This is a genomic window from Oxynema mangrovii CENA135, assembly GCF_016632315.1.
GTDB lineage: Bacteria > Cyanobacteriota > Cyanobacteriia > Cyanobacteriales > Laspinemataceae > Oxynema > Oxynema aestuarii.
In genome coordinates this window covers 365,793-463,100 of the sequence record NZ_JAEOXH010000003.1, presented here as the reverse complement: position 1 = coordinate 463,100, position 97,308 = coordinate 365,793, and the positions used below count along the sequence as shown (strand labels likewise).

The following is a 97,308-nucleotide window of genomic DNA, read 5'->3' as shown; positions in this document are numbered from 1 at the left end:
GGTGTCGCCCCCGGTAGGGTGTGTTGCGGCATCGATAAATCATGGGTTTTCACGACAAATATTGACCTAGCCGCAACGCACCACACCCACCAACAAATCCCATCAATCAATATGTGAATTTAACCCAAAATTGAATTCGGCGTTCTGTGGATGGTGTCGCCCCCGGTAGGGTGTGTTGCGGCATCGATAAATTATGGGTTTTCACGATAAATGTTGACCGGGCCGCAACGCACCACCCCCACCGACAAATCCCATTAATCAATATTGGTTTTACACAGAAAAAATCGACCCAGAAAAACGTATCATTTCTGGGTGTTTGTGGTATTTGGATGATGTGATGATGATGTTATGAATGACCGTGATGGTGGAAATGTGGGGGTGGTGCGTTACGGCGATTTTCATTTTCTGGTGGGGCACGAAGGTTTATTGTTGCCGCAACACACCCTACCTAACTGGTGCAGCCGCTCTCCCCGTTGCGTTATGGTGCATCGGTCAAACGACCGCCTCTTACGCGTTTGGTTCCGCTGGAACTATGTAATGCTGCCCGTTGGCTGCCTGCTGGGGTTCCCACCGTGTGTCGTTTAGGTCATACTCTTCCTGCATTCCTCCTCCGTCGTGATAAAGGTAATGCACCGTGATTTGGGACTGGTCCACGCCCTGAGGAAACGCGTGGCCCGGCCATCCTGCTTGATCGATAGTTACGAATTCATGGTGAACTAGACGATCTATAATGTCTGCCTCGCCGTTGATCCCCCGAGGCACGCAGACTAGGACTATCGTCCTCTGGTGAGTGTCGCGGCTCAATATTTCCGTCCGTTGTACGTCGTTTATGATGCCCTGGTGGAACGCATGCATTCTATCTCTGTATCCGGCATCTCCTTCCGCCAGAGCGGGGGGCATGGTATAGCACTTTAGTTCCACCACCAGCGTCTGCTCTTGTGCCACTCCGTCTCCATTGGGTTCTACTGTGCTGATCACAAAGTCAGCTAACAAATTGCCTTGACCATACACCGGCTGTTCGCGCCTTGCTTGCGGGTCGTTGGGCGTTGCGCCATACGCATAGTTCAACTCGCATTGTAACCATTTTTCCCAGCCGCCGTTCGACATACCAATCAAGTTGAACCATCGTCGTCTGTTGCAGATGTGAAATACTTCTAGGATCAGGGTCGTTTGCTTCTGGTCTTCGATATCGATTTGGGTATATCCCATTTTTTTTGCCTCTCATGAGGATTTTAGTGTGGATGAAATGCACCTCTGATTTCGATTTCTCCTGAACATATCATTTCTATGATGAACAGAGCGTATAAATAATAAAGGTGAGCCTCTACTAACATTAACCACATCAGTAATATTCAACCCAACGATCGCCTTTAATCTCATGTACGATTGAATACTTATAAATAAAGGAGCGGGGAAAGGAGAAAGTAGAGAGATTTGCCCATATCTAGCAAATGCCACTTTCCCCTACGAGATATTGCGGGCGTTCAAACAGTTAGGCTTTGGCCTTTTTTCTGCTTCCCAGCATAAAACCGCCCAGTGCGATAAAACCTACTATTAGACTAGGCTCTGGGACAGAGACCATCTCCGTCGCCACGCTTTCGGTCCCTATCACTTGAGGAAGAGCTGCTGGCTCGGGACTTGACAGCTCCGCTGCCGCCACAACTGAATCGAAGACGACCGCGTTGTCGTATTCATTCAAATTGTCACCCAATACCGAGAATCCAAAGGCTCCATCGTGGAACAACGAAAACCGATCGTTTGAAACATTCACCCAAAAATCCATCCTAGATAAATCAAACAATAAGAAATCCAAATCAGTAGATCCTCCTCCTAGATCCTCTAATCCCACAAGCTCAAAGGATTGGACTTCACCAGCTTGGAAGTTAATCCATCCGTTCTCGTCAAAGTCCTCACCCACAAAGGAAAATACTACATCATTATCAGGATACAAATCATCCCAGGTAATTTCGTAGGACACAGGAGCAGCAACAGATTTGAGAGGAGAGGCGATCGCCATTGTCATTCCCAAAGCCAAAGCAGCACACAATTTTTGAGCATTCCTAACCAACATTATTTCTGACCTCATCAACAATTTTGAACAATTCAACAAAAAGTAGGATTGACTCGATCGCTCCTTCTATTAATAAGACAGTTTTGGGTGGCAGTTTGTGAACTTTTCTGCCTCAAAATAGAGAAAATTTCTTTCTTAAGGAGAACGACAGGGCCATTTTCCCGATAACAGGGCGATTTTTTCCATAGGTAAGCTGCTGGGAACCGGAACCCAAGGCCCCCAGGAAGGCAGAGAAAGAAGCTGGGTTTTACTAAATACCGATCGCCCCTTACCGATTAACCTTTTTTTCCCGCGTCCAATCTGGCCTGACGCAAAATAGCAGCAGACCCATCTCCCGGGCAATTCAAATTGATATCTATTCTTAATCCGAAGCGATAACCTTGCATTGGCAAAGATAGCCCCGACTGCCTGGGGTCGAGGAACCAAGGCCAACCTACTCCACTGCAATTTAGATTTGAGCCAGGGTTCGGGACTTACGCATAAGGAACCAAGTTTGGGCCTTTGAGATTGCTCTCTCCTCGGCAACGACAGAAATGGCCGTTGGAGTTCTTCTTTTGGCCTCAGTTCTGCTGGATTAACCCTTGTTGGGTTCCGTTTCGCTTCATCCAACCTACTAGAGACCGGTTCCGCCACCGACAACTCATCCGCACTCGTCCCTTCCACATCCGCTGCCAACGAAGAACTAGAGTCCTCTGCCACTCCGTCATACTCGTTCCATCGCTCTTGCAAAATGGCCCTGGCATTAGAAACCCGCTTGCGGGCCGTACCCTGAGAAATGGCCAACCGTTCCGCTATCTCCTTGTAAGACAGTTCCTCCTTCCAGTAGAGAAAAAAAGTCTCCCGCAACTTGGGAGACAAATTATTGACCTCTCCCTCAAAAAATAATTCAAGCTCTTGCCGCTACGCGGCAAGAGCTTGCCCTTCCTCTTGGCTAACCCATAGCTCTTCCTTAGCTTCACAGGAAAATAGGCGATCGCGCTTTTTAAGCAGGTTCGTGCAAAGATTATTCACCAATCTGACCAACCACGCCTTCACATTATCAATAGGTTTGCTGCTGGTTCGCCAAGCCTCCCTAGCCCTAAGCATAGCCATACTCAGAGCATCTTCCGCCTCCGTTTGGTTCCCTTCCATCCGTCGGAGACAGCAACCGTAGAGATAATCTCGATACTCTTGCCACTCCCGCCAAAACACCGAATCAATACCTATAGTTCTTTTGTGCCTATCTAGCATCTTTGTAACTACGTCTCCTTTCGGATAGCAAAAATTAAGCTAGGCACCCTGGTTTTCTCAATTCCCTGTTTGCAATCTTGTTACCCCTATTCTGGGTTCCAGGTTTGCTGTCATCAAGAACCCAAGTCACTGTCAAATTTAAAATTTCGTGTTAATAGCTCTCGTCCGTTGCAACTCGTACTGGACCGACACACTTTAAACGGTGGGTTGCTTAAGTTTCAGCCGCCTAACCCACCCTACACGAAAGCTACGACCTCTGCACGATCGGCAAACTGCCAAGCTTAACTCGGTTTGACAGGAAGTTATAGCGATCGCGTTTTCGATGCTTTCCGGGCGATCGTCAAACGGGCTTGGCTGTGGCGGTGAAGGGGTAGGGGCGATCGTTGCCAGCCTCTCCTTGCAGTAGGTCATTATCTTTCCCACCCCAGAGGATATCGTCTCCGGCATCGCCGATGAGGGTGTCTCGCCCTCTGTTGCCAAACAACAAATCACTCTCCACATCGGCAGTAGAAGTGGGGTCTAAGGTTCCGCCCCGGATGAAGTCGTCGCCGAAGTCACCCCAGATGATGTCTGTGCCTAAGTCGCCGTAAAGATGGTCGCCATCTTTGCCACCCTAAATGGTGTCATTGTCCCGTCCGCCAAATATCGTGTCGCGTCCGGTGTTGCCTGCCAGAACATCGCCACCTTGATTGCCAAAGATGAGATCGTTCGCGTCCAATCCAGTGACGATATCGTTGCCTGCCAAAGCTTGGATCGTGTCAGCGTTCGGGGTTCCAGTCAGGCGATCGTTGCCAAACGTACCGAGGATGGCCATAGTTTTGTTGAATTGTTGAATTTCAGGTTGTAATAATAAGAATTGCTGCTATGAAGAGTAGAAAAACGCAACCTGTACCGAGTTTTCCGAGTCCTATTCAATTGAATTTAATAGAAATCCACAAAAATTACTCAGTAAAAAAAATACAATCTTTGTATAGAAGAGCAACTAAGGGTGAATTGCACAACCCATTTAGCCCGCATTCCCCATGACAATTGGTTGTATATCGCCAACCAGACTCTTGCCTAGCGTCAAGCGCTCTATCCCCCTAAAGAGCCGCTTTCTGGTGGCGCACGAAGGTTTATTGTTGCCGCAGGACACCCTACCTGTTCTACAATCTAAACGTACAATTTATCTAAGAAAAGAGTAATGACATTGCGCGAGCAGCTTTTGGACGAAATTAGGCAGCTACCCGAACAAAAGGTGGCGGATGTTTTACATTGGGTGCGTCAACTTCGGGAGCAAGAGCGATTTGATTGGGATGCGTGGTGGATGAGCTTTGGGGCTATTTCAGATGATTTTATGAGCGATCGCAATCAACCCAGCCTACCGCAGCATGATGATTGGTGTGAGTAAGACGCGTTAAGGACTTATTCGACTACCAAAATTTGTATTTACATCATGAAACAACGCCCGGCATCAATTTTGCAATGCTTTCGTGTAATGAATCAAAACGATACCGCAACGCAGCATATCTCTAAAAAAAAATTGATAGAATCGCCGAAAAATAGGAGCAAACCGTCAATGATTGCCAGCAGCGACAAGCTTTTTATCTCTCCCAAAGAATACCTCGAAAGCGATCGAGTACCATCAAGCATGAGCAACGAGATGGTGCGTGACGCGGATATTTCACGAACCTGACAATACAGCCAATCTGTTGACCGCGTCACACACCCTACCTAAAATGGGTTGTGGCGTTTCCCAAAATCCCGGTAGGGTGTGTTGCGGCATCGATAAATCATGGGTGTTCACAATAAATATTAACCTGGCCGCAACGCACCACCAACAAAGCCCATTGATGAAGGATGGTGTTGAAAAAAATCGAATACGGGGTTCCGTGGATGGTGCGATGATAATATCAGAAACGATCGTGATGGTGGAAATGTGGGGGGCGTTGGGAGACGTGCGCTTGCACTTGGAGGAGGCGATGGATCGGAACCAAAGCGATCTCGATCGCCTCCTGGGAAATGCCTGCGATCGCTTGCTATTGTAGGAAATGGGGGGTAAATTGGCCAATTCTCGAAATATAGCAATTTTTTAGGCAATCACTCGTCGTGCGAGTAAATACTGGGGATAAATAAATAGAACAGTCAATTAGTTATTGATTTTCCTGCAACAATCATGAGCAACGACAAGTTCTTTGATAAATCTAGAGAGCAGTCTTTAGTTAAATCTGAAATTGTTTATAAATACTTTTGGTCTTGGGCAAAAATCATGATGCCTCGGGCAAAAAAACGATTTAATCAAATTGCTTATATCGATTTACTTTCTGGTCCAGGTCGCTATAATGATGGGGTTGCATCCACACCATTATTAATTTTAGAAAAAGCGATCGCCGATCCCGATATGCGAGCAGTGCTCGTTACTGTGTTCAATGATATAAATCCAGAACACACTCATTCTCTTCAGGAAGAAATAAATTCTCTACAAAATATTCATCAATTAAAACATCAACCAATTGTTTTAAATGAAGAGGTTTGTGAAAATATTATCCAATGTATAGATCGGTTACCATCTATTCCAAAATTGTTTTTTATCGATCCTTGGGGTTATAAAGCATTATCACTTAAACTCATCAGTTCTGCTATCTCCGGTTGGGGTTGCGATTGCATCTTTTTCTTTAACTACAACCGCATTAACGCTGCATTAAGTAATTCACTGACTACTAAACGGATGAACAAGATTTTTGGTCAAGATCGAGCGGATCGACTTAGAAAAGAACTGATCGGACTGAATCCAAAAGAAAGGGAGTCAATTATTGTCAAAAATATTGGTGATGCTTTGAAAGAAGAAAGAGGATCTTTCATTCAAAATTTTTGTTTTCAAAAAAATCAAAGCAATCAAACTAGCCATTATTTAATTTTTGTATCAAAAAATAAAACTGCTTGTAAAATAATGAAAGATATTATGGCTAAAAAAAGCTCAATTTTGCTTCAAAATGTACCTTCATTTAAGCATAGTTCAGATCCTGTTCAGCTTTCGCTATTTGATTTAAATGGAATTGATAAGCTAAAAAATATGTTGTTGGATGATTTTGCAGGCAAAACGATGACTGCACTTGAAGTTTATGAACAGCATCATCTTGAAAAACAATATATTTTTAGCAATTATCAGCAGGCTCTTAAAGAACTAGAGACAGAACACAGAATTATTGTAGATCCACCCGCTAGTCAACGTCCTAAATACAAGGGTAAAGTTACATTTGCAGAATCGACAAAAGTTACCTTTCCACTAGAATAGTAGTATTTTTACGTGATTTTCTACTAATTGTATGAGAATGATTCTCCCAATACCGACAATGTTCGATCCATTCTGTTGGCATTTCATCCCAAATGCGATCGCGCAATAGCCGACCCCCGGCTTTTGGTGTTCTTCCGCCCCACTGTTTGAAAAAGAAAGGGACATCGGCTTGCTGACATCGATCGCAAATATTTTCTACCCATTCTAATTGCATGGGACGGTGTTTATTGCCAGATTCACCTCCGACAATGACCCAGTGAATATCGGTTAAATTGAGATCTAAATTTCCTAAAAGGGGTTCGCAAGAAAGAAACCGAACAGTTGCCGGAACTTGTCGTAAGTTATCAACTCGTCGGACGTAATTTTGATTTTCTACAGAAACTCCGATCCAAATATTTTTGTGCCATGTTAACTGAGAAGACAACTCTAATAAGCGATCGTCTCTTTTGGTCAGGATTTGATAGATATGCCACGGGGTTTGTGCAATTACATTGAAAACATTTTTAATAAAACTCAAGGGAACATCTTCATGAAATAGATCGCTCATAGAGTTAACAAAAACTCGACTGGGTTTACGCCATTTTAGGGGTTCTTGCAAGCGATCGGGGTGTAAGGTTAAATCAAATCCATTCGGGAAATTAGTGTGAAATCGTTTAGTTAATGCTTCTGCATAACAATGGGTGCAACCCGGACTAATTTTACTACAGCCCGTGGTCGGGTTCCACGTCCGATCGGTCCATTCTATCCCTGTATTGAGACTAGACATATTCGTTCCAATGATTCCTATCTAAAAAAGACGACTTTTAAGCGATCGCGAAGAATTAACAAAAAGTAAAAGTGGTAAAACTTGCAATTAATTTTCTCAAAAATGCTAGCATTTTTTGACTAAAAAATCAAGAATAAATAACTATTATTGAAGCAACTATTTTCTGGGGAGGCGATCGCGCCGTGTCCGGAGGAGAATCGTGCGATCGCGGTGTTTGCAACAATATCAGCTAAAAGTAAACGTAAATCAAAATATCACTGTTTGTGCGAAGATTTCAAAATTAAGCAGGTGTACCTTATCGCCATCAGAAGTTCTATAAAATGGCTAAATCACACGATCCCCCAAAACCGCCCAGTTGCCCTCAACACCAATTCCCTCCCACTTCAGCCAGAAACGAGATCGCGCGGATCCCGAATACGGAACCCTCCGTGCCGATAAAATAAACTGAGCATTGTACAGAGGGTTCAGATCATGAAAGTCAAAGCTGCAGTCGCCCACGCGCCACAACAACGATTGACCATCGAACAAGTCGATTTAGAAGGGCCCAAAGCGGGCGAAGTTCTCGTCGAAATTAAAGCGACTAGCGTTTGTCATACCGATGCTTATACCCTTTCCGGGGCTGACCCCGAAGGGCTGTTTCCGGCGATTTTAGGCCACGAAGGCGCCGGAATTGTGGCAGAAGTCGGCCCGGAAGTCAAAAGCCTCAAACCGGGCGATCGCGTCATCCCCCTTTACGTCCCCGAATGTCGCCACTGTAAATTCTGCCTGTCGGGCAAAACGAACCTCTGTCAGGCGATTCGTAAAACCCAAGGTCAAGGAATGATGCCCGACGGAACCAGCCGTTTTTCCGTCGGCGGAACCCGCCTCTACCACTACATGGGTACCTCTACCTTTTCCAATTACACCGTCGTTCCCGAAATTGCCCTCGCCAAAATCCGCGAAGACGCGCCCTTAGATAAAGTTTGCCTGATCGGATGCGGCGTCACCACCGGAATCGGCGCCGTGATTAACACCGCCAAAGTCAGAGTAGGAGATAACGTCGTCGTTTTCGGTTTGGGGGCCGTCGGCTTAAACGTGATTCAAGGGGCCAGGCTTTCCGGCGCCAATATGATTGTCGGGGTGGATATCAATCCCGGCAAAAAGGCGATCGCCGAAAAACTGGGGATGACTCACTTTGTCAACCCCAAAGAAGTCGAAGGCGACCTCGTCCCCTATCTCGTCGATCTCACTGACGGCGGCGCCGATTATGCATTCGAGTGTATCGGCAACGTCAACGTCATGCGCCAAGCCCTCGAATGCTGTCATAAAGGCTGGGGAACTTGCGTGATTGTCGGCGTCGCCGGGGCGGGGGAAGAAATCTCGACTCGACCCTTTCAATTGGTCACCGGACGGACTTGGAAAGGAACCGCATTCGGCGGAGTCAAAGGTCGCACGGATCTCCCTAAAATTGTCGATTGGTACATGGACGGTAAAATCGTCCTCGACGACTTTATCACCCAAGTCATGCCGATTGAAGAAATTAATACGGCGTTTGAATTAATGGAAGAAGGGAAAGCCATTCGCAGCGTCTTAACTTTTTAAATCGAGTGAAGTTCTCGATCGCCCATCAATTTACTTGCCCGTCGAACACTGAAGCTCAACCCTATTTCCAATGCTCGAACTTGTCAGCGAATCTATCTGCTTTGGCGGTAAAGTTAGTTTTTATCGCCATAGTTCAAAAACCTGTAACGGCGAGATGAAATTTGCGGTTTACGAACCGCCCCAGGCGCAAAAACATCCCGTTCCGATCCTCTATTTCCTGTCCGGATTGACCTGTAGCGAAGAAAACTTTACCGTCAAGGCGGGGGCTCAGCGCGTGGCGGCGGAATGTGGCATCATGTTGGTAGTTCCCGATACCAGTCCGCGCCATACGGGAATTCCCGGAGAAGAGCACGACTGGGACTTCGGAAGCGGCGCCGGGTTTTACGTCGATGCGACGGTGGACCCGTGGAAGCAGCGCTATCAAATGTATTCTTACGTGGTGGACGAATTACCCGGTCTGATCGCTGCCAACTTCGCGGTCAATCCGGAGAAACAAGGGATTTTCGGTCATTCGATGGGGGGACACGGGGCCCTGGTGTGCGCCTTGAGAAATGGCGATCGCTACGCCTCCGTGTCCGCTTTTGCACCGATTTGCGCCCCTACGAGCTGTTCTTGGGGGGAAAAGGCTTTTCGAGGGTATTTGGGGGAAAACCGGGGCTTGTGGCGCGCTTACGATGCGACTGAGCTGGTTTTGGAGAATCGGCACGATCGCCCGATCTTGATCGATCAAGGGTTGGCCGATCCCTTTTTAGCCCAAGGACAACTGCAACCGGAGAAATTCCGGGAGGCTTGCGATCGTGTCGGTCAGCCGCTAACCTTACGAATGCACCCCGGTTACGACCATAGCTATTACTTCATCGCTACCTTTATCGAAGAACACGTCAAATTTCACGCTGAAGTGTTGTACTAAATCGTGCGGTACAATGCCAAAAATAGGATTGCGCGGAGAACACTTGCAATGAATTCTAATGAATCCAACAAATTATCGACCGAAAAAAACCTAGAGGCGATGAAACAATTCGCCCAACAATATGCCAAACGAACCGGGACTTATTTTTGTGCGGACCTCTCCGTCACGGCGGTCGTGATCGAAGGCTTGGCGAAGCATAAAGATGATTTAGGTGCGCCCTTATGTCCCTGTCGCCATTACGAAGATAAAGAAGCGGAAGTCAAGGCGACTTACTGGAATTGTCCGTGCATTCCCATGCGCGAACGTAAGGAATGCCACTGCATGTTATTCCTGACGGAAGATAACGATTTCGCCGGGGAAGCGCAAGAAATTCCGATGGAAGAACTCGAAGCGGTTCGTAACAGTATGTAGGGCGATGAGTGAAGCCATTCCCGAGCAGTTTTGGCAGGGAGTAGAACAATTTAATCAACGAGAGTTCTACGCCTGCCACGATACTTTAGAGGCGATCTGGATGGAAGCGCCGGAAGTAGATAAAAAGTTTTATCAAGGCATCCTCCAGATTGCCGTATCGTTTTATCACTTAAGTAACCATAATTGGCGAGGGGCGGCAATTTTGTTGGGGGAAGGGGTGAGTCGCCTCAGTGGTTATCAGCCGAGTTACTATGAGGTGAATGTCGAACAGTTGCGGCTGGAAAGTATCGCAATTTTGCAATATTTACAAACAAGGGGACCGGAGAAGGTAGCGGAAGTGGCCGATCGCCTCTTCAGCAATCGCCCGTCGCCTTCAGAACCACTGGATCCGGGGCGATCGCCCGTTCCCCCCTTACCGAAAATTGTCAAAATTGAAAAAACCAATTAAAAAGGTCGATGGTTTGGCGGTGGTTGTACTGGCCAAACCATTTTAGTTTTAGCTCAGTTTTTAGAGAAATGGTAGAGAAATTTCAGATCGACTCAACGGGAGGAGATCGCCATTTCTTTTTCTTTCGCGTCTTGTGCTTCCCGATAGCGATCGCGCCGTTCGGCTTCTTGTTCGCCGTAGAAAAACGTCAGTAAGGCAAAGCGTTTTCCGGCGGTAACGTCAGTGGCTTCATGGAGTAAACTGCACGAAAAAATCACAGCAGATCCGGTCTCGGGACGATATAAATGGGGACCGAATTCGGGAAACCGCAGATATCCGCCTTCGTATTCGCCCACATTGAGATTGAGAGTCATCGCAAAACAACGATGGGCCGTTCCGGAGGTGGTATTGTCGCGATGGGGGCGGAAATAACCGCCGCGACTGGCATCGTAGCAAACAATGCGAAAATCTTCGATGCGGGTGGCATTAAAACGATAGGCTTTCCAAATTTCGGGAGTGACGCGACGACCTAATAATTCTTTGATTTTTTCTTTAGTTTTTCCCGGGTCGAGAAAATGGTCGCGCCGAATTTTGTGGGAGTAGTCCATTAAAGCAACAGTTTGACCGTCTACTTCGCGCATAAAGCCGGATTCGCCGTTACCTTGTTCGTGCCAAATTTGAATCAAGTGACGGCAAAAATCCGGTTCAAAAACTTGAGGAATTAATAAAACCGGGGCTTGGTGGAGAATATGGCGGGGGGAACCGCGATCGAGCAAGTCGTGTAACTCCGCTAAGAGTTGATAGGGATAGAGGAGAGGGTCGATTTGGCGATCGATTTTAATAATTCTAAAGTTAGTATCGGTGAGAAAAATAGCGGGGGTGGCAGTCCAATAGAATTGACCTTCGATCTCGGCTTTTTCGATGAGATTGTAGGCTTTATAGGTGGATAAAGTCGGGTCGCAGAGTAAGGGAAAAGATAAGCCGCTAGATTCGGCGAGGTGACGGTGAGATTCGACAGTATCGATGCCGATACCGACGATCGCGACGCCGAAGCGTTGGTATTGAGTGAGGGTTTTTTGAAATTGGGCGAGTAAAATACGAGAATTGCGCGTATTATCTTTACCGTAGAAATAAATTAGCATCGGTTTGCCCGCAAAATCCCCGGGGTCGATCGTTTCTCCGTTTTGAGAGAGTAAGGAAAAACCGGGAATGCGATCGCCGACGGATAACGGAACTCTGGTAAAACTCATGAAATTTAACTTTTGAGGGATTCGGGGAGCTATTTTTGAGGGGTTCGGGGAGCTATAAGTCCCGCGCTGTATACGAAGCATCAGCGTCGGGATCCATGGACTCCCCGAGCTGGTGTCATCCCCACCCTACGGGAAGGGCCAAGCCCTACGATGGGGATGAGACCAGCATTTACAGGCAGCGATAGCCTTTGGTAAACTCCGGCTATGCTGACCATGAACTACACTTACCGAATCGATCCAGACGCCACCCAAGAGGCTGAACTGCGATCGTGGCTTGAGACCTGCAGAGGCGTATATAACTACGCTTTGCGCGAACTCAAAGACTGGATTGCTTCTCGTAAGTGTTCGGTAGACCGATGCTCGCTGGAAAAGGAATACATCATTCCCGCCGATGAGCCATTCCCGTCTTACCATCGTCAGCAGAACAACCTGCCCAAAGCGAAGAAGCAATGCCCGCATCTGGGTAAGGTGCATTCTCAGGTGTTGCAGACCACAATTCGCAGACTGCACGATACCTGGGAAGCCTTTCAGAAACGGGGACATGGATTCCCGCGTTTCAAAAAGTTCGGTCAATTCAAATCCTTTGTGTTTCCCCAGTTCAAGAACAATCCCATCAATGGCTTCACAATCAAGTTGCCAAAAATTGGGGAAGTACCCATCAACCTGCATCGCCCCATCCCTGACGGGTTCAAGGTGAAACAGGTAAGGGTATTGTCCAGAGTACGAGGAACACAATGGTATGTCGTCGTCACCATTGAATCGGATATATCGGTTCCCGATGCTCCAGTTCACGGTCGGGCGATTGGGATTGACCTGGGATTGGAGCGATTCTTGACCGCTTCCGATCGCTCTTTCCAAGAGCGCCCTAAGTTTTTCAAGTCGATGCAACGCAAGCTGAAATTGCTGCAACGCAGAGCGGCACGAAAACAAAAGGGTTCTCAAAACTGGGAGAAAGCACAAATCGAAGTGGCTAGAATGCACCATCAGATTGCGAACCGTCGCAGAGATTTCCATCTGAAAACGGCTCATCGGCTTTGCGATCGGGCGCCAACCATCTTTGCAGAAGACCTCAACGTCAAAGGCTTGACCCGAGGGATGTTGCGAACAGATTGTGTAGATGCTGCCTTCGGACAATTCCTGTCTCTGACGGAATGGGTTTGCTGGAAACGGGGGGTCTACTTTGCTAAAGTCAACCCCAACGGCACCAGTCAAGTCTGTCCATCCTGCTTTGCTACGGTCAGCAAGGGGTTGGAAGTCAGAGAGCATCATTGTCCTGAGTGTGGGGATCGAACGCATCGTGACTGTGCCGCAGCAGAGATGGTTTGGCATCGTGGACTAGAAAACGTAGTATCCCAGGGACTCTGGGGAACGGAAACCGCCTGTCAAGTCGGTCTGTCGGGGGTCTATGACCTAGATAAGTGGCGTGGGGCAGGAATACCCAATCGCGAGGTTGGGAAGCCCGCGCTGTAATCTTTGATTCAGCGTCGGGAGGATGTCACTCAGAGAAAGTCATAGGGGATAGAGAAGGCGATCGCGCTGAGTGGCGATCGCGCCAGGTCGGCAACCCCACACCTCAAGCATAGGAACTAGAATTCAAGGAGTGAGAAAAGCGATCTCGCTTTCACCTCGCAATGGTGAACGACGCAAAAGCGAGATCGCGGGCGGATTAAAAAAGATGAAAGCTTTTGTGGCAAAAGAGTGACCAGACTGCTATAGCTTTCAACTTCCACGAGATACGCCCAACCCAGGCTGATATCAAAGGGGTTTAGTTTGATATCGACATGGGGGTTGCCATTGACGAGTGTGGACGAGAAAAGTGACAGAAAAATGACAGATGGCGCTGGATGGCGCTGGGACTAAAATCAATGGATTTTGGCGGGGGAAGCGGCACAAATCGGCAATTCGAGGGTGAAGGTAGTCCCGCGATCGCCCGCAGACGCGGCGCCGATCGTACCGCCGTGAACTTCGACAATTTGGGCGACAATCGACAGTCCCAAGCCAAAACTGCCGTGTTGGGGACGACGGACGCGATCGACCCGGTAGAAGCGATCGAAAATCTGGGGTAAATCTTCGGTGGGAATGCCGATCCCGTTGTCTTCGACCGCGATCGCCGCGTGACGCAGTTTCGAGGAAAGCCGAATCGAGATCGGCGTATCCGGCGGGCTGTACTGACAGGCATTATCGAGGAGGTTAAATAGCGCCTGTCGGAGTAGGTCTTCTTCGGCGCGGACGAAGAGGGGGCGATCGCCCGTTTTTAAATGAATGGGGTGAGATTGGGCGATCGCCCGTTCCTGAAATTGCGAAACCACCTGGGTTAACCACTCCCGTAAATCGATCGCGGGCAACTTTTGAAGATTTAACCGTCCGCTATAGCGGGATAAAAACAACAGTTGACCGACTAACTCACTCATCCCTTTCGCCAAATTGACGATTTTTTCCAAGCGCATTTGCTGTTGCGATCCGTCGCCGACGGGCAGCATCAAACCGACTTGGGCGTTATTGAGAATCGCCGCCAACGGGGCGCGCAGTTCGTGAGAAGCATCCGCACTAAACCGCCCGAGTCGATCGTAAGCTTCCCGGATCGGTTGCATCGCCAAACCGCCCAACACCCAACCTGTCAAGCCGATCGCCCCCAACGCCAGGGGAACGCCAAACGTTAAAAACCATCCCAATTGTCGGCTGAATTCCCGAACGGAAGCGAGGGAAATCGCCACTTGTAAATAACCGATGAGTTGACCTTGTTGATAGACCGGAAAAGTCACTTCACGCAACCACGGATCGGCGCGATCGACGGGTCGAACGGTGCGAAATCCAGCGACAGCTTCTAAGTGGGATGGGGGATGAACGCCGACAAACTGGACTAATTTTTTGTGGCGATCGTACCAACGGGCATAAACGATATTGTGGTTGAAGCGCAGGGCATTAGTTCCGAGAACGGGGACTTGTTGTAAGTTGAGCTGCCACGCGCCGCGATGGTAGCGATATTCGACGCTAGACGCCATCACGCGCACGCGGTCGGCTAAGGCGAGATCGAAACTATAGAGGCGATCGCGGAGTTCTAAAACGTAGAGAACCGTACAAAAAATCGTCAGAATACTGCCCATCGACAGGGTAAACCAGCGTGCCAAATTGCGACGGGAACGGTTAAACATGGGGTTGTTTGTTCCTCATGATTTAGGGCGCAGGCGGTAACCGATACCGTAGACCGTTTCGATCCAGTCATGGGCGGCGATCGCCTCCAAACGGCGACGCAGCCGTCTGACTAAGGTGGAAACTGCATTGCTTTCCGGTTCGCTTCCCCAACTCCACAACGACAGTTCGATCTGTTCTCGGGTGAGGATTTGTTGGGGATGGCGTAGAAAATATTCGAGCAGTTGGAATTCCCGAACGGAGAGTTCGACACGGCGATCGCCGCGCGCGACGGTAAGGGTATTTAAGTGCAGGTGCAGATCCGCCAGAGAAAGACTATCTCCCTGCCACAGGGGCGATCGACGACCCAAAGCGCGCACTCGGGCGAGCAATTCCACCAAGTCCACGGGTTTGACCAGGTAATCGTCCGCACCGGAATCTAACCCGATCACTTTATCGGCGGTCGTATCTTTCGCCGTCAAAATCAATACAGGCGAGGTTTTACCCAGCGATCGATAGTGCTGGCAGAGACAGACTCCGCTCATTTTCGGCAGCATCCAGTCTAGAATTAACAGGTCGTAGTCTTTTTCCCCAATCAACCACCCGGCAGTTTCGCCATCGCCGATCGCATCGACGATATGTCCGGCTTGAGACAAGGCGGTTTGGATCGGTTCTAATTGTTCCGGGTCATCTTCGACGAGTAATAGTCTCATAACAGGGGGGAGTGGGGTTCAAACAAGCGCACCGATCGGAGGTGAGAGATTGGCAAAGTTGGATCTAAAGTCTTTGTCGTCCTGGGGCTGGGAATTTTTGCTGCCCCTACCTTTACTCGGACTGGCATTTTGGGTGGGGACGGGTTGGGCGAGCGATCGCCTGTTGAGCAACGATTATCCGACCACGGAGGAAGTGCAAGCCGATACGGAAGAAGTCGTTCGCGTGTCGATGCAGGTGACCGTTATTAATATTGAAGCGGAAATCCATCAAAGCGAAAATTTTACCGAAGTTCAGGTCAATACGGCCAACTCCGCATTAACTGAATTGCGATTTGAGTTTCCCGTGACCGAATATCGGGCGATCGAAACCGCGATCGCCCAAGAATTAGGGTTATCCATTGAAGCCGTTCGATCCTTAGTCCGCTATCGAATTGATACCTGATCTCGAATCGCGTTCAAATTCCATTCGAGATCGCCTCCCCGGCGGTCTGAGGAGCGATCTCGACCAGATCCGCACTTTGGGGGTGACCGTTCAACCCGATCTAGAGTCGGTTGACGACCCATCGCTTCGGCAAAATTTGCTAAGATCGGGCGCTAGCTTGCTGGCGGGGAAACTTCCCCCGGCGATCGCCCGTCTCGAACGAGTAAGCAAATTCACTTTAGATCTGCCATCGAACCCGTTTGAAAATCCCAAACCAAATTGCGGCTTGCAGACTAGAGCGATCGTCAACCCGTAAGCATCGGACAACATCAGTGACAGCAATCAGGTAACCCCTCGATCTATGTTGTGAATCTAAACTCTAAACTCTAAAAAAAATCTAAACTCTAAAATCCAAAACTCTCCCCCCTCCTCTGCCTCCATCCGGATCGACAGGGCAGAGGATTGGGTAAACTACCAAGAGTTCCTCCTTTTTTCTGTAACTTCTCTAGTTGCCGAACTCACCAGCGATTATGATGTCACTGACTTCGTTCCGTTCCTCACCGATCGTGCGCTTGGGTTTGGGGGTAGCCGTCCCCTTCCTTCTCCTCGGCGCGATCGCCTCGCCGACCTATCCTCAAACCTCCGGCAATCCCGCCGACAGTCGGGCCTTGCGGGTGCGATCGGACATTCAAGAAGCCGACTCCAACACCGGAATCGTCACCGCGCGCGGTAACGTCCGCATCAACTACCCGGCGCGCAACATGCAAGCGACCGCCACCCAAGCGCAATACTTCAGTCGCGAACGGCGGATCGTCCTGACCGGGAATGCTTACGTCCTGCAAGACAACAACAGCATTCGCGGCGAAAAAATCACCTACCTGATCGACGAAGGACGCTTTATCGCCGTCCCCGAAGCCAATCAGCAAGTCGAATCGATTTACTTCGTCACCGATCCCGAAGCTCCCAATGCTTCGGCGGGCGCCCCTCCAGCCACTCCCTAAACCCCAACGGAGTTAGCCAAGGAGAGAGAACCCGCGCGAAATTGTGAAAATCGTACTGCAAAACGTTCATAAATCCTACGGGAAACAGGCGATCGTCAAACGCGTCAACCTGTCCGTCTCCCGTGGGGAAATCGTCGGCTTACTCGGTCCGAACGGGGCGGGAAAAACGACCACCTTTTATATTACGACCGGGTTGGAAAAGCCCTCACAAGGGGCGGTCTGGCTCGACGACATCGAGATTACGGGTTTGGCGATCGAAAAACGCGCCCGCCTCGGAATAGGCTATCTCGCCCAAGAACCGAGTATTTTTCGCCATCTGTCTGTCAGCGACAACATCCGCCTGGTCCTCGAACAGACCCAAGTTCCCCCGTGGGAATGGCAACACCGCCTCGACTATCTCCTCGAAGAATTTCGGCTGACCAAGATTGCCAAAACCAAGGGGCTTTACGTTTCCGGGGGGGAACGACGGCGCACCGAACTGGCGCGGGCTTTGGCGTCCGGCGTCGAAGGGCCGAAATTTCTCTTACTCGACGAACCGTTTGCGGGGGTCGATCCGATCGCCGTGTCCGAAATTCAGCAAATCGTCGCCCGATTGCGCGATCGTCAAATGGGAATTCTGATTACCGACCACAACGTTCGCGAAACTCTGGCGATCGTCGATCGCGCCTACATCATGCACGACGGCGAAATCCTCTCTTCGGGAACCCCTCAAGAACTCTACAGCAATCCTCTCGTGCGCCAATATTATTTAGGGGACAAATTTCAGCTATAGTAAACCACAATTCAACCCGTTATTATTCAACGCTTAATTTTAAAGCTTAAATTCCCCCCCGATTTTAAACCCGATTTTTTAAAAAACTTAGGAGAAGTCGATCCCATGTTAAAAGCGCTCCCTTTCCACTAAAATCGCACTCCTCACCCGTCTCCAATGACCTCTAGCACGTTCAAGCCTTTTAAATCTCTGAGCGGCTGGCTGCTGAGATTGTCCGTCATGGATCGTTACATCGCCAGCCAATTGATAGGGCCTTTCCTCTTCGGAGTAGGCTCTTTTTCATCCGTCGGCATCTCCATCGGCACCGTATTTGACTTGATTCGCCGGGTCGCTGAAAGAGGCTTGCCCCTCGAAATTGCCGCAGAAGTTTTCTTACTCAAACTACCCGATTTTATTGTTTTAGCCTTTCCCATGTCCGTGCTGCTGGCGACTTTAATGACCTACAGCCGTTTATCGGGAGATAGCGAAATCGTCGCCTTACGCAGTTGTGGGGTCGGCGTTTATCGTTTGGTTCTGCCTGCAGTGTTTATGAGTTTGTTAGTCACGGGCATTACCTTTACGTTTAATGAATTGGTCGTCCCGGCGGCGAACTACCGCGCCGCCACGACCTTAGAAAGAGCGCTCGGACGAGAAAAACCCCCGTTCAAACAACGCAATATCATTCATACGGAATACGATAAAGTTCGGCAAGAAAACGGCGATCGCGTTACCGTCATGAAACGGCTATTTTATGCGGAACAATTTGACGGCAAACGAATGAAAGGTTTGACTATTCTCGATCGCTCCCAAGAACCACTCAATCAAATCGTGTCCGCAGAATCCGCCACCTGGAATTTTGCCGAAAATACTTGGGATTTCTTTAACGGAACCATTTATTTAATTGCGCCGGACGGTTCTTATCGCAATATCGTGCGCTTCGAGCACCAACAATTGCAACTCCCGCGCACCCCTTTAGACCTCGCCTCGCGCAGTCGAGACTATGGCGAAATGAGCATCGCTCAAGCGAAAGAACGACTCGCAATTATTTCTCAAGGAGGGGATGAAGATGAAATTCGCGAACTCGCGGTGAGAATTCAACAAAAATATGCTTTACCCTTTGTTTGCGTCGTGTTTGCCTTGGTCGGCTCGACCTTGGGAATCAGTCCGCGACGGGCGAGTAAAGCCACCAGTTTTGGCTTGAGTATTATTATTATTTTTGGCTATTATTTACTCGCTTTTATTATGAATGCCTTCGGACAAGCGGATCTGTTATCGCCGTTGCTCGCCGGGTGGTTACCGATAGCGATTGGCTTGGGAGTCGGCACGATTTTGTTAGTGCGAGCTTCTCGATAAGAGACGATCGCCGCCATTCTCCGAGCCATGCTCGCCGAGCATGTCAGCCTCAGTTACAATAAAAATAAATTAGGCTATATTAGCCTCAGTTGAAGCGCGCCATTGTAGGCGAAAGCGGCTGTCATTTTCCGAACGGCGATACGCCGGAGGCGTCGAACCAATCCCTCGGCAATTTTTAACTTGCAGCCAGATAAAAACTCAATTTGAATGGTCACCCTTTAACTGAAATCTCAATCGTGTTTTGATTCGATCTATTTCGATCTATATTTATATTCGATCGAGTTTGGGATGAATGTGTCCCTCACGGCGATCGCCACCGATCGATCTTTACTCGTGTTAGCCTTCGCTACACTCCCTGTTATGTCCGATCGAAAAAATCAACCAACCGCCCTGCGTAATCTTCGTGCCCGAGTGCGACCCTTAAAACAACCGATCGTCTGGGTTCCGCTTGTCGTTTTGGGCTTTTTAACCGTATTTACTTGGGAATTTTCTTACCATCCCGAACGCTTTTTTAATATAGAGATTACCAACGAAGCGCCTCCGGATTCAACGGAAAATCCGGAAGGAAGCGTAATTATCGAAAATCCTCAAGAGCGTCAAACGCTTCCACAAACCCCCATTAGAGAACAAGAGCAAGCTACCTCAAGCAGCGAGGGAGACACCGAGAGAGCAACTGAATCCCCCAACTCTCAGACAGAATTAGATACTTTAATCGCCCCTGAAGGTATTACTTTAAATACGCAAAATATTAAACTCCAAGTTCCCGAATCTCGGAAGCAAGAAGAACCGAAAACGGTCGAGGTTCCCCGTCAACCACAACCGAGTCAAGGAGTGGGGACGACTAATAATTTTGGCAACTTGAATGGCGATTTAAACAACAGTTTGGGATCGTTGCAACCCGGGACGATCGCCAATAATGGAGCGAATAATAATGGGTTGACCGGGGATGGCGTCTTCGGTGTCAATGGCAGTAATGGCAATAGCGGCGATCGCGCCAACGCCACCACCATGAGTGCTTTAGAAGCGGCGATCGCCCGACAGTACGGCAGCAATAATCCGTCTAACGTCAGTAATCCCAATAATGCTGGCAATAGCGACAATTCAACCGCCGATCGCCCCCAAACTGGCGCCAGCACTTCCAGCAGCACGATCGACTCGTTCGCGGACGAACCCATTTTAAAAGTATTGCAGCCTCAATCCAGCCCCGCCAACCCTTCGACGGCGATCGCCAATCCCAACCCCAGCAACTTCAACCCCAGCCAACCCAACGCCGCCACCGCCACCGACACGCCAGGAACACCCAACCTCGCCACCCCAACCTACGGCGTTCCTATCTTACCCGGACAAATCGACTTCGCCACCCCGAACGTCAACCCCAACACCACCGGATTCACGAGTCCGACCCCCAACTTACCCGGACAGATCGTACCCGACACCCCGGCGAACGCCTATCAATATTTAATGCAAAATAATTTAACTCCGAACGCGATCGCCGATCCGGGGAGTCCTCCCGTCGCCAATCCCACCACCCATCAAACCTCGCCAACCCTCCCCAATAACTTCTACGGATCCGATCGCCCCAACTCCAGCATTCCCGGGTATTCCAACCCGACCCCTTCCCAAGGATTCCCCGGATCGACCTCCAATAACCCGACACCGACCAATCCCTATAACCTCAGTCCCAACGGATCGAATCCGACAATCCAACCGATTCAACCTCCCCAACCGTATAGCGTCCCCCGTCCGATTCCCGGACGCTACATCGGCGGCGGCGAAATCAACACCTTCTCCAATCCATAAGGGAAAAGGGTTCGAGGCGATCGCCTCGAACCGACATCCCGAGATTTTCCTCGATTAATCGTCGAAATGGTTAATAATCGCGTCGGCGAACTCGGAACACTTCAACGGCGGATCCACCGGAGGATCCATCAAGCGGGCCAGATCGTAAGTGACCTCCCGATTGGAAATCGCCCCGGCAATTCCTGTTTTAATTAAATCGGCAGCTTCTTGCCATCCCATATATTCGAGCATCATCACCCCCGACAGAATCAACGAACCGGGGTTGACGCGATCGAGTCCCGCATGTTTCGGAGCCGTTCCGTGGGTCGCTTCAAAAATGGCACAAGTATCGCCGATATTGGCCCCCGGACCCATTCCCAAACCGCCGACCACCGCCGCCGCCGCGTCGGAGAGATAGTCGCCGTTGAGGTTCATCGTCGCCAAAATCGAATATTCGTCGGGACGGGTTTGGATTTGTTGGAAGATACTGTCGGCGATGCGATCGTTGACCATGACCTTCTCTTTCCACTGTCCGTTCCCGTGACTGTCCCAAATCGCATCGAGTACAGTTTCGACTTCCTTACAAATTTCCGCTTTTTTCTCCGGAGTCAGCGAATCGTAACCCGGCTCGATTTTGCGGGCGTTATCTTCGATACTCAGATCGGGGTTATGTTCTTTATTGCCCAAAATCCAAGATTCCCGTTCCGTGACGCATTCGCCGCGAAATTCCGTCGTCGCCAATTCGTAGCCCCAATCGCGAAAAGCCCCTTCGGTGTATTTCATAATGTTGCCCTTATGCACCAAGGTGACTTGCTGCTTCGCTTTGGGTAAGCGTAAAGCGTGCTGAATCGCCCGCCGAACCAGGCGTTGGGATCCGGTTTTACTGATCGGTTTGATCCCGATCCCGGAGTCGAGGCGAATTTGCTTTTTGCCGTGTTCCGGGGTTTGGGGAATCAGTTCGTTGTTGAGAATTTCGATAATTTTGTCGCAAATCGGCGTCCCCTGGCGCCATTCGATACCGAGGTAAATGTCTTCGGTGTTTTCGCGATAGACGATGACATCGAGTTTGTCGGGGTTTTTGTGCGGCGACGGGGTGCCATTGTAATATTTGCACGGACGCACGCAGGCGTAGAGGTCGTTGATTTGGCGCAAGGCGACATTGAGCGATCGAATCCCGCCGCCGATGGGGGTGGTAAGCGGTCCTTTGATGGCGACGCCGTATTCTGTAATCGCTTTGAGGGTGTCTTCCGGTAAATATTGAAAGGTTCCGTACTTGTCGCAAGCTTCGTCCCCGGCGTAGATTTTGAACCAGGTGATTTTCCGGCGATCGCCGTAAGCCGCTTGTACCGCCGCATCGAAGACCTTTTGAGACGCGGGCCACAGATCCACCCCCGTCCCGTCACCGCGAATGAAGGGGATGATGGGGTTGTCCGGAACGATGGGTTCGCCATTTTCAAAGGTAATGCGATCGCCCGTTGTGGGAGGAGTAATCTTGTCGTACATACTGCAGGTTAACTTGAGTTTAAGCTGAGCCGATCTTTCTTTGGTAGGCTACCAGATCTATCCGGGTTGAGAAAGATCGTTTACAAACAACCGAGGTTCTGCAGTTATGCTGTCTCTGGGGACTACAGGCGATCGTAAAATAGCGACACCAAAATAGCGAAAGAGGCAAAAAGCTCTTACACGCTTCTCGCCTCTTCAATTGGGACTCTCGCTATTCAATTCAGACTTATGGCAAGACTAGATTTAGCCGTCTTTGTTCATTTTGCGGCGACGGGCGGCAACTAAACCACCGAAACCGAGCGCCAAGCCAGCCATCGTGGTCGGTTCGGGAACTGCGACGGGTTCGCCACCGCCACCGGGTTCTTCAGCCACCGGGCCTTCCGGTTCGCCAACATTGGGTTCTTCAACCACGGGTTCTTCCGGTTCGCTACCGCCATCTCCGGGGTTGGTCACGACCACGGTATCGGGAGCCGTACCCAAGGTTTTGCTGCTCAAACTACGAGAACCATTGGGGTCGCCGACGCTCATCATGCGGACGCCAAAGGTATCGCTGGTGAAGTCGCTGAGGCTGACGCCGGAAACTTGGAAGGTCACGGTTTGATAGTCATCCGAACCGCCTTTCAGTCCCTGTTCGCCAATTTCGATACCGGAGGTGAACGATGCACCGGAACCATTCAAATTCGCAGAGCTACCGATTTTCCCAAAATCACTCGCCGTACCTTCAATAGCGGTGATCGGTCCACCAGAAACGGGGGTGATGGTCGCTCCACCGGGCAGATTCATATGTACGCCACGCAGGTCGCCGATGTATCCAGTCGATCCCGGAACCACGTTGACCGTGACTTGAACGGTACCGTCTGCCATACCGTCGTCAGACAGTTTAATCTCGACGGTGGGATAGTTCTCGGTATTGCTATTCGTAACGTCGCTCAGGTTGACGGTTAATTCATCGGCTTTAACCGGGCTGGCGAGGAATGCGGCGGAAGCAAGGGCGAATCCAGCAGTGGTCAGAACGGTTTTGGCACTCATGGCACGTTTCGGTAAGTAAGACATTGGCAACCCCTCTTTTAGTCAGTTAAGTTTTTCTTTGTTTACTTAGGATGCTACCCTTTTGGATTCGGGTAAATAATTGTATCTATGGCGGGTGGAGATGTAGAGCTTTAAGCTCCGTCACTTCACTTGTTTTCGCTTGTTGGATTCAGTATGTCATTCCTTCGATGCCCTTGTCACCCCTTTATTCCATTCTTTATTGAAGCTATATAGAACTGGATTCTTATGTAAAGATTGGGCAAGGTCGATCGAGATCCGTGGAAATACGGATGTCATTTATCGATTTTTTTTCATCGCTTAAATTGACGACTGTTTGACTCAGTTCGTTTCAGTGCTTCCCCCGAGATTTGACCTAAAAAAACTCATTTATTTAGAGATGTGAATTGAAGCTAGATTTCAGGGAAAACAAAAAACAGCCGAAGACTGTTTCAATCTTCGGCTACGAACTTATTTTAGAAGGCGATCCGTTAGAGAGTGAAATCGGTGGCGTGGGGATAAAAATTCTGAGGAGATTTGAGCGACTCTGTTTTTGGGGGTGAGATCGGCAGAGTTCCCTCAAAGCAAAGCGGCTTTACAGTTCTCTGGCTTTATTTTAATATCAAAAACCCTCTCGGAAAGAAGGGGAGGAATCTAAGAGATGAAGCGGTGAAATGTAAGCCTCGTATAGGAGGAACGAACGGGGAGATAGAGGGTTGAGTTCGTCCGACGATCGCGCGAGGATTGGTGGGAAGTCTTGGGGGGTCGAGGGGCTATTCTCGGGAGGGTAAGTTGGCTCGGGATCGCGATCGCTGTTGGTAGTGGGAAGGGGGAATCGGGAGTGAACTGAGAGTGTAATAGAATGGGGTAGAAGCTTGTGGAAAAGTTGAGCGATCGCGATCGCCTTGTTGCCGAGGTCAACCCCGATTTAAGGGAAGAGTTATCCGAGCGAAGCTCAAGGAGCGATCGCGATCGCAACGGCACTCAAACCAACAGGCCAAAGCAGTGAAATTGAAGGAAATTTTGCCAGAGTGTCGGCAGTGTAGCGGAATGAAAAAGAGTGCGAACATCAAGGGCATTTCCATCAAACAGCGTAATTTTGAGTAGTCTAGGTGCATCGATCCGAGTATGGCAGGGCGCCTCGAGCAAAAACATCCGCCAAATTGCTGAATCCGAGCGCCAGGGCGATCGCGCCTAGCCATCAGGACGGGGAGACCCTATACGGAGGAGGCGATCGCGAAATAAGCTAATTTTGTAAAAGCCAAGAAAAACAATCATGCTAAGGCTTGACGGCGCAAGGGTTGCGATCGCCGTGTAAAGATCCCGTACAGCCTCTCCCGCTCAAACCGATCGCCACTGGACGGCGATCGCCGATCTGCCAGAATGCCCGCGCAAGGTGCAAACAGAATAGACAAGCCGATGCTAATTCCTTCGGGCGACGCCCCTACAGATAAAGATCGAAGACCAGAGTGGGCGATCGAAACCCTTGGGCGAGTCGGCCTGAGTAAGGCAGACTAGAGAGGGGAATCGTCGAGCCACAATACAGAGGTTGGTTGCTGTCTTGGTTGAGGACAATGATGTCGAGTAATTTCAATTGACCATTACCTAATCGATCTCAAATCGATGGCGAAGCGTTGTTTTTCCACGGAAGGCTTGCAAGTTAAACAGAGATTTTAGCCAGAATGTAGGTGCAGTGGCCCAATCAGATGAAACGAATTTTAATCGTTGATGACGACCGAACCTTGCGAATGGTGTTGAAACGCCATTTAGAAAACCAGGGATATTTAGTCGAGGACGTGGGGTCGGGAACCGAAGCCTTGAAAGTCTTCCAGCGAGATCCCCCGCCGGATTTGGTCGTCTCGGACGTGATGATGCCGAATATGGACGGATTTGAATTCTGTCGGCGGTTGCGGGGGAGTCCTTCGGGGCAGTTAGTGCCGTTTATTTTCTTATCGAGTAAAAGAGATCTCGACGATCGCATCGAAGGGCATTCCATTGGGGCAGACGATTACGTGATCAAACCCTTTGAACCCTTAGAACTGGTGGCCAAAATCGAAGCCCAGTTAGAGCGATCGCGGCGGATCCATGCCGAAATGATTCGCTTGATGCAGCAAGTGACCAATCGCGCCGGAATTCCCGGAGCCTTCGCCTCCGCAGCCGCCAAAATTGACGGCGACGGACACACCAGCCAAAAACTGGCGGCGAACGGGAATGACCCCTTGGGTTCGGGGGAATCCCCCGTTCCCCGAGAAGACCGGGAGGAAAACAGCGAAGACTTCGTACCCGAACCCCTGCCCTTAACCCCCGCAGAAGCCCGAGTATTTTGGGAAGTGATTCAGGGCTACACCAACAAACAAATTGCCGATCGCCTGTTTATCAGTCCGCGCACGGTACAAACCCACCTGAGTCACATTTTGAGTAAACTCGACGTCGAAAACCGCGCCCAATTGGTACGATTTGCCTTTGAAAATGGATACCGACCCCCAGCCGAACCGGAAAACCGATCGTCCTAGTCCCGGTTCAATTTACGAGTTAGCGGCCCTACAACGGGCGATCGCCGCGCAACCGCAACGCTGGCGACCCTTAGTTTTTACCAACGGCTGTTTCGACCTCCTACACGCCGGACACGTGCGCTATTTAGCCGCCGCCAAGCGCTACGGGCGATCGCTCGTCGTCGGACTCAACAGCGATCGTTCGGTCAGTCGCCTCAAACCCCCTCAACCCGGTCGCCCGTCCCGTCCCCTCGTCCCCCAAGCGGAACGGGCGGAAGTTCTCGCCGCCCTCGAAGTCGTGGATGCGGTCGTCATTTTTGAAGAAATGACCGCCATTCGGACGATCTGCGCCCTCAAACCGGAGATTTACGTCAAAGGAGGAGATTACGACCGCGATCGCCTCCCAGAAGCCCCTACCGTTTTAGAATATGGGGGTCGGATCGAGTTGGTAGCCATTGAAATCCCCCGTTCGACCACGGCGATCGTCGAGGGAATTTTACGCGGGAGCCATCGAGAGGGAACCACAGTGGGAGAATGGGAATAACACCCAAGCGCCAAGATCCGATCCAGGGCGTAGCGGGCAACTCGATTCCCGAAGCGATCCTCGGCGAGCGGCGATCGCGACGGGTAAAGCCTGTTCCCCGATGCCCGAGATCGAATTTTCGAGCGCAACCCCTAAGTAGCAACCCGATTTCAATGGCTTTATGACTGATTCGACGACTTCCCCAGCTTTAGACAATGACAACGCTTTAAACGAACTGAAAAACCAATTAACATCGACCTCTGAAAAAACGCAACTCCAGGCGATCGCCCAACTCTCCGAAGCGGGCGAAGCGGGTTTGGAACTGTTGCAAGGGTTTCTGCTCGAACGACGACAAGCCGAACCGACTGTAGCCTCGGGAAAAGCGTATCAAGTGCTTTATAACGCCGAGGTTTCCAATACCCGGGAATTTTTACAGAGCCATTTTCCGGGCGGATTCGTTCCCCTAGACGGGGACGGCGCGATCGCCTTTCGCGACGTCCAAACTCACCTGGCGGCCCTGGAGTTTCAGGAAGCCGACCGCTTGAGTATGCAAATTTTGTGTCAGTTGGCTGGAGAAGCTGCACAAGAGCGAAAATGGCTGTACTTTACCGACGTCGATCGCATTCCCAGCGACGCCCTGCAAACCCTCGATCGGCTGTGGCGCATTTATTCCGAAGGGAAATTCGGATTTTCCGTCCAACGCGAAATTTGGTTGGGGGTCGGCAAAAATTGGGATAAAATGTGGCCGAAAATTGGCTGGAAAGAGGGTAATAACTGGACGCGCTATCCGAATGGGTTTACTTGGGATCTGAGCGCTCCTAAAGGTCACCTCCCTCTGTCGAATCAATTACGCGGCGTTAGAGTCATCGAACGCTTGCTCTCCCATCCCGCCTGGGAATAATAAAGAATATAAACAGACGCGATCGCGCCAGGGGGGTGCATCCCTCGGGTCATTCCCGAAGAGCGTACCCCTCGCGGGCGATCGCGCGCCATTGATATCCCTCGATCGGCGGATTGCAGAGATGGCGCCTTCGACCACACCGGGAGAAGAGGGAGGGGAACTGACGACCTGGTTTTCCGATCTCCAAGCGGTAGGACAGTCGGCGATCGAAACCAATTTGAATCCAATGGCGAGGATGCGGCCATCCAGGGTGCGGAAAACAGGTCTGGGGTGCGATCGCCGTACTCCGACTGACCGCTTGGGCTGTAGATCGCAGAAGAAAAATATGGGAGTTCCCGAACATCTTGACCTTACTCGTGTCCGTCGCGAGACCGTTTCCCCTTTGGAAGCGCAACGACTGGCGGCGATCGAGCGATGGGGATTGCTCGAAGCCGATATCGTGCCGATTTTTGAAGAAGCAACCCAAAAAGCTGCGGAATTTCTCGGCATTCCGATCTGTACCGTCGGTATTGTCGATCGCGAACGCGAATATTTGCGGGCGGGGGTGGGGTTGGACGAACTCGACCTCCCCCCCCACGCCGACGGCGAATACGCGATCGCCCGAACTGATTCGTTGAGCAATCGCACCGTGGAAACGGGGCAAGTCTATGCGATTCGCGATACGGCAAGCGATCCGGACTTGGCACGGCTGAGTTGGGTTCGCGACTACGGGATCCGCGCTTATTTAGCATTGCCCTTGCACGCCAGCGACGGTTACTGTGTCGGTACCTTGGCGGTGATGGATCTGGCGCCGCGTACTTTTAGAATCTCGGAGATTCAGTTTTTAGAAATGACCGCTCGCTGGATGATGAGCGAATTGGAACGGCGACGTTCTCTCGGAATCGGTCTCGGCTGCATGGCGCGGACTCGGGCCAATTCCGAACGGACTTTGTTTCAGTTGAAGCTCAAAGCTCTGGAATTTCTGACCCAAGAACTCCGCAATCCCCTGACGACGATGATGGGGATGGCTCAAGTTCTCAATCAGGAAGTTTACGGGCCGGTGAAACCGAAGCAAAAAGAATATCTCAATATCATTCACAGTAGCGGTGAGTATTTGCTGTCGTTAATCGATCAAATTCTGGCCTTACGCAAACTCGACGACGCGATCGGGGTGTTGAATCCGATCTCTGTCGATGTGGAAATGCTCTGCCAGCAGGCGATCGACCAACTCGAAGCGATCGCCAAACGACGGGATCAAGAAATTCACTTGTCCGTGGAACCGGGCGATCGCATTTGGCGCCTGGATAAGACGATCGTCCGTCAAATTCTCTACCACCTACTGTTTAAGTTGATTCAAGTGGCCCATCCCGGCGGCGTGGTGCGCGTTCACGTCTCGCGCAAGCGCGATCGGCTGAAAATTGCCCTGTGGCTGTCTCATCCTTGGTTGGATGAGGGGTTGCCTCCCCCTGACTTGTTTTCCTGTTCCCTGATTACTGAGGAAGGTCTCAGTCCCGTTGCCGTGGCCGTATCCGATGAGATCGGCTCGGATGCGGAAGCGACCGTCGGCGCGATCGCCCCGGAGAGTGCGGCGCGACGGACGGTGAACGAAGCCAGTCACGAACAGATCGGCTTGTTGCTCAGTTGCGACCTCGCCGAACTGCACGGGGGGACGATCGCCATTGAAGGATCCTCGGAATTGGGCTATCGATATGTATTGAGCCTACCCCGCACCAGCGACGTCGAGGAGATTTCCTAGGCGACAGGGTTGACAAAATACATAGTCCGTGGTAAAAGCAGGAGTCGAGCTGAGGACGGCGCTAGCTAGATCCTTTCCCTTAACGGACGGGTTCCGGCTGAAGTAATGTGATGGCAACGTATTGTTAGCACCGTAGTTTGAGGAGAAGAGATTGAGTAACGTGTGGTCCTCATTTCGATGGATGGCCGACCGAATGGGCGGCGTCTTTTTGCCTCTGGTGGCGTTTTCGTCCGATTTGGCCTTAGATCGTTGGGCGAGTGGGAGTTGGCTGCATCGTATCGTCGGTTGGCTGCGCGATTGGCGTGCCGGAAGTTGGTTGATCCAGTGGGCCGAGGCGATCGCCGTCGCTTTGGTGGCCTTGTTGTTTGCCCTCGGGCCGTTCGTTTCCACCACCTTAATTGGAGTGCTGCTGCTCGCCTCGGGCGCCTATTGGGCGTTGCTGACGGTTTCCGACTCGGGAGAGAGCGGTTTTACGCCGATTCACTTGATGCTGTTCCTCTACTGGGGGATTGCGACGATCGCCACGGCGATGTCCCCGGTGAAACAGGCGGCGTTTAGTGGCTGGGTTAAGTTAACGCTCTATCTGGTGTTGTTTTTATTGATGGCGCGGGTACTGCGATCGCCGCGCGTGCGATCGTTGTTAATTGCGGTTTACCTGCACGTTGCCACGATCGTCAGCGTCTACGGTTTACGCCAGTGGTTTTTCGGGGCCGAAGCCTCGGCGACCTGGAGCGATCCGACCTCCCCCGGTTCCGAGGTGACCCGGGTTTACAGTTATTTGGGCAATCCCAATCTATTGGCGGGATATCTTTTACCCGCCGTCATGTTGAGCGTGGCGGCGATCTTCATGTGGCGCCGCACGTTGCCGAAAGCATTGGCGGTGACGATGACGGCGGTCAACGGAGCCTGTTTAATCCTCACGTTCAGTCGCGGGGGGTGGATCGGCTTGGTGGTCGCCCTGTTTGTTTTAACCCTATTGTTTGTAGACTGGTGGAGCGTGCGTCTCCCGGAGCAGTGGCGAGTGTGGGCCGTTCCGGCGGTGTTGGGATTGACCGCCGCCACGATCGTCTTGGCGGTGGCGCTGGTCGAACCGATCCGCGATCGCGTCTCGACGATTTTCGCCGGACGGGAAGATAGCAGCAATAATTTCCGGATGAATGTTTGGGAAGCAGTCTTCGAGATGATCCGCGATCGCCCGATTATCGGGATCGGACCGGGGAATAATGCCTTTAACAAAATTTATCCCCTCTACATGCGCCCGAAATACACCGCCTTGAGCGCCTATTCGATTTTCCTCGAAACTGCCGTCGAAATGGGTTTTATCGGCCTATTCGCGCTCTTGTGGACGATCGCCGTCACGATTTATCAAGGGATCGTACAACTGCACCGCCTGCGCGATCGCGCCGACCCTCAAGGGTACTGGCTGATGGCAGCCCTGGCGATCGTCGCGGGAATGCTCGCTCACGGTTTGGTGGATACGGTCTGGTATCGTCCGCAAATCAATATTTTATGGTGGTTGGCGATCGCGATCGTCGCCAGTTTTTATGGAGCCTCGGCGTCATCCGAAAACGGCGATTCCCTTCAAGGGTCGGGGGTCGAGGGATAGTCCCCCTTGGGGCGATCTCCACGGCAAACCATAGAAGTCGAGTGCAGATCGGCTTTCATTTTCCCTGAAATATCCATGTATTCTGGCTGGCAAAGTTAAGATGGAAAACAGCCAGTACGAAGATCGAGGGGGCATCGTCCCCGTCCGGGGGTGCTTGTCTCTTCCTAGGAGCGCGATCGAGTCACAGAAGTAGATTCCAGGCACCAATTATCTCATTGAAAGTCTAAACTTTTTAAAGCACTTGTAGACTTGCACTGAGCCGTGTTGGGAATCGACCGACTCGAAGGAAAGGGGAATTGAGCCAATCACTGCCGCCTGAAGCCTCTGGCTGAGATCTCGCCTTCGCTCACCCCACTCGCCATCCACTCGCGCAGTCGAGTCGGATTCCCTGCGATCTCTTCTGGTTGTTAAATTTCAAAAATCGACTGCCCAACATTGCTCCACTGCCAGTCAGGGTCACTCGATTGAGTGCAAAATCTACTCGTCTTCGCTCGATCTCCGATTCGGTGACAGCCTCATTGTTTTGGCAACATTTGCCCACATCGCTGTAACATAAGCAGTAACATAAGTCGGGAAAACAGATCTCAATTTACGATGTTGGATTAACTTTTGTTGCACTTGGGGCTTGCATCATTATCGCCTAGAAACTTCCTATGGTTAAGCCTGGTCAATCCTCGTTTCGTCGCATCCTCTTATCGCGAATTCTCCTATTGAGCGTACCTGTATTGCTTTTGGGAGAATACGTTACCTATCGCAAGGCCCGTTCTAGCTTGCTCGAAACGGCCCGCCAAAATTTGACAGAAAGCGCGATTCGGAAGGGAGAAAGCATCGAAGCTTCGATTCAAGCCCTACAAGCGAACTTGCTGACGGCGAGCGAAACTGCCGTCCTCAAATCCGGTTCGCCTCAAGAATCGCAAGCCTTTGTCGAGCGATTGGCCGAGCAATTGCCGACGAAAGTTCAGTGCGTTCAATTGCGCGATTTGAATAACGATCGCATCATTGCCAGCAGTTGCGGCGATCGCCGTCTCGGCAGTATCGAGACAAGTTGGTGGTCGCAGTCCCTCGACGCTTCGAGCAATCCGATTTCTAAAGTACGGGTGACTACTTTTTTGCCGGAAGAAGATCCCCCCAATACGGCGACGGATGCCACCTCCGGCGAACTTGCCAATGAAGGACAGTTGCGCTTACGCCTGTACGCTCCAGTGTACGCGAGCGATCGCTATTTGTACGCTCCGGATACCCCGGGAACCCCCGATTACGCTTTGACGATCGAATCGCGCCTGGGACAGCGCGCCAGCGATCGCCGCTTCGAACCCGGTTCCCTGACGGGCTACACTGTCGTCATCAACCAAAACGGCACCATTCTCGAACACGCCAACGACCCCGATCGCGTCGGACGCAACATCAAACAAGAAAAAGACGCCAAACGCCTCGAAAGCATCATCCGCAATGCCATTTCCGGACGGCAGGATTTCCTGCACCTGTTCGGGTTGGACAAAGCGGGAGTCGAACTCATTTGCGGCTATACGGCCATTACCAGTCCCTTGAGTCACGGCGGTGCCGAGCAGAAATGGATCATTTTGGCGGTGACGCCCCTCGACAATGCCCTCGCCGGACTCAAGGAAATTCAACAAGTCTTATTTACCCTAATCCTGGGTTTGTTGGCGGCTAATTTACTGGCGACCTTGTACCTGACGCGGGATTTAGCCCTGCCGATCGAAAAATTACAAGATTATGCCTTAAATATCCAATGTCGTTCGACGAGCGATCGCGTCCCCCACAATCTGCGGATTCGCGAGTTCAATCGCTTGGCGGAAGCCCTCGACGTGATGGTCGATCGCCTCAAAGCCTGGGCTGAAGAATTAGAAAGCGCCTGGAAGGAAGCGAAGGCGGCCAATCAATTAAAAAATGAATTTTTGGCGACCATTTCCCACGAGTTGAGAACTCCCCTCAATGCGATTATCGGTTGCATTCGCCTGGTACGGGATGACTGCTGCGACGATCGCGACGAGGAAATCGAATTTCTGCAACGGGCCGACGATGCGGCCATTCACCTGTTAAATATCATTAACGATATTCTCGATATTTCTAAAATTGAGGCGGGAACCCTTTCGGTTCTGATCGAACCCGTCGATGTTAATAAAATCATTCAAGAAGTCATCGACATTCAAGAAGAACCGATTCAACAAAAAGGTCTCAAACTGACGGTTCGCGAATCGACCGAGCCCCTGACGATCGAAGCCGATCCGGCCAAACTCAAACAAGTCTTGATCAATTTGATCGGCAATGCGATTAAATTTACCGACACGGGGACGATCTCAATCGCCACGCGCAAGGAAACTCCACAGACCCACAATGGCGACGATCTCGCCGACGGGTCGAGGTCGTCGCGGGTGGTTATCAGTATCCAGGATACGGGGATCGGAATTGCCCCAGACCAACAGCAAAAACTGTTCCAACCTTTCGTGATGGTGGACGGTACCAAAACCCGCAAGCATGGCGGGACGGGTCTGGGATTGGCTATTTCTCGCAATTTGATCGAGTTGATGGGCGGCGCGATCGCCCTGTCGAGTCCGGGAATCGGTCAAGGAACGACGGTTGAAATTAGTTTGCCCCTGCTCGATGTTTGGTCTGAGGGAGAAGATCGCCCCCAAGACGGTCTCGATTCCCCGGAATTGAGAACGATGTCCGGGGTCAGACCGGAGGAAAGTTAGGGGCGATCGCCTTTTTGACGGCTCGATCCGAGCGATCGTTCGCGAAGCGACTCGTTGGGAGGATCTCCGAGTCGCAACAACTAGGAAATCGAGATCTCGCGCCCGCCTTCTTGTAGGGAACGGGTTAAGGCATTGAGAATTTCAACTAATTTCGCAGCGAAGGCGCCGTCGGAGGTGGCGATCGCGCCGGGATCGTCGATCCATCGGACAAAGCGATCGCAGACTTGCGCGAGGGGTTCGTCACTCCCTACGGGAATGATTTCGGTGCCTTGGTCGTCGGGAATCCAGCGATCGCCCTGACGCTCCAATCTGCCCCGTTTGAAGGTTAGGGGAGCCTCTCGGGCCATTTCGTCGAAAATTAAGGTTCCGCGATCGCCGACTACTGCCAATCGTCTTTGTTTGTCCGGATTCGACCAGCACAGGTGAATGCACCCTTGAAAGCCGTTGGCATAGGTCACCGTCGCCCACACTAAATCGGCGAGTCCTTGCGGGTACAAATTTCTGGCAATGGCATCGGCTTCGGTCATCTGGGACTGCAGCCAAATTTGACCCGTGGCCCGGGCGCTGACTGGGGTTTGACCGAGCCAGGTATTGAAAATGACCAGATCGTGAATGGCTAAATCCCACAAGGCATCGACATCGCCCCGAACTGGACCGAGGTGGGTTCGGGTCGCATAGCCGTAACGCAGGGAACCGACCCGGGCGATCGCCTCTTTTCCGGCGTTAATGGCGGGATGAAACAGGTAAGTATGGTCTACGAACAGGCGGCGATCGCGCTGGCGGGCTAAATCGGCGATTTCGACGCACTGGCGCGGATCGAGGGTGAGGGGTTTTTCCGCCAATACGTGCCAGTTGCGCTTTAAGGCGCTCAGGATTAACTCGTAGTGGGTCGAGGCGGGAGTGGCGATCGCGACGGCATCGAGATCCCTCAATTCGTCCAGTTGTTGCCAATCTGTCGCCAGCAACACGGAACTGTCGTCATCTAAGCGCGATCGCGCCTCAGCCAGTCGTTCCGGATGCGGATCCACTACCGCCACCACCCGGGTGCGCGGATGCCGGACAAAATTGCGGATCAGGTGAACTCCCCAGCGCCCCGCGCCTAAAATCGCGATGGAAATCGATCGATCGGACATTTTCTAACATCGAGTAAGTGAACTGTGGGGATGTTACTGTGCGATCGCAACCCCCGTTCTTGCCTAAGACGGAAGCGCTTGCGCCTGTTGCATCGCCACGAACGCCATCCGCGCCGCCGCCTGTTCCGCCGCCTTTTTCGTCCGTCCCTGTCCGTAACCGCGACGGGTTCCTTGAAACCACACTTCAGCCTGAAACCGTTCGGGATCGGCGTGAACTGTACTCGTTTCGCGGACGCGATATTCCGGCAGCATTTGATAGCGGCTTTGGGTCAATTCTTGCAAGGCATCTTTATAATTTTGTAAGGCCGGATCGCAACGAATTTGCTCGGCTAATTCTTTGAAGTGTTCGTCTAACCACGGGCGAACGAGGTCTAAAGAATGGGTGCTTAAATAGAGCGCCCCTAAGGTCGCTTCCAGGGCATCGGCTAAGCGCGATTGTCGTCCGTTGCGATCGCCCGCCGCTCCCGGAGAGAGCAGTAAATAGCGTTCTAAACCGTAGTTGTCGGCAATTTTAGCTAACATGCGATCGCTCACCAACAGCGATCGAATCGAAGCCAACTCGCCCACTTTGGAATCGGGATAGCGTTCGTTGAGATATTCCGCCGCCGCCATCCGCAACACTGCATCCCCGACAAACTCTAGGCGATCGTAATTAATTTCCGACGAAAAACTCGGATGAATTAAAGCAAGATCTAACAACTGCCAGTCGATAGGATCTTCAGGGGAAAGCCCCAATTTTTGGATGAGTTTTTCCAGTTCCCTTTGGCGTTGGGGATGATTGAGAGTCATATCAAGCGCAATCTATTTGGAAACCGTCGTCCGGGAAACGAAACCGCCCCGAATTCGACGATCGCGATCGTCAAAAAAATCGAGAGAAAGTAAAGAGTAAGCCGGGTTCTGTTCTGCACTCCCCGAGGGAAGAACAGGGCGGTTATCTATCTGGGACGCCTGTTACCAGACGCCTCAAGCGGCTCTACTAACGGGAACCGGGAAAAGACCAACCTTAGTTCCCTCTTACCTTGCTTCCAACCGGGGTTTACCGAGCCAGCGCCTCTCGACGCTGCTGGTGCGCTCTTACCGCACCTTTGCACCCTTACCTGTTAGCAAGAATTCGGTCAACGACGCCCGAAGACGATCGCCTCGTTCGTTCTCGCTTCATCGGCGGTGTGTTTCTGTGGCACTCTCCTCACGGTCACCCGCACTGGGCGTTACCCAGCAAGTTCGGTCTTTCGGAAGCCCGGACTTTCCTCAGATCCCCATGTTTGAGAATCTGCAACCACCTGCTTTTACTTTCTCCCGATTTCTAGTTTATACCATTTTAGATTTTAGATTTGAGATTTTAGATTTTTTAGATTCTACTCAACGGGTATGAATTAAAAATCTTAGATGGCGCGATCGTGGCGATCGCCGCCGGGTTGACTCCGCGCAATTTTGCCCTCTATTTTCTCCTCTCTTTTTCTTGTCTCCACGGTAGAGTTTCCGTCCACGGTAACGGTTCGACTACAAACTGACAGGTCAAGGGAATTGGACGGGGGGCGATCGTCGAGACTTCACTCGCCGCAAACCGAAACGCTAAAGATAAATAAAAATAAAATATTTTTGATTCATGGGTAGATTTAGCCTGTTTTTTGTCTTTTTTGTCGTCTTTTTTTGGACCGCGCTTGAGTTTAGCAAAATCGACAAAAGTGCGGGCAATAGCAAGCGGCGAACTTTCAGAGTTTCTCCGTAAACTGCTTTCACTGGCGATCGGTTGAACTAAGGTGCGTTTGGCGGGAATGACGCTATTGACTTGGGGAGGAAGTAAGTCTAAAGTCATTCCGGGAATCATCCTGACAATTCGGTGCGATCGCCCCTCGAAATCGATCGCCGCACTCCCATCCCAATCGAGATAAAGCTCGCGATCGCTTTTGTTCCTAATTTTGAGTTCTAAGAACTTTAATTCATCGAGATTGTATCTTTTTTCTAGCTTCACGTCAATTTCGATCGCCTCTTTGAGCTGCTGAATTTCGAGCTGCTTTTCGAGAAAGGGGCGATCGAAGCGAACGGTTATTCGATCTACGAATAACGAGGCGATCGCCCGCGCTATAACGGTCAGGACGCAGACTAAATAGAACGTCAGAATAATTAAATCAAATCCGGTCATTTCCGGTTATTAATTTTGTATGTTTTAGTCTTGAATTTGTTTTAAAATCTTAAAATTTTCTTTTCGATTCCGAGTTTCGCGATCGATAATGAGGACAATTCTGACACGGACCGCTTGGATTGACCGCACAACGAATGTAAGCCGAACGGGCATTAAATTGACAGGTCGGATCTCCGGTCACTTCTCCAATCCCTTCGACATAACGGCGATCGTCTGCAAAAGGCGTTCTCGACGGAATTCTAACCACGGGAATTTCTCTAGCCCGAATTAAATTTTCACGCGCTCTAACTTGCACCTTTCGCATGACCCACAAGGAGAACAGAGGTGGGGCGATCCCCAAGACAAAAACGGCAAGAGTTTCTAACATGACAATTGCTCCTAATACTGACCAATTGGCTTGCAATTCTCCGATCTACTATAAATTTATGCTATCTTCATAGCCCTATTTACTTGACTTCCTTTTGTACCAATTTCAACGGCGATCGTGGATCGAAAGCTACAATCAAAACTTATTTTTGCTATTTGCCATAAATCTATCCGATTGCCCTGCTTGAAATTGTATTATAACTCTACTTCAAACATTAAACACAGTTATCTTAACACTATTGAAAAAGATATCTTTTCATTTTTTCTTTTTATCCTTAAAAGATATATCATCTCCCTGATATTTTCTCCGCTTACTTTTTGTCTCTTCCCACTTTCCAGTTCCCTTCCCCTATCCTGTAGTATTTTCCTCAATAGGTTTACATTTTCAATAAAAACGCTATATTAAGGCTGAAAAATCAACAAAATTTCACCAAATTACTGAATAATTGCCTAAAATCTCAGTGGTAGATGTACTCAATTGGGTTTCTCATGTCAGACAAAAATATACCTTTTACGAATTACTTGCCCGATATTGTCGCCCCGGAAGAGGAGGAAGAGTCTTATGTAGACTACTTCTACGACGAACCCGGAAGTGCGCCAGGAACGCTCAATATTGAAGAAGATGCAACTCCTTCAACAATTATCCTGATTGACTACACCGAAAGCAAAGCAACGCGGAAAGTTCTTCCCACTCCTGACGCCTGTCATCCCTATTTAGAGAGTCAGTCCGTCTCGTGGGTAGATGTTCAAGGTTTGGGAAGTGAAGCAGTTTTACAACGGTTGGGAGATGTTTTTAAGTTACATCCTTTGCTGTTAGAAGATATTGTTAATGTTCCCCAACGTCCGAAAGTGGAAGATTACGAATCTCAGCTTGTGATTATTGCTTGGATGGTGATGCTCAACGAAGAAAAAGAAGATCCGGATCAGGAAGCATTTATTAGCGAGCAAGTTAGTTTTGTTTTGAGTAAAAACTATCTGTTAACCGTACAAGAAGAACCGAAGCACGATAGTTTTGACCGGGTACGCGATCGCATTCGCTTTAATAAAGGAACAATTCGCAAATACAAAGCAGATTATCTCGCTTATGCCCTCATCGATGCCATTATCGATGGTTTTTTTCCCGTTCTCGAAGAGTATGGAGAACAAATCGAAAATTTGGAGAATGAAGTTGTTGCCAATCCTACGCCGAAAACATTAGGAAAGATCTATAAAATTCGTCGAGATTTACTCGCTTTACGGCGCGCAATTTGGCCGCAACGAACGGCTATTAATAATTTAATTCGGGATGGTAGTGATTTAATTACTCCGGAAGTCAGGATTTATTTACGGGACTGTTACGACCACGCTATTCAAGTTTTAGATATGGTCGAAACTTATCGGGAATTAGCTGCCGGATTGATGGATGTTTATCTATCTTCTGTCAGTAACCGGATGAATGAAGTGATGAAATTGCTAACGGTTATTTCTACAATTTTTATTCCTTTAACTTTTGTGGTTGGAGTTTATGGAATGAATTTCAATCCCGAACGATCGCCCTGGAATATGCCGGAATTAAATTGGTATTGGGGTTATCCAATAGTTTGGTTGGTGATGATCGCGATCGCCTTGTCTCTAATTTTCTTGTTTTGGCGTCGGGGATGGTTTGAAAATTTTTCTTCTGTAGATGAAGATTAAAATTAATGGGCTTAATAGGCTTTTTAAGTCTTAAAATTAGGCATTAGGCGGCGATCGCGACTTCCAGCCATTTAGGATAGGCAAAAGAAGCCGATGGGGATAAGTGTAAGTTATCGGGATAAGTCTGGCTTAAATGAGTAGCTACAATCTCTAAACTATCCCAAAGTTGGGGGGCTTCGCCGAAGGCTTCTAGGGCTAAAGTCCACCATTGTTGTCCGTCGATCGCCAATTTTGTCAGTTCTAAATTGCACCCCGTACCGTTCATTTCTGAGAAGGAAACAGGGGCGATCTCGCGATCGTCCGCGATCGCATATCTACGCTGAACTCTCGTTTTTTCTACCCCAATCCAACGTCCGTTATTCAATACGTAATTGGGTAAATTGGCGTGTAGTCCTTCGCAAATTGATTTTTCCCAAAATTCTGCATAGCCTTGCCAGCGATCGCCAAAATGAACTAACCCGCCCCCATTTTGACGCCATTTAATTTCTAAGCGTCCTTGTCGGAGTTTGAGGTTAAAATAATCGTGACCCGGAAGAAATAAATAGAGGTCTTCTCGGGTTTCTGGCGGGGTGCGATCGCCTCCCAGACATCGGAGATCGAACCAATCGGCGATCGCTTTCGGTGGCGTTCCGGAATGAAACCAACGTAGTTCTGCGGTTGGAAAAATACTCATTTTTTTCCAATATTGGAGTTGTCAATTTTACGGACTTAATCCACTCAGTTAAGCTGTTCTTTCCGTGGGAATACAATTGCAATGTAGGTGAGGCGATCGGCTATTGAACTGGGCGAACAGTTTGGACGAAATCCAACCATTTTGGAATTTTAGATCCGACTAAATCGAGGACGGGAATCTCTTGATATTGAGTTCGAGATTGCCGTTCGCCTACACTATAGACGAGGGTTGTCGTTTCGGTATAACTCAATCCAAATTCAGAAGCAATTGCTCTCGCTTCGCGACAACTAATTTCAAACATGCCCATGTCGATATTGCCACCCCCAGCAAAATAATACCAAGAAACACCAGGAGACCAACCGCGATCGCATAAAGCTCGAGTAACTTCGTACATTTTGGCGAGATGAACGTCGTAAAGTCTTAAGTCTCCACCATAAGCTGATTGGGTCGTGTCGCGGTTGGGGACAATTAATTGCGCGACACCTTCACCTAATTGAATGGTCATCGGTAAGGCGGGGGCTTGACTTGTGGTTTGCGGTTCTCGAATGGGTCGAACCTCATTTGGTTGGACTATTGACGCGGATAAGGCAATATTACCCGCTCCTAAAATACTAAAACCTATTGAAATAGATACAATTTTACTGACAATGTTCATGATTCTAAGATGCTCCCATTGCTTGACAAAAGGATGGCTATGTTAGTATTTATATTGTTGACTGGAACTTTTAAAATTATAATTTACTGCTAAATTATAATTTTCTTATTATACAATAGATTAATCATAGCGACCTAATGTCGGTCTAGTAAATTGAATATTGGCACGAATAAAACAACCTTCAGTCGAACCGTCTAGATTTTCACCAACAAATACCCAAGGTAATTTTCGTCTGTCGATAAAAGTCTGACCTCGATTGCTAGAATAGCTTCGGAAAATTTCTCCATACTGTAGGGTTCCTACTATGGGATATTCTAAATAGTTCGCTGTAAATCCCGTACATTCTCTGTTCATAATTGTTTGAAATGTACACCCTAGTGGCATTCGACAGTTGACTCCATTAGGATCGGTATCGGTGACAACCCAAAGATCGTGTAAAACATTTAGGTAATCACCATTTTCATCGGGTTGAGGAACTTCAGATGCAAGAACTTGCACGAGGCTTAATGAGAAAAATAGGATAAAAGTTCCTTTTAAAATTGTTATTTTTTTCATGATCGTTGTCAAAAATTACTGCGATAATCTATAGCAATCCTCAATGACTTGTAACCTAAGTAGGGAGTAAGATGCTCCCACTCCCAAGGGATCCGGGGGGATCGCCCTGACTCGATTGATTTAGGAATACTAGATAGAACAGTTTTCGCGTTTTTTATTTCGATCTTCCAATACTCATTTTTACGATCGCCACCTTTAGTATAAGTTAGGGGCGCAATGATAAAACTTAAAATATAATAAAAAATCACCACTTACAGCACTCGGGCGATCTGATGAGGTGCAGTACCGATCTCCCTACCCCCCCTTCGCCCCCCTTTCAAAGGGGGGTTGGGGGGATTTCGGGGGGAATGAGGAACGTAGGGGTTTGGTCACCAAACCCCTACCTGGCGAGGGGGATTTAGGGGGATCTAAATGTCTTGTATAGCAGGAAAATACTGTAGAATAGCTCGATCGCGTCTCGCCCTAGGGAAGCGAGAGGCGATCGCCCCTGGAACCCCTATAAAATCACCGTCGGCGCTTGGGGTTCGATATCCGGCACTTCGCCGCCAACTTTGGCACACTGACAGTCGATCGAAGTTGCCCCATGTCGGTTGAGAACCCGCATCAACTCCATTTCGCCGCGACGGGGTAACATCGTTTTCCACGCCAACAACGCCTCTTTCATCGCCCCTAAATCTAAGAAATTGCCGTTGCGATGGATCGCCACATCCTCGTTATCGCCGCGCCACCCTTTGGGGACGTAACCGAGGGGAATCAACATCGATCGCTCCACATCGTCTAACAGCGCTTCCAAACGACGAAAACGCCCGACGTGAAAATCCTTGGGATTGGCTTCCAGCCACTGTTTCACCGTCGGATCGGCGAACACTTCCTCGCGCAGTTGGGCGATCGCCGCAAACAGGGCTTGATGGGAATCTTTGACGCAAGAAGTGGCGGGAGTGACTACGGACGCGCCATTTCCCGGTCCGGTCCGGTAGCGCGCCGCCATCAACGCCAACTGCTGGACGATCGCCCCGAGGGGATCGAACGTGCGATCGCCCAATTCGTAGGGAACCGTCAGTTCCGGCAGCCGAACGACGACATCGGAGACGGCGATCGTATACATCCAGCCGCGCTCCAAATTCCCCATATACTGGTGCCAATATTGCGCCCCGGAGACGATCGCGTTGCGGTTGTGAGCGTAAATCTGACGGTAAACCAGATCGAAGCGCAACTTTCCGGTAAACTCGTCGGTTACGACGGTGGCAAATCCGAAGGAAAAATGACCCGTCACGAAACCGAACGGCAGGTTTCTGCCCCGTTTCCCGCCGCGCCAGCCGAAGGTATGCACCACTAACGCCGTATCTCCTTTATACCAAAGTTCGCGAGTGCGCCGCTTCATATACTCCGGCGTCCTCCCGGTTTCCGGAACGATCGCCCCGTTATTATCTACGAGAGTCTGCCGCACTTGACCGACAGGCATCGGTTCCCACTTCGTATCCAAAAAATAATCCAACGTTTCGTCGCGACCCGTCACCATGCGCGTCGGCCCGAGTTGCAGCGCTTCCACGGGTTCGATCGCCTCCACTGCAAAGGTTCCCGACTCGTCAAAGTCGCCGTAAACGTACCATCCCCCATCGTTTAAGGGCGATTTTTCAATATTTTCGATCGAACTTTGTTCTACCGGATCGACGGCGTAAACGGTCCCGGCTTTGGGAAAGCTCATGACCTCGGAGGAGGCATCGAATCCCTCGGTTTTCGGGTTGTAATGGGCGACTCGATAGCGCTTTTCCCCTGCGGGGGCGATAAATTGAATCAGGGCTTTTTTGACCCCGGACAGTTGGATCGGTTCGTCGTCAATTTCGACCACCCAGAGGGGACCGTCCTGTAGCACTTCGACGACATCGAGTTGCACGCGCACGTCGTCGTCGGCGCGACTTCCGGCGAGGGATTCGAGGGGACTCACTTGCTTCCACCCATCGAGGCGGGTGGGGTGAAAGGTGCCGATTTTTTCCATGGTCTGCCAGGTGACTTCATCGAAACGGAGGTCGATGGTGGCGCGATCGATCCAAGTTCGATGGCGGGATTGGGGGTGCCATCTCACCCAAAGATATTGACCGAGGAGGTGGCGGTAAGCTTTGGGGGCGTTTTCCAGGAGGATGAAGACGCCGCCATCGGGGCGACGTTCGGCGTAAAAGGGGAGAATCAGGCGACCACTCCAGGGGGCGACGGGACGGTAAAAACGGGAATTGGCTGGGTTCATGGGTTGATGTGAGAAATGACGAACCGTTGTTCTCATTGTAGGGTCGCAGTTGGAGCGATCGCCACGGCGGTACGGACCAGTTTCTCGGGTGTCCTCCGAGGGGGAAGGTGTACTCTTCGGGGAATTCAGGAGATGGCGGCTTGTAATTGCATTTGCAAGGGACGATCGCCTTGAATGGACAACCCGGAATAGGGGGATTTGAAGGCGATCGGGTTGTCTGGGTCTGGGGACCAGCCAATCCAGCGCGATCCTTCCGGGAGGCGATCGCAACGGTCGGGGTTTTGGGTGAGCCAAATTAAGGGTAAATCGGGAGGATCGCCGTGGTTGACCGATTCGTGGGGGTTGGCCCCGGCGAGGGCTTCGAGGACGACCCGGTTACCTTTGACCAATCCGGTATCGGCGGTCCACAGTTGGACGTTGAGTTGGGCGCGACTGGCGTAGAAGTATAAGGAGGCGGCGGCGATCGCCGCTTGCTCGAAGTTCTCAACTTCCCACGCACTGGCGGTATCGAGGGCGATAATCAGTTCCTGACCTCCGGTGGTCACTTCCAACTCGCGCACCCGCAATTCGCCGTAACGGGCGCTGCTGCGCCAGTGGACGAGGCGGGTGGGGTCGCCGAAGCGGTAGGGGCGCAGGGTGCGGGTGGTGCCTTCGTTCGCCATGGCGGCGCGGCGATTGCTCTCTACCAGGAAACTGTCATCCCGTCCGAGGCGATCGACTAAAGGGCAGGTGTTGAGGGGGAGGACCGTGGGATAGACGATCGCCTGGGCGGACACTTGGCGCGATCGTCGGCACCAGAATAAGCCTAATGGGGTGGCCGTTCGCAAGTGAATTTCATGCCAGCGATAAATGCCGCGACGGGGGGCAAGATGGGAATAGGTCAAGGGATAGGTTCCCCGGGCGGGGATTTCTTCGATAACCCCCTCGTGGGGTTCGCCTAAAACAAAGGGCATCAAATCGCGAACTTGGAGCAGGGTTTTCGGTTTGGAGGTCGGATTTTCAACGATTAATTCGATATTGAGCCAATCTCCGGCGCTAATCGGTTCGATCGGCGATCGCGTCACCACGAGGGATTGTAGGGAACGCGGCGGTAAAACGGCTGCCAAACCCAATAATGCAAAACTCACCCCACTCATGACGTACAACCACCCCGCCATTGTATTGGTGCCTGCGGCAAAGAAAAACAGAGAAAGCGACCCTAGAAGCCATCCAGCATAAGCCGGAGTCACCCAGCGAGTTTCTAACGATTCAGAAATGCGAATTCTCAGTTTTTTTAACATGCAATCATCTCCTTTCTGTAAGGGGCAAACAGGGGGTGAATCGGGGGCGAATTTTCGGGGCGATCGGATTAAAAAAGATTACGGAATCCAACAACTGCTGAAATTTTTTTTAAAATATCAGTAAATCTACGGATGACAATTTGAGAAGGGTGCATTTCAGGAAAAAGTATTTATACGCATTTCTCCATCCGTTTCCAGCGTAGTCATTGGAAAGGCTCGTGCCATCATGGATAACCACAATAGTTCTGCTAACGTTCAATCTCGGGTGCCACCTCGTGTCCCCCTACCGCAACCGCCGCCGACGCGACCCCCCGGAGGCCGACCGATTAGCGGAATGCCAAAAACTCCAACCTCCAAACCCGCAGAACTCGGGCAAGGCAGCCATTCGACTTTAGTCAAGCAAATGGTCAAGCACGCCTACGCCCACAAAGCCTCGGACATCCACATTCGGGTGGGGGAAATTCCCAGATTTCGGATTCGCGGCCAAATGCATCCGGCAGAAGGCCAGGTTAAAGTGACCTTGGATATGTTCGAGTTATATTTGCGCGAAATTCTGACCCCGAGACAACGAGAAGAATTTGCCAAAAATAAGGAACTGGATACGGCCATTTTTTACCCCGGTTTAGTACGCTGTCGGGTTAACTGTTTTGAGACTCTCACCGGAGGGGCGATCGTCCTGCGTTTAATTAGCCTGCACGTTCCCTCGATTGAGGAGTTGGGCTTACCTCCCGTTTTGAAAAAAATTATTTCGCTTTCCCAAGGGTTGGTGTTGGTCACCGGACCGACGGGTTCGGGGAAATCGACCACCTTGGCGGCGATGATTCGGCATTTGAATGAAAACGCTTACAAGCACATTATCAGTATTGAAGATCCGATCGAATACGTTCACGCCTCAGAAAGATGTTTGGTCAGTCAGCGTGAAGTCGGTTTGCATACCCACGATTTCCACACCAGTTTGCGTTCCGCCTTGCGGGAAGACCCGGATGTTGTCTTGATTGGGGAAATGCGCGATCGCACCACGATCAATACAGCCCTGCAAGCCGCACAAACGGGTCACCTCGTCCTCGGAACCCTGCACACTCGCAATGCCATCAACGCGGTCAACCGCCTGTTAAACCTCTTTCCGCCGGAAGATCACCAGTCGATGCGGATTCAAATCGTCGAATCTCTCGCCGCCGTCGTCGCCCAACTGTTGGTTCCGACCACAGAAGGCGGACGGACTGCCATTCACGATGTTTTAATCAACACTCCGGCGATACAGGATTATTTATTTAAAGGACAAGACGACGAAGCGTTGTATTTAATGCGAACGGATACCCACGAAGGAATGCAGGTGATGAACAACGACCTGTATCAAAAGGTCATGACGGGTCGGATTGCTTTGGAAGAAGCGGAGAAAGTGTCTCCAGATCCGAGCGAATTAGACCGCTTGATGCGAACGGGCGGTTTCGATGCGTCCAAATCTGTTCGGGATTTTTCCAAGTCCTCTCGCTAAAAAAGATGAGAGTCGGGACTCTGACGGGCTGAGGGTCGAGTCTGTCGTCCCGACTTTGTTGAGCATGGATAGTGCGAGGCCAGAACTAGGGGGGAATTGACTCGCCCTACCTAGTTTCTGTTGTGTGACCTCCTTTCGCCCCGAGTCTATTTATACAGCGCGGGCTTGGCCACGCGATCGAAAACATGGCGCGGAAAAACCTCGCTCTTCTAGGATTATGATGCGCCTTGCGCCTTAACTTTCACAGGATCGGCGATCGCAACGGTTTTTCCGAAGAGAAACTCACAAATCGGGTTAGGGCCGCGTAGGTCTCTCCCGATCTGGGATACGGCGATCGCTATCTCCGAAAATGACAGAAAACGGATCGCTTCGATCCTAAAAGAAAAGCCTATAATTAATAGATTTTTGTATTATATATATTTATGATTCGCTAGAAAGCAAACTGAGAGCGCGTGCCCGCTTCAATAGCTCGATCGAACATACCTGCGAAATTGACTGAGATGAAGGGGCGACGAGCATGGAGGGATTTGAACCCCCGACCCTCAGAACCGGAATCTGATGCTCTATCCACTGAGCTACATGCCCTTACATTCCTCTATTCATACCACATTTTTCACTCAATAGCTAGGGTTAAAAATACAGTTTCTTAATTTGCAGGACAGTCACAAAGGCTGAATCTCTTATCTGGCAAGCATTTCATCGTTTTATAATACAATAATTCCATGTTTCATTTCCCAGATGTCATCCCCAAAACTAGACTCGACCCTGATGCAGTTTCTCTCCGGCAGTGCGCTACTCGTTTGTTGCACCCTGCGTCCGGAGTTAATTCCCTTTTCTCTGGCAAACGCCGTTTCAGGGATTACTGGCGGGATTGCCGCCAATGAACTCGGACAGATGTTACATCAATTTTTGGGTCAGAAAGACTACATTTTGAGAAACGAGCATTTAACGGGAGCAGTGGGAAAGGCGATCGCTGCCGTTATTATGGAAGAGGCGTTATTTCAGAAAAAAGCGCTACAAAAGCTTGCCGAGACTGCGATCGCCAAATGGCCGGAACTTGCCAAAGCAACCGTTAACTCATCTAAATTTTCCCAAATTCAAGAAACTCAACTCCCCAATATCTTTGCCACACTCCCGTCCCAGTTTGGTAAAGATCGGGTACTCGAACTAACAACTTGGAAAGAACTGCTTTACTGGTTGAGTGATGCTGGGGGTATTACTCTCACCAAGGATTGCATTACTTACAAATGGGATAACGAAATAGGTCAGTTAACTCCTGAAACTGAAAGCGAATTTCTCGCAAATTATTCCGAGTTCCCATACCTACCCTACGGGATTGGCTTTAGTCTTGAATTAACGACTCTAGATGAGATTGCTACCCGTCTTGAGGCCATTTTTCATCATAAGTTACAGGAAGCAGTCAAAGCAGACGATATGGCATTCAGGGGGTTAGAACTCTTGATGCAGGGTGAAATGCTTAACCTTAGCAGAAATATATCAAATGAATCTAAGTCAGTGTCGTCTCGTAACTCTTTCTGCTTGTGATACTGCGATAGTAGATATTTCTAGTCCAAGCGATGATTATATCAGCTTCCAAGGAGCTTTTCTGTCTGCCGGGGCGAATAGTGTAGTAGGAAGTCTTTGGTCACCGTATGATATGTCAACAGCTTTTTTAATGATAAAGTTTTATGCTAATCTCTTTCAAGGGTTAACTGTATCAATGGCTCTAAGTCAAGCTCAGCTTTGGCTGAGAGAAGTTACTGCCGAGGAATTACAAGACTGGATTAATGAATACTCTAATAACTTGATAGATATAGAGTTACTAGAAAATTTATTAGATTTTTATCATCCTACCGAAAAACTATTTTCAAATCCTTTCTATTGGGCAGCTTTCACAGTAACTGGTGTTTAGATAGTAGTTTTTAATTGAGTAGAGAACACCCCCCTCCATAGATTTTCACACAAACGTAAATGAGGGGGGACGAAAGCTTGAGGTCAAACTGCCGCCCCCACCCTTCACTGCATTTATTTCGCCAACCACATGCGCAAGAGGGCGAGCAGTTCCTCGGTGTCTACGGGTTTGGCGATGTAGTCCGACGCCCCCGCCGCGATGCATTTTTCCCGATCGCCCTTCATCGCTTTTGCCGTGAGGGCGATCGTCGGCAGGAATTGAAACTCCGGAATTTTGCGAATCGCTTCCATTGTTTGATAGCCGTCCATTTCCGGCATCATGATATCCATCAGCACGATTTTGATGTCCGGGGTGGACTGGAGTAACTCGATCGCGTCGCGGCCATTTTCCGCGTACACCACCTCCATCCGATACTGCTCTAACATACTCGTCAGCGCAAACACATTACGAACGTCGTCATCGACAATCAACACCTTTTGACCCACTAACACGTCCGTGGAGGGCGCGGCGGGATCCTCGCGCTTCACTTCCTCGCGGACTGCGGGTGCTACCGGGGTGCGATCGCCTGCCACCTGCGGCGCTGGCGGCATCGGCGGGGGCGATGCTTGTGCAATTTCCTCTAGGGGGAGACGCGGCGCCTCCACCACGGGAGGCGTTGCGGGAACCTGACGATCGCCATTCGGGGATGGACTCGGACGGAACACCTCCATCTGTTCCTCCAAATGCTCCAACGAGCGATCGTCCTTGCGAATCACCGTATCCGCCATCCGCTTGAGTGCGGCTTCTTCCGGTGGCGTTAACTCCTGTCCGGTGTAGACAATAATCGGCAATTCCCACAAATTCAGCTCGTGACGAATCGCTTTGAGCAACTCCAACCCATTCGCCAACGCCAAATCCAACACCACCCCGTCCACGCGATTGCCGCGCAAACAGTCCAACGCTTCTGGAACCGTATTCGCGGCGATCGCCTGCACGCCGCGTTCCTGGAGCGCTTGTATAAAACTGTTGCGCTGGGTCACATCGCGGTCCACCACTAACAACCGTTTCGATTCGCCCTCCTTCGGCGTCTGTACCGGAGGCAAAATCCCGGCGATGCGATCGAACGCTTGCGCCAACTCCTCCGGCGAAACGGGTTTGAGTAAATAAAATAACGCCCCGAGTTGCAATCCCCGTTGCTGTTCCTCCTCCACCGAGAGAATCTGCACCGGAATATACCGCGTATTCGGATCGTCCTTCAACCGACTGAGAACCGTCAACCCATCCATCACCGGGAGGCGAATGTCGAGCAGAATGGCATCCGGTTTGAACTGCTTCGCCAAAAATAAGCCCGTATCCCCTTGCAACGCCACCAGACATTTAAACCCCCGTTGGCGACCCATATCTAATAAGATGCTGGCAAAATTCACGTCATCCTCGACGATCAACAACGTGCGATCGCCCGTCCGGATGGCGTCCCGGTCGTCGGCGATCGGCGACGGGGGCGGGGTGATGTGAGAAATTGTCGAAATTAACGACTCCGACGGCGGACTCGCCACCGTTTCCCGGGGCTTTTCCGTCTCGACCGCCGCAGGTGTCGGGGGTTGGGGTTGCGGCGGTGCTTCCTTCGGTTTCTGCACCGAACCCATATACCGCTCCGGTAAATATAAAGTAAATGTACTACCGATATTTGGGGTACTGGTGACCGACAAATCGCCGCCGAGTAACCCGGCGAGTTCGCGGGTAATCGACAAGCCCAATCCGGTCCCGCCGTACTTGCGGCTAGTGGTGCCATCGACTTGCTGGAACGCCTCGAAAATCACGTCTTGCTTGTCTTCCGGGATGCCGATCCCGGTATCGGTGACTGCAAAGGCGATCGCACGGTCCGCGCGATCGAGAAACGGGTGATTCGGCTTCCAACCCGACGTGACCCGACGGATATTTAATGTGACTTTTCCTTGTTCCGTAAACTTAAACGCATTCGAGAGTAAATTTTTGAGAATTTGCTGCAACCGTTGATTGTCCGTATAAACCGATCGCGGCAATCCCTCCTCACAAGTGATTTCAAAATCGAGTTTTTTCTCAAAAGCCACTTGGTGGAACGTGCGATCGAGATAGCCGTGCAACTCCTTCAACGGCATTTCTTGCACCTCGATGCGCATCTTGCCCGACTCGATTTTTGCCAAGTCCAAAATCTCATTAATTAACGTCAACAAATCCATTCCCGCCGAATGGATCGTCTTCGCATACATCACCTGGCGATCGCTCAAATTCTTGTCCCCATTGTCCGCCAACATCTTCGCCAAAATCAGCAAACTATTAAGCGGCGTCCGCAACTCGTGGGACATATTCGCCAAAAATTCCGACTTGTACTTCGACGTTTGCGCCAACTGCGCCGCCTTCTCTTCCAACGCCAAACGCGCCCGTTCGATTTCCTGATTCTTGCGCTCCACTTCCGCATTTTGCGCCGACAGCAACCGTGCTTTTTCTGCTAGTTGTTCGTTCGTACGCTGTAACTCTTCCTGCTGCGTTTTCAACAACTCTTCCGATGCTTTCAACGACTGCGCCTGTTGTTCCAAACGCTGATTCGTCTGAGTTAACTCCTTCTGCTGTTTCTGCTGTTCTTCCGTCAGCAACTGCGACTGTTTCAGCAACTGTTCCGTCCGCATCGAGGCGCCGATCGTATTGAGAACGACCCCGATACTTTCCGTGAGTTGGTCTAAAAACTTGAGGTGAATGTCGCTGAAGCGTTGGAACGACGCCAACTCCAACACCGCCGTCACTTGTCCCTCAAACAACACCGGAATCACGACAATGTTGAGGGGAGACGCTTCGCCCAAAGCCGAACTAATTCTAATGTAATCCGACGGAACCTCGGTCAATAAAATCGTTTCTTTTTCCAAGGCGCATTGTCCGACCAAACCTTCCCCTAAATGGAACGTATTCGAGAGATGTTTGCGATGACGATAGGCGTAGGTACTGACCAACTTGAGGAACGGTTCCGCGATCGCATTTCCCGGCGTCGCATTGACATTTTCCATCAAGAAAAACGCCCCGTGGTGCGCCGAAACTAACGGCGACAGTTCCGACAGAATCAACTTAGACACCGCCTGTAAATCGCGCTGCCCTTGTAAAATCCGGCTGAACTTCGCTAAGTTCGTTTTCAGCCAATCTTGCTCGTTATTTTTCTGCGTCGTCTGGCGCAAATTGGCGATCATCTGATTGATATTATCCTTCAGCGCCGCCACTTCTCCTTGGGCTTGAACCGCGATCGATCGCGTCAGATCCCCCTTCGTCACCGCCTTCGCCACTTCGGCGATCGCCCGAACCTGAGTGGTCAAATTCGCCGCCAACTGGTTGACATTATCCGTCAGATCTCGCCACGTTCCCGACGCCCCCGGAACCCGCGCCTGACCGCCTAACTTACCCTCGATCCCCACTTCTCGCGCCACCGTGGTCACCTGTTCGGCAAAGGTCGCCAGGGTTTCCACCGTCGTATCGATCGTTTGCGCCAGGGCGGCAATTTCTCCCTTCGCCTCCACCGCCATCTTACTCTTGAGGTCCCCATTCGCCACCGCCGTAATCACTCGGGCGATTCCGCGAACTTGGGCCGTTAAATTACTCGCCATCGAGTTGACATTATCCGTGAGATCTTTCCACGTTCCCGCCACCCCTTCGACGTGGGCCTGACCGCCGAGTTTGCCCTCGGTACCGACTTCCCGCGCCACCCGGGTGACCTCCGACGCAAAGGAACTGAGACGGTCCACCATCGTGTTGACCGTATTTTTCAACTCCAGCATCTCACCTTTGACATCGACGGTGATTTTCTTCGATAACTCGCCGTTGGCGACCGCCGTGGTCACTTCGGCAATGTTGCGAACTTGGGCCGTTAAATTGTTCGCCATCAAGTTAACGTTGTCGGTGAGGTCTTTCCAGGTTCCCGCCACCCCTTTAACTTGCGCCTGACCGCCGAGTTTGCCCTCGGTTCCCACCTCTCGCGCCACCCGGGTGACTTCCGACGCAAACGAACTGAGTCGATCCACCATCGTATTAATGGTATTTTTCAACTCCCAAATCTCGCCGCGAACGTCAACGGTGATTTTTTTAGATAAATCGCCGTTGGCGACGGCGGTGGTCACTTCGGCAATGTTGCGAACTTGGGCGGTTAAATTGTTCGCCATCAAGTTAACGTTGTCGGTGAGGTCTTTCCAGGTTCCGGCGACTCCTTTGACGTCCGCTTGACCGCCGAGTTTGCCCTCGGTTCCCACATCTCGCGCCACTCGGGTGACTTCGGAGGCGAAGGAACTGAGTTGATCGACCATCGTGTTGACGGTGTTTTTGAGTTCGAGGATTTCGCCTTTGACGTCTACGGTGACTTTTTTAGATAAATCGCCGTTGGCGACCGCTGTGGTGACTTCGGCGATATTGCGAACTTGGGCGGTGAGATTGCCCGCCATCGAGTTGACGTTGTCGGTCAGGTCTTTCCAGGTTCCGGCGACGCCGGGAACGTCGGCTTGACCGCCGAGTTTGCCTTCGGTTCCGACTTCGCGGGCGACGCGGGTGACTTCGCTGGCGAAGGATCCGAGGCGATCGACCATGGTGTTGATGGTGTTTTTGAGTTCGAGGATTTCGCCTTTGACATCTACGGTGACTTTTTTGGATAAGTCGCCGTTGGCGACGGCGGTGGTGACGGCGGCGATGTTGCGAACTTGGTCGGTGAGGTTCTCCGCCATCGAGTTGACGTTGTCGGTGAGGTCTTTCCAAGTTCCGGCGACCCCTTGGACGTGGGCTTGACCGCCGAGTTTGCCTTCGGTTCCGACTTCGCGGGCGACGCGGGTGACTTCGCTGGCGAAGGAACTGAGGCGATCGACCATGGTGTTGACGGTGTTTTTGAGTTCGAGGATTTCGCCTTTGACGTCTACGGTGACTTTTTTGGATAAGTCGCCGTTGGCGACGGCGGTGGTGACGTCGGCGATGTTGCGAACTTGGGCGGTGAGGTTGTCCGCCATCAGGTTGACGTTGGTGGTGAGTTCTTTCCAGATGCCTCGAACTCCTTGGACGTCGGCTTGACCGCCGAGTTTGCCTTCGGTTCCGACTTCCCGGGCGACTCGGGTGACTTCGCTGGAGAAGGATCCGAGTTGATCGACCATGCTGTTGACGAGTTTGGCGGTTTTGAGGAATTCGCCTTTGAGGGGGCGATCGTCGAGTTCGAGGGGGATTTTATGGGAGAGGTCGCCGTTGGCGACGGCTTGGATGACGCGGGTGGTTTCGGTCATCGGCTGTACGAGGTCGCCGATCAGGGTGTTGACGGATTCGACGCAGGTTTTCCAGGCGCCGTTGTTGCCGTTGAGGCTGGCGCGATCGGCGATTTTGCCTTTTTTGCCGACGACTTCGCCGATGCGTTGGAATTCGCCGACCATTTGCTGGTTTTGTTCGAGGATTTCGTTGAGGGTGTCGGCGACTTTGCCTTCTAAGCCCGTATGGTGTAGGGGCATTCGGGTGTTGAAGTCGCCTTGTTTGAGGGCGTTGAGGGTGGTGAGGAGTTCGTTGAGGAGGTCGTTGTTGTTGGCGGGGGCGGTTTTGGTGGTCGTCGGCATGGTTTGGATCTGCGGTGGTGAGGTTAGGAGGGCGAGGGAAAGCGAGGGCGAGGCGATCGCGCCGTTGTTTCCGGGTTTAGTTTTCGATCCGTCCCGGACGGTTGGTTTTCCGTGCGTTTTTGCCGCGATCGCGACTTCTGTAAAAAAATGGTAGATGCAAAGGTCGATGATTCCGGGCAACAGGGTCTAGTCTAGGGTTCCCGGATTGAAGGGCGATGCTTTTCCCACCGTAACTCAGGAGTCAGTATTTTTACTAGGGGAATTTGCGCAAGGAAGAGATCCCCGGACAGATCCCGCGATCGCCCCCTTCTCCGGTTGTAAGGTTTTGATAAATTTTAAGATTGCTTTTTTGTAAATAAAAATTGAATTAAATGGCTGTAACTCTCTAATTTAAATAGTTTTAGGTATTAACACTTTCAGGAATAAGTCAATATTTTTATCTAAAAATTTGGCATTTTCGGGGGCGGTAGGGGCGATCGCCCCCTCCAGGGCGCCCATTCGAGGCGATCGCCCCTAAGTAGAAATACTGAAAAAACTCAATTATAAAGATGAAGTTATCGTAAAGTTTCCGTGTTGAAAACATCAATAAAAACTGCAGTTGTTCGATCCCACAGCTAGTAGATCCACTGGAAGTCTACTCAAATCAAAGAATCCTGAAAATGTAAACGAACTTCATCTTGAAAAGCGATAGTTTTTCATTTGTAGAAGCAAAAATAATCCTAAAATTTCCGGGTTTTTGACAATGTCAATCTTGACAAAATCACTGAAAATGATAACCAGGGGTAAGCAAGTTTGCAATGTAATTAACACGAATAAATTGGCACAAGGAATTATGAAATCTCAACTCTTTACCAACGGACTTAAAACTGGAACGGTTGCCCTGGGTCTTCTCTGCTTAACGGCTCAAGGTGCCAGCGCCAATCCTTTGAACGGTGTAGTTTTTAACGTTTTCCTGGAATGTCTTAACGATGGCGTCGTCCTGCAAGGAGATGATGCCCGGGTGAACGAATACAATTGGCAGTACGCGATCGATCCCACCAACGACGGCAGTGGTGGCAGCCAATTTGAAATGTTCGGGATGGGGGTTCGCGAAACCCAAGATAGCGTTTGGGTCGTCCTCAACGGCAATACACCTCTCGCTGGCGTCTTTGATTCTGTTGCTGCTGACAAGAATATTGGCTGGGGCGATTTATTCTTTAATTTAAACCCGACAACTGATTTCCAAACAGCTAGCAGTGAAGGCAGTTTGTACGGCGTTCGCTTCGCGGGTACGAATGATTCTGGAGTTTCCCGACTCGGTTTATACGGCAAAGTCACCGCTCAAAGCGTTACCGGAGCGAACCACGGTTACGCCAGCTTGGATGCTTACCACGACGCGATTACGAGCGCGGATTTGGGCGATATGAACGCCGATGGGTATCTCGACAACGGCCAACGATACTATCAAGGATCGAGTAGCCTCAATACGATCGCCTCTGGAACTTTCCTCAGTGAGATTAATTGGCTCAGCGAGCAGGAATTAGCCGACGGACATTTCGATAGCTCGTTGTTTGGCGGTAGCAAAACCATCGCTTTTAGCTTTAACAAATCCTCCGTTTTCGGCGAACCCGAAGCCCCGACCCAAAGCGTTCCCGAACCTTCTAGCCTCATCGGTTTGGCGTTCCTCGGCTTGAGTGCTTTCGGTGTCAAACGCCATAAAAAACAAAGCAGCAATTGTTAGTCCAATTAGAGATCGTCGTTTGACAATAATGGGAGATTGCAGGTAAGGACACGGCATTGCCGTGTCCTTACTTTGTCGTTCTGTCGAGGCACACGATCGCATACAATCAAGAAGTTGCCTTCGAGTCTCGGTCATGCAAAATACTCGTCTTAACAGCCTGTTCGATCTTGCTTTCGGGCGGTTTCGGGCGTCCCTTCGCAATCCTTGGCGGCGACTGGCGTTATTTGCGATTAGTTTTCTGTTGGGCAATTTGATGGGAACGACGATTTCGACGATCGCCGGACAAAATGCCAACTTAGATACGGTAGTCGCCGCGATCTTAATTGTGGTGACCGAAACTTACAGTTGGTTTGTCTATCGGGCCAATCGCCGAGTCTCCCAATCTTTGTTCGTCCAAAGCGTCAATGCGTTTAAAGTCGGCTTAATTTACAATCTCTTCGTTTTGGCCTTTACCCTCGGATCCTAACCTCTGCGTGCCCTTGCCCGGATTCATCCCGACAGCGTCATGACCGACCGACTGACAACGATCGCCGCAATTTTGCAAAAGTGGGCGCGCGGTGAGATTCCCTCTGAGGAGGCGATCGCCCAACTCGAACCCTACGAACTCGAAGACCCGCGCCGTCTCAACGCTTTTGGCATCGATCGCGATCGCCTCCGAACCCATTTAGCCGAGCGATCGCGCCTTTTCGAGTCCGTCGTGGGGCGCCCGAGTTTAAAGCGCATCGACAGCAAGGCATTTTTACCGAGTTTGTGGTTGGTCTGGCTGCCCTTCGCCCAAAACTTAGCCCGTCGGCGAACCGATCTGGGCCGTCCCTGGATTCAGGGGATTTTAGGATTGCAGGGAACGGGCAAAACCACCCTCACTCACATTTTAAGCGGGATCCTCGCCGAGTTAGACCTCAAGGTACTCTGTTTGTCCGTAGACGACCTCTACAAAACCTATCGCGATCGCCAACAACTGCAACGACAAGACCCCCGCTTAATTTGGCGCGGTCCGCCGGGAACCCACGATATCGACCTGGGAATCGCCGTCTTAGACCGACTGCGATCGCCTGACGATCGAACGATCTCCGTTCCCCGGTTCGACAAATCCGCTTACGGCGGCGCGGGCGATCGGGGCGAACCCGAACCAGTCGGCGCCGTGGATCTCGTCCTCTTTGAAGGGTGGTTTGTCGGCGTGCGCCCGATCGCCCCCCACCACTTCGATCGTGCCCCCTGGCCCATCGAAACCGACGCCGACCGCCAATTTGCTCGGGACTGCAACGAACGCCTGCACGCCTATCTCCCCTTGTGGGATCGCCTCGATCTCCTCACCGTCCTCGATCCCGTGGATTGGCAACTGAGCTGTCAGTGGCGAATGCAAGCGGAACGAGAAATGAAAGCGCGAGGACGCGACGGGATGAGTGACGACCACATCCGGGCCTTCGTCGAATATTTCTGGAAAGCTTTACATCCCGAATTATTCATCCCTCCCTTACGGAGCGATCGCGATCGGGTAGACCTGATTTTACAGATCGATCGCGATCGCTCCTACCGCGCCGTTTACTAAAACCGCTTACTGACCTTGGGGCGCACGATTGCCCGCCGTCCCCGGATTGATATTAATAAACGGTAGCGCGCCATCGTTCCCCATCACCATCGGAAACTGACCGTTCCACTTCTCGATCGCCGCCTGTTGCAAAATTTCCTGGGTAATCGTTTCTCTTAACAACCGTTGTGCTTCCGCTTGTCCCCTCGCGCGGTTAATTTCTGCCTGGGCATCTTGTTCCGCTTGTTGGGCGCGAAACACGGCGCGCTTAGCATCTTGTTCGGCAATTTGTTTCGCTTCGATCGCTTTCGCAAACTCCGGCGAAAAGGCGACATCGACCAAAGAAATATCCCGAATAATCAACCCGTAATCTTGAAGCCGCGCTTGCAATTCGCGATCGATTTCGTCTTTCAATTCCGTGCGTTTGGTAATAATTTCCTCCGCATTTTTCTTCGCCGTCGCCGCTTTCACGACTTCGGAAACTGCCGGGAAAATAATACGCTGCACCACCTGTTCCGAATCGCCAATACTCTGATACACCTCATTGACCTTTTGCGGATCGATGCTCCAGTTGAGGGCGACATTCATTTTCACATCTTGCAAATCTTTCGAGGCCGCCTGAGCCGGAATATCGCTTTTATCAACGCGAACGCTAATTTTTTCGACGCTGTAAACGATCGGGACGATCGGATGGAGTCCTTCCCCCAATACCGTATCTTGAACGGCGCCAAACTTCTTGAGAACGCCGCGCTGTCCCGCATCGACAATCACGAACGGTTTTAAAGCAGTAATCGCCAGCAGCAAAACAAAAGCTCCCGCAATGCCGCCCGCAATAATCAGAATATTTTTGGCATCATAGGAGGTTGCCGAATTTCGATTCGATCTCATAATCAATTCACCTGTATTGTGTTTTTCGCTTTCTCCACTCAATGGAACCTCACTGACAGAGAAATTGACCGATATTTTCCAAAAAATTTAAGTCTTATCCTCCATCGTCATCCAATGTGGAGTAAAACTGACCTCAAAAAATAGTTACCCGAAAGCGGTATCCGCGCGATCGTGCCAAGATATTCGAGTACGACAACTGTATTGTTCTATGCTAGACCTTAAAAACGACGGGTGTCACTCAGTCATTTAGTTTTATGAAGACAAACCCCCCTCATGCTTGGCCCAACAACACTCAAGAGGCGATTTCCATTCAAGAGCAGTTGCGATCGCAAGTCGTCACCACCGACGAGTTGGCCGAGATCCGCTACGTCGCTGGCGTCGATGTCGGTTACAAGCACTCCGATTCCCTCACCCGGGCCGCCGTCGCCGTCTTGAGCTTCCCGGATTTGCAATTGTGCGATCGCGCGATCGCACAAACCCCGACCACGTTTCCCTACATCCCCGGGTTTCTCTCCTTTCGCGAAGTCCCGGCGGTGTTACAAGCCTTAGAAAAATTGAAGATTACTCCGGATTTAGTGCTCTGCGACGGTCAGGGACTGGCCCATCCGCGCCGTTTCGGCTTGGCGTGTCATCTCGGTGTCATTACCGACCTTCCGGCGATCGGGGTCGCTAAATCGCGCCTGATCGGCGAGCACGAAGCTTTAAGCAACCGTCGCGGACATTGGCAACCTCTCCTCGATCGCGGCGAAACCATCGGCGCCGTGGTGCGATCGCGCACGGGAGTCAAGCCGATTTACGTCTCCATCGGTCACCGAGTGGCTCTCACGACGGCGATCGATTATGTCTTACGCTGTACCTCCAAGTATCGATTACCGGAAACGACACGCTGGAGCGATCGCCTTTCGCGCGAAGACAAAATGAATTAAGGCGATAAATTAAGGAGATCGCAGCACCGACAGCTAAAACTTCCAGCCAACATTCTATTCCTTCAATTTTTCATTTATTATCTTGTATTAGAATAAAACTTAACTCCTTGCAGGCAAATTTAAAGGCAAAATTGTACATGAGATACGGATTTTACTTGTATGGTATTTTTCCCCTCCCGGGTCCGCAACAATTAGCACGAGAAGGATTGGACAGCCAACCCGTCAAAACTCATATTGTTGACGATTTTGTATTTTTATATTCCGAAGCCAAACAACAACGCTATTTAGCCAGTCGGCGCAATTTGCTCGGCCACGAGACCGTCTTGGAAGAAGCCATGCAAGCCGGATATCGAACGGTTCTCCCCTTGAAATTCGGCACGATCGCCGAAAGCTGGCAAGCTGTCGAGAAGGAATTACTCGTCCCCTATCGCGAACGGTTGCACGAGTTATTAAAACAATTGACGGGCAATCGAGAGGTCGGGATTAAAATCTTTTGGGAAACGAACGAAGAATTACAACGCTTAATCGATCGCCAACCGGAATTAAAAGCGAAACGAGATAACTTACAAGGGAAACTTTTAAGCATGGAAGAAACGATCGCTATCGGTCAGGAATTAGAGCGATCGCTCGAAGCTCAAAAACAGGGGATTATCGATCGCTTCCACCACGAACTCAATGGTTTGGCGATCGATATGGTGGAAAACGATCCCCTTACCGAAGCGATGATTTATAATGCCGCTTATTTGATTCCTTGGGATCGAGAAACCGAATTCGGCGATCGTGTCGAAGGTCTCGATCGCGCTTTTGAAGGGCGCCTGCGAATTCGCTACAACAATTTTACAGCCCCATTCAATTTCGCACGCCTTAACTCCGATTAACTTGAGGGTTAACATGAGTCCGAATGGCGATCGCTCGGTGACTCTTTTAGCCGAAATGGGCGATCGCTTCGCCTAATTTCTATCTTTAGGTAGATGTCGAACCTTAAAAAATTAGCTAGTTGTTAACCAATTTTCTGCCTCGTTCGTAGCTTCGCACCCCCTAAAATCCACCCCGATTGAAGAAGCATTTCTTAACAAAATTAAGCTTCGTAACAATTCAAATCATCAAGCGACCCGCGATCGCAGAAGCCTTGGTAAAATGAACGGCAGTTCTCTAAAAATTTCGAGATTTTCAAGTCTTGGCGAGCGATCGTGTTGTTATCCCCTATCGACAACCGACTTGACCATCGCAATCAATTTCTGATGCTAGCCGCGATCGCCCGCATAGATTTACAAAGCGATCGGCAATATGAAAAACTCATTTACCCGCTTAAAGACACTGTCAAAATATTTGTCAAAATATTTGTCAAAATACTTTGGCAAATATAAATTTTACAGTATTTTAGGACTGTGCGCTGCCTTAGTCATGCTCAGTTTTAAATTTTTGTTCGCTCTTCCGGCTTACGGTCAAGAAACCGTTACAGTTAATGTTTTGATGAACGCCCTCGAAGCGAGTCAATGGCAACCCTTCGTCCCTGAATTCGAGGCAGAAAACCCCAGAATCGATCTCAATATCATTGAAGGGCCCAACGCCACCAATTTAATCGAAGATCTCTATACCTCAGCCTTTCTCCTCGGCGATTCGCCTTACGATCTCGTCTATATGGATACGGTTTGGGCGCCGAAATTCGCCGCCGCAGGCTGGTTAAAACCCCTCGACGATCGCATCCCTAAAGCCGAACTCAACCAATTTTTACAAGGCGATGTCGAAGCCGGACGCTATCAAAACCAACTGTATCGCATTCCCGTGCGATCGGATGTCGGAATGCTCTATTATCGCACCGATTTATTAGCCGAAGGCGGTTACAATCCTCCAGAAACCTTTGAAGAATTACAAACTATTGCCGCCAATTTGCAAGAAAATTCCCCAGCCGATTGGGGTTATCTTTGGCAAGGAAAACAATATGAAGGACTCTCGGCGATGTTCGTCGAAGTTCTCAAAGGATATGGCGGTTTTTGGATCGATCCCGCAACCAATACCGTCGGACTCGATCGCGCCAATGCGATCGATGCCGTCAAATTTTTAACCGCCACGATCGACACTGGAATTACACCGAAAGGTGTGACCACCTACACCGAAAACGAAACCCTTCGGTTTTTCATTAACGGCGAATCCGTATTTTTAAGAAATTGGCCTTATGTATGGCGAGAAGCCAATAAAGATGACTCGCCCATTGCCGGAAAAATTGCCCTCAAACCGATGGTTCACGCCCCCAAATATAACAGTGGAGGCTGTCAAGGCGGATGGGGATTGGGCATCTCTTCCACCACCCCCTATCCCGAGGAAGCCTGGAAAGTTATTCAATATTTCAGTAGCGAAAAATTTCAACGCCAATTCGTGTTATCCACCAGCTACGTTCCCTCGCGGCGATCGCTGTTTACCGACCCCCAAATTGTCGCCGAATACGGTCACTATCCCGAACTGTTAAGCGTGTTAGATAACGCCGTTTTACGTCCTCCCGTCGCCCAATACGCCCAAGCCTCCGATATTTTACAACGCTATCTGACGGCGGCGTTAAGCGGACGATTGACCCCGGAAGACGCCATGCAAAGCGCCGCCGCCGAAACCCGCAGGCTATTAGGGGAGTAAATCGAGGGTACCGGGGAACTCGATCTCACTTAATACCGCGATCGCCCGCCCCGTTCTCGGGAAAATTGCCCTCACTTAAAGTAGATCGATCGGATGGAGATCGCCCCTAGTTTTAACCGATGTTTTTCACCGATTGAATTTTAACTGATTGTAGAAATCTACAACCTTTTCCATGAAAATCGATACAATTCGAGGTAGAGACCAACTCACCGGGTGGATTCTCGTTACCCCCGCATTACTGTTATTATTACTCGTCTTTGCTTATCCCATCGGACGCGCATTCGTCTTGAGTTTGTTCGCCGAAAACCTCGGGACTAACTTGCAAGCTGAATTTACAGGATTGTCCAATTACGCCCGCATGTTTGGAGACGGTCGCTTTTGGCAAAGTATCTGGAATACGAGTATTTTTACAACGGCTTCCGTGATTTTAGAATTGATTTTTGGGTTGGGAATTGCCCTCGTTTTAAATCAATCTTTTCCCGGACGGGGCGCCGTTCGCACGATCGCCATTATTCCTTGGGCTTTACCGACTGCGATTATGGCGTTAGCCTGGGCGTGGATTTTTAACGATCAATTCGGCGTCGTTAACGATATTTTAATGCGTTTGGGACTGATCCAACAAGGGATTAACTGGTTGGGAAATCCAGCCCTAGCAATGGTGGCGGTCGTGGTCGCCGATGTTTGGAAAACCACCCCGTTTATTAGTATTTTATTGCTGGCTGGATTGCAATCAATTTCCGAGGATTTATACGAAGCTCACGCGATCGATGGCGCTACACCTTGGCAGAGTTTTCGCCAAATTACGCTGCCGCTTTTAATGCCACAAATTACGATCGCCTTACTATTTCGGTTCGCCCAAGCTTTCGGCATTTTCGATCTGATTCAAGTGATGACTGGAGGCGGCCCCGGTGGAGCAACTGAAATGGTCTCGGTTTATATCTATGCCAATGTCATGCGCTATCTCGATTTTGGTTATGGTGCGGCGTTAGTGGTGGTGACTTTTTTGCTCCTAATTGTCGTGGTGGCGATCGCCGCTTATTTTCTCTCGAAATCTCGGAATAGTAGGGATTCAATTTAGTTAAACCGTGACAATTTTTGATGTGATTTAATTTGTGAACTATGGCAACAAAATCCAGCTCAAATCAAAACAAATCGATCGCTTTTTCCTGGCGATCGCTCGTCATCCCGATTGTCGTAACGGCCATCGTTGTTTTTACCTTAGCACCTGTTTTATGGCAACTGCTGACTTCTTTTAAAGTCAACCCAGAAATCGAAACTATTCCCAATGTTTATATTCCCTCCAAAATCACCGTTCAGCATTATACGGAATTGTTCGTGCGCCGTCCGTTCTTTGCCTATATTTTAAACAGTGCTTTGGTCTCGATCGTTTCCACTGTATTGTGTTTGGCGATCGGTTCTCCCGCCGCTTATGCCTTAGCGCGATTGAAAATAGTGGGAGAAAAAATCATTTTAGCAGGAGTTTTAATCGTCACCCTGTTTCCCTACATTCTGCTCTTTTTAGGCTTGTTGGAAGTCATCAAATGGGTGGGATTGGCGAATAACTATTTAGCTTTAATTATTCCCTACACTGCGATTAATTTACCCTTGACGATTTTGGTCATGCGCAGCTTCTTTCAGCAACTCCCTAAAGATTTAGAAGATGTCGCCAAAGTAGACGGTTACAATACTTGGCAGATGTTAACTCGAATTGTTTTACCGCTTACGTTGCCTGCCATGGTGACCACGGGAATTTTAACCTTTATTTTTTCTTGGAATGAGTTTCTTTTTGCTTTGACTTTTATCACTAAAGAAACCATGAAAACGATTCCCGTCGCCGCCGCCCAATTAAGCGGGGCTTCTCAATTCGATACCCCTTACGGCGCCCTAGCCGCCGCCACAATTCTCGGGACGTTGCCGTTGATTTTATTGGTGTTATTTTTCCAGCGTAAAATCGTACAAGGGTTAACGGCGGGGGCAGTTAAAGGATAGAGAAAGATATAGCAATCCTCAATGATTTTGGAACTTAAGTTTCAGATTGTGTAGAGTCGCCCGCCGACAGCGTCGATCTTGTATTCAAAAATAGCAGGAAAAAAGAGCAGGAGTTGACAACATGGCTAAACTAGAGATTAAACAACTCAATAAAACGTACAATCCCAAAACGATTCCCGTTAAAAATATCAGCCTGGAAGTCAACGATGACGAATTTTTAACCTTACTCGGACCGTCGGGCTGCGGTAAATCGACCACCTTAAGATTAATTGCCGGATTGGAACAACCCACCCGAGGTCAAATCTTAATCGGCGATCGCGACGTGACCCATTTAAAACCGGGCGATCGTGATATTTCGATGGTATTTCAAAGTTACGCCCTTTATCCCCACATGACCGTTTATGAAAATATGGCCTCGGGGTTGAAACTGCGTAAAATTCCGACCCAAGAAATTAGAAAACGGGTTGAAGAAGCCAGCCGCTTGTTAGATTTAAACTGGGATTTAATGAATCGCAAACCCGGGCAACTCTCCGGCGGACAAAGACAGCGAGTGGCTTTGGGTCGCGCCTTAGTCCGACAGCCGGAGGTGTTTTTATTAGACGAACCGTTAAGTAATTTAGATGCGCTGTTGCGCGAACGAGTGCGCGCTGAAATTAAACAATTATTTGAACAACAAAAAGCCCCGGTGGTCTACGTGACTCACGACCAAGTAGAGGCGATGACCCTTTCGAGTAAAGTCGCCGTCCTTTACGAAGGAAACGTCCAACAACTCGACCCTCCGCAACGGATTTACACCCATCCCGCGAATCAATTTGTGGCGGGATTTGTCGGTAGTCCCCAGATGAATTTACTGACCTTAAATTGTCAGGGAAATCATGCAATTTTAGGCGATCTCCACATTCCTTTACCGGAAGGGTTATCGACGCCACCCGAAATCGTCATGGGAATTCGTCCGGAACACGTGAGACTTCCTCAAGAGGGCGATCGCCTCATCGTGCACGGACGGGTCTTTTTAGTCGAAAATTTGGGAATGCAAAATCTGCTGAGTGTGAGAGTGACGGGCGAGAATAACGAATCTACCACGGTTCGGGCGTTGTTATCGGCAGATGTAGAGTGGGGAGGCGATGCGGTGAAATTAGCGATCCCCCCGGACTCCATCCATTGGTTTGACGTGAAAACAGGCGATCGCCTCCGTTAGGATACCGCCTGAAACTGATACGTGTTATCTGTGTGAGGTCGCGCGCGATCGCCCGTCCCGAGTTTTGGCTATTTCTAATAGGATGTTAACCGTATGTTCGGCACTGTCGCTCAAGCTTTCTTTGTTGCGACACCATTCGAGAAACGTTTCAAAGTTTTCCGAGATTTGTGGTTGTTAGGAGACTGGCGGTTGCGGTGGGTCATGTTGACCGCAAGCGGTTGTTAGTAATAGGAACCACAAAAAACAGCAGTAACTTATTGTTTCATGATTTTTCTATTTTTTTTCAGCGATCTTATTTCAATATTCGTAGGGTGGGCAAGTTTTGCCCACCCTACCCTACTAGCTTCACAGGCAACGCCCTAAATCTTTTAAACTCGTCAAACAAATACGGCGATCGATCGGATTGTCCTCAATAATAAGATTATCCATGTCTTCATGAACCTCAGCCAGTGGCGAGACATCTACAATTTGATTGTTCTGTAGCCAAAGATGTTTTAAATTCGTCAGGCTCGCTAATGGTGAAATGTCCACAATTTGATTATTGTCGAGTCGCACTGACTCCAAACTCGTGAGAGTACCCAATGGTGAAATGTCCACAATTTGATTATTGTCGAGTCGCACTGACTCCAAACTCGTGAGAGTACCCAATGGTGAAATATCTACAATTTGATTGTTACTGAGGTAAAGGGAGTCTAAATTCGTTAAACTGGCTAATGCAGTAATATCTTGAATTTTATTAAAACCAAAATCAAGCCAAGTCAAGTTTGCCAAGTTAGCTACAGACGAAATATTGGCAATTTGATTACTATCAAGATCCAGAGTTTGTAACTTACTCAGATCCTTTAACGGAGTTATATCTTGAACTTGGTTATTAGAAATATTTAGACTGCTGAATTCGGTTAGGCTGGCTAGCGGCGAAATATCTTTAATTTGATTCTCGTGGAGTTCGATTAAGGTAAGTTGGGTCAAATTCGCCAACGCCGATATATCTTCAATTTGATTATTATTGAGACGAAGCGACCCTAAGTTGCTCATATTAGCTAATGCGCTGATATCTTTAATTTGATTGTTATTGAGTTGAAGTTCGTATAACTCGGTCATATTCTCTAAATCAGCGACTTCTTCAATTTGATTGTCACTGAGGTAAAGCTGTGTAACTTTGGTCAGATTAGCTAATGGGCTGATATCTTTAATTTGATTTCCATAAAGTTGAAGCGATTTTAATTGCTTTAACTTGGCTAATGGCGAGAGATCCTGAATTTGATTTCTATTAAGGTAAAGCTGTCTTAGGTTGGTTAGATTGGCTAATGGCTCAATATTTTTAATTGAATTGTTATTGACGGCAAGATATTCTAAGTTTTTAAGATTAGCCAATAGAGTAATATCTTTAATTTGACTGCCCTCACCTATATCTCTACTTGAAAGACCGAGGCTGGTCAAATTAGTCAAATTAGCTAATGGTGCAATATCTTTGATTTGATTTTCTGAAAGTCGAAGTCTGCGTAAATTAGTCAGATTAGCTAATGGTGCAATATCTTTGATTTTGTTACTATCGAGTTCAAGCCACGTTAAATTAGTCAAATTGACTAATTGGCTAACGTCTTCAATTTGATTAATCTTCAGACTTAATCCCGTCAAATGGGTCAGACTTGTTAATGGGGCTAAATTGACAATTTCTTCACCTGTAAAACTCAGATATTCCTGTTTTTTAAGGTTCTCCAAAGCGCGATCGCACTCCTGAGTTTCGGCTATTTCTAATAGGACGTTAACCGTATGTTTAGCACTGTCACTCAAGCTTTCTTGATTGCGACACCATTCGAGAAAAGTTTCAAAGTTTTCCGAGACTTGTGGTTGTTCGGAGACCGGGGGTTGTGGTGGCTCATTTTGAGTGCAAGCGCTTGTTAGTAATAGCGACAGTAAAGCAACGGCAGTAAGTTCTTTTTTCATGGTTTTACCTGTGTTTTTCAGTTATTTTTAATATTTGTAGGGTGGGCAAAACTTGCCCACTCTACAAATATCCAATTCATAATTGACAGTCTGTTAAGCGGGGGATCGAAGGACATACAGGATTCTTCACTGGGTTACCTTTAAGATAAAAGGAACTCAAACTCGTCATATTTTCTAATGCCGGGATCTCTACAATTTCATTGTTATTTAGTTCGAGAGATACCAAATTTGTCAGACTTACTAACGGCGAGATATCTACAATTTGATTGTCATTGAGCTGGAGTGCTTGCAAACCTGTCAGACTTGCTAGTGGCGAAATATCAACAACTTTATTGTTATTGAGTCCGAGGTATGTCAGATCGCTCAATTTAGCTAAGGGTCTAACATCAATAATTTTATTTTTACCGAGATAAATCCTTCCCAAACGGGTCAAATTAGCCAGTGGCGATACATCAATAATTTGATTATTATAAATTCTTAACTCTATCAGATCGCTCAACTTAGCTAAGGGTCTAACATCGACAATTTTATTGTTATTGAGATAAAGGTGGGTCAGATTGGTCAGGTTTTCTAAGGGTTGAATATCTTCAATATTCGTGCTATTGAGAACTAGCTGTTCTAGCTCGGTCAAATTTGCTAAGGGCGTAATATCTTTAATTTGATTGCGACTAGATAGAGAAAACCAGTTTTTCCTACCGCTTAAGGCCAGAAATTTGAGTTGAGTTAGGGTTGCTAATGGAGAAATATCTTGAATTCTGTTGTCTGCAAGCCGAAGGATTTTTAGTTGAGTTAAACTCGACAACGACTCCAAATTTTTAATGTCATTTCCATTAAGCCCTAGGGATTCTAAACCAGTTAAATTGGGTAAGGTAAGAAGAGCTTTAATTTTATTTTCATCGAGGTTAAGCTCTTTCAATCCTGTAAGGTTGGCTAGGGGGCTGAAATTTTCAATTTTATTGTTATAGAGAACAAGAGATTCTAAACCAGTCAAATTGGCTAAGGGAATAAGATCTTGAGTTTGAAGTTGATTCCCTTCAAGATTAAGAGTTCGTAGTTCAGTGAGACTGGCTAATGGGGAAAGGTCTTCAATTTCATTGGTTGGAAATTGTGCGAAATCACCATGTCCGCCTAAGATAAGCTCTTCGAGTTGGGTGAGCTTGGCTAAGGGGGAAATCTCTGTAATTTGGTTGTTAAAGAGATTGAGGATTTTCAGATTGCTTAGATTCGCTAAGGGGGCGAGATCTGCAATTCGATTATCTCCGAGGTGAAGAGATTGTAAATTAGTCAAATTAGCTAAGAGGGCTACATTTTGAAGTGAATTGCCTTGTAAACTTAGCTCGTTGAGATGAGTCAAACTGGCTAACGGGGCCAGGTTAACGATGTCCCGATTCACGAGACTTATCGAGCTTTGGTTAGCCAGGTACTCGGAAGCGCGATCGCACTCCTCGGTTGCAGCTTCTTGTAAGAGTATGTTGACCGTATGTTTAGCACTGTCGCTCAAGCTTTTTTTGTTGCGACACCATTCGAGAAACGTTTCAAAGTTTTCCGAGACTTGTGGTTGTTCGGAGACCGGGGGTTGTGGTGGCTCATTTTGACCGCAAGCGGTTGTTAGTAATAGAGATAGCAAAGCTACGGTGGTAAGTTTTTTCATCTGTTCCCCTGTTTTGTTCGAGTGTGTTTTGACAAAAACTCGTTAAATGTGACAACAGAAAAATAATCTATAAGATAATCTATTGGCCTGAGTCACTTTAGCGAGCCTATCTTAGCCTCTATCTTTTCAACCTGCCACTATTGCTCTCATTTACGGGCGCGCTCTCGCAAAGACGGCGTCACGATCGCCCCACCGAAACGATAAAATTGGGAGACTCAAGTCCGATCGCCCGTCCCTGACTTCTAAAAAAATTGAAAATCTAAACTCTAAAATGGGATCGATTCACCCCGATTTTCCGAGCTGACGATCGCAGCATCTATTCCATCCCTCGTCAAAGGAGCAGTATTCGTGTCCAGCATCCTGACTTATCTCGAACCCAAAGAAGTCTTACTCAGAACAGCCACCGTTCTCAAAGGAACCTTCGACCCGGCAAAAGTTGCCACGGTATCCGTCGTCGCCGAAGATAAATATCCCCTCAGCGTCGAACTCAACCGGAGTGAGGGTCGCTGGCAGGTCAATTTACCTAACGGTTTGACCGCGCCGGGGATTCGCTGGTTGCGCCTCAAGGCGATGGATAGTAGCGGTCGCGAACTCGACAACCAACAAGCCTACATCACCGTCAGCGAACAACCGATGACGGTGGCGGACTCTCTCTCTTTAGAAGTGCTGCACGATACCTTTTTTAAAGCGACTCCGGCGCCTTCGACGACCTTGAGCGATCGCCACAAAGCCCAAATCCCCAAAGGTCGGTCTTTCGGGGTCAGTCGCTATAGCGTGGAAGGCGATCGTGTCAAAATCGAACTCAATACCGATGTCGAACCCCTCGGACGGTTTGGATACTTCTACAAACCTCACGTTCAACTCGTCAAAGCCGAACAAACCCAGCGCGTTACCGTCGATAACGTTCCCGACCCGCCGCCGGGATTCTGTCAGTTGTGGGTCGCCCAAACCACTAAAATTAAAACCAAACCGGAAAATTCGAGCCAACTGAGCGCCCACCAACAAGCCGAACTCCTCCAAGGACAAACCTTTTTAACCTACGGTCATACATCCTTCGCCAACCACTTTCGCATCATGTTGCGCGACCCGATCCCGGGATTCGGACAAATTGGCTACGTCTATAAAGATCACGTCAAACTCAAAAAAGACGGCGAATGGATCGAATACAATCCCAATGCAACGAATTTAAGCATTCTCAAAACCACGGTGATTAAAAAACGCCCCGTCGATTCGAGTACCTTAAGTGAGGCGGATCGATACACTCTTCCCATCGGTTCGGTGTATGGGGTCGTCGCCTATTCCTCGGAAGCGGGCCATCTGAAAGTATCGCTGAGTGAAAATTTACCCGGTTTCGGCAATACGGGCTATCTTTATGCCGATTTCGTGCGCTTGTTACGCGGGGAAACGCCCCTATCGGCGGTCGGCGATCGCACCCCCTCCCCGGAAGACCCGTTGACCTATACCGGACCGAAAGAAGTTCTGGTCAAACAAGCGGTTACCTTAACCGGAAACTTCGACCCGCAAAGCATTAGCGCGATCGCCGTCGTCGCCGAAGACAAATATCCCCTCAAAGTCGAACTCGATCGCGACGCCGGAACCTGGCGGGTCGTACTCAGCAACGGCTTTACCACCGCCGGACTGCGCTGGTTGCGCTTGCGCGGCGCCGATAGCAACAACCAACTCGTTTCCTCGGAAATCATCTACATCACCGTCAGTACCCAAGCGACCACTGTCGGCGAACCCCTGCGCTTGCGCGTCGAACAAGACACTTGGTTTAAAGTCGCCCCCTTCGATTCCCAACAACTGGCGGACGACCAAAAAGTAATGGTCAAAGGGGGAACCACCTTTACCGTCAGTCGATACGGACTGGTAGACGGACACCTGAAAGTGAACCTCGATCCCGCCGTCAATCCCGTGGGGTCGTTCGGTTACTTTTACGAAGGTCATGTCGAACTGACCAAAGGGGAAAAAGTCCTGCGCTTCGACATCGAGGACGTTCCGGATACCAACTTGACGGCGAAAATGTTGGTCACCCGAACCACTTTTATTAAAGCCCGTCCGGTGGATTCGTCGATGCTCAATGCCAGTCAAAAAGCCGATTTAAAATTAGGAACGACTTACGGAATTACCGGATATGCCTGTACTGAAGGGCATTTTCGCGTCACTCTGACCAACTCGATTCCCGGTTTTGGCAATGTCGGTTATATTTACTGGCAGCACGTCCAAATTAAGAAGAATAACGATGTCATTCCCTACGAACCGGACGCGCTGACGATTACGATTCGCGAGACGACGGCATTTAAAAAGCGCCCGATTTCGGCGGCGAACCTCGGTCCGACGGAGAAAACTACTCTCAATCTGGGGCGAGTTTACGGGGTGGCGAGTTACGCGATCGAAGACAATCACCTGAAGGTCTCGCTGACGGAAGAGTTTCCGCAATTCGGCAATACGGGATATATTTATCCGCCTCACGTGTTGATGCGTCGCGGGAGTCGGGCGTTCGATCCGCTTCCGGATCGGATCGAGCTCAACGTCCCCTATTTCTCCCAACGGGATAACCCGCGTTACTATTGGTCTACTTGTAATGTGACCTCGATCGCCATGGTGTTTTATTACTACGGCGTGCGATCGAAGTGGGGCGGACAGCTTGAAGACGAGTTATTACAGTGGTGTTTCAACTATGCCGGAGAAGGCTCGCAAACCAATCACAGCGTGCTTTCGGCGCTGATTCGCGCTTATGGATTCAAGCATCAATTCGTGACGACGGCGCGCTGGTCCGACGTCAAAAACGAGCTGATTAACCGCCGTCCGGTGGTGATTGCCGGATACTTTACGGCGACGGGACATATTCTCACGATTATCGGTTTTAACAGTCGCGGTTACATCGTGCAGGATCCTTGGGGCGACGCCCTGACGGGATATAGTTATACGGAAGGGCGAAAGTTACTTTATCCCTACGGATACATGGATGAGGTGTGCGGTCCCGAGGGGAATATTTGGATTCATACGATCGCCCAATAAAACAGCCATCGAGATCGCGATCGCGGGCGTTCGCCCTTTCCATCGAACGTCCGCGATCGCAAGATTTCTGGATTCGTTAAAATAGCCATTTTTATCCATTCCATCCATGGGAATTTAGCGGTATCGTAAAAACGAGTCTAGGGAATCGAAATGATGGCTAAAAAACAGAAAAAGCAGAAAAAAGAAACAGGCGATCGCGATCGCCCCGTCGCGAAAACCACCCTGGCGTCTACCTCTCCAGACGCCCGTTTCCAGTTCCTACAAAAACGACAAAAAAAGGTGCTGACCTTAATTAAGCGAAAGAGAACGGAACTGTCAAACTTAACCGAACAGATGCAAGAGATTGCGCGATCGATGCTCTATCACGGTCAACCGATTTACGAACAAGCACAACAGCTCGATCTCGAAATTCACGAATTATTTCACGATATTTTTACCAAGCGCAAATTTGCTAAAAAAACCAAACTCGAAATTCGAGAAGTTTACGAAATACTCCAATTTACAGGTCGCATCAGTCCCCATTTCGACGAAGAAGACGAAGAGTTCGCCCGGGAGGAAGAAGCCGAAGCCGAACGCGAACATACGAATGAGGAAAATGACGACAGTTTCGACGACGAAGACGGTCCGGAATGGGGCAGTCATTGCCTATTTGAAGAAAACCATGCCCCTCGTCCTTCACGGGATATGAGAAAACTGTTTCTAAAATTGGCCGATCGCTTTCACCCGGATAAAATTGCCGATCCGGAAAAAAGAGAGCATTATACCGAAATCATGAAAGAAGTTAATATTGCTTACAAAAGTGGCGATTTTGCCCGCTTGTTGGAAATCGAACAACAAAGCGAATACGAGCAAGAAATTGAAACTTCACAAAACGATCGCGATCGCCAGTGCAAGCAACTCGAACACGATCTAAAAATTCTCGAACGGCAATACGAACAATTAAAAGACCAAGTTCGCGAAACCCGCAACACTCCTCAAGGGATGATGGTCAAAGAATATCGCAAAGCCAAACGGGAAGGCATGGATTTAGTGGAAGCCTCCCTCGAACAATTTAAAGCCGAACTCGAATCCCTCGAACAGATTCGCGATTTCGTTAAAGATTTTCGCGATAAAAAGATAACGCTGAAGGAATTTTTACGCGGTCCGTCCCGTCGCCAACCCTTGGATTTGGACAATATCGAAGACATCATCGACGAACTGGCAAAACATGGGATTCAGATCCATTTTTAATCGTTAAGTCGTACCGTTCGATGGGATATCGTTCGATGGGATTGAGAGGGAAGAGCGATCGCCGTTTACAATACGTCGCCGTTTACAATACGTCAAAGATTTCGCCGATAAACCAACCGTAAAAAACAAAAAATAATAAGCCTTCCCAACGACTAAATTGTTTGTTTTGTGTGGTCAGGAAAAACAAGATCGTTCCGGCTAGCATGGCGGGCAATCCTTCGGCAATAATCACCGGGGCAATTTCTAAATTATCGATCGCCCCCGCCACACCCATCACCGCAAAGCAGTTAAAAATATTAGACCCTAAAACATTGCCGACGGCCATTTCTGGATTGCCTTTGCGGGTGGCAACAATGGTCACGATCAGTTCGGGTAAAGAGGTTCCAAAGGCAACTGCACCGATCGCAATCACTTCTTTTCCGATCTGGAGAAATTCCGAAATTTTGGTCACCGATTCGATCGTATATTCCGCACTTCCCCAAATAAAAATTAAGCTGACGATCGCGATCGCCAAACTTTTGACGGGAAAGCGATCGGGTTTTTCTAAACCATTGGCGGTGTCTTCTGCGGTATCTTCTTCTGGGTCTCGTTCGGAAGATTCCCCGGAGGTTTCTAAACTATTCGGATGCGATAAAACCGCATAAAGAATATAAATCACAAAGCCGCCCAAAGATAACCAGGCATCCCCTGCCGAAAAGTCGCGATCGCCGACAGCGAGACAGAGTAAAAATGCTGACGATAGAAAAATCTGCAAGTCAACTTTGAGGGAATTATAAGTAATTTTAAATTTACGGGACATCGCCGAAGCGACTCCCACAATCAGAAAAATATTGGTAATATTAGAACCGACGACGTTACCGAGAACGATTTCCGAGGACTGTTGCAAAACGGCGGCGATCGATGAGGCTAATTCGGGCAGGGAGGTTCCGATCGCCACGATCGTAACGCCGATAATAAATGGGTGAAATCCGAGAAAAATTCCCAGTCTCTCCGCAGCATCGGTAAAATAATCCGAGGCTTGAACGAGGATAAATAGACTGAGAACAAAAATGGCAGCCCAAAGAAGTAAGGAAAAGGAAAACATCGCGATCGCCCGAGGGAATTTGTACGGTTGAATTATCCCACATAGCTGCCATAGGGGGAGAAGGGGAAATGGGTTCGAGGAAGGGCTATAAAGGGGAGAAAAAGCGCAAATCGATCGTTGCTAACGATCGCTCCAAAATCGATAAAACCCCCCCGACGATCGTCGCCGATCGCGTTTACGAAGCGAGATCGACCCGGCGATCGCCAGGTGGAATCTGGGGCGAAACGTCGATATTGTAGGCGATCCCTTCCAAGGTGCCGATCCAGTAGGGGCGATCGTCATCTTGCCAGCGCACGATCGCCCGGGCGGGAACGCGCAAGGGACCGAAAGAACGAAGTTCCGATAAAGTAATCTCCCAAGGAATGCGATCTTCGCCGGGTTGACGGTAGCGTAAAGCCTCGATATGCACGATAGCGGCGGTGTTCGGGTCGAATTCGAGTTGCAAACGCACTTCGCGATCGCCGTAGGCTAAATAAGCGGAACAATGTGTCTCGTCGATCGCCTCCCAACGGACGCCGGGAAGGGCGATCGCCATCGGCGGCAACATGGCGACTTCTTCGGCCCATAGCGCCAACACCTGCCCTTCGGCGATCTCTTCTCCAGTTTGGAACAGATTCATCAAGCCGCGTACTTGTAGCTTTCCTTCGCCGCCGATGTAAGAGTCCACGGCCCTCATCAGGGGCAATCCAAACCAGGTTAATTCCATTTCCCGGCAAAATTCTCCCTGACGGTAAAAACTTTTAAACCGTAACATGCTATAAATTAAACCGAGTTTAAATTTGGCCCGTCCCCAAATCATCGCCGATTCGACCTGGGGCAGATCCGTGCTGGCACAGGATGCTAAATATCGCCGGATCGGTTCGGGTAAGTCGTCGGGAACCCTGATGGAACCGAGATCGCGACTGGCTTGCGTCGGCGGTGGAAACGGACTGGGGACGATTTGAAAGCCCCAAAAAAGCACCAGGGGTAAAGCCAGAAATAAGCCCGCCGAGATCGCGAGCGCGATCGCCATACTTTGCATAATATTGCTCCTCAAAACCTCTGAATACCCTGGAAATCCTCCGGGTGTGCTGTCGCGATCCGCGCCGTTAGCTTCGCGACGCAGAAGGCGGATCGCCGGACCGACCGAAAGCGCAGTTTATCCCGGTGGAGACCCCGAGGGAGAGGCGATCGGGGGTTCTGGAGAGGGAGGCGCTTCTAATTCCAGGGATAAAGCACTGAGAATGCCATCGATATTCCACGGTTGAATGCCGTTGTAACTCGGATCGGACGGGTGGCGGGTGTCGATTAAGTGAATGCGGCTGTCTTTGGCGGCCCAGGCGATCGCGCACGGGTCGAAGCTTTCTTGAATCCAGACGACCCGCGAGGCGTCGTGGGCGTGCCAGATCGCGGCGAGGGTCTTGCCGTCGAACTGTTCCAGGTTGAGTTTGGGGTAGATCGAGACCAACCCGCGCATTTGGCGCATGGAAAGCGGGTAGCCGATCCGCCAATGGCGGGTAGCGGACCATTCGTTCCACACCGTGGCGTTTTCCAACCACTGGGCGGAAAACCAGATCGCTTCGATCCACTCGGCGCGATCGACCGCTTGCAGGAAACTGCGGGCGAGAGATACGGGAAAGCCATAGGCGCCCTCGTAAGATTCTTCCAACAATCCTGCAGGCATGTGGGTACTCAGGAGTTGGGGCGTCCCGGAGTCGGTGACGTTGAGGACGCCATCGATGGATAAAAATAATAGAACTTTTTGCATGACTCGCAAGATCTTAAAGGTGAAAATTTGAGAATCCAGATTGAAAAATCCGGGGTAGAAAAGAGCGATCGCTTATTTCTTTTCAGCCAACACTTTAGCGGCGATCGCGCCACTGACAAACCCGCAGAAATGGCCTTCCCAAGAAATAAATGGATGGGTCGGCAAAATCCCCCATATTAAGCCCCCATAGAAAAAGCCGACGAATAATGACAGGGCGATCGACATAAAATTGCGTTGAAAAAAGCCGCGCGAAATTAAAAAACCCAAATAACCGAAAACCAAACCACTCGCCCCGATATGAACCGAGTTCGAGGCGCCAATCAGCCACACGCCTAAGCCGCCGAGGAGGGTGGTGACGACGGTGACGAACAGGAAGTCAGCCGTGTCTTGCAGCATCACGAACCAACCGAGGGTTAAAAAAGGAACGGTATTGGCAATTAAATGGGGAAAGCCTCCATGCAAAAACGGCATCCACAAAATCCCCCACAATCCGCTTATTTCTCGTGGATGAATGCCGTATCGATTGAGGGCTTGTCCGAGAAAAATGGTATCGACGAACTCCAGAATCCACATGATGGCGATCGCGCCACCGAGTAAGCGGATCTGGGTTTTGAATTCCCGGGCGAGTGCTTTGCTCTCGTCGCTACTCATGAGTTGGCCTGTGACGTTCTCCCGACGCTGACCTATGCGCTTCGCGCAGGCTTCGCCAACGGTACAGCGCGGGCTTCACCGGATCGCTCCAGCGACTACCTGCTTCGTTCGGTCTTGTCTAGGCAATGCCCCCGACAGAACCCGTCCACAGGCGATTTCATCAGCCGTGAGACCCACGACTGAGAGGCCACGATTGCGAATAACTTGAGCGCTGGCAACATCTCTGGGCTTGATGGAACCGCATTCACCGCAATGGTGAATACGGTCTTTTAATTCCTTGCGGACTTGAGCCCCACACTCAGGGCATTCCTGGCTGGTGCCTCTAGGATTGACCTTGCTGTAGTAGACACCACGTTTCCAGCACACCCACGGCAGTACGATGTTGACGAACTGACCCAGGCCAGCATCAACCATGTGTTGGCCGAGGAAACCCTTAGCAAGTATCCTGAAGTCCAAGTCTTCAACAAATATTATCCCGGCCCGATCGCAGAGATGATGAGCCAGCTTGAACTGCCAGTCCAGACGGTAATTCGCAATGTTTTCGTGAACTCGACCGATCCGCTCGATTAACTTGAGCCAGTTTTTCGACCCCTTCTGCTTCCCTTTTAGCCTACGTTGCAGCGATTTCAGCTTGCGGTGCAGCTTATTGAAGAAACGAGGACGAGAAACCTGCTCGCCATCAGAGGTGGATAGAAAATACTCCAGTCCAACATCCAGCCCCAGGGCATGGCCTTCTGGCGGGATGTCGGGTACATCAACGTCAGCTTTTAGCGTCAGCATGGCGTACCAGCCTGAATGCTTCCGCACGACCCGAACAGCTTTCAGATCGAAGCCTTCAGGCATGGGGCGATGCAAGTTAATAGGCACCTGCCCGATCTTTGGCAGCTTAATGCTGTTGCCATCAATCGCCTCACCTTTTATCTGCGGAAACAGAAATGACCGCATCCGACCAAATTTCTTGAACCGAGGAAACCCAGTTCGCTTTTGGTGGAATGCGACGAAAGCAGCATCAACCCTCCCAATGACATCCTGAAGCACCTGAGAATGAACCGCTTTGAGTTCAGGATTGGTTTTCTTAGCTTCAGTTAACGCCTTCTTCTGACGGTAGTAATCGGGATAGGGGGTGTCGGCTGGAATGATGTACTCCTTCTGAAGACTGCAAGCATTGACCGAGCACTTCCGACTGTCGATCCAGTCCTTGCGCTCCCCGACCACATAGTTGTAGACCTGGCGGCAAGTCTCCAGCCAATTAAGCATCTGGAGTTCTTGTTCGAGATCTGGGTAAATCCGGTATGAGTAGGTCAATACAAGCATGTAGCTATTACAACTTAGTAGAAACAGCAATGCTCCCTAGAAATTAGCGAAAGAGTATGGCGACTCCGTTCCACTCCATCGCCTCGGCTTTCATCCCGACAGCTTCGCGTAGAGTGCGGGGCTTCCCGCCGATTAAGCTAAAGTCTACTTTCGATTTTAGAGTTTCCTGACAGGAATTGGACAGAGGCGATCGCCGCGATCGCCCCACAAGTGAGAGCATTTAACCGTTTCCGATCGCGATCGGGTTCGCAACATTAAAGGGAAACCTTGAGGGTAGGGGCGATCTCTTGGGAACAATCTACGGGAAGACAAACCGTAAAAATGGAGCCGCGATCGCACTGGCTGCTCAGAGTAATTGCGCCGCCCATCATCTCGCAAAAATGATGGCTGATGGCCAATCCCAAGCCCGTCCCGCCATATTTGCGCGTCGTCGAGGCATCCCCTTGAGTAAAGGGTTGAAACAGTTTTTTGCTGTTCTTCTGACATGCCGATGCCCGTATCTTTCACTTGAAAATACAGGCCATCCTTGCCGTTGTCCCGAGGCGATCGCGTCACCGTCAAGCTAATTTCACCGTTGTGGGTAAATTTAGCCGCATTACTGAGTAAATTAAATAAAATTTGCCGAACTTTTGTCGCGTCGGCATACATGGTTTTTACCGGACAATTGCCGTCGAATTGGAGAGAATTTCCGTTTTTTTCGATTAACGGTTCCACGGTGGTTACGACACTTTCGAGCAGCCGATCTAACTCGAAGTGTTCGAGATAGAGGTCCATCCGTCCCGCTTCGATTTTGGATAAATCGAGAATGTCATTAATTAAGGTTAATAAATGCCTGCCTGCAGTCCGAATTTTTTGCAAGTCCGGGATTAAATCGCTGTAGCCAAAGTCTTGAGCGTCTTCTTCGAGCATTTCACTGTAGCCGACGATCGCATTTAAAGGGGTTCGCAATTCGTGGCTCATATTCGCCAGAAACGCACTTTTGGCGTGATTGGCTTTTTCTGCCGTATCTTTAGCCGTTTCCAGTTCTTCCGTGCGTTGGGCGACATTGGCAATTAAATGATTGAGGGAGGTGGCGAGGGAATCGATTTCTTGTAATTCGCTGTTGACGGGCGATCGCAGGCTAAAATCCGCCTCGCGGGCGACTCGTTCGGCCATGTCGGTGACGCCGACGATCGGTTCGGCGATCGCCCGCGTCGTCCGCCATGCAATGATTCCGGCGATCGCCACCGAGAGCAACGCACCGAAAACCACCATGAATTTTTCTACCCCTTGGGCGTCTTCCATGACGATCGCCCCTTGTTGTTGTTGAATTCGGGCGATTTCTAACAGGTCGCTCAACTCGGCGCCGAGGCGATCGAGCTGTTCGGCTTGTTCCCCACTGGCGATTCGGATTAACTGCGATCGCGCCGTCTCCACGGAAGTAGAGGTCGTTGACAACGGATCGACCGCTTTTAAGCTGGTTTCGATTTGTCCGACGTAGCTGTTTAAATGGGTTTCATATTCGGAGAGTAAGGCGAGGATCGCACTCGGACGATCGGCCAGCCATGCCGGGTTACTGTTTAAATAGTCTTCAATTTCTGTTTTTAACTCCCCGAGGCGATCGCTCTGGTTTAAAAAGGTTTCGCGACGGACCCGTAATTGTTGGGAATCGTCGATCGCCCCGGGAAATCTCGACCCCTGTAATTGGATGGTAACGGCGAGGTCTTTAAAATGACTGAGTAAGTGAAATTGTTCTTGAGCATCGACAAACTGCTCGACCCCTTTACCTTGATAGTAATCGGCTACGAGCATTCCGGCGATCGAGCCGACAAAACCAATCGCAATGGCGATCGAATAGCCATAACCGATTTTTTCGTGAATGCGCCGAGAACGGGTACGATCTTGGCGGACAAATGGCAAACTAAAGGGCAACGATCGCATCCACTCCGGCAAAAACCGCCGTCGTCGAGGCGGGCGATCGTTGCCGGGGGAACGAGCATCGGATTGCGGGAAATCGGGATGGGTCACGATCGCTGATTTACTCGTGTGGAATGTTCGGGGTTAAAAACGGTTGCCACCCTTCCATACTTCGGCCTCTCGGTTACCAAAACCGTAACTGACAGCTCGGTTCCACCTTGGCCGTGACAGACTGTTGAAATAAAACAGTCCATGAAGAATTTGTGAGGAGATCTATCTCGATGAAAGCGACTGGAGCATGGCGTCCTCGCCTCAATGTTTGGAGTCAGGTTACTGCTCTAACCTTAGCATTGGGAATCGTTCAGATGGGCGCCCTCGACCCGGCGATCGCCCAAGAGCAACGCTTGAGAATCCTCAACGTAAGCGGACAGGGCATCGTTTCGATTCCGACGAGTTTGACCCAAGTCAGTTTGGGGGTAGAAGTCCAGGGCAAAACCGCAGAAGAAGTACAGCAGGAAGTGGCGCGGCGATCGTCGGCGGTGGTGGAGTTACTGCGATCGCGCAATGTAGAGAAATTAGAAACCACGGGCATTCGTCTCAACCCGATTTACAACTATACCAACAACCGACAAATCATTAGCGGATATTCGGCGAGTAATATCGTCAGTTTCCGCATCGCCACCGAACGCGCGGGCAATCTCCTCGATGAAGCGGTACGAGCAGGAGCCACGCGCATTGACGGCATTAGCTTTGTCGCCACGGACGAGGCGATCTCCGCCGCCCGCCAGCAAGCTTTACGCCAAGCCACCGAAGACGCCCAAGCCCAAGCGGATACAGTTTTAAGTACCCTCAACCTCACCCGTCGCGAAATTGTCAACATCCAAATTAATGCCAGTATGCCCACTCCCCAACCACTAATCCTGCGCGAAAGCGCCGCCGTGGCCCAGTCGAGCACCCCGGTCGTCGGCGGCGAACAACAGGTGCAGGCCAATGTTTCATTAGAGATTAGTTATTAGAGATTATTGAGTTCAACCCTAATCAACCGTCAAAATCCCTAATTCCTACCTGTGGTGCCCCTTTCGCGGAAAGCAAGAGGCAAGTCCCCTGTAGGGGTTTGGTTCCCAAACCCTAGAGCAGTAGAGGTTTGGTTCCCAAACCCCTACAAGATTTTTCGATATTTTCTCGATCGACCGTCTCTAAAATCTCCAATCTCAAATCTAAAAATCGCGCGGGCTTGAAACTTCAAAACCCGCGCGATTTAACGATCTCAAGCGACCACCGCGATCGCCCCACCGATGTGGGACAGCATCAGTCGTCTTACTGAGCCACGGTAACCGCACTCAATGCCTCTTTGAGCAGATCGGCTTTATCCGTTCTTTCCCAGGGTAAATCTAAATCCGGGCGTCCGAAATGACCGTAAGCCGCTACATTTTGGAAGAAGCGACCGCCTCGTTCGGAAGGCAAGTTTTGTAAGTTAAACGTTTGAATGATCCCCGCCGGACGCAGTTCAAAGTTGGCTTTGACGACTTCGAGCAGTTTGTCTTCGTCAACCTTGCTGGTGCCGAAAGTTTCGATCGTAATGCTGACCGGACGGGCAACTCCGATCGCGTAACTCAATTGCACTTCGCATTTGTCGGCCAATCCGGCGGCGACGATGTTTTTGGCCACGTAGCGGGCGGCATAAGCGGCACTGCGATCGACTTTGGTGGGATCTTTGCCGGAGAAGGCACCGCCACCATGACGGGCGTAACCGCCGTAAGTATCGACGATGATTTTGCGACCCGTCAAGCCGGAATCCCCTTGAGGTCCGCCGATGACGAATTTACCCGTGGGATTGACTAAAAAGCGGGTGTTGGCGTCGGGTTTGACGTCGATATTGGCAAAACTGGGCTGGACGACGTGAGTCCACAGATCCTGTTTGATTTTTTCTTGGACGGCAGCATTATCGCGCAACTCGCCAATTGCGGCGGTGTGTTGGGTCGAAATTAGGATGGTATCGATCGCGATCGGTTTGCCATCTTCGTAGAGGACGGTGACCTGAGTTTTGCCGTCGGGACGCAAGTAAGACAGTTCGCCGTTTTTGCGCACTTCGCTCAAGCGCAAGGAAATGCGGTTGGCTAAGGAACTGGTCAAGGGCATCAGTTCGGGGGTTTCGTTACAGGCGAAACCGAACATCAAGCCTTGGTCTCCGGCGCCGATCGCGTCGAGTTCGTCGTCGGAGAGTTCGCGGCTTTCTTGGGCTTGGTCTACCCCTTGAGCGATATCGGCAGACTGTTCGTCTAAGGCAACTAAGACGGAGCAGCTATCGGCAGAAAACCCGTTTTCTGCATGAACGTAGCCGATTTCAGCAATTTTTTCCCGGGCTAAGTTAACGTAGTTAACTTGTGCTTGAGAGGTGATCTCTCCGGTAATCAGAACTAAACCCGTGTTGACGACGACTTCAGCCGCGACGCGACTTTTAGAATCTTGCGAAAGCAAGGCGTCGAGAATGGTATCGGAAATCTGGTCGCAGATTTTATCCGGATGTCCTTCGGTAACGGATTCAGAAGTAAAAAGATATCGACGAGACAACGATTTTCCTCCCAGGAAACTAGCGTGATAGAGCGATCTTCAACATATAGGTGTTCGGGCGTCAGGGCAAGTTTCAGGACAGGAGTAGACCTCTAGGCAAATGGTCAAAAGCCCTTTTTTTGAAGGGAGTTAATTTCCAAATGGGCTAAGCGGTCTATAGTAGGTGGATGTCATCCAACTGCGCGATCGCCACATCTGCCCCGGCCAATCGTCCCGGAGAACTCGGGCGCCAGCTTATACCGATACACCCGGCTGCACCTGCCCGTTTGGCCATTTCAATATCGGCTGGAGAGTCCCCCACCATTAAGGTCGCATTGGCTGAAACGCCCAACGCTTCGCAGGCTTGGAGAAACAAGGCCGGATCGGGTTTGCTCGGTCCGGAATCGACCCCCATCTGCACCTGGATGTAGGGTTCGAGTCGATAGTGATTTACAAAACTTCGTACTCTTTCCGTCGTATCGGCGGAGAGAATGCCGAGTTTGAGGCCCTGGTCAGAGAGCATCTGAAGCATTTCGAGCGACCCGACAAACAAGGGGGAATGCTTGTTGTCGTTTTTAAGCAACTCGTCAGCGTCTGCAAATGCTTGTCGGGCGATCGCCAGCGATTCTAACCAACCTCGACCTGTTTCGGCAACATAGGCGGCGGCGGCAATTTCGTTTTCGTGGCGGCTACCGACGGCGAGCAACCCGGTGGGATCGACCTGATTATCGACCAGACCGAAGGCCATTAACAGGGGATCCCCCGTCCCGGGAATTTGAGCGTCTACCCGGCGCGATCGCGCGATCGCGATCGTCCGCAAAAAGTCTTCGGAATCTTCTAAGGTGCCGTCTTTATCAAATAAAATCGCTTCGACGTTTTTGAAGGTAACGCCCCTGCATTCAATGTCAATCAAGGGTTTTGCCTCCCTATCTTCGGATATTTATTGCAACGTATGTACTTACAAAGTATCCCTATTTTGTAAGTACATATTTGGATATAAATGTATTTACACACGTAAAGACAAAAACACCCATAAAAAAAGAGGGGGTTACCCTCTGGGTACAAAGCGAGCGCGGCGATCGAATGCGATCGCCCCGCGCTTGTACGCTCTTATGAGAATACTTTTATTCCTCGACAGTGGAGCCGCTTTCGCTGTCGTCGTCGCTCGCCGAAGGAATATCGACTTCTTCCGTCGCGTCCGAAGTAACTTGTTCCGCTTGCTGCTGCTGTTGCATCATTTGCTCGCGGAATTTCGCCGCCATTTCTTCGGCTTTATCGTAAACCAACTGCGGGTTCTTGACCATATCGCCCGGTTCGGGTTCGAGCTGCTTGGTAGACAGGGAAATGCGACCGCGTTCCGCATCCAAGTCGATAATCATGACTTTGAGTTCGTCATTGACATTGAACACGCTATGCGGCGTATCGATATGATCGTGGGAAATTTCGGAAATGTGGAGCAAACCACTGACGCCACCGATATCGATAAACGCCCCGTAAGGTTTGATCCCGCGCACCGTACCGATGACCACTTCGCCGACTTCCAAGCGGTTCATCTTGCGCTCGACCAGAGCGCGACGGTGGCTGAGGACCAGACGGTTGCGGTCTTCGTCCACTTCCAAGAACTTCAGAGGCAGTTCTTCGCCGACGAGTTCTTCTTTTGGCTTGCGAGTGCTGATATGAGAACCGGGAATAAAACCGCGCAACCCTTCAATGCGAACGAGCGCCCCACCGCGATTGGTCGCAAAGACTTGCGATCGCACCGTCGCATCTTCCGCCTGCAACTGACGGACGCGCTCCCACGCCCGCATGTATTCAATCCGGCGGATGCTCAAGGTGAGCTGTCCATCTTCATTCTCATCGGTAAGGATGAAGAATTCCCGCGTTTCGTTCGACTGCAAAACTTCTTCGGGAGCGTCAACCCGATTGATTGACATCTCCTGAATCGGAATGTAGGCGGCTGTTTTGGCACCGATGTCAATCAGAGCGCCCCTCGGTTCTATACTGAATACCGTCCCGGCCACGACATCGCCAGGACTGAAGTGATAGTCGTATTTGTCGAGTAGGGCAGCGAAATCTTCGTGAGTGAAGCCAACATCTCTAGCAATTGTTTTCTGATTGACCATGCGTATTGTTTCCTGGGATCGATCTCCGTAGTTATTTTTGGCGTTCTACTGATGGATGTCGTAGATTTTGTTGAAGAGCGGTTGGAGCCCTCAAAAACCTTTAGGTAAAAGTTAGTATAGCCTGACCTTTACGCGGACAACACCACAACGGCTACGACTCGTACAACTTGGTAACGAGCAGAAATTAACAACCTTTTCAGGTTTTGCGCCTTTGCAGGAAATGGGTTTCATTTCTTGCCTTTGGCGGATGGCCAGTTGCGATCTCCTGACCCTCGGACAAACCTGTAGGTAGCTAACTTCGAGCCGCGAATAGACCCATGATGTTGCTTCCTGGTTCTGGTCTGCCCGCTTAAAGCAACTTCCTTCCGCGAGACTACTCGAAAGTGAAGTTCTAGACGCAAGGATCTATTCTATCTGATTTTCTTGAGAATGGTTGGGTTAAAAGCAGTTTTTTTTGAATCGGGGGAGAGGCGATCGCCCTCGACCATAGCCGAGGATGCCGAGACCCAGGTTAAAAGTAGCTTTTGAGTACCGAGGAACACCGACGAGGGAGCCGTCGATTTTGGCGTTAAGTTTGGCTCATCAACGAGATCGATTCTGAGGACGGTCTCAAAGATGCCCCCCGATCTTCCGATTCGAGACTGGGGCGTTCGACCTCCCGGGAATCTCCCGCACGGGTCGCCTCGGACTCGCGAGTTCGAGCGGCTTGTCGTTCCAAGTGATTGAGAGTTTCGACAAAATCGCGAATGCCGCGAAATTTTCGATACACTGAAGCGAAGCGGATATAAGCGACTTCGCTGAGTTCTTGGAGGTGGGACAAGACTAATTCGCCGATTTCGTTGCTGGTGACTTCGCGGATGACTTGTTGTTGAAGGTAAGCTTCAATTTCATCGACTAAAGACTCCAATTGCGCCGCATCTATCCCGGTTTTTTCGCAAGCTCGCACGATCCCGCGTAGCAATTTCGAGCGGTCGAAAGACTCGCGCCGACCGTCGCGTTTGATCACGGCGACGGGCACGAATTCAATGCGCTCGTAGGTGGTAAAACGGCGCTTGCAGTGAATACATTCCCGCCGTCGGCGAACGCTTTGACCTGCTTCTGCCGATCGCGATTCTAAGACTCGACTTTCGGTATGCTGGCAAAATGGACATCGCATGATTGAATTCCTCTCAGAAAGAAGAAAGTTTTAGCGGGGAGGCTGGAGACATTCAGGGTAAAACTCTATCGGAGGACGAGTACCGAATGGCATCCGCACGCCCCAATTGCCTTCGATCGCCGTCTACAGAGAGGGGTTGACAGATTTGTTCTCACCAGAATCGGTAACAATGGAAAAACCTGAGCCAATTCATCTAGACTCTATGGCTTCGATCCCGAAGACAGAAAGGTCTAGAGTAGAGTGGCTCAGCGAACTAAAAAAATAGGTTGGCTTTTGTGCTTACTTGCCAATCCGAGGCGGCTCGCGGAAGGCGATCGCGAAGAAGAGCAATCCGATGGTTAAAGTCAGAATTAAGATGTAAGCAACGCTTTCCATGTTATCCGTTCCAAATTTTTACAATTGATCTCAGTCTACCAAGCAACAGAAAAAAAGGTCTAACAAACTGTTCGTGTCTGAATGGACTCTCTCAGTTGTTAGACCTCGATCCTCAGATTGAGTCGATTGAGTTCAATGACGTTAGACTTCTTGTTTCCGGGTGGTGATATCACCCAGTTTTTGGAAGACGCCAAACTCGATTTGCTCTTCCAGGTCGGGATCGATCCCGGCAAACACGTCGCGGAAGATGGTGCGCGAACCGTGCCACAAGTGACCGAAGAAGAACAACAGGGCAAAGCAGGCGTGACCGAAGGTAAACCAGCCGCGCGGACTGCTACGGAACACCCCGTCGGAATCTAAGGTTTCGCGATCGAAGGCGAAGGGTTCGCCGAGAACCGCTTTCCGGGCGTAGGTTTTGACATCGACGGGATCCGTAAAGGTTTTGCCGTCGAGTTCGCCACCGTAGAAGGAGACCGTTACCCCGGTTTGCTCGAAGCTATATTTCGATTCGGCGCGACGGAAGGGAATGTCGGCGCGGACGATGCCATCGGCATCGGTCAACAACACCGGGAAGGTTTCAAAGAAGTTCGGCATCCGACGGGCGGTGAGTTCGCGACCGTCTTTGTCGGTGAATACCGGATGGCCGAGCCAAGCTTGGGCGATGCCGTCGCCTTGGTCCATCGGACCGACGCGGAACAGACCGCCTTTAGCGGGGCTGTTGCCGATGTAATCGTAAAACGCCAATTTGTCGGGAATAGCCGACCACGCCTCGGACAAGTCTTTCCCGGCATCGAGATCGGCTTGTACGCGACGTTGAATTTCTTGTTTGAAATAGCCGCCATCCCATTGATAGCGGGTCGGGCCGAACAGTTCGATGGGGGTGGTGGCGGAACCGTACCACATGGTGCCTGCGACGACGAAAGCCGCAAAGAACACCGCAGCAATACTGCTGGAGAGAACGGTTTCGATGTTCCCCATCCGCAGGGCTTTATAGAGGCGCTCGGGCGGACGGACGGTTAAGTGGAAGATTCCGGCGATAATCCCGACAATCCCGGCGGCGATGTGGTGGGCCACGATGCCCCCCGGGTTGAAGGGGTTAAAGCCATCGGGTCCCCATTCCGGGGCGACGGGTTCCACGTGTCCGGTCAAGCCGTAGGGGTCGGAAATCCACATGCCCGGTCCGAATAGCCCGGTCAGGTGGAAGGCACCGAAGCCGAAGCAGAGCAAACCTGCTAAGAACAGGTGGATGCCGAACATTTTCGGCAAGTCTAAAGCAGGTTGACCCGTGCGGGCGTCGGTGAACAGTTCGAGGTCCCAATAAACCCAGTGCCAGCAGGCAGCTAGGAAGAGAAGACCCGACAGGACGATATGGGCAGTGGCGACGCCTTCAAAAGACCAGAATCCCGGATCGACGGCGGTCTCTCCGGTGATGCTCCAGCCTCTCCAAGAGTCGGTGACGCCGAGACGAGCCATGAACGGCATGACGAACATGCCTTGTCGCCACATGGGGTTCAATACGGGATCGCTCGGATCGAAAATGGCGAGTTCGTAAAGTGCCATCGACCCAGCCCAACCAGCCACGAGAGCCGTATGCATCAGGTGTACGGCAATCAGGCGGCCTGGGTCATTCAGGACGACTGTGTGTACGCGGTACCAGGGTAGTCCCATTGACTACACTTCCTCCTCGATTAGAAAAATCTACTTGGACGCTATCTTGGTGCCTTTTATTAGAGTCTTTGCCTTGCTGCCCAGAGGGGGCCAATTGGCTGAGAACTAAGCAGTGAGGCAGTTCGACAAGGGTATTCTCAAAAATGAGAGTATTTAAAGAAGTGTAACTATTGACTGAGCCGATTGCAAGCATCTCGACGGCTTGGGGCCAAACGACGATCGCCCGTTAAGGCGCGAGATGGTGCTGCAGGGGGTGGATGCTGACACGATCGCGCTCTAGGAGAATTTGGGCGATCGCATTCCATCCGCCATCTGACAGATCGTTTGCGAATCGCAGAGTCTGGCGAGTACCTGGTCGCCGCTCATCAACCGTCGGATGAAGACTTGACCGATGGTTGAGGGGGGAAGATTGGCGTCCGGTAGAGGTTTGACTTCGACCATAATCACCGGATCTTCGACGCGGTAGAGCCACAGTTTTTCACTGCTCTCTAGCAAACACAGGTTCATGCGCTCGATCTGCGGCGCCCGTCGCCACGCCAACTCGTTCCACAATCCTTCGACTCCCCACACTCGACCCACTGTCCAGCCTTCAGTTAGAAAGAAGTATTTCACAAACGTTTCTAGGCAGTAGACAAAGAACTTGCTGTTTACCATATCGCGAAATTGCGCCAATTTTCGAGGGAGTGCCATCCATATTTCCTGACGCGATCGCCCGCCAACCCTTGCCACTTTGGATCCTGAGAAGCGAAAATTACAATGAAGGAGTTGCCGACCCCTTGAAACTCCTCGAACGATTGCCATGCCAGGGAGATCGCTGACACCGGGCGATCGTTCTTAGGATCGACTCAGGCCATGAATTGAGATAATTCGTTGACGATTTTTTGAATGTTGCTGCTTTCTCTCCCGATCTATATTTCTCTCGCATCCTCTTGAGAATGAGGGTTCGATCGCACTCAAATCTTCCGTTTAATTCAGAATTCCGGCTCGTTTTAAAGTTTCGATCTTCTCGATTGACTCGCGGCAGAAACACTTCAATCGATGCGCTATCGATCGAAATATCGGGAGATCTAGAACTGTTCGGAGGCTTGAGAACTGCACAAACAATATCAATCAATTGAATCTGTAGCCTTAAGGCTCGGAATGAAGCGATCGAAAGCTCATTTCCGTCTGTCAATCCCCCTTCTTTTCCGTAACTGTGTAAGCTTAAAAACAAATAAGCAAAATCTGGATGGAGGTGGAATATCATTGGATTGTCAATCAACCTTCTTTAGAATCCAGCATCAAAGTATTTTCACGGCAAAATCATGACATATAAGATGCCAAAAATACCCTTACGTACTGTTTTGATCGGTGTATTTACATTGCAGGTATTGCTAACTGTCGCTGCTATTAAATATCTTTCCAATCGTAATGAAAAGCAATCCATTGAAGAATTGACCCATCAAGTGATGGAGGAAGTCGGCGATCGCATCGGCGATCGGCTCGAAAATTACTTACAAGTCCCCCAGGATATTGTCAGATTTAACTATTTAGCAACTCGTAACGGAATCCTGGATATTAACGATATCGATTCCCTCCAAAAATATCTATGGAATCAGATCGACAGTCGCCCCGACCTCACCTCAATCTATTTTGCAAACAATAAGGGAGAACTGATCGAATACTTGAGAATTTCCAGCCAAAAAGAAGTCGAAGTAGCCAAAAAATTGACAGGGAAAGAGTCAAGTATCGGTACTCTTTATTTAGGAAAAGTAACGCGAGAGGATTTGGCGGAGCGCAATTACTATGTTTTAGACGAATTAGGCCGACCTCAAGAAGTTATTTATAACACTAATATCAACTTTTCTCAATTGGGTTGGTACCGTCAAGCGATCGGCAGTCAAAAACAAGCTTGGACACCTGTTGTTATTTACCAAGCTTCAGGGATGTTAGGACTCTTTGCAGTTGCCCCGATTTACAGCAAAACAAATGAATTTGAAGGAGTTTTCGCCTCTCATATCAGTCTCACTCATTTGAGTGATTTTCTCCGAGAACTGAATTTTTCTACTTCAGGAGAAGCATTTATTCTAGATCGCTCCGGTCATTTACTCGCTACTTCTACCTCTGAATCTCTTGCCGTAAAATCCCCCGATCTTCCTTTTGAGCTTCTCCCTGCCGACCGCAGTAACAACCCTCGAATACGCGAGATTTATCGACAAATTTATCAAGATTCAGATCGTCTGGAAACATTAAAAAAACCACAAATTTTTTCAGTTTTAACTGAAGATCGTCTTTTGTTTGTTCGAGTCATTCCTTATCGAGATCCATTGGGATTGGACTGGCTAATTGTGGTAAACGTTCCGGAACATGATGTGATGGGAAAGATCCACAAAAATACGCGAACAACCGTTTTTTTATCGATCGTAATTTTGATGGTTTCCACCGGAATCGGAATTTTGACAGCTCGCTGGATTACTCAACCGATTATTCGCTTAAATGAGATTGCCAAACAATTTAGTTTGGGAGAGTTTCATACCTCCATTCCGGAGAATCCGATTAATGAAATTGGGGAATTAGCCGATTCCTTTGAGCGAATGTCGCGATCGCTGGATCGTTCATTTGAAGCACTCAAAAAGAGTGAAGAAAAATTTTCAACATTATTAGATGCAGTTCCCGTCGGCATTTCTGTATTAGATCGCAAAGGAAAAGTAGTGGTGATGAATGGATTGGCCAAAAAGATTTTAGGATTGGCCAATTTAAGCCAATATAAAATTCGATGGATATCTAAATTTTATCAAATTTACGTAGCGGGAACCGATCGGCTTTATCCTTGGAAACAATTACCCTTTCTGCGCGCCTTAAAAGGGGAAACGGTGTTAGCAGACGACCTAGAAATTCATCGCCGTGATGGTAAAGTCATTCCCCTAGAAATTCGTGCAACTCCAGTGTTTGACGATCGCGGAAAGGTCATTTATACGATTAATGCTTTTGTCGATATTAGCGATCGCCTCGAAGCCGAACGAGTCTTATTAAATTACAACCACATGTTAGAAGCACAAGTTCGGGAACGAACGGAAGCATTACAGTCTACCGAAGCACGACTGAATGCCTTTTTTGCCTCCGCAACGTTGGGAATGTGTATTTTAGATGACGAACTCAATGTGGTCAAAATTAACGAGCCTTTTGCGGCGATCGATACAGTTAAAATTCCTGATTCTATCGGACGATCTTTAGAAGAGGTATGTCCAAAAGTAGCTGCTAAATTGCAATCTCTATGTCGTCGAGTTTTGAGGAGCGATCGCGGAATCTTAAATCGAGAATTTGCGATTGAATATCCTCTACTGAATCATTATAAACGCGACTTTATGGCCTCTTTATTTCCGATTTTAAGTACGAAGTCTATTCATTGTGGAGTGGGGATAGTTCTTTTAGAAATCAGCGATCGCAAACGAGCAGAAGAAGCATTAAGCCAGAGTGAATCGACGTTACGGAGCTTTTTTAACAGTGCCTCAATGATGATGGGAGTTGTCGAAATTCAGGACAATGACATTCTCCATATCTCAGATAATTTGAGCTACGCGCGCTTTTTTGGAACGACACCAGAAGCGGTTAACAATCGTTGGGCCAGTGAAATAGGAGTGCCGGAATCTATCCGACAATTGTGGATCGAACGGTATCGCGAAGCAGAACGGACTCAATCTCCGGTACGTTTTGAGTACGTTCATCAGACGCCAGATGGAGATAAATACTTGTCAGCAACGGTTTGCACGATCCCGGTCAATGCCAACGGACGATCGCGATTTTCTTATCTTGTTGAAGATATTAGCGATCGCCAACGTGCGGAACAAGCTTTGCGAACCAATGAAGCACGGTTGCGAAATTTAGCCACGGCGATTCCCGGGATTATTTATTCTCTGCTGAAATATGCAGATGGTTCTTGGAAATTTGAATATATCAATCGAGCGGTTGAAGAAATTTATGGAATGAAAGTTGAGGAGTTTTTAGAAAGGACAGAAGAAACGCTCTTGAGATCGATCTATCCCGAAGATTTAGAGGCGTATCATGAAGCTGTGAATCGCAGTGCGGAAACTTTAGAAAGATTCAGACATGAATGGAGAATTATCACCCCTTCCGGAAAAATTAAATGGTTACAAGCGAACTCCCAACCGGAAGCTCGTGAAAATGGAGAAATTTGCTGGCATGGCATCGTCCAAGATATTAGCGATCGCAAACGAGCTGAAGTCGAACTAGCCAGAGCAAAAGAAGCGGCGGAAGCGGCAAACCAGGCCAAAAGTGCGTTTCTTGCCTCGATGAGTCACGAATTGAGAACGCCACTCAATGCGATTCTCGGCTTTGCTCAATTAATGAGTTATAGCTCTCATTTGACGTCGAGCGATCGCAAGTCGATCGAGATTATCAATCGGAGTGGAGCGCATTTATTGACGCTGATTAATGACGTGCTGGATATGGCAAAGATCGAGGCAGGACGAATAATTTTAAATGAAAATAGTTTTAACTTTACTGGTTTTATTAAAGATTTAAAAGAGTTATTTGCTTTGAAGGCAATAGAGAAGAATTTACTCTTACAAGTTGATATCGATCCTCAAATTCCGACATTTCTAGAAGCCGATGAAGTCCGTTTGAGGCAAATTTTAATTAATTTATTGGGAAATGCAATTAAATTTACCGATTACGGATTTATTCTTTTGAAGGCGTCTTTAAAAGGCAACGACAGCTCGCCTACTCCTTCGGAGGAAAACCCGAGTCAATGGTCAGGAACCGTTGCAGGCGATCGCGTGCGGGTTGAATTTGAAATTAGAGATAGTGGTATGGGTATTCCAGAAGAGCAATTAGAAAGGATATTCGAGCCGTTTTTACAAACACGAACGGGTAAACAATCGCAAGAAGGAACGGGTTTAGGTTTGGCAATCGTCCGCAAATTCGTCACCTTGATGGGGGGAACCATTTCGGTTCGCAGTCAACTCGGAAAAGGCAGTCAATTTTTACTAAAAATTCCGTTTAAAGTTGCTTCAATTCCTGGGGACGGCGGCGAGCGATCGCTCGCTGAAAGACCGATTGCTTTAGAAGCAGACCAACCTCAGTATCGAATTTTAGTAGTTGACGATTGCGCGGACAATCGGGAACTGCTGCTGCAAATCCTTTTACCTTTTGGCTTTCAAATTCGCGAAGCCAGTGACGGTTTGCAAGCTTTAGAAGAATGGGAACGCTGGCGACCCGATGTCGTCTTTATGGATATGCAAATTCCCGAAATGGACGGGATGGAGGTAACTCGGGAAATCAGGAAACGAGAAAATCGGCTCACTCCCGAAGAAAATCGACAGGCGCCAGGAGGCGATCGCCTTGGCGAAAGCGAGCCATTTTCTCGGTCTAAAACGATTGTGATTTCCGTTAGTGCGAGTAGTTTTCAAGAACACAAAAAATTGGTGCTCAATTCTGGATGCGACGAAGTAATTGACAAACCCTTTCAGACATTCCAGATTTTTGAAAGCTTGTCAAAACATTTAGGATTGCGGTATATTAGTGAATTGCCAGCCACTACAAATCTCTGCCTTTCCTCTCCAGAGAACGAGGTCGATTCAACGCAGTTTGCTACTGTATCTGTCGAACAAGTTCTGGGGTTGGAAGCGGCCAGCCTTCGAGGAAAAATTAGTGAAATTTATAGTATTCTCGATCGAATTGCACTGGAGAATACGACCTTGTCCGAGCAACTCAGATCTTTAGCCGATCGCTTTCAATATCAGAAAATATTGACAGCTATTCAAAAATTCAAAGAAAATTCCAATCTAGATTGATGGCTACACTTCTTCGTCCGCAAATGTTTTAAGATGCGATCGCGCAGCGCGATCGCCTAGGGGAGTCAACTCGCTCAATTGAGAGGTTAGACCCGTCGTCTTCCGAGATCGGCGCTGGGAGAGGTCTCAAGGCGATCGCCGATTCAATTGAGAAGAATTCTTAAGTATCATCTCGTTTCTCGATTAATTTTTAGGGTTTAAAAATTAAGAAGCGGGTCGGTCGATACTCATTTCAACCCCACCATTGTAACAGGGTAAAAAAATGAATACGTTGGCAAAAATACTAACAGCTAATATTGTAATTATTGATGACGATCCGAATAATTTGAGATTGCTGACCAACTTGCTCGCTCGTCACGGATATGAAGTGCGACCGATCGCCAACGGACGCCTCGGGTTATCGGCGATCGCTACCGAACCTCCCGATTTAATTTTATTAGATATTATGATGCCGGATCTCGACGGTTACGAGATCTGCCATCAGCTCAAAGCGAACGAGAAAACCCGCGATATTCCCGTAATTTTTCTGAGTGCTTTATCGGAAGCTTTTGATAAAGTCAAAGCGTTTTCTGTTGGCGGTGTCGATTATATCACAAAACCTTTTCAAGCCAAAGAAGTTTTAGCGAGAATTCAAAATCACTTACAAACATTTAACCTGCAAAAACAGCTTTTTACTCAAAATCAAGCCTTGCAAAAAGAAATTTACGAACGCCAACTCTTAGAAGAAAAACTGAAATCGTCCCAAGAAGAAATTCTAGCATTTTTTGAAGCGATTACCGATATCGTACTGATTCTCGATCGCGACGGAAAGACACTCAAACTGGCGCCAACTCGTCCCGAAAGACTTTACCCTCCAGAAATTGATATTCTGACGCAAACTGTCGAGGCATTTTTTGGCGATCTGCAATCTGACGTAGTGCATTACATTCACGAAGCTTTAGATACCCAATCGGTCCTCAACTACGAATATGGGTTACCTATTGGAGACCAAACCGCCTGGTTTTCTGCCAGAATTGTACCGTGTTCCGAACGCACCGTGGCCTGGGTCGCACGGGATATTAGCGATCGCAAAATTGTCGAAGAAGCACTGCGAGAAAGCGAAGAACGTTTCGAGTTAGCCGTTTCCGGAACCAATGATGGTATTTGGGATTGGGATTTAGAGAGCGATCGCGTTTACTATTCCCCAGTTTGGATGAAGATCTTGGGTTATCAAGAAGGCAAACTCCCTCAACATTTGACGACCTGGAGCGATCGCATTCACCCAGAAGATTTAAACATTGCTTTAGCCGCAATTAACGATCATTTTGAAGGAAAAACAGAAATCTACGAAAATACTCATCGCCTCCAACATAAACAGGGATATTGGATTTGGGTACAAGCGAAAGGACGCTGTTTGCGCGATCGCGACGGTCACCCTTATCGAATCATCGGGACGATCTCCGATATTACACAAAAAAAAGCCGTCGAACAAGCTTTAAAAGAAAGTGCCGAACGAGAAAAAGCACTCTCCACGGTTATTCAAAAAATGCGGCAAAGCCTCGATATCCGTACAATTTTTGCCGCCACCACCTCAGAATTGCGCGAACTGCTCGACTGCGATCGGGTTTTAGTTTATCAATTTAATGAAGATTGGAGCGGGCAATTTGTCGCCGAATCTGTCAATAAAAAATGGGCGACAATCTTACATCATTCTCCCTTATGCGATCGCCTCGTTACGGGTCATAATTGCCCCGTTCGACAGCTAGCTACTAGCGATCTGTTTTTTGAAGACACTTATTTAAAAGAAACCCAAGGCGGATTTTCTCATCAAAATCTGCATTATATCGCCGTTTCTAATGTCGAGGCTCGAAACTTCGACGATTGCTATTTAGATTTACTCGATCGCCTCCAAGCGAAAGCCTATATTACCGTTCCTATTTTTAGTCATAACCAACTCTGGGGATTGCTCGCCATTTATCAAAATGAAACTCCCCGAGACTGGACAGAATCAGAAATTTTTATTGTCATGCAAATCGGTAATCAACTAGGGATTGCCTTGCAACAAGCCGAATTACTCGAACGCACTCAACAACAATCTGAAGCCCTGCAAAAAGCAGTTTTTGCCGCAGACAAAGCCAATCAAATTAAAAGTGAGTTTCTCGCTTCGATGAGTCACGAACTGCGGACGCCCCTCAATGCTATTCTGGGATTCGCTCAAGTCATGAGTAGCGATCCGTCTCTTTCAGAAGAGAACCAGAAAAACCTGTCGATTATCAATCGTTCTGGGGAACATTTACTCGATCTAATTAATGATATTTTAGAACTCTCCAAAATAGAAGCGGGAAGGCTTTCTTTAAATGAGGAAAACTTCGACCTCCTCCAGTTAACCGACAACCTCGAAAAAATGCTGCAACTCAAAGCAGCGTCTAAAGGATTAAAACTTATTTTTGAATATGGCGACGATTTGCCGAGATACATCAAATCCGACGAAGGAAAAGTGCGTCAAGTTCTGCTCAATCTTTTGGGAAATGCGATTAAATTTACCGAAGTCGGTCGGGTGACTTTGCGCCTGCAAGCCGATCGCTCAACCCAGAATAACGATCGCCCTTCTCCATCGTGCCGATTGTACTTTGAAATTGAAGATACGGGATTGGGGATCGCTGCGGAAGAACTGCACTTATTATTTGAGGCGTTCACTCAAACGGAAACGGGCAAAAAATCCCATCAAGGAACGGGATTGGGTTTACCCATTTCGCAAAAGTACGTACAGTTAATGGGGGGTAACATTACGGTTAAGAGTACCCCCGGTTGTGGGAGTTTGTTCGCCTTCGATCTTCCCGTGACTCTCGGGGATGCGAAGGGGGTTGCAAAGGCAAAACCGTCAGCCGAAATTCTCGGGTTATGCCCCAATCAGCCGGAATGCCGTATTTTAATTGTTGACGACATTGCCGAAAGTCGTTTGTTGCTGGTCAAAATCCTCAAGCCGTTGGGATTTTCCATCAAAGAAGCAGAAAACGGTCGAGAAGCGTTGGCGGTTTGGCATCAGTGGCAGCCCCATTTAATTTTAATGGATATGGGAATGCCCGTGATGGATGGATACGAGGCGACGCGGGCGATTCGAGAACAAGAAGCGAACCGAAAAAACCCGGACAGGCGATCGCCGGAAACGGGAGATAAAACGACGATTTTCGCGCTCACGGCGAGTACCTTTACAGAACAGCGCCAAGTAATTTTAGCGGCGGGGTGCGATGATTTTGTTGGCAAGCCATTTCAGAAACAATATTTACTCGAAAAAATTCAGACTTATCTCGGGGTTAAATATGACTATGGAACCGAGGAAGCGTCGCAGCATCGAAACGCCAACGATCGCCCGGCGGTGACGGCGGCTCAAATGGGGGAATGGCTGGTGCAAATGCCCTCACCGTGGCTGCAAAAACTCTACGAGGCAAGCTGCGAGTGTAACGATCTCAAAGTGATAGAATTGCTCGACAATCTACCTCCGGAAGGGGAAAAACTGGCGATCGCCCTGACCGGACTGGCCGAAAATTTCGAGTTTCATAAAATTCTCGACTTATTCGCCTCTTATCTTCCCGAAATCGGCGATCGCCCTTGAACCCAGACAATCCGTTTCCCAATCGCCCGGGCATGGTAACGAGCCAAACCAAACCGCTAAGATAGATAAACCTGTTCCCAGGCACTTGGATGCTGACCATGACCTCATCTACCTCATCTGTAGACTTTCAAGATTGTTTCGATATTGTCGTCGTTGGCGCCGGACATTCCGGTTGCGAAGCCGCCTTGGCGACGGCGCGCCTCGGTTGCCGGACCTTGCTGCTGACCTTGAATTTAGACAAGATCGCGTGGCAACCGTGCAATCCTGCGGTGGGAGGTCCGGCAAAATCCCAGCTTACCCACGAAATCGACGCCCTCGGGGGCGAAATCGGCAAGATGGCCGATCGCACCTACCTGCAAAAGCGGATCCTCAACTCCTCACGCGGTCCGGCAGTGTGGGCCTTGCGCGCTCAAACCGACAAGCGGGAATACTCCCGGGTGATGAAAAATATTGTCGAAAACCAAGACAATTTAGTGTTGCGCGAAGGGATGGTCACCGATTTAGTCCTCGGGCCGAATCAAGAGATCGTCGGCGTCGAGACCTATTTCGGGGTCGCCTTCGGCTGCAAAGCGGTCATTTTAACCACGGGAACTTTTCTCGGCGGTCGGATTTGGGTGGGGAATAAGTCGATGCCTGCGGGACGGGCCGGAGAGTTCCCGGCGGTAGGATTGACGGAAACCTTGAATCGATTGGGGTTTGAAACCGGACGGCTGAAGACGGGAACCCCGGCGCGGGTGGATCGGCGATCGGTCGATTTCAGTCAAATGGAAGCGCAACCGGGGGATGAGGAGGTGCGTTGGTTCAGTTTCGATCCGGAAGTTTGGGTCGAACGGGAACAGATGAATTGCTACCTGACGCGCACTACGGAACAAACCCACCGCCTGATTCGCGAAAATTTACACCTGTCTCCGGTCTACGGGGGCTGGGTGGATGCCAAAGGTCCGCGCTACTGTCCGAGTATTGAGGATAAGATCGTCCGCTTTGCAGATAAGGAAAGTCATCAGATCTTTATCGAACCGGAAGGACGGGATATTCCCGAACTGTACATCCAGGGGTTTTCGACGGGGCTGCCGGAAAAACTACAACTGGCGATGCTGCACAGTTTACCGGGGTTGGAACGCTGCACGATGCTGCGTCCGGCGTATGCGGTGGAGTACGACTATTTGCCCGCGACCCAGTGTTATCCGACGTTGATGACGAAGGCGATCGAAGGGCTGTTTTGTGCGGGGCAAATTAACGGCACCACGGGTTATGAAGAGGCGGCGGCCCAGGGTCTCGTGGCGGGGATCAATGCGGCGCGGTTTGCCCGGGGGGAAGAAATGGTGATTTTCCCGCGCGAGGAGAGTTACATCGGGACGTTGGTGGA

General features: G+C 49.7%; 79 protein-coding genes, 1 tRNA gene, 1 other RNA gene and 2 pseudogenes (1 of these 83 cut by a window edge). 40 read left to right on the top strand and 43 right to left on the bottom strand.

Annotated features, from left to right (window positions below; translation table 11 throughout):
* Window positions 1-507: 507 nt before the first annotated feature.
* The 7 genes and pseudogenes from JJD41_RS21660 to JJD41_RS25075 all read right to left on the bottom strand — a co-directional run bounded on the left by JJD41_RS21660 (window position 508) and on the right by JJD41_RS25075 (window position 4,115).
* Window positions 508-1,209 (bottom strand): hypothetical protein, encoded by a 702-nt coding sequence (locus tag JJD41_RS21660; RefSeq protein ID WP_200669565.1) that lies wholly within the window; start codon window positions 1,207-1,209, stop codon window positions 508-510.
* 283 nt (window positions 1,210-1,492) lie between these two features.
* Complete coding sequence (locus JJD41_RS21655; protein ID WP_200669564.1) at window positions 1,493-2,071, bottom strand: PEP-CTERM sorting domain-containing protein; 579 nt, start codon at window positions 2,069-2,071, stop codon at window positions 1,493-1,495.
* Between the two features lie 135 nt (window positions 2,072-2,206).
* Window positions 2,207-2,929, bottom strand: a complete 723-nt coding sequence (locus JJD41_RS25825) for an RNA polymerase sigma factor (protein WP_200669563.1) — start codon at window positions 2,927-2,929, stop codon at window positions 2,207-2,209.
* A 42-nt stretch (window positions 2,930-2,971) separates the two neighbouring features.
* Window positions 2,972-3,301 carry an RNA polymerase sigma factor gene (locus JJD41_RS25820; protein ID WP_370583920.1) on the bottom strand — a complete coding sequence of 110 codons (330 nt, stop codon included), beginning with the start codon at window positions 3,299-3,301 and terminating at the stop codon, window positions 2,972-2,974.
* Between the two features lie 340 nt (window positions 3,302-3,641).
* Window positions 3,642-3,785 carry a hypothetical protein gene (locus tag JJD41_RS25085; protein ID WP_234489052.1) on the bottom strand — a complete coding sequence of 48 codons (144 nt, stop codon included), beginning with the start codon at window positions 3,783-3,785 and terminating at the stop codon, window positions 3,642-3,644.
* Between the two features lie 54 nt (window positions 3,786-3,839).
* A pseudogene (locus tag JJD41_RS25490) lies at window positions 3,840-3,902 on the bottom strand (hypothetical protein); the annotation flags it as partial.
* Between the two features lie 12 nt (window positions 3,903-3,914).
* On the bottom strand, window positions 3,915-4,115 hold the full coding sequence (locus JJD41_RS25075) for a calcium-binding protein (protein ID WP_234489051.1): 201 nt from the start codon (window positions 4,113-4,115) through the stop codon (window positions 3,915-3,917).
* Between the two features lie 369 nt (window positions 4,116-4,484).
* Between JJD41_RS25075 and JJD41_RS21635 the strand changes: the two genes are divergently transcribed.
* The 4 genes from JJD41_RS21635 (at window position 4,485) to JJD41_RS21620 (ending at window position 6,575) form a co-directional block, all read left to right on the top strand.
* The gene (locus JJD41_RS21635; protein WP_200669561.1) at window positions 4,485-4,691 is read left to right on the top strand and encodes an AbrB/MazE/SpoVT family DNA-binding domain-containing protein; all 207 of its coding nucleotides are present in this window, start codon (window positions 4,485-4,487) and stop codon (window positions 4,689-4,691) included.
* A gap of 45 nt (window positions 4,692-4,736) precedes the next feature.
* Window positions 4,737-4,976, top strand: coding sequence for a hypothetical protein (locus JJD41_RS21630; protein ID WP_200669560.1), 240 nt, complete (start codon window positions 4,737-4,739; stop codon window positions 4,974-4,976).
* A gap of 208 nt (window positions 4,977-5,184) precedes the next feature.
* Window positions 5,185-5,328: a hypothetical protein gene (locus tag JJD41_RS21625; protein ID WP_200669559.1), complete on the top strand. Its 144-nt coding sequence runs from the start codon at window positions 5,185-5,187 to the stop codon at window positions 5,326-5,328.
* A 128-nt stretch (window positions 5,329-5,456) separates the two neighbouring features.
* Entirely contained in the window at window positions 5,457-6,575 is a 1,119-nt protein-coding gene (locus JJD41_RS21620; RefSeq protein WP_200669558.1) for a three-Cys-motif partner protein TcmP, read from the top strand.
* Here the strand turns inward: JJD41_RS21620 and JJD41_RS21615 are convergent.
* A complete protein-coding gene (locus JJD41_RS21615) occupies window positions 6,556-7,341 on the bottom strand; it encodes a DUF5131 family protein (protein ID WP_200669557.1) in 786 nt (261 codons plus the stop codon). The two genes, JJD41_RS21620 and JJD41_RS21615, sit on opposite strands and share 20 nt — an antisense overlap.
* A gap of 471 nt (window positions 7,342-7,812) precedes the next feature.
* On the opposite strand from JJD41_RS21615, the gene JJD41_RS21610 reads away from it, so the two are divergent.
* From JJD41_RS21610 to JJD41_RS21595, 4 genes are all read left to right on the top strand, one after another.
* The gene (locus JJD41_RS21610) at window positions 7,813-8,922 is read left to right on the top strand and encodes an S-(hydroxymethyl)glutathione dehydrogenase/class III alcohol dehydrogenase (protein WP_200669556.1); all 1,110 of its coding nucleotides are present in this window, start codon (window positions 7,813-7,815) and stop codon (window positions 8,920-8,922) included.
* A gap of 70 nt (window positions 8,923-8,992) precedes the next feature.
* Entirely contained in the window at window positions 8,993-9,832 is an 840-nt protein-coding gene (gene fghA, locus JJD41_RS21605) for an S-formylglutathione hydrolase (RefSeq protein ID WP_200669555.1), read from the top strand.
* Window positions 9,833-9,880: 48 nt separating this feature from the next.
* A complete protein-coding gene (locus tag JJD41_RS21600) occupies window positions 9,881-10,243 on the top strand; it encodes a ferredoxin thioredoxin reductase catalytic beta subunit (RefSeq protein ID WP_200669554.1) in 363 nt (120 codons plus the stop codon).
* Between the two features lie 4 nt (window positions 10,244-10,247).
* A complete protein-coding gene (locus JJD41_RS21595) occupies window positions 10,248-10,691 on the top strand; it encodes a DUF309 domain-containing protein (protein ID WP_200669553.1) in 444 nt (147 codons plus the stop codon).
* A 92-nt stretch (window positions 10,692-10,783) separates the two neighbouring features.
* Here the strand turns inward: JJD41_RS21595 and JJD41_RS21590 are convergent, their stop codons facing one another.
* A complete protein-coding gene (locus JJD41_RS21590) occupies window positions 10,784-11,920 on the bottom strand; it encodes a redoxin domain-containing protein (protein WP_200669552.1) in 1,137 nt (378 codons plus the stop codon).
* Between the two features lie 204 nt (window positions 11,921-12,124).
* On the opposite strand from JJD41_RS21590, the gene JJD41_RS21585 reads away from it, so the two are divergent.
* Window positions 12,125-13,390, top strand: a complete 1,266-nt coding sequence (locus JJD41_RS21585; protein ID WP_200669551.1) for an RNA-guided endonuclease InsQ/TnpB family protein — start codon at window positions 12,125-12,127, stop codon at window positions 13,388-13,390.
* 392 nt (window positions 13,391-13,782) lie between these two features.
* Here the strand turns inward: JJD41_RS21585 and JJD41_RS21580 are convergent, their stop codons facing one another.
* Together JJD41_RS21580 and rppA are read right to left on the bottom strand one after the other, a co-directional pair.
* Entirely contained in the window at window positions 13,783-15,072 is a 1,290-nt protein-coding gene (locus JJD41_RS21580; RefSeq protein WP_200669550.1) for a sensor histidine kinase, read from the bottom strand.
* A 15-nt stretch (window positions 15,073-15,087) separates the two neighbouring features.
* Window positions 15,088-15,762 (bottom strand): two-component system response regulator RppA, encoded by a 675-nt coding sequence (rppA, locus tag JJD41_RS21575; RefSeq protein WP_200669549.1) that lies wholly within the window; start codon window positions 15,760-15,762, stop codon window positions 15,088-15,090.
* A 58-nt stretch (window positions 15,763-15,820) separates the two neighbouring features.
* On the opposite strand from rppA, the gene JJD41_RS21570 reads away from it, so the two are divergent.
* The 5 genes from JJD41_RS21570 to JJD41_RS21550 all read left to right on the top strand — a co-directional run bounded on the left by JJD41_RS21570 (window position 15,821) and on the right by JJD41_RS21550 (window position 21,088).
* Window positions 15,821-16,204 (top strand): hypothetical protein, encoded by a 384-nt coding sequence (locus tag JJD41_RS21570; protein WP_200669548.1) that lies wholly within the window; start codon window positions 15,821-15,823, stop codon window positions 16,202-16,204.
* Window positions 16,205-16,713: 509 nt separating this feature from the next.
* Window positions 16,714-17,184 carry an LptA/OstA family protein gene (locus JJD41_RS21565; protein ID WP_200669547.1) on the top strand — a complete coding sequence of 157 codons (471 nt, stop codon included), beginning with the start codon at window positions 16,714-16,716 and terminating at the stop codon, window positions 17,182-17,184.
* Window positions 17,185-17,227: 43 nt separating this feature from the next.
* Window positions 17,228-17,956 carry an LPS export ABC transporter ATP-binding protein gene (gene lptB, locus JJD41_RS21560; RefSeq protein WP_168569798.1) on the top strand — a complete coding sequence of 243 codons (729 nt, stop codon included), beginning with the start codon at window positions 17,228-17,230 and terminating at the stop codon, window positions 17,954-17,956.
* A gap of 219 nt (window positions 17,957-18,175) precedes the next feature.
* Window positions 18,176-19,288, top strand: coding sequence for an LptF/LptG family permease (locus tag JJD41_RS21555; RefSeq protein WP_200670242.1), 1,113 nt, complete (start codon window positions 18,176-18,178; stop codon window positions 19,286-19,288).
* A gap of 288 nt (window positions 19,289-19,576) precedes the next feature.
* Window positions 19,577-21,088: a hypothetical protein gene (locus tag JJD41_RS21550; protein ID WP_200669546.1), complete on the top strand. Its 1,512-nt coding sequence runs from the start codon at window positions 19,577-19,579 to the stop codon at window positions 21,086-21,088.
* A 54-nt stretch (window positions 21,089-21,142) separates the two neighbouring features.
* Here the strand turns inward: JJD41_RS21550 and JJD41_RS21545 are convergent, their stop codons facing one another.
* Window positions 21,143-22,570, bottom strand: coding sequence for an NADP-dependent isocitrate dehydrogenase (locus tag JJD41_RS21545; protein ID WP_200669545.1), 1,428 nt, complete (start codon window positions 22,568-22,570; stop codon window positions 21,143-21,145).
* A gap of 243 nt (window positions 22,571-22,813) precedes the next feature.
* Entirely contained in the window at window positions 22,814-23,623 is an 810-nt protein-coding gene (locus JJD41_RS21540) for a PEP-CTERM sorting domain-containing protein (protein WP_234489050.1), read from the bottom strand.
* 850 nt (window positions 23,624-24,473) lie between these two features.
* Here JJD41_RS21540 and JJD41_RS25485 point away from each other — a divergent pair.
* On the top strand, window positions 24,474-24,605 hold the full coding sequence (locus tag JJD41_RS25485) for a hypothetical protein (protein ID WP_255547393.1): 132 nt from the start codon (window positions 24,474-24,476) through the stop codon (window positions 24,603-24,605).
* A gap of 265 nt (window positions 24,606-24,870) precedes the next feature.
* Here the strand turns inward: JJD41_RS25485 and JJD41_RS21535 are convergent, their stop codons facing one another.
* Window positions 24,871-25,011, bottom strand: a complete 141-nt coding sequence (locus tag JJD41_RS21535) for a hypothetical protein (protein ID WP_200669544.1) — start codon at window positions 25,009-25,011, stop codon at window positions 24,871-24,873.
* 291 nt (window positions 25,012-25,302) lie between these two features.
* Here JJD41_RS21535 and JJD41_RS21530 point away from each other — a divergent pair, with 291 nt between their 5' ends.
* The 6 genes from JJD41_RS21530 (at window position 25,303) to JJD41_RS21505 (ending at window position 33,567) form a co-directional block, all read left to right on the top strand.
* Window positions 25,303-26,109 (top strand): response regulator transcription factor, encoded by an 807-nt coding sequence (locus JJD41_RS21530; protein ID WP_200669543.1) that lies wholly within the window; start codon window positions 25,303-25,305, stop codon window positions 26,107-26,109.
* Window positions 26,066-26,632: an adenylyltransferase/cytidyltransferase family protein gene (locus JJD41_RS21525; RefSeq protein ID WP_200669542.1), complete on the top strand. Its 567-nt coding sequence runs from the start codon at window positions 26,066-26,068 to the stop codon at window positions 26,630-26,632. Before JJD41_RS21530 ends, JJD41_RS21525 begins: the two co-directional genes overlap by 44 nt.
* 160 nt (window positions 26,633-26,792) lie before the next feature.
* The gene (locus JJD41_RS21520) at window positions 26,793-27,512 is read left to right on the top strand and encodes a GUN4 domain-containing protein (RefSeq protein WP_200669541.1); all 720 of its coding nucleotides are present in this window, start codon (window positions 26,793-26,795) and stop codon (window positions 27,510-27,512) included.
* Between the two features lie 121 nt (window positions 27,513-27,633).
* On the top strand, window positions 27,634-29,247 hold the full coding sequence (locus JJD41_RS21515; protein WP_200669540.1) for a GAF domain-containing sensor histidine kinase: 1,614 nt from the start codon (window positions 27,634-27,636) through the stop codon (window positions 29,245-29,247).
* A 181-nt stretch (window positions 29,248-29,428) separates the two neighbouring features.
* On the top strand, window positions 29,429-30,853 hold the full coding sequence (locus tag JJD41_RS21510) for an IctB family putative bicarbonate transporter (RefSeq protein WP_234489049.1): 1,425 nt from the start codon (window positions 29,429-29,431) through the stop codon (window positions 30,851-30,853).
* Window positions 30,854-31,563: 710 nt separating this feature from the next.
* Entirely contained in the window at window positions 31,564-33,567 is a 2,004-nt protein-coding gene (locus tag JJD41_RS21505) for an ATP-binding protein (protein WP_234489048.1), read from the top strand.
* A gap of 80 nt (window positions 33,568-33,647) precedes the next feature.
* Here the strand turns inward: JJD41_RS21505 and JJD41_RS21500 are convergent, their stop codons facing one another.
* From JJD41_RS21500 to JJD41_RS21480, 5 genes are all read right to left on the bottom strand, one after another.
* Window positions 33,648-34,700: a Gfo/Idh/MocA family protein gene (locus JJD41_RS21500; protein ID WP_200669538.1), complete on the bottom strand. Its 1,053-nt coding sequence runs from the start codon at window positions 34,698-34,700 to the stop codon at window positions 33,648-33,650.
* 63 nt (window positions 34,701-34,763) lie between these two features.
* Window positions 34,764-35,489, bottom strand: a complete 726-nt coding sequence (gene rnc / locus JJD41_RS21495) for a ribonuclease III (RefSeq protein WP_200669537.1) — start codon at window positions 35,487-35,489, stop codon at window positions 34,764-34,766.
* An 81-nt stretch (window positions 35,490-35,570) separates the two neighbouring features.
* Window positions 35,571-35,994, bottom strand: an RNA gene (rnpB, locus tag JJD41_RS21490) — RNase P RNA component class A.
* A gap of 144 nt (window positions 35,995-36,138) precedes the next feature.
* On the bottom strand, window positions 36,139-36,843 hold the full coding sequence (locus JJD41_RS21485; protein WP_200669536.1) for a hypothetical protein: 705 nt from the start codon (window positions 36,841-36,843) through the stop codon (window positions 36,139-36,141).
* A gap of 49 nt (window positions 36,844-36,892) precedes the next feature.
* Complete coding sequence (locus JJD41_RS21480) at window positions 36,893-37,210, bottom strand: DUF6464 family protein (protein ID WP_200669535.1); 318 nt, start codon at window positions 37,208-37,210, stop codon at window positions 36,893-36,895.
* Window positions 37,211-37,698: 488 nt separating this feature from the next.
* Here JJD41_RS21480 and corA point away from each other — a divergent pair, with 488 nt between their 5' ends.
* A complete protein-coding gene (corA, locus tag JJD41_RS21475) occupies window positions 37,699-38,883 on the top strand; it encodes a magnesium/cobalt transporter CorA (protein WP_200669534.1) in 1,185 nt (394 codons plus the stop codon).
* Window positions 38,884-38,926: 43 nt separating this feature from the next.
* Here corA and JJD41_RS21470 read toward each other — a convergent pair whose 3' ends face one another.
* From JJD41_RS21470 to JJD41_RS21450, 5 genes are all read right to left on the bottom strand, one after another.
* Entirely contained in the window at window positions 38,927-39,556 is a 630-nt protein-coding gene (locus tag JJD41_RS21470) for a LamG domain-containing protein (protein ID WP_200669533.1), read from the bottom strand.
* Between the two features lie 100 nt (window positions 39,557-39,656).
* Entirely contained in the window at window positions 39,657-40,211 is a 555-nt protein-coding gene (locus tag JJD41_RS21465; RefSeq protein ID WP_200669532.1) for a hypothetical protein, read from the bottom strand.
* 120 nt (window positions 40,212-40,331) lie between these two features.
* The gene (locus JJD41_RS21460; RefSeq protein WP_200669531.1) at window positions 40,332-40,766 is read right to left on the bottom strand and encodes a hypothetical protein; all 435 of its coding nucleotides are present in this window, start codon (window positions 40,764-40,766) and stop codon (window positions 40,332-40,334) included.
* A gap of 496 nt (window positions 40,767-41,262) precedes the next feature.
* The gene (locus JJD41_RS21455; protein WP_200669530.1) at window positions 41,263-43,008 is read right to left on the bottom strand and encodes a hypothetical protein; all 1,746 of its coding nucleotides are present in this window, start codon (window positions 43,006-43,008) and stop codon (window positions 41,263-41,265) included.
* Window positions 43,009-43,133: 125 nt separating this feature from the next.
* Window positions 43,134-44,288 carry a DUF58 domain-containing protein gene (locus JJD41_RS21450; RefSeq protein WP_200669529.1) on the bottom strand — a complete coding sequence of 385 codons (1,155 nt, stop codon included), beginning with the start codon at window positions 44,286-44,288 and terminating at the stop codon, window positions 43,134-43,136.
* Between the two features lie 226 nt (window positions 44,289-44,514).
* Here JJD41_RS21450 and JJD41_RS21445 point away from each other — a divergent pair, with 226 nt between their 5' ends.
* Window positions 44,515-45,783 carry a type IV pilus twitching motility protein PilT gene (locus tag JJD41_RS21445; protein WP_200669528.1) on the top strand — a complete coding sequence of 423 codons (1,269 nt, stop codon included), beginning with the start codon at window positions 44,515-44,517 and terminating at the stop codon, window positions 45,781-45,783.
* A 512-nt stretch (window positions 45,784-46,295) separates the two neighbouring features.
* Here JJD41_RS21445 and JJD41_RS21440 read toward each other — a convergent pair.
* Window positions 46,296-46,368 (bottom strand) — tRNA-Arg (locus JJD41_RS21440).
* A gap of 183 nt (window positions 46,369-46,551) precedes the next feature.
* Here JJD41_RS21440 and JJD41_RS21435 point away from each other — a divergent pair.
* Together JJD41_RS21435 and JJD41_RS21430 are read left to right on the top strand one after the other, a co-directional pair.
* A complete protein-coding gene (locus JJD41_RS21435) occupies window positions 46,552-47,328 on the top strand; it encodes a hypothetical protein (protein WP_200669527.1) in 777 nt (258 codons plus the stop codon).
* The gene (locus JJD41_RS21430) at window positions 47,285-47,695 is read left to right on the top strand and encodes a CHAT domain-containing protein (RefSeq protein ID WP_200669526.1); all 411 of its coding nucleotides are present in this window, start codon (window positions 47,285-47,287) and stop codon (window positions 47,693-47,695) included. Before JJD41_RS21435 ends, JJD41_RS21430 begins: the two co-directional genes overlap by 44 nt.
* A 113-nt stretch (window positions 47,696-47,808) precedes the next feature.
* Here JJD41_RS21430 and JJD41_RS21420 read toward each other — a convergent pair whose 3' ends face one another.
* Window positions 47,809-53,268 (bottom strand): HAMP domain-containing protein, encoded by a 5,460-nt coding sequence (locus tag JJD41_RS21420; protein WP_234489047.1) that lies wholly within the window; start codon window positions 53,266-53,268, stop codon window positions 47,809-47,811.
* A gap of 832 nt (window positions 53,269-54,100) precedes the next feature.
* Between JJD41_RS21420 and JJD41_RS21415 the strand changes: the two genes are divergently transcribed.
* From JJD41_RS21415 to JJD41_RS21405, 3 genes are all read left to right on the top strand, one after another.
* Window positions 54,101-54,988 (top strand): PEP-CTERM sorting domain-containing protein, encoded by an 888-nt coding sequence (locus JJD41_RS21415; RefSeq protein WP_200669525.1) that lies wholly within the window; start codon window positions 54,101-54,103, stop codon window positions 54,986-54,988.
* 133 nt (window positions 54,989-55,121) lie between these two features.
* Complete coding sequence (locus JJD41_RS21410; protein WP_200669524.1) at window positions 55,122-55,454, top strand: DUF565 domain-containing protein; 333 nt, start codon at window positions 55,122-55,124, stop codon at window positions 55,452-55,454.
* Window positions 55,455-55,493: 39 nt separating this feature from the next.
* Window positions 55,494-56,537, top strand: coding sequence for a glycerate kinase (locus tag JJD41_RS21405; protein ID WP_200669523.1), 1,044 nt, complete (start codon window positions 55,494-55,496; stop codon window positions 56,535-56,537).
* Between the two features lie 6 nt (window positions 56,538-56,543).
* Here the strand turns inward: JJD41_RS21405 and JJD41_RS21400 are convergent, their stop codons facing one another.
* Window positions 56,544-57,404, bottom strand: a complete 861-nt coding sequence (locus JJD41_RS21400) for a prohibitin family protein (RefSeq protein WP_168568757.1) — start codon at window positions 57,402-57,404, stop codon at window positions 56,544-56,546.
* Between the two features lie 254 nt (window positions 57,405-57,658).
* Here JJD41_RS21400 and nfi point away from each other — a divergent pair, with 254 nt between their 5' ends.
* The 6 genes from nfi to JJD41_RS21370 all read left to right on the top strand — a co-directional run bounded on the left by nfi (window position 57,659) and on the right by JJD41_RS21370 (window position 64,145).
* Window positions 57,659-58,330, top strand: a complete 672-nt coding sequence (gene nfi, locus JJD41_RS21395) for a deoxyribonuclease V (protein WP_200669522.1) — start codon at window positions 57,659-57,661, stop codon at window positions 58,328-58,330.
* Window positions 58,331-58,467: 137 nt separating this feature from the next.
* Window positions 58,468-59,208 carry a gas vesicle protein GvpF gene (gene gvpF / locus JJD41_RS21390; RefSeq protein ID WP_200669521.1) on the top strand — a complete coding sequence of 247 codons (741 nt, stop codon included), beginning with the start codon at window positions 58,468-58,470 and terminating at the stop codon, window positions 59,206-59,208.
* Between the two features lie 409 nt (window positions 59,209-59,617).
* Window positions 59,618-60,958 (top strand): ABC transporter substrate-binding protein, encoded by a 1,341-nt coding sequence (locus JJD41_RS21385; RefSeq protein WP_200669520.1) that lies wholly within the window; start codon window positions 59,618-59,620, stop codon window positions 60,956-60,958.
* Window positions 60,959-61,130: 172 nt separating this feature from the next.
* Window positions 61,131-62,036, top strand: coding sequence for a carbohydrate ABC transporter permease (locus tag JJD41_RS21380; protein WP_200669519.1), 906 nt, complete (start codon window positions 61,131-61,133; stop codon window positions 62,034-62,036).
* A gap of 41 nt (window positions 62,037-62,077) precedes the next feature.
* Entirely contained in the window at window positions 62,078-62,947 is an 870-nt protein-coding gene (locus tag JJD41_RS21375) for a carbohydrate ABC transporter permease (protein ID WP_200669518.1), read from the top strand.
* 121 nt (window positions 62,948-63,068) lie between these two features.
* Window positions 63,069-64,145 carry an ABC transporter ATP-binding protein gene (locus JJD41_RS21370; protein WP_200669517.1) on the top strand — a complete coding sequence of 359 codons (1,077 nt, stop codon included), beginning with the start codon at window positions 63,069-63,071 and terminating at the stop codon, window positions 64,143-64,145.
* Window positions 64,146-64,490: 345 nt separating this feature from the next.
* Here the strand turns inward: JJD41_RS21370 and JJD41_RS21365 are convergent, their stop codons facing one another.
* Window positions 64,491-66,092 (bottom strand): leucine-rich repeat domain-containing protein, encoded by a 1,602-nt coding sequence (locus JJD41_RS21365; protein ID WP_200669516.1) that lies wholly within the window; start codon window positions 66,090-66,092, stop codon window positions 64,491-64,493.
* Between the two features lie 76 nt (window positions 66,093-66,168).
* On the bottom strand, window positions 66,169-67,743 hold the full coding sequence (locus JJD41_RS21360) for a leucine-rich repeat domain-containing protein (protein WP_200669515.1): 1,575 nt from the start codon (window positions 67,741-67,743) through the stop codon (window positions 66,169-66,171).
* Window positions 67,744-68,376: 633 nt separating this feature from the next.
* On the opposite strand from JJD41_RS21360, the gene JJD41_RS21355 reads away from it, so the two are divergent.
* Window positions 68,377-70,764 carry a C39 family peptidase gene (locus tag JJD41_RS21355; RefSeq protein ID WP_234489110.1) on the top strand — a complete coding sequence of 796 codons (2,388 nt, stop codon included), beginning with the start codon at window positions 68,377-68,379 and terminating at the stop codon, window positions 70,762-70,764.
* Between the two features lie 150 nt (window positions 70,765-70,914).
* Window positions 70,915-71,994 (top strand): J domain-containing protein, encoded by a 1,080-nt coding sequence (locus JJD41_RS21350; protein ID WP_234489046.1) that lies wholly within the window; start codon window positions 70,915-70,917, stop codon window positions 71,992-71,994.
* Between the two features lie 82 nt (window positions 71,995-72,076).
* Here JJD41_RS21350 and JJD41_RS21345 read toward each other — a convergent pair whose 3' ends face one another.
* The 7 genes and pseudogenes from JJD41_RS21345 to JJD41_RS25070 all read right to left on the bottom strand — a co-directional run.
* Window positions 72,077-73,078 carry a calcium/sodium antiporter gene (locus JJD41_RS21345; RefSeq protein WP_200669512.1) on the bottom strand — a complete coding sequence of 334 codons (1,002 nt, stop codon included), beginning with the start codon at window positions 73,076-73,078 and terminating at the stop codon, window positions 72,077-72,079.
* Window positions 73,079-73,253: 175 nt separating this feature from the next.
* A complete protein-coding gene (locus JJD41_RS21340; protein ID WP_234489045.1) occupies window positions 73,254-74,114 on the bottom strand; it encodes a DUF6544 family protein in 861 nt (286 codons plus the stop codon).
* 102 nt (window positions 74,115-74,216) lie between these two features.
* On the bottom strand, window positions 74,217-74,825 hold the full coding sequence (locus tag JJD41_RS21335; RefSeq protein WP_200669510.1) for a hypothetical protein: 609 nt from the start codon (window positions 74,823-74,825) through the stop codon (window positions 74,217-74,219).
* Window positions 74,826-74,897: 72 nt separating this feature from the next.
* Window positions 74,898-75,476, bottom strand: coding sequence for a rhomboid family intramembrane serine protease (locus JJD41_RS21330; protein WP_200669509.1), 579 nt, complete (start codon window positions 75,474-75,476; stop codon window positions 74,898-74,900).
* Between the two features lie 75 nt (window positions 75,477-75,551).
* The gene (locus tag JJD41_RS21325) at window positions 75,552-76,790 is read right to left on the bottom strand and encodes an RNA-guided endonuclease InsQ/TnpB family protein (protein ID WP_200669508.1); all 1,239 of its coding nucleotides are present in this window, start codon (window positions 76,788-76,790) and stop codon (window positions 75,552-75,554) included.
* 43 nt (window positions 76,791-76,833) lie between these two features.
* Window positions 76,834-77,010 carry a hypothetical protein gene (locus tag JJD41_RS21320; RefSeq protein WP_200669507.1) on the bottom strand — a complete coding sequence of 59 codons (177 nt, stop codon included), beginning with the start codon at window positions 77,008-77,010 and terminating at the stop codon, window positions 76,834-76,836.
* 34 nt (window positions 77,011-77,044) lie between these two features.
* Window positions 77,045-77,819 (bottom strand): annotated as a pseudogene (locus tag JJD41_RS25070) (sensor histidine kinase); the annotation flags it as partial.
* 1,148 nt (window positions 77,820-78,967) lie between these two features.
* On the opposite strand from JJD41_RS25070, the gene JJD41_RS21310 reads away from it, so the two are divergent.
* Window positions 78,968-79,702, top strand: coding sequence for an SIMPL domain-containing protein (locus tag JJD41_RS21310; RefSeq protein ID WP_200669506.1), 735 nt, complete (start codon window positions 78,968-78,970; stop codon window positions 79,700-79,702).
* Window positions 79,703-80,003: 301 nt separating this feature from the next.
* On the opposite strand, the gene metK is transcribed toward JJD41_RS21310, so the two are convergent.
* The 7 genes from metK to JJD41_RS21275 form a co-directional block, all read right to left on the bottom strand.
* Complete coding sequence (metK, locus tag JJD41_RS21305) at window positions 80,004-81,257, bottom strand: methionine adenosyltransferase (RefSeq protein WP_200669505.1); 1,254 nt, start codon at window positions 81,255-81,257, stop codon at window positions 80,004-80,006.
* 154 nt (window positions 81,258-81,411) lie between these two features.
* Window positions 81,412-82,149 (bottom strand): HAD family hydrolase, encoded by a 738-nt coding sequence (locus JJD41_RS21300; RefSeq protein ID WP_200669504.1) that lies wholly within the window; start codon window positions 82,147-82,149, stop codon window positions 81,412-81,414.
* Window positions 82,150-82,360: 211 nt separating this feature from the next.
* Window positions 82,361-83,359, bottom strand: coding sequence for a 30S ribosomal protein S1 (locus tag JJD41_RS21295; RefSeq protein WP_234489044.1), 999 nt, complete (start codon window positions 83,357-83,359; stop codon window positions 82,361-82,363).
* Window positions 83,360-83,927: 568 nt separating this feature from the next.
* Window positions 83,928-84,515: a transcriptional regulator NrdR gene (nrdR, locus tag JJD41_RS21290; RefSeq protein WP_200669503.1), complete on the bottom strand. Its 588-nt coding sequence runs from the start codon at window positions 84,513-84,515 to the stop codon at window positions 83,928-83,930.
* Window positions 84,516-84,794: 279 nt separating this feature from the next.
* Window positions 84,795-84,890 (bottom strand): photosystem II reaction center protein T, encoded by a 96-nt coding sequence (locus JJD41_RS21285; protein WP_168567672.1) that lies wholly within the window; start codon window positions 84,888-84,890, stop codon window positions 84,795-84,797.
* 141 nt (window positions 84,891-85,031) lie between these two features.
* Complete coding sequence (gene psbB, locus JJD41_RS21280; protein ID WP_200669502.1) at window positions 85,032-86,558, bottom strand: photosystem II chlorophyll-binding protein CP47; 1,527 nt, start codon at window positions 86,556-86,558, stop codon at window positions 85,032-85,034.
* Window positions 86,559-86,834: 276 nt separating this feature from the next.
* Window positions 86,835-87,248 (bottom strand): hypothetical protein, encoded by a 414-nt coding sequence (locus JJD41_RS21275; protein WP_370583918.1) that lies wholly within the window; start codon window positions 87,246-87,248, stop codon window positions 86,835-86,837.
* 614 nt (window positions 87,249-87,862) lie between these two features.
* Here JJD41_RS21275 and JJD41_RS21270 point away from each other — a divergent pair.
* The 3 genes from JJD41_RS21270 to mnmG all read left to right on the top strand — a co-directional run.
* Window positions 87,863-92,350: a PAS domain S-box protein gene (locus tag JJD41_RS21270; RefSeq protein WP_234489043.1), complete on the top strand. Its 4,488-nt coding sequence runs from the start codon at window positions 87,863-87,865 to the stop codon at window positions 92,348-92,350.
* Between the two features lie 262 nt (window positions 92,351-92,612).
* Window positions 92,613-95,942 (top strand): response regulator, encoded by a 3,330-nt coding sequence (locus tag JJD41_RS21265; RefSeq protein ID WP_200669500.1) that lies wholly within the window; start codon window positions 92,613-92,615, stop codon window positions 95,940-95,942.
* Between the two features lie 98 nt (window positions 95,943-96,040).
* Window positions 96,041-97,308, top strand: partial view of a tRNA uridine-5-carboxymethylaminomethyl(34) synthesis enzyme MnmG gene (gene mnmG / locus JJD41_RS21260; RefSeq protein WP_200669499.1) — the 5' portion only. Its footprint extends 652 nt past the window's final position; only the first 1,268 of its 1,920 coding nucleotides appear in the window; the start codon lies at window positions 96,041-96,043; the stop codon falls past the right edge of the window.

What these genes read in the sequence shown, in the direction of transcription:
- JJD41_RS21545 (WP_200669545.1), bottom strand. Translation starts at nt 22,570, where the DNA reads ATGTACGACAAGATTACTCCTCCCACAACGGGCGATCGCATTACCTTT.
- JJD41_RS21630 (WP_200669560.1), top strand. Translation starts at nt 4,737, where the DNA reads ATGAAACAACGCCCGGCATCAATTTTGCAATGCTTTCGTGTAATGAAT.
- JJD41_RS21355 (WP_234489110.1), top strand. Translation starts at nt 68,377, where the DNA reads ATGACGGTGGCGGACTCTCTCTCTTTAGAAGTGCTGCACGATACCTTT.
- JJD41_RS21295 (WP_234489044.1), bottom strand. Translation starts at nt 83,359, where the DNA reads ATGGTCAATCAGAAAACAATTGCTAGAGATGTTGGCTTCACTCACGAA.
- JJD41_RS21515 (WP_200669540.1), top strand. Translation starts at nt 27,634, where the DNA reads ATGGCGCCTTCGACCACACCGGGAGAAGAGGGAGGGGAACTGACGACC.
- JJD41_RS21455 (WP_200669530.1), bottom strand. Translation starts at nt 43,008, where the DNA reads ATGAACCCAGCCAATTCCCGTTTTTACCGTCCCGTCGCCCCCTGGAGT.
- JJD41_RS21275 (WP_370583918.1), bottom strand. Translation starts at nt 87,248, where the DNA reads ATGGCACTCCCTCGAAAATTGGCGCAATTTCGCGATATGGTAAACAGC.
- JJD41_RS21625 (WP_200669559.1), top strand. Translation starts at nt 5,185, where the DNA reads ATGATAATATCAGAAACGATCGTGATGGTGGAAATGTGGGGGGCGTTG.
- JJD41_RS21565 (WP_200669547.1), top strand. Translation starts at nt 16,714, where the DNA reads ATGATGTCACTGACTTCGTTCCGTTCCTCACCGATCGTGCGCTTGGGT.
- JJD41_RS21420 (WP_234489047.1), bottom strand. Translation starts at nt 53,268, where the DNA reads ATGCCGACGACCACCAAAACCGCCCCCGCCAACAACAACGACCTCCTC.
- JJD41_RS21320 (WP_200669507.1), bottom strand. Translation starts at nt 77,010, where the DNA reads ATGCTCTCACTTGTGGGGCGATCGCGGCGATCGCCTCTGTCCAATTCC.
- JJD41_RS21360 (WP_200669515.1), bottom strand. Translation starts at nt 67,743, where the DNA reads ATGAAAAAACTTACCACCGTAGCTTTGCTATCTCTATTACTAACAACC.
- JJD41_RS21375 (WP_200669518.1), top strand. Translation starts at nt 62,078, where the DNA reads ATGGCAACAAAATCCAGCTCAAATCAAAACAAATCGATCGCTTTTTCC.
- JJD41_RS21265 (WP_200669500.1), top strand. Translation starts at nt 92,613, where the DNA reads ATGAATACGTTGGCAAAAATACTAACAGCTAATATTGTAATTATTGAT.
- JJD41_RS21615 (WP_200669557.1), bottom strand. Translation starts at nt 7,341, where the DNA reads ATGTCTAGTCTCAATACAGGGATAGAATGGACCGATCGGACGTGGAAC.
- JJD41_RS21540 (WP_234489050.1), bottom strand. Translation starts at nt 23,623, where the DNA reads ATGTCTTACTTACCGAAACGTGCCATGAGTGCCAAAACCGTTCTGACC.
- JJD41_RS21655 (WP_200669564.1), bottom strand. Translation starts at nt 2,071, where the DNA reads ATGTTGGTTAGGAATGCTCAAAAATTGTGTGCTGCTTTGGCTTTGGGA.
- JJD41_RS21580 (WP_200669550.1), bottom strand. Translation starts at nt 15,072, where the DNA reads ATGTTTAACCGTTCCCGTCGCAATTTGGCACGCTGGTTTACCCTGTCG.
- JJD41_RS21405 (WP_200669523.1), top strand. Translation starts at nt 55,494, where the DNA reads ATGACCGACCGACTGACAACGATCGCCGCAATTTTGCAAAAGTGGGCG.
- JJD41_RS21610 (WP_200669556.1), top strand. Translation starts at nt 7,813, where the DNA reads ATGAAAGTCAAAGCTGCAGTCGCCCACGCGCCACAACAACGATTGACC.
- JJD41_RS21520 (WP_200669541.1), top strand. Translation starts at nt 26,793, where the DNA reads ATGACTGATTCGACGACTTCCCCAGCTTTAGACAATGACAACGCTTTA.
- corA (WP_200669534.1), top strand. Translation starts at nt 37,699, where the DNA reads ATGTCAGACAAAAATATACCTTTTACGAATTACTTGCCCGATATTGTC.
- JJD41_RS21330 (WP_200669509.1), bottom strand. Translation starts at nt 75,476, where the DNA reads ATGAGTAGCGACGAGAGCAAAGCACTCGCCCGGGAATTCAAAACCCAG.
- JJD41_RS21550 (WP_200669546.1), top strand. Translation starts at nt 19,577, where the DNA reads ATGAATGTGTCCCTCACGGCGATCGCCACCGATCGATCTTTACTCGTG.
- JJD41_RS21310 (WP_200669506.1), top strand. Translation starts at nt 78,968, where the DNA reads ATGAAAGCGACTGGAGCATGGCGTCCTCGCCTCAATGTTTGGAGTCAG.
- JJD41_RS21385 (WP_200669520.1), top strand. Translation starts at nt 59,618, where the DNA reads ATGAAAAACTCATTTACCCGCTTAAAGACACTGTCAAAATATTTGTCA.
- gvpF (WP_200669521.1), top strand. Translation starts at nt 58,468, where the DNA reads ATGAGATACGGATTTTACTTGTATGGTATTTTTCCCCTCCCGGGTCCG.
- JJD41_RS21460 (WP_200669531.1), bottom strand. Translation starts at nt 40,766, where the DNA reads ATGAAAAAAATAACAATTTTAAAAGGAACTTTTATCCTATTTTTCTCA.
- JJD41_RS21470 (WP_200669533.1), bottom strand. Translation starts at nt 39,556, where the DNA reads ATGAGTATTTTTCCAACCGCAGAACTACGTTGGTTTCATTCCGGAACG.
- JJD41_RS21445 (WP_200669528.1), top strand. Translation starts at nt 44,515, where the DNA reads ATGGATAACCACAATAGTTCTGCTAACGTTCAATCTCGGGTGCCACCT.
- JJD41_RS21485 (WP_200669536.1), bottom strand. Translation starts at nt 36,843, where the DNA reads ATGACCGGATTTGATTTAATTATTCTGACGTTCTATTTAGTCTGCGTC.
- JJD41_RS21410 (WP_200669524.1), top strand. Translation starts at nt 55,122, where the DNA reads ATGCAAAATACTCGTCTTAACAGCCTGTTCGATCTTGCTTTCGGGCGG.
- JJD41_RS21435 (WP_200669527.1), top strand. Translation starts at nt 46,552, where the DNA reads ATGCAGTTTCTCTCCGGCAGTGCGCTACTCGTTTGTTGCACCCTGCGT.
- JJD41_RS21500 (WP_200669538.1), bottom strand. Translation starts at nt 34,700, where the DNA reads ATGTCCGATCGATCGATTTCCATCGCGATTTTAGGCGCGGGGCGCTGG.
- psbB (WP_200669502.1), bottom strand. Translation starts at nt 86,558, where the DNA reads ATGGGACTACCCTGGTACCGCGTACACACAGTCGTCCTGAATGACCCA.
- JJD41_RS21285 (WP_168567672.1), bottom strand. Translation starts at nt 84,890, where the DNA reads ATGGAAAGCGTTGCTTACATCTTAATTCTGACTTTAACCATCGGATTG.
- JJD41_RS21480 (WP_200669535.1), bottom strand. Translation starts at nt 37,210, where the DNA reads ATGTTAGAAACTCTTGCCGTTTTTGTCTTGGGGATCGCCCCACCTCTG.
- JJD41_RS25075 (WP_234489051.1), bottom strand. Translation starts at nt 4,115, where the DNA reads ATGGCCATCCTCGGTACGTTTGGCAACGATCGCCTGACTGGAACCCCG.
- JJD41_RS21555 (WP_200670242.1), top strand. Translation starts at nt 18,176, where the DNA reads ATGGATCGTTACATCGCCAGCCAATTGATAGGGCCTTTCCTCTTCGGA.
- rnc (WP_200669537.1), bottom strand. Translation starts at nt 35,489, where the DNA reads ATGACTCTCAATCATCCCCAACGCCAAAGGGAACTGGAAAAACTCATC.
- JJD41_RS21510 (WP_234489049.1), top strand. Translation starts at nt 29,429, where the DNA reads ATGGCCGACCGAATGGGCGGCGTCTTTTTGCCTCTGGTGGCGTTTTCG.
- JJD41_RS21525 (WP_200669542.1), top strand. Translation starts at nt 26,066, where the DNA reads ATGGATACCGACCCCCAGCCGAACCGGAAAACCGATCGTCCTAGTCCC.
- JJD41_RS21365 (WP_200669516.1), bottom strand. Translation starts at nt 66,092, where the DNA reads ATGAAAAAAGAACTTACTGCCGTTGCTTTACTGTCGCTATTACTAACA.
- JJD41_RS21585 (WP_200669551.1), top strand. Translation starts at nt 12,125, where the DNA reads ATGCTGACCATGAACTACACTTACCGAATCGATCCAGACGCCACCCAA.
- JJD41_RS21595 (WP_200669553.1), top strand. Translation starts at nt 10,248, where the DNA reads ATGAGTGAAGCCATTCCCGAGCAGTTTTGGCAGGGAGTAGAACAATTT.
- JJD41_RS21350 (WP_234489046.1), top strand. Translation starts at nt 70,915, where the DNA reads ATGATGGCTAAAAAACAGAAAAAGCAGAAAAAAGAAACAGGCGATCGC.
- JJD41_RS21325 (WP_200669508.1), bottom strand. Translation starts at nt 76,790, where the DNA reads ATGCTTGTATTGACCTACTCATACCGGATTTACCCAGATCTCGAACAA.
- JJD41_RS21430 (WP_200669526.1), top strand. Translation starts at nt 47,285, where the DNA reads ATGAATCTAAGTCAGTGTCGTCTCGTAACTCTTTCTGCTTGTGATACT.
- JJD41_RS21590 (WP_200669552.1), bottom strand. Translation starts at nt 11,920, where the DNA reads ATGAGTTTTACCAGAGTTCCGTTATCCGTCGGCGATCGCATTCCCGGT.
- JJD41_RS21380 (WP_200669519.1), top strand. Translation starts at nt 61,131, where the DNA reads ATGAAAATCGATACAATTCGAGGTAGAGACCAACTCACCGGGTGGATT.
- JJD41_RS21370 (WP_200669517.1), top strand. Translation starts at nt 63,069, where the DNA reads ATGGCTAAACTAGAGATTAAACAACTCAATAAAACGTACAATCCCAAA.
- JJD41_RS21335 (WP_200669510.1), bottom strand. Translation starts at nt 74,825, where the DNA reads ATGCAAAAAGTTCTATTATTTTTATCCATCGATGGCGTCCTCAACGTC.
- rppA (WP_200669549.1), bottom strand. Translation starts at nt 15,762, where the DNA reads ATGAGACTATTACTCGTCGAAGATGACCCGGAACAATTAGAACCGATC.
- JJD41_RS21450 (WP_200669529.1), bottom strand. Translation starts at nt 44,288, where the DNA reads ATGTTAAAAAAACTGAGAATTCGCATTTCTGAATCGTTAGAAACTCGC.
- JJD41_RS21620 (WP_200669558.1), top strand. Translation starts at nt 5,457, where the DNA reads ATGAGCAACGACAAGTTCTTTGATAAATCTAGAGAGCAGTCTTTAGTT.
- JJD41_RS25820 (WP_370583920.1), bottom strand. Translation starts at nt 3,301, where the DNA reads ATGCTAGATAGGCACAAAAGAACTATAGGTATTGATTCGGTGTTTTGG.
- JJD41_RS21465 (WP_200669532.1), bottom strand. Translation starts at nt 40,211, where the DNA reads ATGAACATTGTCAGTAAAATTGTATCTATTTCAATAGGTTTTAGTATT.
- JJD41_RS21635 (WP_200669561.1), top strand. Translation starts at nt 4,485, where the DNA reads ATGACATTGCGCGAGCAGCTTTTGGACGAAATTAGGCAGCTACCCGAA.
- nrdR (WP_200669503.1), bottom strand. Translation starts at nt 84,515, where the DNA reads ATGCGATGTCCATTTTGCCAGCATACCGAAAGTCGAGTCTTAGAATCG.
- fghA (WP_200669555.1), top strand. Translation starts at nt 8,993, where the DNA reads ATGCTCGAACTTGTCAGCGAATCTATCTGCTTTGGCGGTAAAGTTAGT.
- JJD41_RS21345 (WP_200669512.1), bottom strand. Translation starts at nt 73,078, where the DNA reads ATGTTTTCCTTTTCCTTACTTCTTTGGGCTGCCATTTTTGTTCTCAGT.
- JJD41_RS21400 (WP_168568757.1), bottom strand. Translation starts at nt 57,404, where the DNA reads ATGAGATCGAATCGAAATTCGGCAACCTCCTATGATGCCAAAAATATT.
- JJD41_RS21660 (WP_200669565.1), bottom strand. Translation starts at nt 1,209, where the DNA reads ATGGGATATACCCAAATCGATATCGAAGACCAGAAGCAAACGACCCTG.
- JJD41_RS21530 (WP_200669543.1), top strand. Translation starts at nt 25,303, where the DNA reads ATGAAACGAATTTTAATCGTTGATGACGACCGAACCTTGCGAATGGTG.
- JJD41_RS21415 (WP_200669525.1), top strand. Translation starts at nt 54,101, where the DNA reads ATGAAATCTCAACTCTTTACCAACGGACTTAAAACTGGAACGGTTGCC.
- nfi (WP_200669522.1), top strand. Translation starts at nt 57,659, where the DNA reads ATGAAGACAAACCCCCCTCATGCTTGGCCCAACAACACTCAAGAGGCG.
- JJD41_RS21270 (WP_234489043.1), top strand. Translation starts at nt 87,863, where the DNA reads ATGACATATAAGATGCCAAAAATACCCTTACGTACTGTTTTGATCGGT.
- JJD41_RS21600 (WP_200669554.1), top strand. Translation starts at nt 9,881, where the DNA reads ATGAATTCTAATGAATCCAACAAATTATCGACCGAAAAAAACCTAGAG.